Source organism: Nostocoides sp. (genome assembly GCF_037045025.1).
In the GTDB taxonomy this organism is placed as follows: Bacteria; Actinomycetota; Actinomycetes; order Actinomycetales; family Dermatophilaceae; genus Nostocoides_A.
The window spans coordinates 228,100-341,285 of the sequence record NZ_JBAOHM010000016.1 but is presented as its reverse complement, the minus strand read 5'-3'; the positions used below and the strand labels follow the sequence as shown (position 1 = coordinate 341,285).

The 113,186-nt window shown below is 69.6% G+C and carries 107 protein-coding genes, 2 tRNA genes, 3 pseudogenes and 1 riboswitch (1 of these 113 running past the window's edge); of the genes and pseudogenes, 74 read left to right on the top strand and 38 right to left on the bottom strand.

The features are described from left to right. Positions 1–76: 76 nt before the first annotated feature. Complete coding sequence (locus V9G19_RS24175) at positions 77–223, top strand: GntT/GntP/DsdX family permease (RefSeq protein WP_462288111.1); 147 nt, start codon at positions 77–79, stop codon at positions 221–223. Further along, the gene (locus V9G19_RS24170; RefSeq protein WP_462287936.1) at positions 220–693 is read left to right on the top strand and encodes a GntT/GntP/DsdX family permease; all 474 of its coding nucleotides are present in this window, start codon (positions 220–222) and stop codon (positions 691–693) included. Before V9G19_RS24175 ends, V9G19_RS24170 begins: the two co-directional genes overlap by 4 nt. Positions 694–749: 56 nt before the next feature. Here the strand turns inward: V9G19_RS24170 and V9G19_RS24165 are convergent, their stop codons facing one another. From V9G19_RS24165 to disA, 3 genes are all read right to left on the bottom strand, one after another. Beyond that, the gene (locus V9G19_RS24165; RefSeq protein WP_462287935.1) at positions 750–2,234 is read right to left on the bottom strand and encodes an LCP family protein; all 1,485 of its coding nucleotides are present in this window, start codon (positions 2,232–2,234) and stop codon (positions 750–752) included. Positions 2,235–2,372: 138 nt separating this feature from the next. Beyond that, on the bottom strand, positions 2,373–3,275 hold the full coding sequence (locus V9G19_RS24160; RefSeq protein WP_462287934.1) for an HhH-GPD family protein: 903 nt from the start codon (positions 3,273–3,275) through the stop codon (positions 2,373–2,375). Continuing rightward, the gene (gene disA / locus V9G19_RS24155; RefSeq protein WP_462287933.1) at positions 3,272–4,354 is read right to left on the bottom strand and encodes a DNA integrity scanning diadenylate cyclase DisA; all 1,083 of its coding nucleotides are present in this window, start codon (positions 4,352–4,354) and stop codon (positions 3,272–3,274) included. The genes V9G19_RS24160 and disA overlap by 4 nt, the downstream gene beginning before the upstream one ends. A 268-nt stretch (positions 4,355–4,622) precedes the next feature. Here disA and V9G19_RS24150 point away from each other — a divergent pair, with 268 nt between their 5' ends. Next, entirely contained in the window at positions 4,623–5,978 is a 1,356-nt protein-coding gene (locus tag V9G19_RS24150) for a hypothetical protein (protein ID WP_462287932.1), read from the top strand. An 84-nt stretch (positions 5,979–6,062) separates the two neighbouring features. Continuing rightward, complete coding sequence (locus V9G19_RS24145; RefSeq protein WP_462287931.1) at positions 6,063–7,673, top strand: CRTAC1 family protein; 1,611 nt, start codon at positions 6,063–6,065, stop codon at positions 7,671–7,673. A 117-nt stretch (positions 7,674–7,790) separates the two neighbouring features. On the opposite strand, the pseudogene radA reads toward V9G19_RS24145, so the two are convergent. From radA to V9G19_RS24130, 3 genes and pseudogenes are all read right to left on the bottom strand, one after another. Beyond that, a pseudogene (gene radA, locus V9G19_RS24140) lies at positions 7,791–9,140 on the bottom strand (DNA repair protein RadA); the annotation flags it as partial. A 111-nt stretch (positions 9,141–9,251) separates the two neighbouring features. Next, positions 9,252–9,968, bottom strand: a complete 717-nt coding sequence (locus V9G19_RS24135; RefSeq protein ID WP_462287930.1) for a class I SAM-dependent methyltransferase — start codon at positions 9,966–9,968, stop codon at positions 9,252–9,254. After that, the gene (locus tag V9G19_RS24130; RefSeq protein WP_462287929.1) at positions 9,965–10,786 is read right to left on the bottom strand and encodes a hypothetical protein; all 822 of its coding nucleotides are present in this window, start codon (positions 10,784–10,786) and stop codon (positions 9,965–9,967) included. Before V9G19_RS24130 ends, V9G19_RS24135 begins: the two co-directional genes overlap by 4 nt. Before the next feature lie 67 nt (positions 10,787–10,853). On the opposite strand from V9G19_RS24130, the gene V9G19_RS24125 reads away from it, so the two are divergent. Genes V9G19_RS24125 through V9G19_RS24115 form a run of 3 tightly spaced genes read left to right on the top strand, consistent with a single transcriptional unit; the run spans position 10,854 to position 13,269 of the window. After that, on the top strand, positions 10,854–11,792 hold the full coding sequence (locus tag V9G19_RS24125) for a Ppx/GppA family phosphatase (RefSeq protein ID WP_462287928.1): 939 nt from the start codon (positions 10,854–10,856) through the stop codon (positions 11,790–11,792). Positions 11,793–11,806: 14 nt separating this feature from the next. Then, entirely contained in the window at positions 11,807–12,655 is an 849-nt protein-coding gene (locus V9G19_RS24120) for a sugar phosphate isomerase/epimerase family protein (protein ID WP_462287927.1), read from the top strand. Beyond that, the gene (locus V9G19_RS24115; protein ID WP_462287926.1) at positions 12,652–13,269 is read left to right on the top strand and encodes a TetR/AcrR family transcriptional regulator; all 618 of its coding nucleotides are present in this window, start codon (positions 12,652–12,654) and stop codon (positions 13,267–13,269) included. Before V9G19_RS24120 ends, V9G19_RS24115 begins: the two co-directional genes overlap by 4 nt. On the opposite strand, the gene V9G19_RS24110 is transcribed toward V9G19_RS24115, so the two are convergent. Then, positions 13,266–14,003: an ABC transporter permease gene (locus tag V9G19_RS24110; RefSeq protein WP_462287925.1), complete on the bottom strand. Its 738-nt coding sequence runs from the start codon at positions 14,001–14,003 to the stop codon at positions 13,266–13,268. The two genes, V9G19_RS24115 and V9G19_RS24110, sit on opposite strands and share 4 nt — an antisense overlap. Next, the gene (locus V9G19_RS24105) at positions 14,000–14,722 is read right to left on the bottom strand and encodes an ABC transporter ATP-binding protein (RefSeq protein ID WP_462288110.1); all 723 of its coding nucleotides are present in this window, start codon (positions 14,720–14,722) and stop codon (positions 14,000–14,002) included. The genes V9G19_RS24110 and V9G19_RS24105 overlap by 4 nt, the downstream gene beginning before the upstream one ends. A gap of 59 nt (positions 14,723–14,781) precedes the next feature. Between V9G19_RS24105 and V9G19_RS24100 the strand changes: the two genes are divergently transcribed. From V9G19_RS24100 to V9G19_RS24090, 3 genes are read left to right on the top strand one after another with little or no spacing between them, the layout of a single operon-like run. After that, positions 14,782–15,723 (top strand): proline dehydrogenase family protein, encoded by a 942-nt coding sequence (locus tag V9G19_RS24100; RefSeq protein ID WP_462287924.1) that lies wholly within the window; start codon positions 14,782–14,784, stop codon positions 15,721–15,723. 10 nt (positions 15,724–15,733) lie between these two features. Then, on the top strand, positions 15,734–16,540 hold the full coding sequence (proC, locus tag V9G19_RS24095) for a pyrroline-5-carboxylate reductase (RefSeq protein WP_462287923.1): 807 nt from the start codon (positions 15,734–15,736) through the stop codon (positions 16,538–16,540). A 5-nt stretch (positions 16,541–16,545) separates the two neighbouring features. Continuing rightward, a complete protein-coding gene (locus V9G19_RS24090; RefSeq protein WP_462287922.1) occupies positions 16,546–17,064 on the top strand; it encodes an N-acetyltransferase family protein in 519 nt (172 codons plus the stop codon). A gap of 13 nt (positions 17,065–17,077) precedes the next feature. Here V9G19_RS24090 and V9G19_RS24085 read toward each other — a convergent pair whose 3' ends face one another. Beyond that, entirely contained in the window at positions 17,078–17,734 is a 657-nt protein-coding gene (locus V9G19_RS24085; protein WP_462287921.1) for a potassium channel family protein, read from the bottom strand. A 65-nt stretch (positions 17,735–17,799) separates the two neighbouring features. Here V9G19_RS24085 and V9G19_RS24080 point away from each other — a divergent pair, with 65 nt between their 5' ends. The 26 genes from V9G19_RS24080 to V9G19_RS23955 all read left to right on the top strand — a co-directional run bounded on the left by V9G19_RS24080 (position 17,800) and on the right by V9G19_RS23955 (position 41,368). Beyond that, positions 17,800–18,990 (top strand): acetoin utilization protein AcuC, encoded by a 1,191-nt coding sequence (locus V9G19_RS24080; RefSeq protein WP_462287920.1) that lies wholly within the window; start codon positions 17,800–17,802, stop codon positions 18,988–18,990. 809 nt (positions 18,991–19,799) lie between these two features. Then, positions 19,800–20,000 (top strand): helix-turn-helix domain-containing protein, encoded by a 201-nt coding sequence (locus tag V9G19_RS24075; protein WP_462287919.1) that lies wholly within the window; start codon positions 19,800–19,802, stop codon positions 19,998–20,000. A 165-nt stretch (positions 20,001–20,165) separates the two neighbouring features. Further along, the gene (locus V9G19_RS24070) at positions 20,166–20,264 is read left to right on the top strand and encodes a 30S ribosomal protein bS22 (RefSeq protein ID WP_003792170.1); all 99 of its coding nucleotides are present in this window, start codon (positions 20,166–20,168) and stop codon (positions 20,262–20,264) included. Positions 20,265–20,321: 57 nt separating this feature from the next. Further along, entirely contained in the window at positions 20,322–21,392 is a 1,071-nt protein-coding gene (locus V9G19_RS24065) for an NAD-dependent epimerase/dehydratase family protein (RefSeq protein ID WP_462287918.1), read from the top strand. After that, a complete protein-coding gene (locus V9G19_RS24060) occupies positions 21,392–22,618 on the top strand; it encodes a lysophospholipid acyltransferase family protein (RefSeq protein ID WP_462287917.1) in 1,227 nt (408 codons plus the stop codon). The genes V9G19_RS24065 and V9G19_RS24060 overlap by 1 nt, the downstream gene beginning before the upstream one ends. Before the next feature lie 20 nt (positions 22,619–22,638). Next, positions 22,639–22,872: a glutaredoxin family protein gene (locus V9G19_RS24055; RefSeq protein ID WP_462287916.1), complete on the top strand. Its 234-nt coding sequence runs from the start codon at positions 22,639–22,641 to the stop codon at positions 22,870–22,872. Between the two features lie 124 nt (positions 22,873–22,996). Beyond that, complete coding sequence (locus V9G19_RS24050; RefSeq protein ID WP_462287915.1) at positions 22,997–23,665, top strand: redox-sensing transcriptional repressor Rex; 669 nt, start codon at positions 22,997–22,999, stop codon at positions 23,663–23,665. Beyond that, a complete protein-coding gene (gene hemA / locus V9G19_RS24045; protein ID WP_462287914.1) occupies positions 23,662–24,987 on the top strand; it encodes a glutamyl-tRNA reductase in 1,326 nt (441 codons plus the stop codon). The genes V9G19_RS24050 and hemA overlap by 4 nt, the downstream gene beginning before the upstream one ends. Continuing rightward, on the top strand, positions 24,984–25,937 hold the full coding sequence (gene hemC / locus V9G19_RS24040) for a hydroxymethylbilane synthase (protein ID WP_462287913.1): 954 nt from the start codon (positions 24,984–24,986) through the stop codon (positions 25,935–25,937). Before hemA ends, hemC begins: the two co-directional genes overlap by 4 nt. Beyond that, positions 25,934–27,544, top strand: a complete 1,611-nt coding sequence (locus tag V9G19_RS24035; protein WP_462287912.1) for a bifunctional uroporphyrinogen-III C-methyltransferase/uroporphyrinogen-III synthase — start codon at positions 25,934–25,936, stop codon at positions 27,542–27,544. The genes hemC and V9G19_RS24035 overlap by 4 nt, the downstream gene beginning before the upstream one ends. Then, positions 27,544–28,536, top strand: a complete 993-nt coding sequence (gene hemB, locus V9G19_RS24030; RefSeq protein WP_462288109.1) for a porphobilinogen synthase — start codon at positions 27,544–27,546, stop codon at positions 28,534–28,536. Before V9G19_RS24035 ends, hemB begins: the two co-directional genes overlap by 1 nt. Before the next feature lie 57 nt (positions 28,537–28,593). After that, positions 28,594–29,100 (top strand): MarR family winged helix-turn-helix transcriptional regulator, encoded by a 507-nt coding sequence (locus V9G19_RS24025; RefSeq protein ID WP_462287911.1) that lies wholly within the window; start codon positions 28,594–28,596, stop codon positions 29,098–29,100. An 18-nt stretch (positions 29,101–29,118) separates the two neighbouring features. Next, positions 29,119–30,441, top strand: a complete 1,323-nt coding sequence (gene hemL / locus V9G19_RS24020; RefSeq protein ID WP_462287910.1) for a glutamate-1-semialdehyde 2,1-aminomutase — start codon at positions 29,119–29,121, stop codon at positions 30,439–30,441. Positions 30,442–30,506: 65 nt separating this feature from the next. Further along, entirely contained in the window at positions 30,507–31,718 is a 1,212-nt protein-coding gene (locus V9G19_RS24015; RefSeq protein ID WP_462287909.1) for an ATP-binding protein, read from the top strand. A gap of 141 nt (positions 31,719–31,859) precedes the next feature. Next, positions 31,860–32,498 carry a histidine phosphatase family protein gene (locus V9G19_RS24010; protein ID WP_462287908.1) on the top strand — a complete coding sequence of 213 codons (639 nt, stop codon included), beginning with the start codon at positions 31,860–31,862 and terminating at the stop codon, positions 32,496–32,498. After that, complete coding sequence (locus V9G19_RS24005) at positions 32,495–33,085, top strand: TlpA family protein disulfide reductase (protein ID WP_462287907.1); 591 nt, start codon at positions 32,495–32,497, stop codon at positions 33,083–33,085. The genes V9G19_RS24010 and V9G19_RS24005 overlap by 4 nt, the downstream gene beginning before the upstream one ends. Further along, on the top strand, positions 33,082–33,843 hold the full coding sequence (locus V9G19_RS24000) for a cytochrome c biogenesis CcdA family protein (protein WP_462287906.1): 762 nt from the start codon (positions 33,082–33,084) through the stop codon (positions 33,841–33,843). Before V9G19_RS24005 ends, V9G19_RS24000 begins: the two co-directional genes overlap by 4 nt. Then, positions 33,840–35,501 (top strand): cytochrome c biogenesis protein ResB, encoded by a 1,662-nt coding sequence (resB, locus tag V9G19_RS23995; protein WP_462287905.1) that lies wholly within the window; start codon positions 33,840–33,842, stop codon positions 35,499–35,501. The genes V9G19_RS24000 and resB overlap by 4 nt, the downstream gene beginning before the upstream one ends. Next, positions 35,498–36,511 carry a c-type cytochrome biogenesis protein CcsB gene (ccsB, locus tag V9G19_RS23990; RefSeq protein WP_462287904.1) on the top strand — a complete coding sequence of 338 codons (1,014 nt, stop codon included), beginning with the start codon at positions 35,498–35,500 and terminating at the stop codon, positions 36,509–36,511. Before resB ends, ccsB begins: the two co-directional genes overlap by 4 nt. Then, a complete protein-coding gene (locus V9G19_RS23985) occupies positions 36,511–36,819 on the top strand; it encodes a DUF4229 domain-containing protein (RefSeq protein ID WP_462287903.1) in 309 nt (102 codons plus the stop codon). Before ccsB ends, V9G19_RS23985 begins: the two co-directional genes overlap by 1 nt. 331 nt (positions 36,820–37,150) lie before the next feature. Beyond that, on the top strand, positions 37,151–37,678 hold the full coding sequence (locus V9G19_RS23980; protein ID WP_462287902.1) for a hypothetical protein: 528 nt from the start codon (positions 37,151–37,153) through the stop codon (positions 37,676–37,678). Between the two features lie 56 nt (positions 37,679–37,734). Beyond that, the gene (locus V9G19_RS23975; RefSeq protein WP_462287901.1) at positions 37,735–39,063 is read left to right on the top strand and encodes a hypothetical protein; all 1,329 of its coding nucleotides are present in this window, start codon (positions 37,735–37,737) and stop codon (positions 39,061–39,063) included. 54 nt (positions 39,064–39,117) lie between these two features. After that, on the top strand, positions 39,118–39,549 hold the full coding sequence (locus V9G19_RS23970; RefSeq protein WP_462287900.1) for a MarR family winged helix-turn-helix transcriptional regulator: 432 nt from the start codon (positions 39,118–39,120) through the stop codon (positions 39,547–39,549). Further along, positions 39,546–40,835 carry an MFS transporter gene (locus V9G19_RS23965; protein ID WP_462287899.1) on the top strand — a complete coding sequence of 430 codons (1,290 nt, stop codon included), beginning with the start codon at positions 39,546–39,548 and terminating at the stop codon, positions 40,833–40,835. Before V9G19_RS23970 ends, V9G19_RS23965 begins: the two co-directional genes overlap by 4 nt. 49 nt (positions 40,836–40,884) lie before the next feature. Beyond that, positions 40,885–41,112 (top strand): type II toxin-antitoxin system RelB family antitoxin, encoded by a 228-nt coding sequence (gene relB / locus V9G19_RS23960; RefSeq protein ID WP_462287898.1) that lies wholly within the window; start codon positions 40,885–40,887, stop codon positions 41,110–41,112. A 55-nt stretch (positions 41,113–41,167) separates the two neighbouring features. After that, positions 41,168–41,368, top strand: coding sequence for a type II toxin-antitoxin system RelE family toxin (locus V9G19_RS23955; RefSeq protein WP_462287897.1), 201 nt, complete (start codon positions 41,168–41,170; stop codon positions 41,366–41,368). A gap of 21 nt (positions 41,369–41,389) precedes the next feature. Here V9G19_RS23955 and serC read toward each other — a convergent pair whose 3' ends face one another. Both serC and V9G19_RS23945 read right to left on the bottom strand, forming a co-directional pair. Beyond that, positions 41,390–42,532, bottom strand: coding sequence for a phosphoserine transaminase (serC, locus tag V9G19_RS23950; protein ID WP_462287896.1), 1,143 nt, complete (start codon positions 42,530–42,532; stop codon positions 41,390–41,392). 63 nt (positions 42,533–42,595) lie between these two features. Further along, entirely contained in the window at positions 42,596–43,705 is a 1,110-nt protein-coding gene (locus V9G19_RS23945; RefSeq protein ID WP_462287895.1) for a citrate synthase 2, read from the bottom strand. A 123-nt stretch (positions 43,706–43,828) separates the two neighbouring features. On the opposite strand from V9G19_RS23945, the gene V9G19_RS23940 reads away from it, so the two are divergent. The 4 genes from V9G19_RS23940 to V9G19_RS23925 all read left to right on the top strand — a co-directional run bounded on the left by V9G19_RS23940 (position 43,829) and on the right by V9G19_RS23925 (position 47,542). Next, positions 43,829–44,515 carry a pyridoxine/pyridoxamine 5'-phosphate oxidase gene (locus V9G19_RS23940; RefSeq protein WP_462287894.1) on the top strand — a complete coding sequence of 229 codons (687 nt, stop codon included), beginning with the start codon at positions 43,829–43,831 and terminating at the stop codon, positions 44,513–44,515. Then, positions 44,512–45,759 carry an MFS transporter gene (locus V9G19_RS23935; protein WP_462287893.1) on the top strand — a complete coding sequence of 416 codons (1,248 nt, stop codon included), beginning with the start codon at positions 44,512–44,514 and terminating at the stop codon, positions 45,757–45,759. Before V9G19_RS23940 ends, V9G19_RS23935 begins: the two co-directional genes overlap by 4 nt. A gap of 13 nt (positions 45,760–45,772) precedes the next feature. Next, positions 45,773–46,477: a metal-dependent transcriptional regulator gene (locus tag V9G19_RS23930; RefSeq protein ID WP_462287892.1), complete on the top strand. Its 705-nt coding sequence runs from the start codon at positions 45,773–45,775 to the stop codon at positions 46,475–46,477. Between the two features lie 140 nt (positions 46,478–46,617). Further along, positions 46,618–46,774, top strand: a riboswitch (cyclic di-AMP (ydaO/yuaA leader). Next, the gene (locus V9G19_RS23925) at positions 46,772–47,542 is read left to right on the top strand and encodes a C40 family peptidase (RefSeq protein ID WP_462287891.1); all 771 of its coding nucleotides are present in this window, start codon (positions 46,772–46,774) and stop codon (positions 47,540–47,542) included. (Overlaps the previous riboswitch by 3 nt.) Before the next feature lie 472 nt (positions 47,543–48,014). Here V9G19_RS23925 and V9G19_RS23920 read toward each other — a convergent pair whose 3' ends face one another. Further along, positions 48,015–48,542 (bottom strand): O-acetyl-ADP-ribose deacetylase, encoded by a 528-nt coding sequence (locus tag V9G19_RS23920; protein ID WP_462288108.1) that lies wholly within the window; start codon positions 48,540–48,542, stop codon positions 48,015–48,017. Between V9G19_RS23920 and V9G19_RS23915 the strand changes: the two genes are divergently transcribed. Together V9G19_RS23915 and menB are read left to right on the top strand one after the other, a co-directional pair. Beyond that, positions 48,526–48,984 carry a PH domain-containing protein gene (locus V9G19_RS23915; RefSeq protein ID WP_462287890.1) on the top strand — a complete coding sequence of 153 codons (459 nt, stop codon included), beginning with the start codon at positions 48,526–48,528 and terminating at the stop codon, positions 48,982–48,984. The genes V9G19_RS23920 and V9G19_RS23915 overlap by 17 nt on opposite strands. 21 nt (positions 48,985–49,005) lie before the next feature. After that, on the top strand, positions 49,006–49,857 hold the full coding sequence (gene menB / locus V9G19_RS23910; RefSeq protein WP_462287889.1) for a 1,4-dihydroxy-2-naphthoyl-CoA synthase: 852 nt from the start codon (positions 49,006–49,008) through the stop codon (positions 49,855–49,857). Here menB and V9G19_RS23905 read toward each other — a convergent pair. Next, entirely contained in the window at positions 49,854–50,285 is a 432-nt protein-coding gene (locus V9G19_RS23905; protein ID WP_462287888.1) for a GNAT family N-acetyltransferase, read from the bottom strand. The two genes, menB and V9G19_RS23905, sit on opposite strands and share 4 nt — an antisense overlap. A 56-nt stretch (positions 50,286–50,341) precedes the next feature. Between V9G19_RS23905 and V9G19_RS23900 the strand changes: the two genes are divergently transcribed. Then, complete coding sequence (locus V9G19_RS23900) at positions 50,342–50,545, top strand: hypothetical protein (protein WP_462287887.1); 204 nt, start codon at positions 50,342–50,344, stop codon at positions 50,543–50,545. 17 nt (positions 50,546–50,562) lie between these two features. Here the strand turns inward: V9G19_RS23900 and V9G19_RS23895 are convergent, their stop codons facing one another. Together V9G19_RS23895 and V9G19_RS23890 are read right to left on the bottom strand one after the other, a co-directional pair. Beyond that, positions 50,563–51,846, bottom strand: a complete 1,284-nt coding sequence (locus tag V9G19_RS23895) for an MFS transporter (RefSeq protein ID WP_462287886.1) — start codon at positions 51,844–51,846, stop codon at positions 50,563–50,565. A 79-nt stretch (positions 51,847–51,925) separates the two neighbouring features. Next, a pseudogene (locus tag V9G19_RS23890) lies at positions 51,926–52,081 on the bottom strand (MFS transporter); the annotation flags it as partial. Positions 52,082–52,284: 203 nt separating this feature from the next. Here V9G19_RS23890 and V9G19_RS23885 point away from each other — a divergent pair. The 5 genes from V9G19_RS23885 (at position 52,285) to V9G19_RS23865 (ending at position 56,356) form a co-directional block, all read left to right on the top strand. Next, positions 52,285–52,929, top strand: a complete 645-nt coding sequence (locus tag V9G19_RS23885) for a TetR family transcriptional regulator (protein ID WP_462287885.1) — start codon at positions 52,285–52,287, stop codon at positions 52,927–52,929. Between the two features lie 145 nt (positions 52,930–53,074). Then, the gene (locus tag V9G19_RS23880; protein ID WP_462287884.1) at positions 53,075–53,470 is read left to right on the top strand and encodes a hypothetical protein; all 396 of its coding nucleotides are present in this window, start codon (positions 53,075–53,077) and stop codon (positions 53,468–53,470) included. Positions 53,471–53,492: 22 nt separating this feature from the next. Continuing rightward, a tRNA-Arg gene (locus V9G19_RS23875) sits at positions 53,493–53,565 on the top strand. A 51-nt stretch (positions 53,566–53,616) separates the two neighbouring features. Continuing rightward, complete coding sequence (locus tag V9G19_RS23870; protein ID WP_462287883.1) at positions 53,617–54,789, top strand: serine hydrolase domain-containing protein; 1,173 nt, start codon at positions 53,617–53,619, stop codon at positions 54,787–54,789. 34 nt (positions 54,790–54,823) lie between these two features. Continuing rightward, positions 54,824–56,356, top strand: a complete 1,533-nt coding sequence (locus V9G19_RS23865; protein WP_462287882.1) for a biotin carboxylase — start codon at positions 54,824–54,826, stop codon at positions 56,354–56,356. Positions 56,357–56,392: 36 nt separating this feature from the next. Here V9G19_RS23865 and V9G19_RS23860 read toward each other — a convergent pair whose 3' ends face one another. From V9G19_RS23860 to V9G19_RS23850, 3 genes are all read right to left on the bottom strand, one after another. Next, a complete protein-coding gene (locus V9G19_RS23860; RefSeq protein WP_462287881.1) occupies positions 56,393–56,722 on the bottom strand; it encodes a hypothetical protein in 330 nt (109 codons plus the stop codon). Between the two features lie 25 nt (positions 56,723–56,747). Next, positions 56,748–58,424 carry a sodium:solute symporter family protein gene (locus V9G19_RS23855; RefSeq protein WP_462287880.1) on the bottom strand — a complete coding sequence of 559 codons (1,677 nt, stop codon included), beginning with the start codon at positions 58,422–58,424 and terminating at the stop codon, positions 56,748–56,750. A 64-nt stretch (positions 58,425–58,488) separates the two neighbouring features. Then, the gene (locus tag V9G19_RS23850) at positions 58,489–60,396 is read right to left on the bottom strand and encodes a substrate-binding domain-containing protein (protein WP_462287879.1); all 1,908 of its coding nucleotides are present in this window, start codon (positions 60,394–60,396) and stop codon (positions 58,489–58,491) included. 267 nt (positions 60,397–60,663) lie between these two features. On the opposite strand from V9G19_RS23850, the gene V9G19_RS23845 reads away from it, so the two are divergent. The 6 genes from V9G19_RS23845 to V9G19_RS23820 all read left to right on the top strand — a co-directional run bounded on the left by V9G19_RS23845 (position 60,664) and on the right by V9G19_RS23820 (position 67,295). Then, positions 60,664–61,083, top strand: coding sequence for an alpha/beta fold hydrolase (locus V9G19_RS23845; RefSeq protein WP_462287878.1), 420 nt, complete (start codon positions 60,664–60,666; stop codon positions 61,081–61,083). A 12-nt stretch (positions 61,084–61,095) separates the two neighbouring features. Then, positions 61,096–62,028: an alpha/beta fold hydrolase gene (locus V9G19_RS23840; protein ID WP_462287877.1), complete on the top strand. Its 933-nt coding sequence runs from the start codon at positions 61,096–61,098 to the stop codon at positions 62,026–62,028. Positions 62,029–62,183: 155 nt separating this feature from the next. Beyond that, on the top strand, positions 62,184–63,353 hold the full coding sequence (locus V9G19_RS23835; RefSeq protein WP_462287876.1) for an ATP-binding protein: 1,170 nt from the start codon (positions 62,184–62,186) through the stop codon (positions 63,351–63,353). Positions 63,354–63,429: 76 nt separating this feature from the next. After that, entirely contained in the window at positions 63,430–64,311 is an 882-nt protein-coding gene (locus V9G19_RS23830; protein ID WP_462287875.1) for an FAS1-like dehydratase domain-containing protein, read from the top strand. A gap of 549 nt (positions 64,312–64,860) precedes the next feature. Beyond that, a complete protein-coding gene (locus V9G19_RS23825; RefSeq protein WP_462287874.1) occupies positions 64,861–66,900 on the top strand; it encodes a DUF222 domain-containing protein in 2,040 nt (679 codons plus the stop codon). Between the two features lie 77 nt (positions 66,901–66,977). Further along, entirely contained in the window at positions 66,978–67,295 is a 318-nt protein-coding gene (locus V9G19_RS23820; protein ID WP_462287873.1) for a hypothetical protein, read from the top strand. Between the two features lie 114 nt (positions 67,296–67,409). Here the strand turns inward: V9G19_RS23820 and V9G19_RS23815 are convergent, their stop codons facing one another. Genes V9G19_RS23815 through V9G19_RS23805 form a run of 3 tightly spaced genes read right to left on the bottom strand, consistent with a single transcriptional unit; the run spans position 67,410 to position 70,472 of the window. After that, positions 67,410–68,477, bottom strand: a complete 1,068-nt coding sequence (locus V9G19_RS23815; protein WP_462287872.1) for a 1-aminocyclopropane-1-carboxylate deaminase/D-cysteine desulfhydrase — start codon at positions 68,475–68,477, stop codon at positions 67,410–67,412. Between the two features lie 13 nt (positions 68,478–68,490). Next, the gene (locus V9G19_RS23810) at positions 68,491–69,573 is read right to left on the bottom strand and encodes a DNA polymerase domain-containing protein (protein ID WP_462287871.1); all 1,083 of its coding nucleotides are present in this window, start codon (positions 69,571–69,573) and stop codon (positions 68,491–68,493) included. Between the two features lie 2 nt (positions 69,574–69,575). Then, positions 69,576–70,472, bottom strand: coding sequence for a LysR family transcriptional regulator ArgP (locus V9G19_RS23805; protein ID WP_462287870.1), 897 nt, complete (start codon positions 70,470–70,472; stop codon positions 69,576–69,578). A gap of 71 nt (positions 70,473–70,543) precedes the next feature. Between V9G19_RS23805 and V9G19_RS23800 the strand changes: the two genes are divergently transcribed. Continuing rightward, positions 70,544–71,155 (top strand): LysE/ArgO family amino acid transporter, encoded by a 612-nt coding sequence (locus tag V9G19_RS23800; RefSeq protein ID WP_462287869.1) that lies wholly within the window; start codon positions 70,544–70,546, stop codon positions 71,153–71,155. Positions 71,156–71,311: 156 nt separating this feature from the next. On the opposite strand, the gene V9G19_RS23795 is transcribed toward V9G19_RS23800, so the two are convergent. The 4 genes from V9G19_RS23795 to V9G19_RS23780 are packed head-to-tail and all read right to left on the bottom strand — an operon-like array spanning position 71,312 to position 74,889. Next, positions 71,312–71,920: a response regulator gene (locus V9G19_RS23795; protein ID WP_462287868.1), complete on the bottom strand. Its 609-nt coding sequence runs from the start codon at positions 71,918–71,920 to the stop codon at positions 71,312–71,314. Positions 71,921–71,925: 5 nt separating this feature from the next. Beyond that, a complete protein-coding gene (locus V9G19_RS23790) occupies positions 71,926–73,092 on the bottom strand; it encodes a sensor histidine kinase (RefSeq protein WP_462287867.1) in 1,167 nt (388 codons plus the stop codon). A 25-nt stretch (positions 73,093–73,117) separates the two neighbouring features. Continuing rightward, positions 73,118–73,933, bottom strand: a complete 816-nt coding sequence (locus V9G19_RS23785) for an ABC transporter permease (RefSeq protein WP_462287866.1) — start codon at positions 73,931–73,933, stop codon at positions 73,118–73,120. Positions 73,934–73,935: 2 nt separating this feature from the next. Continuing rightward, positions 73,936–74,889 (bottom strand): ABC transporter ATP-binding protein, encoded by a 954-nt coding sequence (locus V9G19_RS23780; RefSeq protein ID WP_462287865.1) that lies wholly within the window; start codon positions 74,887–74,889, stop codon positions 73,936–73,938. 112 nt (positions 74,890–75,001) lie between these two features. Between V9G19_RS23780 and V9G19_RS23775 the strand changes: the two genes are divergently transcribed. Both V9G19_RS23775 and V9G19_RS23770 read left to right on the top strand, forming a co-directional pair. Then, positions 75,002–76,267, top strand: a complete 1,266-nt coding sequence (locus tag V9G19_RS23775; protein ID WP_462287864.1) for an MFS transporter — start codon at positions 75,002–75,004, stop codon at positions 76,265–76,267. Positions 76,268–76,315: 48 nt separating this feature from the next. Next, the gene (locus V9G19_RS23770; protein WP_462287863.1) at positions 76,316–79,969 is read left to right on the top strand and encodes a hypothetical protein; all 3,654 of its coding nucleotides are present in this window, start codon (positions 76,316–76,318) and stop codon (positions 79,967–79,969) included. A 143-nt stretch (positions 79,970–80,112) separates the two neighbouring features. On the opposite strand, the gene mscL is transcribed toward V9G19_RS23770, so the two are convergent. The 5 genes from mscL to V9G19_RS23745 all read right to left on the bottom strand — a co-directional run bounded on the left by mscL (position 80,113) and on the right by V9G19_RS23745 (position 84,599). After that, entirely contained in the window at positions 80,113–80,466 is a 354-nt protein-coding gene (mscL, locus tag V9G19_RS23765; RefSeq protein ID WP_462287862.1) for a large conductance mechanosensitive channel protein MscL, read from the bottom strand. Between the two features lie 199 nt (positions 80,467–80,665). Beyond that, positions 80,666–81,445: a hypothetical protein gene (locus V9G19_RS23760; protein ID WP_462287861.1), complete on the bottom strand. Its 780-nt coding sequence runs from the start codon at positions 81,443–81,445 to the stop codon at positions 80,666–80,668. 120 nt (positions 81,446–81,565) lie between these two features. After that, a complete protein-coding gene (locus V9G19_RS23755) occupies positions 81,566–82,405 on the bottom strand; it encodes an S-methyl-5'-thioadenosine phosphorylase (RefSeq protein WP_462287860.1) in 840 nt (279 codons plus the stop codon). A 45-nt stretch (positions 82,406–82,450) separates the two neighbouring features. Next, positions 82,451–82,870 (bottom strand): FmdB family zinc ribbon protein, encoded by a 420-nt coding sequence (locus V9G19_RS23750; protein ID WP_462287859.1) that lies wholly within the window; start codon positions 82,868–82,870, stop codon positions 82,451–82,453. 127 nt (positions 82,871–82,997) lie between these two features. Continuing rightward, positions 82,998–84,599 (bottom strand): potassium/proton antiporter, encoded by a 1,602-nt coding sequence (locus V9G19_RS23745; protein WP_462287858.1) that lies wholly within the window; start codon positions 84,597–84,599, stop codon positions 82,998–83,000. A gap of 49 nt (positions 84,600–84,648) precedes the next feature. Between V9G19_RS23745 and V9G19_RS23740 the strand changes: the two genes are divergently transcribed. Further along, positions 84,649–87,225, top strand: coding sequence for a penicillin acylase family protein (locus tag V9G19_RS23740; RefSeq protein WP_462287857.1), 2,577 nt, complete (start codon positions 84,649–84,651; stop codon positions 87,223–87,225). Here the strand turns inward: V9G19_RS23740 and V9G19_RS23735 are convergent. Beyond that, positions 87,197–87,784: a 5-formyltetrahydrofolate cyclo-ligase gene (locus V9G19_RS23735; protein WP_462287856.1), complete on the bottom strand. Its 588-nt coding sequence runs from the start codon at positions 87,782–87,784 to the stop codon at positions 87,197–87,199. The genes V9G19_RS23740 and V9G19_RS23735 overlap by 29 nt on opposite strands. A gap of 24 nt (positions 87,785–87,808) precedes the next feature. Between V9G19_RS23735 and V9G19_RS23730 the strand changes: the two genes are divergently transcribed. Genes V9G19_RS23730 through V9G19_RS23705 form a run of 6 tightly spaced genes read left to right on the top strand, consistent with a single transcriptional unit; the run spans position 87,809 to position 93,068 of the window. Beyond that, a complete protein-coding gene (locus tag V9G19_RS23730; RefSeq protein WP_462287855.1) occupies positions 87,809–89,197 on the top strand; it encodes a UTP--glucose-1-phosphate uridylyltransferase in 1,389 nt (462 codons plus the stop codon). Next, complete coding sequence (locus V9G19_RS23725) at positions 89,198–90,436, top strand: molybdopterin molybdotransferase MoeA (RefSeq protein ID WP_462287854.1); 1,239 nt, start codon at positions 89,198–89,200, stop codon at positions 90,434–90,436. Between the two features lie 25 nt (positions 90,437–90,461). Further along, positions 90,462–90,941, top strand: coding sequence for a cyclic pyranopterin monophosphate synthase MoaC (moaC, locus tag V9G19_RS23720; RefSeq protein WP_462287853.1), 480 nt, complete (start codon positions 90,462–90,464; stop codon positions 90,939–90,941). After that, positions 90,938–91,459: a MogA/MoaB family molybdenum cofactor biosynthesis protein gene (locus V9G19_RS23715; RefSeq protein ID WP_462287852.1), complete on the top strand. Its 522-nt coding sequence runs from the start codon at positions 90,938–90,940 to the stop codon at positions 91,457–91,459. Before moaC ends, V9G19_RS23715 begins: the two co-directional genes overlap by 4 nt. Next, positions 91,459–92,112 (top strand): GNAT family N-acetyltransferase, encoded by a 654-nt coding sequence (locus tag V9G19_RS23710; protein ID WP_462287851.1) that lies wholly within the window; start codon positions 91,459–91,461, stop codon positions 92,110–92,112. Before V9G19_RS23715 ends, V9G19_RS23710 begins: the two co-directional genes overlap by 1 nt. Positions 92,113–92,135: 23 nt before the next feature. Continuing rightward, the gene (locus V9G19_RS23705) at positions 92,136–93,068 is read left to right on the top strand and encodes a hypothetical protein (protein WP_462287850.1); all 933 of its coding nucleotides are present in this window, start codon (positions 92,136–92,138) and stop codon (positions 93,066–93,068) included. Here the strand turns inward: V9G19_RS23705 and V9G19_RS23700 are convergent. Next, positions 93,065–94,249, bottom strand: a complete 1,185-nt coding sequence (locus tag V9G19_RS23700) for an AI-2E family transporter (RefSeq protein WP_462287849.1) — start codon at positions 94,247–94,249, stop codon at positions 93,065–93,067. The genes V9G19_RS23705 and V9G19_RS23700 overlap by 4 nt on opposite strands. A 120-nt stretch (positions 94,250–94,369) precedes the next feature. On the opposite strand from V9G19_RS23700, the gene V9G19_RS23695 reads away from it, so the two are divergent. After that, positions 94,370–94,442, top strand: a tRNA-Ala gene (locus V9G19_RS23695). Between the two features lie 87 nt (positions 94,443–94,529). Here V9G19_RS23695 and V9G19_RS23690 read toward each other — a convergent pair. The 4 genes and pseudogenes from V9G19_RS23690 to V9G19_RS23675 all read right to left on the bottom strand — a co-directional run. Beyond that, positions 94,530–94,722, bottom strand: a pseudogene (locus V9G19_RS23690) (aldehyde dehydrogenase family protein); the annotation flags it as partial. A gap of 34 nt (positions 94,723–94,756) precedes the next feature. Next, positions 94,757–95,506 carry a peptidylprolyl isomerase gene (locus V9G19_RS23685; protein ID WP_462287848.1) on the bottom strand — a complete coding sequence of 250 codons (750 nt, stop codon included), beginning with the start codon at positions 95,504–95,506 and terminating at the stop codon, positions 94,757–94,759. A gap of 142 nt (positions 95,507–95,648) precedes the next feature. Continuing rightward, a complete protein-coding gene (locus V9G19_RS23680; RefSeq protein ID WP_462287847.1) occupies positions 95,649–99,287 on the bottom strand; it encodes a TM0106 family RecB-like putative nuclease in 3,639 nt (1,212 codons plus the stop codon). Between the two features lie 74 nt (positions 99,288–99,361). After that, positions 99,362–100,924 carry a dolichyl-phosphate-mannose--protein mannosyltransferase gene (locus V9G19_RS23675; protein WP_462287846.1) on the bottom strand — a complete coding sequence of 521 codons (1,563 nt, stop codon included), beginning with the start codon at positions 100,922–100,924 and terminating at the stop codon, positions 99,362–99,364. A 140-nt stretch (positions 100,925–101,064) separates the two neighbouring features. Between V9G19_RS23675 and V9G19_RS23670 the strand changes: the two genes are divergently transcribed. The 3 genes from V9G19_RS23670 to rsmI are packed head-to-tail and all read left to right on the top strand — an operon-like array spanning position 101,065 to position 104,085. Further along, the gene (locus tag V9G19_RS23670; protein ID WP_462287845.1) at positions 101,065–101,763 is read left to right on the top strand and encodes an ABC transporter ATP-binding protein; all 699 of its coding nucleotides are present in this window, start codon (positions 101,065–101,067) and stop codon (positions 101,761–101,763) included. Then, a complete protein-coding gene (locus V9G19_RS23665) occupies positions 101,756–103,198 on the top strand; it encodes a hypothetical protein (protein WP_462287844.1) in 1,443 nt (480 codons plus the stop codon). The genes V9G19_RS23670 and V9G19_RS23665 overlap by 8 nt, the downstream gene beginning before the upstream one ends. 47 nt (positions 103,199–103,245) lie before the next feature. Further along, the gene (rsmI, locus tag V9G19_RS23660) at positions 103,246–104,085 is read left to right on the top strand and encodes a 16S rRNA (cytidine(1402)-2'-O)-methyltransferase (RefSeq protein ID WP_462287843.1); all 840 of its coding nucleotides are present in this window, start codon (positions 103,246–103,248) and stop codon (positions 104,083–104,085) included. Between the two features lie 62 nt (positions 104,086–104,147). On the opposite strand, the gene V9G19_RS23655 is transcribed toward rsmI, so the two are convergent. Next, entirely contained in the window at positions 104,148–104,831 is a 684-nt protein-coding gene (locus V9G19_RS23655) for a methyltransferase (protein WP_462287842.1), read from the bottom strand. A gap of 10 nt (positions 104,832–104,841) precedes the next feature. Then, a complete protein-coding gene (locus V9G19_RS23650; protein ID WP_462287841.1) occupies positions 104,842–105,957 on the bottom strand; it encodes an ROK family transcriptional regulator in 1,116 nt (371 codons plus the stop codon). 224 nt (positions 105,958–106,181) lie between these two features. Between V9G19_RS23650 and V9G19_RS23645 the strand changes: the two genes are divergently transcribed. From V9G19_RS23645 to V9G19_RS23620, 6 genes are all read left to right on the top strand, one after another. Beyond that, positions 106,182–107,294 carry a LacI family DNA-binding transcriptional regulator gene (locus V9G19_RS23645; RefSeq protein ID WP_462287840.1) on the top strand — a complete coding sequence of 371 codons (1,113 nt, stop codon included), beginning with the start codon at positions 106,182–106,184 and terminating at the stop codon, positions 107,292–107,294. After that, positions 107,294–108,601 (top strand): ABC transporter substrate-binding protein, encoded by a 1,308-nt coding sequence (locus tag V9G19_RS23640; protein ID WP_462287839.1) that lies wholly within the window; start codon positions 107,294–107,296, stop codon positions 108,599–108,601. The genes V9G19_RS23645 and V9G19_RS23640 overlap by 1 nt, the downstream gene beginning before the upstream one ends. 72 nt (positions 108,602–108,673) lie before the next feature. Beyond that, entirely contained in the window at positions 108,674–109,684 is a 1,011-nt protein-coding gene (locus V9G19_RS23635) for a carbohydrate ABC transporter permease (RefSeq protein WP_462287838.1), read from the top strand. Further along, entirely contained in the window at positions 109,681–110,514 is an 834-nt protein-coding gene (locus V9G19_RS23630) for a carbohydrate ABC transporter permease (protein ID WP_462287837.1), read from the top strand. The genes V9G19_RS23635 and V9G19_RS23630 overlap by 4 nt, the downstream gene beginning before the upstream one ends. Before the next feature lie 4 nt (positions 110,515–110,518). Continuing rightward, positions 110,519–111,406, top strand: coding sequence for a helix-turn-helix domain-containing protein (locus V9G19_RS23625; protein WP_462287836.1), 888 nt, complete (start codon positions 110,519–110,521; stop codon positions 111,404–111,406). A gap of 16 nt (positions 111,407–111,422) precedes the next feature. Beyond that, positions 111,423–113,186, top strand: partial view of a glycyl radical protein gene (locus V9G19_RS23620; RefSeq protein ID WP_462287835.1) — the 5' portion only. 624 nt of this gene lie beyond the right edge of the window; only the first 1,764 of its 2,388 coding nucleotides appear in the window; its start codon is at positions 111,423–111,425; its stop codon lies off the right edge, out of view.

Genomic DNA, 113,186 nt, shown 5'->3' with positions numbered 1-113,186 from the left:
TCGCAGGCGCCGCGGCTACAGCGCCGTCCGGGCTTCGGCTCGGCCTTGATCTGCGATCACCTTGCCGGTGGTGCTCATGCTCGCCCGCGCGGTCGCCGAACTCACCCTCGATGAAGGCACCGGGGTCCGCTCGTTCCTGGAGTTCCTCGGCAACCCACCGGTCGCGTTGCTGCTCGCCGTGCTCTTGTCGATGGCGCTGCCTCGGCTATCGGCACCGGGATGAAGAAGAACCAGATCGAAAAGACCGTCGGCTCGGCCCTGCCGGGGATCGCGGGCATCCTGCTCATCGTGGCGGCCGGCGGCGGCTTCAAGCAGATGCTCGTCGATGCCGGCGTCGGCGACGTCGTCGGCGAAATGGCCGAGGGCTCCGGCATGAGCCCGCTGATCCTCGGCTGGCTCGTCGCTGTTGGTATCCGCTTGGCCACCGGGTCGGCGACGGTGGCGACGATCACCGCGGCTGGCATCGTCTCGCCGCTCGCGGCTGGCATGGACAAGCCCGGCCTCGCCCTGCTCGTGCTGGCAATCGGCGCCGGGTCGCTGTTCTTTAGCCACGTCAACGATGCCGGCTTCTGGCTGGTCAAGGAATACTTCGGCATGACAGTCGGGCAGACGATCAAGTCCTGGTCGGTCATGGAGACCGTCATCTCGGTCGTCGGCCTGATCGTCGTGTTGATCCTCAACATCTTCTTCTAGCTCAAGCAGTCACCCCTCGCCCGCGGACCCCGACGCTGCCAGAGCGACTCGGCGACTCAACAGGCGGCGGCCAGGGTGGTCAGCTCGTCGTTCGACGTCGAGGAACTCGACGAGCCGGGGCTGGTGCTGCCGGAGTCGGAAGGCGTCGATGGTGTCGAGGACGAGGTGGACACCGGCGTCGGGTTGTCGCTGATTGCGTTGGCGACGAGCGCCCGGATCTTGTCATAGTCCGGGTCGATGACGTCGATGACCTTGTTGGTCAGCGGCAGGCTGCGCAGGGTGCCGTCCTGCTGGACGCGCTCGATGAGCGGCACCCAGGCCGGCAGCTGTTGCTGGCTGATGTCGATTGCCACGTGGTCCTTCAGCACCTCGGCGAGCGCCGGATAGCGGCGCAGCATAGTGGCGGGGGAGACCTGGTCGAGCAGGGCGCCGACAACGCACCGCTGGCGCCGCATCCGGGAGAAGTCGTCGGACTCAGCGCGCGAGCGCGCATACCAGAGGGCATGGTAGCCATCGAGGTGTTGCACGCCGGGCTCGATATAGCCGGTCGTCCCGACGATCGTGCCGTCCGAGAGAGCCTTGCAACCGATGCAGACCCGCTCCTTGACGTTGATCGTCACCCCGCCCATCGCGTTGACGAGCGCCGAAAAGCCGGACAGATCGATGACGACCGTATGGTTGATCGGCAGGCCGACGACCGCGCCGACAACATCCCGCGTGGTTGTCAGCCCGGGATTCGGGTCACCGGGGAAGAGGTCGGGCCGGTCGTGGGCAAGGGTCCACACCCCGTTGATCAGGCATTGATCGCCGCAGTTGTAGCCGTCCGGGAAGACCGTGTGCAAGGGATTGGTCGCGGGGATGGGCGCGTTCTCAAGGTTGCGGGGCACGCCGATGAGCACGGTGTCTCCCGTGCGGGTGTTGATCGAGGCGACCATCATCGAGTCGGGACGCACGCCGACCCGGTCGGTGCCCGCGTCGGAGCCGACCAACAGCACATTGACGCGGCGGATGTTGACCCAGGGATCGTCCTCCCCGACCTGGGGCACCGCGCCGGTCCCGCTGCTGCCGGGGGCGTCATGGCCGAAGATCGTGGTGACGACGTCTCGTTGGAGCGCGACCGTGCGAGCCCCCCAGGCGCTGGGGGCGGCCACCGCCAGCGAGCAGATGATGGCCATCAAGGTGGTGGCCAGGCGGTCGTCTCGGCTCGCCGGTCGAGGACGCGCACTGATGGCGGTGAGCAGAATCGCGAGGATCCAGACGGCTGCACCGGCGATCACGGCGACGAGCACGATCCGGAGCGCCTGGGTCGACAGGCCGAGGGAGAGGGCGGACCCGACCAGGCCGTGCCGGTAGACGCGCATGCCCAGGTAGCCGAGCAGCCCGAGGCAGGTGGCCACCAACACGATCCCGAACGCACGCAGCCGGGTCCACAGCAAGCCGGCGCCCGGCACGATTGTGCTCAGCAGGGTCAGGCCGAGGGCCCGCCGCAGCGCACGGGACTGGTGCACTCGCACCTGTTTGCTCTGGGCGTGCCTGGCCATTGGGGGCCTGTCGTCCTTCCATTCCTGACCGGGGAATCCGGCCGGAGGACGAGCGCCTAAGCTCGGCCCCGGTCACCGAACTGACGCCCGGCGGGTCGATTCGGTTGCCCGACCGACAAATCATCCGCCGCGATCGGGTCACCGCGGCAGATCGTAGCCGTCCTCGCTGCGGATCAGGAGGCCATCCGCAACGAGAGCGCGCAAACATCTCTCCAGGCGAGCGTGGGGCGCGATCGCGCCGAGGGCGCCCGGGTCGATGCCGTCGGGGGTGTGCCGAGCACGCTCCAGGATCATCCCGCGAACCTGCCGGTCGGTCCCGGCATAGCCCTGGCCGCGGGGGGGTCGTCCCTCGTATGGCGGCCGGCCGGCGCCTACCCACGCGCACCAGTCGCTGACGGGACAGCGTCCGCAGTCCGGGGTCCGGGCCGTGCACACCAAGGCGCCCAACTCCATGGCCGCGGTGTTCCAGCGGTTGCCGTCCGCGGGGTCCGCCGGCATCCAGACGCTCGCGAGTTCCCGCTCGGCTCGGGTCGGTCCCGGGCCCGCCTGCGCCTGTCCGCCGGCAATCCGGGCCAGCACCCGCCGGACGTTGGTGTCGACGACGGGGGTGGCCACGGCATACGCGAAGGAGGCGACTGCGGCGGCCGTGTAGTCGCCCACGCCCGGGAGGGCGAGCAACAGGTCGGGCTCGCGCGGCACCTCACCGCCGTGGTCGCGGACCATGATCTGGGACGCGGCGAGGAGGTTGACCGCCCGCCGCGGATAGCCGAGACGCCCCCACGCGCGGATCACGTCGGCCGGGCTGGCGCCCGCCTGGGCGGTGGGGGTCGGCCAGCGGTCTAACCACGCCGCCCACGGGCCGACGATCCGGGCAATCGGCGTCTGCTGGGCCATGATCTCGCTGACATAGATGCCCCACGGCGTCGCGTCGGCCCGGCGCCACGGCAGGTCGCGGCCGTGTGCGGCATACCAGCCGAGCACGCGCTGCTGAACGGCTGCCCGCTGCGCGCTATCCGCGGCCTCCGGATGCGCGCCCGTCACACGTATCGCTCGAGGATGCTCGACTCGGCCAATCGGGTCAGCCCCTCGCGAATGAGGCGGGCCCGGCCCTCGCCAACGCCGTCGACCAATTGCAGTTCGTCCCCAGAAGCAGCCAGCAGCCGCTGGAGCGTGCCGAAGTGGTCCACGAGGCGTTCGAAGACCGCGCCGGGCAGTCGCGGCACCCTGCTGAGGATGCGATAGCCACGCGGGGAGATGCTCACATCGAGACCCTCCGCCGAGCCGACCAGTCCGAGCACGCGGGCGCTGGCGACCGGGTCGAGCAGTTCGGAGGCGTCCAGGCCGCTTAGTCCCGCAACGACGCGTGCCACCGCCTCCTCCCGGTCCTCGTCATCGGGGAGGTAGTCGCGGACCACCCAGTCCAGGTCGTCGGCCACCCCCGCGGTGAGTTCGTGCAGCTGAAGGGTGAGAAGCCGGCCGTCGATGCCGAGTTCCACGACGTAACCATTGACTTCGGAACTGATCCGCCGGACCATCTCCATGCGCTGCAACACGGTCGCGACATCGCGGACGCTGACCAGATCCTCGATCTCCAGTGCCGACAAGGTGCCGGTGACCTCGTCCAGCCGCGCCTTGTAGCGCTCCAAGGTCTGCAACGCCTGGTTGGCGTAGTTGAGGATTGCGCTCGAGCCCTCCAACACGTGCCGCCGTCCGGCGACATAGAGGGCGACGATGCGCATCGACTGGCTGACCGACACGACCGGCACGCCCGTCTGTTTGGCCACTCGCTCCGCGGTCCGGTGTCGGGTGCCGGACTCACTCGTCTCGATCGAGGGGTCAGGCACCAAGTGAGTAGCCGCCCGCACAATCTTGGTGATGTCGTCGTTGACGACGATCGCGCCATCCATCTTGGCCAATTCGCGCAGCCGAGTCGCCGAGAAGTCGACATCAAGCGGGAAACCTCCGGTGCACAAGGCGTCCACGCGGCGGTCGTGGCCGAGGACGATTAGGGCCCCGGTGTTGCCGCGCAGGATGCGCTCGAGCCCATCGCGCAGCTCGGTTCCCGGGGCGACAGCGGCGAGTGTCGCGCGGAATTGCTCGTCCTCGCCCGGTTGCGGCACGCTCGAAATCCTTCGGTCTTCGCCGGCGAATACGCCGGCCAGGCGGACGCCGGGTGACCAGCGCTTTTGACAGCCGCAAGTCTAACCGGGCGCCTTCTGGCCCCCGCCGAATCGAGGGATTTCAGCGGCGGTGAGCCTGCGCCTTGGTTTGACACTGCTCGGAATAGGTATTCATACTGCTTGTCGCGTTGACGGGCTCGGCCCGTGCGCGACTACCAGGCCCGCGGCACCCCCGAGCCGCGGCCGTCACGCCGGAAGGTCCCCCGCTATGTCCGGTTCGCCTATTTTTGGCGACTTCGACTCGCAACCGTCCCTCTTCGATCCCGCCGAGATCGACCCCCAATCGCTTGGGGGAATCAGCAGGCGCACCTCGCTCTCTGCCGCCGCGGCCTTCGCGGCGCCCGCGCTCGCCGGTCAGCTTCGGCCGGTCGAGATGGGCGCGACCTACACCTCCCAGGGCCGCTCGCTGAGCGACCTGACGAATATGCTTGGCGCCTACCTGATCACCTCGACCGGCAAGGGCGCCTACGGGCAGCACGACGAGATTCTGCGCGCCCTGAAGGCCATCGGCGCCACCTGGATCCGCACCCGGATCCACACCGGCAACCGCAACCAGCTGTCGTGGCTCAATCAAATCGGCTCCAGCGGAATCAAGATCAACGGCCTCATCGACATCCCTGGAGGCAAGGACAGTCCCGAGGCGTTGGTCGCCATGGTGGGCTCGTCCTTGCGCGGCAAGATGATGAGCCTGGAGGGCCCCAACGAGTGGAATCTGCAGGGCGGTTCCAACTGGGTCTCGGAGGTCGTCTCGTATCAGACCCGCTTGTGGAAAGCGGTGCAGAACAACTCCGGTACGCGCGGCCTCAAGGTCGCCGGGCCGGCGCTGGGCATGCGCAAGGGCTTCTCCGAGCTGGGCAACCGCGCCTCGATCATGGACTGGGGGAATATCCACCTCTACACCGGCGGATATGTTCCGGGTTATCGCACCGATGACACGCTCCGGCAACAGCGGATCGTGTCCGGCAGCAAGCCGATCATCGTCACCGAGACCGGCTGGCACAACGCCAAGGACTGGCACGGTCCGCACTACTACACCCCCGAAGACGTCGCCGGCCTCTACGCGCCGCGGCTGTTGCTCGAGTACTTCATCCGGAATGTGCCCAAGCTCTCGCTGTATGAACTCATCGACGAGGTCGGCGCGCGGAACTCGCGGGAGGCGCACTTCGGCCTGGTTCGGGCGAACTTCTCGCGCAAACCGGTCTTCGACGCGTTGGCCAACTTGCGCACGATCGTTAGCCGCCAATACCGCACCACCGGCCGGCCGGACCCCCTGCAGTTCAGCTTCCGTGGCGGGCCCTCGGACCTGCGCTCGGCCCTCGTTAACCGCGGAGACGGCCGCTCGCTGTTGTTCCTGTGGCGCAGCCAGTGCTCCGTTTACGAGCCCAAGTCTCGCAAGCGGCTCAACCCGGCGCCGGCGACCGCCACCATCGAGTGGGGGAGCAGCCGGCGGGTCCAGCGGTTCACGCCGTCGAGATCGGCCAATGCGCTCAGCACTGAGGTGACGTCCGTCTCTAACGTTCCCCTCGCGGCGGAGTTGCAGATCCTGGAAGTCTCGCCCCACTGACGCTTCCGGTCTCGGTCGGTCGTACGCTGGTTCATCGGGATGGGGCGCTCAACCTGTCACCGATTCCGGGAAGAGGGGAAAATCATGAAGCGTGTTCATGGCGCCGCTGCCGGCGCAGTGCTCGTCGCGTGCGTCGGCGTCAACGGGTCCGCCCAGACTGCCGTTGCCGGCGGGTCCACCCGCGAAGCCGCGGCGAGCGCCTCGGCGCCTGTGTCCTTCAGCGATGTGACCAACACCGCGGGGGTCGGGACCCGGTCGAACTTGCCCGGGGGGCTGGCCAGCGGCAGCGCCTGGCGCGACTTCGACGGCGACGGGCGACCGGACCTGTTCGTCGGCAACCACTACGACACGCCGGTGCTGTTCAAGAACGTCGGCGGCGGCAAGTTCACCAATGCCACCAGCAAGGTGATGGTCCGGCCCAACAACGTCCCCGGCAAGTATTGGGGTGACCAGCATGGTGCCGCGTGGGGCGACGTCGACGAGAACGGCAAGCCGGACCTGCTGGTCCTGGTCGGCGCCCAGGAGGGCAAGGGCGGTGCGCCCAACCAGCTCTACCTGAACATCGGGGGCAAGCTGGTCAATCACGCCAAGGACTACGGCATCGAGTACCGGGAGTCGCGCGGGCGCACGCCGCTGTGGATCGACTACAACAACGACGGTCACCTCGACATGTTCCAGGGCGCCAAGAAGCGCGATGACGGCCTCGGGCCGCCCACGATGTTCCGGGGCACCGGGACGAAGTTCACCGATGTCCGCGACCAGGTGAACTTCCGTCCCACCCAAACGGTCGGTGGCTGGGCGTCCGACATCAACCGCGACGGTCGGCTCGAACTCCTCTACCAGGGCGATCGGCTCTCGGCGCCGGCCGCGCCGTTCAAGACGCGCGTGAACATCATCGACACCCGCGGCGCCACCTTCCGCGACGCGACCCCGAGGAGCTTCCGCGGCTCGCTGTCCGATCTCGCCGTCGCTGACTACGACCGGGACTTGCGCCCAGACATCTTCTTCTGCAACTCCTGGCTGTCGGCGTCCCATCCCTATGGCCACGATCTCTACCTCAACAAGGCCGGCGGCATGGTCCGGGTCAGCGGCACGGCGCTGGCCGACATCAACAAGAACCACCGCTCGTGCCGGCCGAGCGCGATCGCCGCCGATTTCGACAACGACATGGACGTCGACATCTTCGCCGACGCCGGCCACGGCGGCGCGCTCAACCGGGGCGGCGGCGACCTGCCCAACTTCATCCTGTGGAACCGCGGCAACGGGACCTTCGAAGCCGACGGCTCGGCCGGCGGAGCCACCGGTCGACTGACCGGCTGGCCGGACTCGGCGTCGGCCGCCGACTACGACGGCGACGGCTTCATCGATATCTACCTGACCTACAGTCAGGCCCTTTCCCAGCTCTATCGGAACCGGGGCAACAGCAACAGCTGGCTGGAGATCAATTTGCGCGGCACCCGGTCCAACCGGGACGGCATCGGTGCCCAGGTCTATGTCACCGCCGGTGGCGTCACCCAGTTGCGGGAGCAGAACGGCGGCATGCACCGCTACTGGTCGCAGGACGACCAGCGGCTGCACTTCGGTCTCGGCTCCAACCGGACAGCGAGCCAGGTCACGGTCAAGTGGCCGAGCGGCAAGGTCCAAAAGCTGAGCAATGTCACCGGCAACCGGGTGATTCAGGTCACCGAGCCGTAGAACGTCCCCCCGGCAAGCCCCGCAGCCGGGGCGATTGCGGGGGTAGCCGCGCCGTCGGCGCTTTCGGCGCAGCAACCGGCTGACTCGCCGGCGCGGCCGCCGGCCCGCGCCGATCGTGGCCCGGAGTGCGCCGGCGACATCGGCGACCTCGACGACCTCCAAGGTGTCGGGCACCGGGCCGCTACCGACCGACAACGCCGGCACGACGGCCCGGGAAAAGCCCAGCCGGGCGGCTTCGGCCAGCCGGCGGGGGATCCCCGGAACGGGCCGGGCCTCGCCGGCCAGGCCAATCTCACCGATGACGACGGTCCCCGGATCGAGGGGCAGGTCGGCGATCGCGCTCGCCACCGCCACGGCAAGGGCCATGTCGGTGGCCGGCTCCCGCAGCCGGACGCCGCCGACGGTCGAGACAAAGACGTCGGCCTTGCCGGCCGAGACTGCTGCCCGCCGCTCGAGCACGGCGAGGAGCAGGGCAACCCGCGAACTGTCCAGCCCGTGGCTGGTCCGCCTCGGGGTGGGCAACGCGCTCGGCGCCACCAGCGCCTGCACTTCGGCAACCAGCGGGCGCCGCCCCTCCAGCGTGACCGTCAACGCCGTGCCGGCGACCTGCCCGCCCTGCCCCGAGCGGAAGAGCGCGCTCGGGTCGGGCAGGCCGACCAGACCGTCATCGCCCAGGTCGAAGCAGCCGACCTCATCGGTGGGACCGAACCGGTTCTTGACGGCTCGCACCAGGCGCAGCCGCGAATGCCGCTCGCCTTCGAAGGTCACGACGACGTCCACCAGGTGCTCGAGCAGCCTCGGGCCGGCGATCGATCCCTCCTTGGTGACGTGACCCACCAGGAGCATGGCGAGATCCCGAGCCTTGGCTTGCGCGATGAGCGCGGCGGCGACCTCACGCACCTGGCTGACATTGCCGGCCGCCCCCTCGACCTCGGCGCTGGCAATGGTCTGCACCGAATCGACCACGACCAGGTCCGGGCTCAGCGCCTCGATCTGCCCGAGGACCTCGGCGAGATCGGTCTCGGCGGCGAGGTAGAGCCGATCGGCCACCGCCGCGATCCGCTCGGCCCGGGAGCAGACCTGCGCCGCCGACTCCTCCCCGCTGACATACAGCACGCGCGCGCCCGACCGCGCCGCGCGCGCCGCGACATCGAGCAACAGCGTCGACTTCCCGATGCCCGGCTCGCCCGCCACGAGCACCACCGACCCGGCGACCAGCCCGCCGCCCAACACCCGGTCGAACTCGCCCACCCCGGTTGACTGGGCGCTCGCCCGGCTCGGATCGACGTCGCCGATCGGCACCGCCGGCCGGCGCACGGCTCGAGCCTGCGTGCGCGCGCCCGTCGCGCCCGCTTCGCCCATGGTGCCCCACGCCTGGCACTGGGTGCACCGGCCCACCCACTTGGCCGCGCTCCACCCGCACTCCGTGCAGCGGTATGCCGCCCGCTGGTTCCTTGCCGTCGCCATAACCGCGACCCTAGGGACGACCACCGACAGTCGTCTTCCGCTGTCCTGCAGGGGGTGCGGTATACCTCACTTGTTGCAGGACACCCCGACGCTGGCAAGCGGCAGCGAGCGTCAATACTGCCGATACCAGAGGTTTACCGCGTAGTCGACGCTCGTCCCGTGGTGCTCGGCGAGGATCAGGTCGGCGGCGTCGGGCTCGAACTCGATGCGGACCAGCGACTCGAACTCCGCGCGGTCGGCTGCCTCCCAGGCCAGGGTCAACGACCGCTGGGAGAAGCCGGCCCGGCGCCAGAACCGGGCCACTGCGATCGGGTCGTAGGTCGGGTGGAATCGCGCGAACCAGGCTCCGAACGTCGATCTGGTCGCGTCATTGTCGACAACAACCGCCAGCCCGCCTGGGCGCAGGACCCGGGCCACCTGGGTCAGCCCGGCCTCGCATCCGGGCCCGAAGAAGTACGCCCATCTGGCGTGTGCGATGTCCACGCTCGAGTCGGGGAGCGGAAGCGCCTGCGCGGGTGCCACGAGAACCGCTGCCGCCAGCCCGAGGCCGCGGGCCGCCAGCCGCTCCCGAGCCATGACCGCCAGCGGCGGATGCGGCTCCACCCCGATCACGCGGGCGCCCCGATCGGCGAAGCGCGGCAGGTGGAAGCCGGTCCCGCAGCCGATGTCGAGGACGAGGGCAGCGGCATACGGATGCAACTCGCCGATCGCCACCTCGATCTGTTGGCCGCGATCGAAGGCGAGGTTCTCCTGCTCATAAACGTGCGGATGGTCCCAGATGTTGGGGCTGGGCCGGATGCCGCCGTGCGCTGCTGCGGCCCGGCTCACCGCTTGCGGGCCGGTCGAGCGGCCGTTCGGCGCGGCGCCTTGGCGGCCAGCGTCGCGGGGTGAACCATCAGGGGCAACAGGGTGCGTGCTCCCCGCGCGCGCAACGCCTTGACGGCGAGCAGATGCGCTTCGCACCGGATCACCAACTCGGCATACGCCCCCGCGCCCATCAGCTCGGTCAGCTCGGCGTGGCAGCTGCGAAAGAGCGGCTCGCGACCGATGTGTGCCTCCGGGTTTCCCGAGCAGTACCAATCGAGATCATGACCCCCGGGCCCCCAGCCCCGCCGGTCGTACTCGGTGAGCGTGATCTCCAGATAGGACGTCTCGTCCGGGAGAGTGACCGTCCGGTAGGCACGCCGGATCGGCAACTGCCAGCACACATCGGGCTTGACGGTATGCGGCGCGAGACCGTGATGGACCGCGTGCCCGTGCAAGGCGCAGCCGCCGCCGCCCGGGAAGTCGGGCCGATTGAGGAAGATGCAGGCACCGCCGACCACCTTGGTCGTCGTCGTGCGTCCGTCCTTGCCGGTCCAGCGATGCAGCGCCGTTGACCCCGGATGCTTTTCCCACTCGGCCGGAGTCAGGTTGGCAACCGCGGCGGCCACTCGGCGCACGTCGGCCCGGTCGGTGAAGTGGGCGCCGAGCGTGCAACAACCGTCATCCGGACGGTCGGCGTAGATCCCCTGGCAGCCGGAGCCGAAGATGCACATCCACGACGACGTAAGCCAGGTCAGGTCACACCGGAAACGCTGGTTGGCGTCAGCCGGGTCATCGAACTCGACCCACACGCGGGGGATCTCCAGGGGGGTCTCGGGCACGCGCACACTGTAAGCAGACTCCACCGCCCGCGCATCGCATGCCCGAGCGTCTCCTAGGCTGTTCGGCATGCGTCTGGGCGTCATCGATATCGGATCGAACACGGTCCACCTGCTGATCATCGACGCGCACCCCGGCGCGCGGCCGCTTCCCGCCGCCTCCGACCGCATCGAACTGCGTCTCTCGGAGCACCTTCGCGACGACGGCTGTATCGATGATCCCGGGATCAAAACCCTGGTCTCGTTCACCGAGCGGGCCCGTGAACTCGCCGAGGAGCAGGGCGCCGAGGAACTCGTCGCCTTCGCCACGAGCGCGATCCGGGAGGCCGCCAACGGCCAGGAGGTCCTCGACACGGTCGGGACGGCCAGCGGAGTCCATGTCCGGGTTCTCTCGGGCAGCGACGAAGCCCGGCTGACCTTCCTCGCGGCCAGGCGGTGGTATGGCTGGTCGGCCGGCACCCTGCTGCTCGTCGACATCGGCGGCGGCTCCCTCGAGATGGCCTACGGCATGGACGAGGAGCCCGATGTCGCGATTTCGGTGCCCCTTGGCGCCGGGCGCGTCACCCGCGATCTGCTGCCCGGCGACCCGCCCAAGCCGGCGGTCGTCAAGGAGGCCCGCAAACAGATCCGCGCCCGGTTGGCCTCCGAGGTGCGCCCGCTCGTGCGGCTCGGTGCCCCCGACCGCGCAGTCGGGGCGTCCAAGACGTTTCGCTCGTTGGCCCGGCTCGGGGGCGCCGCGCCGAGCAGCGAGGGTCCCCATGTCGTCCGCGAGCTGCACCGGGACGATTTGGCCGACCTGGTCACCAAGCTGGCGAAGATGTCGGTCGGCGAACGCGCCAAGCAGCCCGGCGTCTCGGTCGCCCGGGCCCCACAGGTGCTCGGGGGCGCGCTCGTCGCCGAGGCGGCCATGGACCTGCTGCGGATCGAGACCCTGGAGATCTGCCCGTGGGCGCTGCGGGAGGGATTGATCCTGCGCCGGCTGGAGGCCCTGGCCGACGACGCGGGCTGACTATCCTGGCCGACATGGCGGGCCCGCGACGACGACGCACGCGCGCTCGCCGACCCCCGGACGCGGTCGCCATCCCGGGCGGGCGGGTCGCCCTGTCCACCGCCTCGGTCTATCCCGAGTCGACGGCCACCGCCTTCGGAATCGCCTCCCGCCTCGGCTACGACGGGATCGAGGTGATGGTCTGGACCGACCCAGTCAGCCAAGAGGCCGGGGCGTTGCGCGCGCTCGCCGACTTGCACGGTCAGCCGATCGTCTCGGTGCACGCACCGACCCTGCTGCTCACCCAGCGCATTTGGGGCCCGGACCCGTGGACCAAGGTCGACCGCTCCCTTGAACTGGCTGGCGAAGTCGGCGCGAGCACCGTTGTCGTCCATCCGCCCTTTCGGTGGCAAAAGGACTACGCCCGCGATTTCGTCGACGGGGTTCGGGAACGAGAGCGGACATCCGGCATCGCCATCGCCGTCGAGAACATGTTCCCGTGGCGGGCGCGCGGGCGCGAAGTCCTCGCCTATCTGCCGCACTGGGATCCGCTCGGGCAGGACTATGACCACGTCACGCTCGATCTGTCGCACACGGCGACGGCGGGCATTGACGGCCTGGACATGATGCGTCAGTTGGGGTCACGGTTGCGTCACCTGCACCTGGCCGACGGCTCGGGGACGGCCCGCGACGAGCACCTGGTTCCCGGGCGGGGCAGCCAGCCGTGCGGGGAGGTCCTCGAGGCGCTGTCGGTCTCCGGCTACACCGGGGATGTCGTTCTCGAGGTCGGCACCCGCCGACTCTCACCGAACGACCGCGAAATCGACTTGTCCGAAGCGCTGGCGTTCGCCCGGCTGCACTTTGCCAGCAGGCTGATCCGGTGAGCCCGCGGGGCCGTCGCCCGGCGGGCGCCGACACCCGCGCCGAGATTGTCGCGGCCGCGCGCGCGGAGTTCGCCGAGCGAGGGTATGGCGCCACGTCGTTGCGCGGGATCGCCCGCCGGGCCGGGGTCGATCCGGCGCTGATCCACCACTACTTCCAGGGCAAGCAGCAGTTGTTTGCGGAGGTGATTGCCATCCCGATCGACCCCGAGGCCATCATCACCGGCATTCTGGCAACGCCTCGCGACCGGCTCGGCATGACGATGGCCCGGGCCTTCTTCACCATTTGGGATTCCCCGGACGGCAAGGTGCGCTTCCTCGGCCTGTTCCGCTCGGCGATGACCCACGACGATGCCGCGCGGATGATCCGGGAGTTCCTCGCCGCCGAAATCTTCGGCCGGGTCGCGCGTGCCGCCGGCGGGCAGGAGCGCACCGCCCGCGAAGCCGACCTGCGCGGGGGACTCGCCGCGGCGCAGATGATTGGGATGGCGACGCTGCGTTACGTGGTCGGCTACCCGGCCATCGTGGAGGCCAGTGCCGAGGACCTGGTCGCCGAACTCGGACCCACCTTGCAGCGCTATCTGGTCGGCGACAACTTACGCGGGCCGGACGATTAGGGCGTGCGCCGGCGCAGGGTGAGTGAGCCGAGGAACAACGCGGCGAGGACCCAGGCGGCGATCACCAGCAGATCCGGGCCGGCGTCACCGAGCGGGTCGGTGAGGGTGGCGACGGCGGTCATGGCGTCCACGGCATACGACAGCGGCAGGGCATCGGAGGCGACCGACAGCACCGTCGGCAACTGCTCCCGCGGCACGATCAGCCCGCAGAGGAGGAACTGCGGCAGCACAAAGGCCGGCATGAACTGCACCGCCTGGAACTCGGTGTGGGCGAAGGCGCTCGCGAGCAGGCCCAAGGCGGTTCCCAGGACGGCGTCGAGCACCGCGATGATCAGGAGCAGCCACAGCGGGCCGGCGATGTCGAGCCCGCAGACCCAGACAGCGAAGGCGGTGGCAACGACGGCCTGCAAGATCGCCATCACGCCGAACGCGACGGCATACCCGACCATGAAGTCCGCCTTGGCCAGCGGGCTGGCAAGCAGCCGCTCCAGAGTGCCGCTCGCGCGCTCCCGCAAGGTGGCGATGCTGGTGACGACGAACATGACGACGAACGGGAAGACGCCGAGCAGCGCTGGGCCGATCCGGTCAAAGATCATCGGGGTGTCGGCGAAGGTCCAGGCGAGCAGGCCGATCAGCACGCAGGGCACGACGAGGAGCAGGGCCACGGTGCGGTGGTCAGCGCGGATCTGGCGCAGCACGCGGGCGGCCGTCACGAGCATTCGCCGCGGGTTCATGAGCGTGCCTGGGCGTCGATGAGGGCGAGGAAGGCGGCTTCGGCGTCCGCAGCTCCGGTGCGCTCCAACAACTGTGCCGGTGTCGTGTCCGCGATCAGTCGACCGTCGCGCAGCAACAGTAGCCGATCGCAGCGGGTGGCTTCGTCCATCACATGGCTAGAGACCAGCAGCGAGGTGCCGCCGGCGGCGAGCCGGTGGAAGAGGTCCCACAGGTCCCGGCGCAGGACCGGGTCGAGCCCGACCGTAGGTTCGTCGAGGACGAGCAGTTCGGGGCTGGCCACCAGGGCAGCGGCGAGGCTGACGCGGGAGCGTTGGCCGCCGGACAGCGTGGCGACCGACTGCCCGGCCTGGGGGAGGAGATCGACGGCGGCGATGGCCTTGTCGACGGCGTCGGGGCTGGCGCCGAAGACAGCCCCGAAGTAGGCGACATTCTGGCGCACGTCGAGGTCGGCATACACGCTCGGGCTCTGGGTGACATAACCGACGCGATGCCGCAGGCCGGGAGATCCGGCCGGCTCGCCGAGGACGGTCAGCTCGCCGCCCGCGACGATCTGGACACCGACAACCGCGCGCATGAACGTGGACTTGCCGCTGCCGCTCGGCCCGAGAAGGCCGACGACCTGACCCGCAGGCACGCTGACGCTCAAGTCGGGAAGGACCGCGACGTCGCCCCGAACGACTCGCAGCGATCGGGCGACGACCGCTGCACCCCTATTCATCATATGATGAAATATAACATCGCTCGCCGGCCACCGCGAGGGTGACTAGATTCTCGACCATGGTCCCGTCGCGGCGTTGGCGCACCGCCGTCCGGCGCCTCACCGCGGCCGAGCGCGTCGCCTACTACCTCGAAGCGAGCGAGAGCGGCCGCTTCCTCGTCCAGCGGTATGTTGCCGGGTCCGACGCGACCGCCGCCGTCGCCGCCGCGGCCGAGCTGCGGCTGACCAACCGGTCGGCCGCGCTGGCCTATCTCGCGCCCGCCCCGCACTCCGGTGCCGAGAGCGACGCGATCGTCGCCGCCTATGCCGATGCCCTGAGCCGGCTTCGCGAGAGCGGACTTGCCGCGCACGGCCGAGCCGAGATCACCGTGCGTCCGGCCCAGCTCGGGCTCGGCCTCGAGGCCGGGGCCACCGCAGCCGGCGAGCGACTGCGCCGACTGGTCCGCGCCGCGGCCGAAGCCGACACCACCGTCAGCCTCGACCTCGACGACCCCGCTCGCGCCGCGGCTGCGCTCGACCTGGCCGCGGCGGCCAACGCCGACCCCCATCTCGGGGTCACCGTCCGGGCGGACCTGCAGCGCACCGTCCGCGATGTCCGGCGGCTATCCCAGCCAGGAGCGCGGCTTCGGCTGCTTCGTGGCGAGCTCGCCGGTGCCGAAGGTGGCTATCGACGTGGCGGAACCGTCGACCGAGCCTATGTGCGCTGTGTCCGGGAGCTGCTGACCCGCGACTGCTACCCGATCTTTGCCACCGCAGACCTCCGGCTGATCGAGATCACCGCGGCGCTCGCCCGGCAACTTGGTCGGCCGAACGAGACCTTCGAGTTCGAGCTGCCCTACGGCGTCCGCGTCGAGGAGCAGCGCCGCATCGCCGACCGCGGCCACCAGCTGCGCGTCTGGATTCCCTGGGGGCGAGAATGGCACGACTACCTTGCCGGGCGTCTGGCCGAACGGCATACCGGCGTCTGGCAGTTGGCCCGCGCGCTGGCAAAACGAGGATGAGGAGCAGCGGATGACGGTCGCGGTGATCGGTGGCGGGGCCATGGGGGAGGCGGTGATCGCCGGACTCGTCCGCAGCGGCCGCGAGCCCGCCGACGTTATCGTCGTCGAGCAACGCCCGGAGCGGGCCGCCGAACTGGCCCAGCGATACGGCGTGGCGACCGCGTCCGAGGTGGGCGCGGTCCGGGCGGCGGAGGCCGTCCTGTTGGTCGTCAAGCCCGCCGACCTCCCCGCGCTCGCCGAGCAACTCGGTGGGCAGCTGCGCGACGGAGCCGTCGTCGTCAGCCTCGCCGCCGGCATACCGACGACAGCGATCGAGCAGCGGCTGCCCGCCGGGACCCCCGTCGTGCGGGTCATGCCCAACACCCCGGCGCTCATCGGCGAGGGCATGGCTGCGCTCAGCCGGGGTGCAGCCGTCACCGACGATCAGGTCGCCGCGGCGATGGACCTGCTCAGCGCCTGCGGCCAGGTCGTCGAGGTGCCCGAGAAGCAGCAAGACGCGGTCACCGCGCTCTCCGGGTCCGGCCCCGCCTACCTCTTCTATGTCGCGGACGCCCTGATCGAGGCCGGAGTCGTCCTCGGGCTGCCCCGCGCGACCGCCCGCCAACTCGCCGTCCAGACGCTGTATGGTGCCGCCGCCATGCTCCGCGAGACCGATGAACACCCGACGCTGCTGCGCGAACAGGTCACCTCTCCCGCAGGGACGACCGCGGCCGCCTTGCGCGTGCTCGACGCCGAGGCCGTGCGGGCGGCCTTCGTGTCCGCACTCGCCGCCGCTGCCGAACGTTCTGCCGAACTCGCCGCCGCCATGGCACGATGACCCGCATGACCGAGATCACAGTGCGGGCGCTCAGCGAGGACGAGTGGCAGCTGTTCCGGGACATCCGCCTCGCCGCGCTCACCGACTCCCCCGAGGCCTTCGTCGCGACGACGGCCCAGGAGGAGGACTACGACGAAGACTTCTGGCGGCTGCGGCTGCGCCGGGCCCGGCGACTGTATGCCGAGGCCGACCGGCAGGCCGTGGGCGTCGCCAGCCTGGGTCAACTCGCCGATGACGCCGAGACCGGGGAACTGTTCGGGCTATGGGTCGAGCCCGCGTGGCGCGGCAAATCCGTCGCCGCCACGCTAGTGCGCCGCGGAGCCGAGGAGGCCGCCGAGCAAGGCTTCGAGCGCCTGGCCTACTGGGTGAGCACCGACAACGGCCGCGCCGTCGCCTTCGCCTCCAGCTTCGGCTTCCGGCCCACCGGCAGCCGCCGCCCGATGCGCGTCCAGGGCCAAGACGGCGAGGAGGAGGAGATCGCCATGGTTCTCCCGCTCGCCGGCGACCGGGGCAGCACCTGGTGACCCGGACGCACCGTCAGGGGCGCGCGGCGAACCGCTCGATCAGGGTGGTCGGGCCGCTGACGATCAGCGTGTCGTAGGACGTTACCTTGGTGTCCTCTTGCGCATGGATGAAGTCACGGCCGGGCGACTTCACCCCGATGATCGTGACGCCATACTTGCGGCGCACATTGCTTTGCGCCAGCGTGAACCCGATCGTCTCCTGCGGAGGATTCATCTTCACGATCGCGAACCCGTCGTCGAACTCGATGTAGTCCAACAGACTGCCACCAACCAGGTGCGCCACCCGCCGACCGGTCTCCGCCTCGGGAAGGATCACGTGGTGGACGCCGATCCGCCCGAGAATCCGGGCGTGCTCCGGGGAGAGCGCCTTGGCCCACACCGACGGCACGCCGAGATCGACCAGATTGGCCGCCGTCAACACCGAGGACTCCACCGAGGAGCCAATGCTGACGATCGCCGTCGGGAACTGCTCAGCCTTGGATTCCTCCAACACCCCGGGATGGCTCGCGTCGGCCTGCAACACCTTGGTCACCCGCCCGAGGAAGGACTCCGCGATCCGCTGATCCTTCTCGATCGCGAAAACGTGATGCCCAAGCCGGTTCAACTCCACAGCAGCGGCGCCACCGAACCGGCCCAGCCCGATCACCAACACATCGTGCCGCTTGGCCACCTGACCTCCTATCCATCTGGGCGCCCCCGCGACGGAAGAACCCGATTGCCGGTAGCGTGCCAAGCATGGTCGCACAGGCGCGCTTGGTCTGGGATCCGTCCTTCACCGCATACAACTTCGGTCCCGGCCACCCGATGAACCCCATCCGCCTGGACCTGACCGCGCGACTATGCGCGGAATACGGGCTGTTCGACCACGTCGAAGCTATCAACCCCGATGTGGCAGACGACGATCTGCTCGCAACCGTGCACGATCGCGACTACATCGCCAAGGTCAAGGCCGCCTCCGACAATCCCCGAAACGCCGATGAGAGCGCCGGGCTCGGCACCGAAGACGACCCCGCATTCCACGGGATGCACGAAGCGGCGGCACGCATCGTCGCCGGCACCGTCGAGGTCTGCCGCCAAGTCCACCAAGGTGAGATCGCTCACGGCGTCAACTTCTGCGGGGGAATGCACCACTCGATGCCCGACCGCGCCTCCGGGTTCTGCATCTACAACGACATCGCCGTCGGCATCCAATGGCTGCTCGACGCCGGCGTCGAACGCGTCGCCTACATCGACCTCGACGTCCACCACGGCGACGGCGTCGAGAAGATCTTCGAAACCGAACCGCGCGTGCTCACCTGCTCCATTCACGAGAACGGCCGCGTCCTCTTCCCCGGCACCGGCTGGCCCCGCGACGTTGGCGTCGGCCCCGGCCTCGGGTCGGTCCTCAACGTCGCCATGCCCCCCGGCGCCCGCGACTCCGCCTGGCTGCGGGCCGTCCGCGCCGGAATCCTGCCGGTCGTGCGCGCCTTCCGCCCCCAAGTCCTCGTCACCCAGCACGGCTGCGACACCCACGCCCAAGACCCGCTCGCCCACATGATGCTCTCCATCGACGCCCAGCGCGACGCCATGACAATGGTCCACGAGCTTGCCCACGACATCTGCGACGGCCGCTGGGTCGCCCTCGGCGGCGGCGGCTACGAACTCGTCAACGTCGTCCCCCGCTCCTGGACCCACCTGAGCGCCATCGCCGCCCACCAGCCCATCGCGGTCACCGAGCCCCTCCCGCAATCCTGGCGCGACCACGTCGAAACCACCTTCGGTCGAGGCACCCCCGACCGGATGGGGGACCTCGACCCCGCCGAAGGCGGCATCTGGGTTCAACCCTGGGAGATGGGTTACAACCCGCACAGCGAAGTCGACCGCGCGATCATGGCCACCCGCGAAGCCGTCTTCGGCTTCTTCGGCCTCGACGTCTGGTACGACTGAATACTTTTGTTTTCGCTCCTCCTCCCGTCGTGGTGCCCGCTCCTTCGTCGCGGCCTCCACTCCGGTCATCGTCGCGAAAACGCGCTCCTTCGTCGCGGCCTCCACTCCGGTCATCGTCGCGGCTGGCACATTTGTTTTCGCTCCTCCTCTCGTCGTGGTGCCCGCTCCTTCGTCGCGGCCTCCACTCCGGTCATCGTCGCGGCTGGCACATTTGTTTTCGCTCCTCCTCCCGTCGTGGTGCCCGCTCCTTCGTCGCGGCCTCCACTCCGGTCATCGTCGCGGCTGGCACATTTGTTTTCGCTCCTCCTCCCGTCGTGGTGCCCGCTCCTTCGTCGCGGCCTCCACTCCGGTCATCGTCGCGGCTGGCACATTTGTTTTCGCTCCTCCTCCCGTCGTGGTGCCCGCTCCTTCGTCGCGGCCTCCACTCCGGTCATCGTCGCGGCTGGCACATTTGTTTTCGCTCCTCCTCCCGTCGTGGTGCCCGCTCCTTCGTCGCGGCCTCCACTCCGGTCATCGTCGCGAAAACGCGCTCCTTCGTCGCGGCCTCCACTGTGACTCTTGTTTTGGCTCCTCCTCGGCTCGTCTGGTGTGCTCCTTCGTCGCACCCCCGTCTCACCAAATCGTCGGCAAAACGTGCTCTTCGTCGCGGGCGCTCGGCGTGTCGGCTGGACAGTGAAGCCAAATTGATACTCGTTGGGTGGGCGACGGCTTCCACACGTGTCACATGTGCCTCTAAGGTTGCCCCAGGATCGTCGCGCATGCGCCCGGGAGTGGCCCGGGCCCCCGTCCGTGGAAGGAACGTGGTCTCAATGCCCCCTGAGCCGAAGCTCGCCGAGGTCAAGTTCCTCACCGTTGCCGAAGTCGCGGCCATCATGCGGGTCTCCAAAATGACCGTCTACCGCATGGTCCACAGCGGCGATCTGCCCGCGGTGCGAGTCGGACGCAGCTTTCGGGTCCCCGAGGACGCCGTGCACGCCTACCTGAGCAAGTCCTTCGTCGACACCGCCTGAGCCGCTCGCGGCACGGCGGCAGCGTCGCGGTGTCCCAGCCGCGTCAGTGACGTCGCGCTCTTGCTTTGAGCCTGCCCCCTCAGGGCGAGTAGGCTCAGCATTCGGCCTGCAGCCAGTTCCCACCGCTGCAGTGTCGGTTCCGTCTCACTTCAACCGAAGGTCACCATGGGTTCTGTTATCAAGAAGCGGCGCAAGCGGATGGCGAAGAAGAAGCACCGCAAGCTGCTGCGCAAGACGCGCCACCAGCGCCGCAACAAGAAGTAACAGCGACCCCACCCGCCCGGTTGATCCTGGGCGGAGGTGAAGGAGGGCTTGGGCCGCATGCCGAGTGTCGTCCTGATCACCGGTGTCTCCCGCCACCTCGGCGGGGTGTTCGCCCGGCTGCTCTGCGAGCAAGAGAGCATCGAGCGGATCATCGGCGTCGACGTGGTGGCCCCGCCTCACCCCGTGGGCCGAACCGAGTTCGTGCGTGCCGACATCCGCTCGCCGATGATCGGCAAAGTCATCGCCAGTGCCGCCGTCGACACCGTCGTGCACATGAGCGTCATCGCCACGCCGCTGCACGCGGGCGGGCGGGCGACCCAAAAAGAGATCAATGTCATCGGCTCGATGCAGCTCCTGGCCGCCTGCCAGAAGGCCCCGAGCGTCCAACACCTCGTCGTCAAGTCCACCGCCGGGGTTTATGGGTCCTCCAACCGCGATCCCGCGCTCTTCCAGGAGGACATGGCCGCCAAGAAGCTCCCGTCGACCGGCTTCGGCAAAGACTCCGTCGAGGTCGAAGGCTACGTCCGCGGCCTGGCCCGGCGCCGCCCCGACATCGGGATCACGATGATCCGGTTCGCCAATGTCATCGGTCCCCGGGTGCGAACGGCGATGACCGACTACTTTTCCTTGCCGGTCATCCCGATGCCGCTCGGCTTCGATGCGCGCCTGCAGTTCATCCACGAGGACGACGTGGGAGCCGCGATGGTGGCCGCCACGATGGAGGCGCCCGCCGGGATCGTCAACGTCGCCGGCGACGGAATCATCACGATGACCCAGGCCGTGGCCCTGGCCGGGCGGCCCGTGCTGGCCGTCCCCCCCGGGACACGGGGCCCGCTCAACTTCGCGCTGCGGCGCTCCGGGCTCATCGACTTCTCGCCCGACCAGCTCGACCTGTTCGTCTACGGGCGCGGGCTGGACACGCATGCCATGCGCGCGCTGTTGCGCTTCGAGCCCCAATACACCACTCGGGAGGCGTTCGAGGACTTCGTCGCCGCCGGCATCCGCCCCCTCGACCGGGCCGCCGATCTAACGTATGCCGCCGGCGCCCGGGTCGAGCAGATTCTCCAGCGCGCCGAGCGGTTGCTTCCCGGTAGCAAGGATCCCGCCTCCATCGGAAGGTCGTCGTGATGACCGCATCCACGCCGCCCAAAGGCAAGCGCACGCCCTCGGTGGCCGCCGGCGCCGCCCGCGCCGCCGGGGAGCGCGCCCGCCGCAAAGCCACGCCGCTTCTGCCCGGAACTCCCGGCGAGACCGCCGTCGGCCCCGGCGAGCCGGCCCTCGCGCCGGTCGAGGGGAAGCAGGAGACAAGCCCTGATCGGGTGGGGCGCGCCGGGCGTCGAGAATCCACGTCCCAGCCGCCGAAGCCGCGTCCCCGCCTGCACGTGGTGCCTGATCCGGACCCCGCCGAGGCGCCCCACCACGCGCACCACCCACCGCTGCCGCTGCTCAGTGACCTCGCCGACGGGGCGGCCGGCCTCGCGCGGCGGCTCAGCGAGCGGCTGGGCATCACCGACGCCGAAGCCGAAGAAAAGATCGCCGGGGGGCTGGCCTTCCTGCGACGACGACTCACCGGTGACTACACGGTCGACGAGTTCGGCTTTGACGCGGACTTCACCGAGCACGTCATCTATCCCTTGTTGCGGCCGCTCTTCGAGAAGTGGTTCCGGGTCGAGGTGCGCGGAATCGAAAACATACCCGACACCGGCGGCGCCTTGGTCGTCGGCAACCATTCCGGAACCATCGCCATCGATTCGCTGATGACCGAGCTGGCGATCTTCGAGCACCACCCGCAAGGCCGCCATCTGCGTGAACTCGGAGCCGACCTGATCTTTGCCACGCCCTTCCTTAGCGACATCGCTCGCAAGGGCGGTGCGACCTTGGCCACAACCGCCGACGCGGAGCGGTTGCTCACCGACGGACACCTGGTCGGTGTCTGGCCCGAAGGGTTCAAGGGAACCGGCAAGCCCTTCAGCGAGCGCTACAAGCTGCAGCGCTTCGGACGCGGCGGCTTCGTGGCGACGGCCTTGCGGACCGGTGTGCCGATCATTCCGTGCTCGATCGTGGGAGCCGAGGAGATCTATCCGATCCTCGCCAACGCCACGCCGCTCGCGCGACTATTGCACCTGCCCTACTTCCCGGTCACCCCGACCTTCCCGTGGCTCGGCCCGCTCGGCGCCGTGCCGCTGCCCAGCAAGTGGATTATCGAGTTCGGGCCGCCCATCGATACGACATCGATCGGCCCCGAGGCCGCCGAGGATCCGGTGCTCGTCTTCGACCTCACCGACCGAGTGCGCGAGACCATTCAACAAACGCTCTACGCCCTGCTGCTGCGGCGCGGCTCGCCCTTCTCGTGAGCCCTCCCGAGGACACCCCCGTGGTCCTGGTGACCCGCGCGGGCTGCCACCTATGCGACGTGGTGCGTCCCGTCCTGGGTCAGGTGGTCGCCGAGACCGGCTTGACCTGGTCGGAAGTGTCGCTCAATGAGCACCCCGAACTGGAATCCCGCTACGGCGAGATGGTCCCCGTGATCCTGATCGACGGCGCCGTCCACGACTACTGGAGATTGGATCCCGTGCGCCTTCGAGCCGCCCTCCGGCAGCGGACGTGAGGCTCGACACGGACGGCCCTCAGCACTTTGTGCGTTTGTTCACAAGCGCGTAGGGTGAGAGCGACCGACACGTATCCATCCACCTGCGGGTGGCACCCACCGTCCGTAAGGGGGCTTCCCCGGCATGGCAACTCCGCTGCCGCGACGCGGGATCCCAGACGCGACTGTTGCCCGGCTCCCCGGCTACCTCAGCGTGCTCGGAACGATGAGCGCACGCGGCATACTAAGCACGTCCTCGGAGGAGTTGGCCACTGCGGCAGGGGTCCGATCGGCCAAGGTGCGCAAGGACCTGTCCCATCTCGGGACCTACGGCGTCCGTGGCGTCGGCTATGACGTCGAGCACCTTGCCTTCCAGATCGCGACCGAACTCGGCCTGGCCCGGGACTGGCCGGTCGTCATCGTCGGCCTGGGCAATCTGGGCCGGGCGCTTGCGTCGCATAGCGGCTTGGCCACCCGCGGCTTCCGGGTCAGCGGGCTCTATGACCGCGATCCCGCGCTCATCGGTCACCGCATCGGTGACCTCGCGGTCGCCGGCATGGAGGCATTGGCTTCCCGGGCCGATTCCGCGGACGTCATCGGGGTGATCGCCACCCCGGCGGGCTCCGCTCAGGAGGCAGCCGACGCCCTGGTGGCGGTCGGCATCAGCTCCATCCTCAACTTCGCCGCCGCAGCGATCACGGTTCCCGACGGCGTCGACGTGCGCCAGGTCGATGTGGCAACCGAACTGCAGATCCTCGCCTTCCACAAGCAGCGGCGGGCCACAGCAACGGCCTGGGTGGGAGCCGCCCCGTGAGCCTGCTCGTCATCGGCCTGTCCCACCACCGGGCTACGATCAATCAACTGGAGGGAATGGCGCTGGACGCCGACGGCCGCGCCGCCCTAGTCGCGGCCGCGTGTCGTGGGGAAAATGTCGCCGAGGCCATCGTCGTTTCGACGTGCAACCGCACCGAGGTCTATTGCGAGGCGGTCACCTTCCACGGCGCGGTCAGCGAGATCACCGACCTCCTGCTCGCCGACACGGGCGCCGACCGCGACGACGTGCACGACCGGCTCTACCTGCACTACGAGGACCGAGCCATCGCCCATGCCTTCCGGGTGGCCAGCGGCTTGGACTCGATGGCGCTGGGGGAGAGCCAGATTCGCGCGCAGATGCGCTCCTCGCTGCGGGAGGCGCAGGGTTCGCGGCACGTCGGGCCGGCCTTGAACACCCTTTTCCAGCAGGCGCTGCGGGTCGGCAAACGCGTCCACCACGAGACCCAGCTCGGGTCGGTGAGCTATTCGCTGGTCGATGCCGGCTTGCGGCTGGGGGAGGAACACCTCGGGGATTTGGGCAGCGCGAGCGTGCTCATTGTCGGGGCCGGCGCCATGGCCGCTCTCTCGGCTACCGCGGCCGGGCGGGCCGGAGCCGGTCAGGTCGTCGTCGCCAACCGCACACTTGCCCGCGGGCAGGCCCTGGCCGAGCGTGTGGGCGGCCGAGCGGTCCGGCTGAGCGACCTCCCCGAGGCCCTGGCCGGGGCCGACCTGGTGATCTCGTGTGTCGGCTCTCCGGGGCTCGTGCTGACAGCGGCGGATGCCCACGGGGCCCAACAGGTCCGCGGCGGCGCGGCGCAGGTCTATGTCGACCTGGCGATGCCGCACGACATCGCGCACGACGTCGCCGAGCTGGCCGGGGTCTCCCGCTTCGGGCTGGATGACGTTGGTGCCCGGTTGCGCGATCGCCGGGAACTCCCGGCGGTCATCGAAGCCGAACACATCGTGACCGGCGAGGTGGCGGGCTACCTCGCCGCGCGTGCCTCCGATGTCGCGGCGCCGACGATCGCCGCCCTGCGCTCCCGCGCCAACGACGTCCTGGCCGCCGAGCTGTCCCGGATGGAGGACCGCACGCCCGACCTCACTCCCGCGCAGCGGCACGAGGTCGAGGTGGCGATGGGTCGCCTTGTCGACAAGCTGCTGCACACACCGACCGTGCGCGCCAAGGAGCTTGCCGCGCGCGGGAGCATCGCCGCGTATGCCGAGGCGCTGGATGCGCTCTTTGCCCTCGACCCGCATGCGCTGGCTGCAGTCGAATCGCCGGCCGGCTTGGTCGACGGCGACGGCCTTGGGGGTGCGCGATGACCGTGCGCCTGGGCACCCGGCGTTCCGCCCTCGCCCTGACCCAGTCCGGGCTGATCGCCGATCTGCTGCGCGAGCGTGGCCTCGACGTCGAGATCGTCCCGATCGTCACCGAGGGCGACCGCACCGCCGCTGCGTTGGACGAGATCGGCGGCAGCGGCGTCTTTGTCGGCGCCCTGCGCGAGGCGCTGCGGTGCGGCCAGGTCGATGTGGCGGTCCACTCGCTCAAGGACCTGCCGACGGCCCCCGAGCCGGGCCTGACCCTCGCTGCCGTCCCCACCCGCGCCGACTCCCGCGACGCCCTGGTCGCGCGCGACGGGTTGACGCTCGGCGAGTTGCCCCCCGGCGCTCGCGTCGGCACCGGCTCGCCGCGACGCGCGGCGCAACTGCGCGCGCTGGGGTTGGGGCTAGAGATCGTCCCGATCCGCGGCAATATCGACACCCGGTTGGGACGTGTGCGCACCGGCGACCTGGATGCTGTCGTCCTGGCCAAAGCCGGCCTCGACCGGCTCGGCCGCGCCGACCGGATCACCGAGGTCCTCGACCCGGTGCAGCTGTTGCCGGCCGCGGGCCAGGGCGCACTCGCCGTCGAGTGCCGCACCGACGATCATTCGCTCGTCGATGTTTTCGCCACCTTGGACGACCCCGACACCAGGGCCGCCGTCACTGCGGAGCGCGCCCTGCTCGCGCGCCTCGAGGCGGGATGCACGGCGCCCGTTGGCGTGCTCGCCGAGGTGGTCGAGGATGTCGATGCCGTCATCGTTTCGGTGCGGGCGTTCGTGGGCAGCAGCGACGGCAGCCGCGACCTGCGCCGCTCGCACACCGGCCCGCTCGAGCAACCCGAGCTGACCGGTGCCGAACTCGCCGACCGCTTGCTCGCCGAGCTGGCCGAGCGTGGCCGGCCCTCCGCAGACCAACCACCGGAACCCGCTGCAACGGAGGGGACGCTGTGACTCCCTGGAACCCCATATCCGGGCCCGCCTCGGTCGCTTTTGTCGGCGCCGGGCCAGGAGATCCCGGGCTGCTCACCCTGGCCGCCGTCTCGGCGCTGGCCGCGGCAGATGTCGTCGTCACCGATCAATTGATCTCCGAGCAACTCGTGCGCGCCCATGCCCGCTGCGACGTGGAGGTCGTCGATGCCTCCCACGGCGATCACGGCCAGGTGCTCACCCACGCCAGCCGCGCCAAACTCGTCGTCCAGGCCGCCACCTCCCACCCCGGTGGCCGCGTGGTGCGCCTGATGAACGGTGACCCGGCGATCTTCAACGGTCTCGCCGAGGAGGCCCAGGCGTGCCGCAAGGCCGGCATCGCGATCGACATCGTGCCCGGCGTCTCGGCGGTCAGCGCCGTCCCCGCGTATGCCGGGGTGCCGCTCACCTCACCGGCCGCGACCAGCCTTGTCGTTATCGCCGCGAGCAACCCCGACGCGGACTACGCCGCGGGAACGGACGCCAGCACCAGCGTCGTCCTGCTCGGCAACGGCCCGGACCTGCAGCGGGCGCTCACGCACATCTGCGACTCCGGCCGCGCCGGGGACACCCCGGTGGCGCTGGTGGAGCGGGGCACGACGACCGCGCAAACCACCCACGTCAGCCGCCTTGACCGCGCCGCCGACCTGGTCGCCGGGCTCGGCGTTCCGGCGCTCGTCATCGTCGGCCCGACCGTGCCCCTGCACCAGCAGCTGTCCTGGTTTGAGAGCAAGCCGCTCTTCGGGTGGCAGGTGCTCGTCCCACGCACCAAGGAGCAGTCCGGGCCGGTCGTCGAGCGCCTGGCCGGGCACGGCGCCGGCGCGGTCGTCGTCCCGACGATCAGCGTCGAGCCGCCCCGCACCCGCCACCAGATGGACAAGGCCATCACCGGGCTGGTCACCGGCCGCTACGAATGGGTCGGGTTCACGTCGGTGAACGCAGTCAAGGCGGTCCGGGAGCGGTTCGAGGAGTTCGGGCTCGATGCCCGGGCCTTCGCCGGCCTGAAGGTGGCCGCGGTCGGCGGGGTGACCGCCGAGGCATTGCGGGCGTGGGGGATCCACCCTGACCTCGTGCCGAGCGGCGAGAGCTCGGCCCGCGGGCTGCTCGCCGAGTGGCCCGAATACGACGAGCAGCTCGACCCGATCAACCGGGTCTTCCTCCCGCGCGCCGACATCGCCACCGACACGCTGGTCGCGGGGCTGCAGGATCTCGGCTGGGAGGTCGAAGACGCCACCGCCTATCGCACCGTGCGGGCCGCCCCGCCTCCCGCCGAGGTCCGCGAGGCGATCAAGAGCGGCGCCTTCGACGCGGTGCTGTTCACCTCCTCCTCGACGGTGCGCAATCTGGTCGGCATCGCCGGCAAGCCGCACGCGACGACCGTTGTCGCCTGCATCGGGCCGGCCACCGCCAAGACCGCCGAGGAACATGGGCTACGCGTCGACGTGCTCGCCCCCGAGGCGAGCGTCGACTCGCTCATCGAGGCGCTCGCCGACTTCGGCCACCGGCTGGCCCGCGAGGCGGTCGAGGCCGGGCACCCGGTGTTGCGTCCCAGCGCGCGGCGCAAGCCGGCCTCGCGCCGGCGGGCCCGGTGATGCTGCCCGTCGGCGCCTTTCCGGCGGTGCGCCCCCGGCGGCTGCGCACCACTGCCGCGGTGCGCCGGCTGGTCGCCGAGACCCGGCTGCACCCGGCCGAGTTCGTGATGCCGGCCTTCGTCCGCGAGGGACTCGAGGCCCCGGTGCCGATCGCGGCGATGCCGGGGGTGGCGCAGCATACGATCTCGACGCTGGTCGACCTGGCCCGCGAGTGCGTGGCCGCCGGAGTTGGCGGGATCATGCTCTTCGGCGTGCCCGAGACCAAGGACGGGCGGGGCAGCGGGGCCGACGATCCGCACGGCATTCTCAATCTCGCCACCCGCGCGGTCGCCGATGCCGTTGGTGGCGACCTGGTCGTCATGACCGACCTGTGCCTTGATGAATTCACCGACCACGGCCACTGCGGCGTCCTCGACGACCGCGGCCGGGTCGACAATGACGCGACGCTGGAGCGGTATGCCGCGATGGCCCTGGCCCAGGCCCGCGCCGGATCGGCCATGCTCGGGCTGTCCGGGATGATGGACGGCCAGGTCGCTCACGTCCGCGCCGCCCTGGATGGCGCCGGGTTCACCGACACCGCGATCCTCGCCTACGCCGCGAAATACACCTCCGGCCTGTACGGCCCGTTCCGGGAAGCGGTGGCGTCCTCGCTGGTCGGCGACCGCGCGGCACACCAGCAGGACCCGGCGAACGCGACCGAGGCGCTGCGTGAGCTGGCCCTCGATGTCGCCGAGGGCGCTGATGTCGTCATGGTCAAGCCGGCCGGTCCGCACCTCGACATCGTCGCCGCCGTGGCGGCGGCCAGTCCGGTGCCGGTCGCGGCATACCAGATCTCGGGGGAGTACAGCATGATCGTCGCGGCCGCCGACCGCGGATGGATCGACCGCGACCGGGTCATGCTGGAGTCGCTGATCGGCATCCGCCGGGCGGGGGCGCACGCGATCTTGACCTACTTCGCCCTGGACGCCGCCCGCGCGCTCACCTCCCGCTGACTCCCGGGGTTACCCGGCGTCAACCACGGCCGCAGAGGTGGCATGATTGAGGGCGCAATGACCCAACCCGCAGCCCCCGAATCGTGGCAGCCGCGCTGGCTGTCCGAGCCCGAGCAACGCGCCTGGCGCTCCTACCTGCGCGCCACCCGGCTGCTCGAAGTGGCCCTGGACAAGGCGCTCTCTCCGCACGGCACGCAGTTGTCCGAATACGAAGTCATCAGCATGCTCTCCGAGGCCGAGGAGGGCCGGTTGCGGATGTCGGCGCTCGCCGACCTTGTCGTCCAGTCCCGCAGCCGGATCACCCACACCGCGGCCCGGCTGGAGAAGCGCGGCTGGGTCGTGCGCGAGGCCTGCCTCGATGACCGCCGCGGCGTCGAGCTGGTGTTGACCGACGCCGGCCGGGAGGCGGTCGAGGAAATCTCCGCCCGGCACGTCGAGTCGGTCCGCGTCGCGCTGATCGACCACCTCGACCCCGAGGAGTTCCTCGCCCTCGGCCGCGCGATGCAAAAGGTCCGCGACGCCCTCGCCGAGGAGGGGCAGGCCACCGACGCCTACGGGACCTGAGCTGACAGACTCTCCCGTATGCCGCAGCCGACCTATCCTCGCGACGCTCCCGCCTCCGCCGCGCTCTTCGAGCGGGCGCGGGCGGCGATCCCCGGCGGGGTCAACTCACCGGTCCGGGCCTTCCGCAGCGTCGGCGGAACCCCGCGGTTCATGGCCAGCGCGACCGGCCCCTATCTGCGCGACGCCGACGGGCGCGAGTATGTCGACCTGATCGGCTCGTGGGGGCCGATGATCCTCGGCCACGCCCATCCCGATGTCCTCGCCGCGGTCACCGCGGCCGCCCGGCGCGGGTTCTCCTATGGCACCCCGAGCGAGAACGAGGTCGCGCTCGCCGAGGAGATCGTCGCCCGGGTTGAGCCGGTCGAGCAGGTGCGGCTGGTCTCCTCCGGGACCGAGGCGACGATGAGCGCGCTGCGGCTGGCCCGGGGGATCACCGGCCGCTCGCGGGTGGTGAAGTTCGCCGGCTGCTATCACGGGCACGTCGATGCGCTGCTGGCGTCGGCCGGCTCGGGGGTGGCGACCTTCGCCCTGCCCGACTCTGCTGGCGTTCCGGCGAGCGCGGCGGCTGAGACGATCGTGTTGCCCTACAACGACATTCCGGCCGTCGAGGCGGCGTTTCCGGCGGACGGGGAGCACATCGCCGCCGTCATCACCGAGGCCGCGCCAGGGAATATGGGAGTCGTCCCACCGGCGCCGGGGTTCACCGAGGCGCTGCGGCGGATCACCCGCGAGCACGGCGCGCTGCTGATCTCCGACGAGGTGATGACCGGCTTCCGCTGTTCGCGCGCCGGGTGGTACGGACTGGAGGGCCCGTATGCCGAGGGCGCCCCCGACCTGTTCACCTTCGGCAAGGTCATGGGCGGCGGCTTCCCGGCCGCGGCCTTCGGCGGCAGCGCCGAGCTGATGGCCGCGCTGGCCCCGGAGGGGCCGGTTTATCAGGCGGGGACCCTGTCCGGGAATCCGGTGGCGACCGCCGCCGGCCTGGCCACCCTGCGCGGCTGCACCGACGCCGTCTATGCCCACCTCGACCACGCCGCGCACACGATCGCCGACGCCGCGGCGAGCGCCCTGACCGAGGCGGGCGTGCGGCATACGATCCAATGGGCCGGCTCGATGTTCAGCATCTTCTTCTGCGACGGCCCGGTCGCGAACTACGACGACGCCAAGCGCACCGACTCCGCCGCCTACGCCGCGTTCTTCCACGCCATGCTCGAGCGGGGGGTCCACCTGCCCCCGAGCGCGTATGAGGTGTGGTTCGTCTCCGCCGCCCACGACGCCGCCGCGCTCGACCGGATCGTCAGCGCACTCCCCGCCGCCGCGCGCGCCGCCGCGCAGGCCTGAGAAAGCACCGCGCAAAAAAGGATAGTCGCTAGCCGAAAATCCGGCCAGTGACTATCCTTTTTTGCATGGAAGCGTCGATAGGCTATCTGCCGCGCCATCTCGACGCGAGCCTGCGTTCGGCGCTTGCGGCCTCGCCCATCGTCCTTCTCGACGGGGCTCGCGCCACGGGCAAGACGACGACCGCGACGCGTCTGGCCGCGTCGTCCGTCCTGCTTCCCAGGGACCTGCCGCTGCTCCAGGCAGACCCGGGCGGATACCTGAGATCGCTCCCGGCCCCGGTCCTCATCGACGAGTGGCAACTGGCGGGCACCGACCTGCTCTGGGTCCTCAAGGGCCTGGTCGACGACGACCCCTCGCCTGGGCGCTTCCTCCTGGCCGGAAGCGTCGAGCCGGGCACCTACGGGCCGACCTATCCGCTCACCGGCCGTGCGATTGCGGTGTTGATGCGACCGATGACGCGGGCGGAGTTGACCGGCAGGGGAGGTGCGGAGACCTGGCTGTCTCGTGTGCTTCGAGGGGAGGCGCTCCGCCCCGGAGCGGGCGCAGGTACGGCGTTCAATCTCGACGCGTTGGCCCAGTCCGGGTTCCCGGCCGCGCGCCTGATGCCGGACGCGCGCCTCTTCCTCGAGGCGTATGCCGCGCTGGTCGCTCAGCGCGGCGGTGAGGAGGGTCGCGACGCTAGCAGGCTGCTGCGCGCGATGCGGGTGCTCGCCACGCTCACCGGGCAGGCCAGCCCAGATCAACGCATCTGGGATGCCGCCGACATCACCAAGGTGACGTGGAAGCACTACGACGACCTGCTCACCCGGGTTCACCTCGCGGCCCCCAGCCCGGCGATGCACAGCAACCGGCTCAAGCGGCTGACGGCATACCCCAAACGTCTCCTCGCCGACACCGCGTTGGCGTTGGCCTTGGCCGAGGTCGCGCCGGCCGAGCTGCGGGCCGATCCGACGCTCGCCGGACGCTACCTGGAGTCCTTCGTCGTCCAGCAGTTGCGCCCGCAAGCCGACCTCGTGGCTGGAACACTCCGGCACGTGCGCACCAGCGCGGGAGAGCGTGAGGTCGACATCGTCATCGACCTCGGCACCTCGATCATCGGCCTGGAGGTCAAACTGGGTGCGCGCCCGTCGGCCGCGGACGCACGCCAAATCGTGTGGTTGCGCGATCAGCTGGGCGAGCGATTCCGGCACGGATTCGTGATCCACACCGGTGCGGAGACGTATCCGCTGGTCGATGGGATCTGGGCGCTGCCGCTGGCAGCGGTGATGGGCGAGTGACCGAGTCGGCGCCCACGATCGACTGCGGTGAGTAGTGATGGGTTGAGCCGCAAGCCACCGCCAGCCGGGTCCGGCGGCTCGACTCCCCGGCTGACGGGGCCGGGCTGGCCGGATTCAGGCCTGTTTGCCACAATCAGGCGCATGACCTCCGCGCGCACCATCGTTCATCTCGTGCGCCACGGCGAGGTCTACAACCCCGAGAAGATCCTCTATGGCCGCCTGCCCGGCTATCACCTCTCCGAGCGTGGGGTGGCGATGGCGCACGCGGTCGCGGACTATCTGGCCGGCAACGACGTGACGGCGATCATCACCTCCTCGCTGACCCGAGCACGCGAGACCGCGGCGCCCTTGGCCGCGAGCCATGGGGTGACCCCGCAGACCGACGACCGAGTCATCGAGGCCGACAACGACTTCGAGGGGCAGCAGCCGACGCTGCGGACCTTCCTGCGCCCGGGCAACCTGCGCCGGTTCACCGACTTCACCCGCCCCTCCTGGGGCGAGCCCTATGCCTATATCGCCAAGCGGATGCGCCCGGCCATCGAGGATGCCCGCGAGGCGGCCCACGGCCACGAGGCGGTGATCGTCAGCCACCAGCTGCCGATCTGGATCGCGCGCCTGGACGCCGAGGGCCACCGGCTGTGGCACGACCCGCGCTCGCGCCGGTGCGCGCTCGCCTCGGTCACCTCGTTCACGTATGCCGCCGACGAGCTGACCACGATCTCCTACGCCGAGCCGGCGGCGCACCTGATCTCCGACGACACCGCCAGCGTGGGCGCATGAGGCTGACCCGCCGCGCCGCGGTGGCCGCCGTGGCGCTCACCGCGCTCGCCGCGTGCAGCACCGACCCCAACTCCGTGGCCGAGCAGGCCAAGGACGGCTCGCAGAAGAACTACATCTCCGGCGACGGCAGCATCCAACAGGCGGCCCCCGACAAGCGCGGCGACCCGGTCGAACTCACCGGCACCACCTTGGACGGGACGGCCTGGTCGATCGGCACCACCCGCGGCAAGCCGCTGGTCATCAACCTGTGGGCCTCGTGGTGCCCGCCCTGCCAAAAGGAAGCGCCAGCGATCAAGGAGGTCTCCGAGAAGACGGCGTTCGCCGACACGGTCGCCTTCCTCGGCATCAACCAGCGCGAGTCCGCCGAGACCGCCGCCGCGCAGGTGCGCGCCTGGGGCCACACCTTCCCCACCCTCTCGGACGACGGCGGCACCGCGCTGCTCGCGCTGCAGGGCAAGGCCGCCGCGATGCCGTCGACGCTGGTCCTCGACCGCGACGGCCGGATCGCCGCCTGGGTCGGCGGCCCGGTCACCGCGGCCACCTTGACCGGGCTGATCGAGGACGTCCTCGCCGAGGCCCCGTCGTGATCCTGCCGGCCGGCTCACCGGCCGAAACTGTCGCCACCGGGGCACTGCCGCTGGCGCTGGCGGTCGCGGCCCTCGCCGGCCTGGTCTCGTTTGCCTCGCCGTGCGTGCTCCCCCTCGTCCCCGGCTTCTTGGGGTATGTCGCCGGGACCGCGCCGGGGGGCACCCACGCCGGCGCCGAGCCTCGCCGCAGCCGGGTCGTCCTCGGCACGCTGCTGTTCATCGCCGGCTTCGCGGTGGTCTATATCGCGAGCGCGATCTTCCTGGCAACCGTCGGGGCCGCCCTGATCGAGCACCGGATGCTGCTCATGCGGCTCGGTGGGATCATCGTCATCGTCATGGCGCTGCTCTTCCTCGGTGTCGGCGACCGGTTCAGCGCCGCCCCGCGGTATCGCCCGCGCTCCGGGCTGCTCGGGGCGCCCGCGCTCGGTGCGGTCTTCGGGCTGGGCTGGACCCCGTGCTCGGGCCCGACGCTCGGCGCCGTGCTCGCCCTGTCCAGCGCGGTCGAGCCGTCGATCGGGCGGGCCACGCTGCTCGCGAGCGCCTATTGCCTCGGGCTCGGCCTGCCCTTCCTGCTCATCGCCACGGCGCTGGACCGGGCCGGCCGGTTCAGCGGCTTCTTGCGGCGCCACCAGCGGGTGATCCACCGTCTTGGCGGGGTGCTGCTGCTGATCGTCGGCGTCCTGCTGCTCACCGGCGCCTGGGAGGACCTGAACACCTGGCTGCGCCAGCACATCGCCGCCTTCGAGGTGATCCTGTGACCGGTGATCCTGTGACCCGTGAACCGGAAACGGGTGCTCCGGGCAGCGGCGTGCCCACGAGCGGCGATCCCGTGACCCACGACCCGGCGGCGGTCACCCTCCCCAAACTCGGCCCGGTCGGCTGGGTGCGCTGGGCCTGGCGGCAGCTGACCAGCATGCGCACCGCGCTCTTCCTCCTCCTGCTGCTGGCGATCGGCGCCCTGCCCGGCTCGATCTGGCCGCAACGCTCGATCAACCCGGCCCGCACGACGGCATACCTCGAGGACCATCCCCGGCTCGGGCCGTGGCTGGACCGGCTCGGCTTCTTCGAGGTCTACGCCTCACCGTGGTTCTCGGCGATCTACCTGCTGCTCTTCGTCAGCCTGCTCGGCTGCGTGTTGCCGCGGATGCGGGTGCACTGGAAGGCCCTGCGCAACCCGCCGCCGCGGGTGCCGGCGCGCCTGGAGCGGCTGGAGCGGCATACGGCCATCGAGAGCGCGGCGAGCCCGCAGGAGGCGATCGCGGCCGCGCGGGCGGCCCTTGGGCGTCGGTATCGCGTCGCGACGCCCGACCAGACCAGCCTGTCCGCCGAGACCGGGTATGCCCGCGAGAGCGGCAACCTGCTCTTCCACCTGGCGCTGCTCGGGATCATCGTCGGGGTCGCCGTCGGGCACATTTGGGGGTGGAAGGGCGATGTCATCGTCCCGGTCGGCGGCGGCTTCGCCAATACCGCGCTGCGCTACGACACCATCCAATACGGCCCCCGCGTCGACCCGGCCGCCTTCCAGCCGTTCGCCCTGCATCTCGATTCTCTCGATGTCAGCTTCGAGGACCGGGTCGGCGGCAAGGGCCAATTCGGGCAGCCGCGGCATTTCACCGCGCACGTGACGACCACCGCGCGGCCGGGCGCGTCCCCCGAAGAGCAGGTGCTGGAAGTCAACCACCCGATCGAGATGGGCGGGGCCACGGTTTTCCTCCTCGGCAACGGCTACGCCCCGGTCATCACCGTCCGCGACGGGTCCGGCAAGGTCGTATATTCGCAGGCCACGCCCTTCCTGGCCCAGGACAACAACTACAAGAGTTCGGGAGCGGTCAAGGTGCCCGGGGCGCAGCCCAAGGAGCTGGGCTTCTTCGGCAACTTCCTGCCCACCGCGGTGATCACCGACGACGAGGGGCCGATCTCGATCTTCCCCGACGCCCGCGAGCCGGCGCTCGCCCTCGGGCTGTATGAGGGCCGGCTCACCCCGGACGGCGAAGCCAACTCGGTCTATACCCTGAATATCAAGGAGATGACCCAGGTCAAGGCCGAGAACGGCAAGGACGTGTTGCGGCTGTGGCTGGTCCCCGGCCAGACGGTCAAGCTGCCCGGCGAGCGCGGGTCGATCACCTTCGAGCGGGTCGAGCGCTGGGCGGGCCTGTCGATCCGGCACGACCCGGCCCGCTATTTCACCCTCGGCAGCGGCGTGCTCGCCCTCGGTGCGCTGATCGCGCAGCTGCTCGTCAAACGGCGGCGGGTGTTCGTCCGCGCGGTGGCTTTGCCGGCAGGCGGCAGCCGAGTGCAGGTGGCGGCAATCAGCAAGAGCGATGACGACGGGCTCGCCGATCTGGTCGAGCGGGTCGCAGCAGCGGCCGGGGGACCAGAACCGGCCCCGGCGGGCGTGAGAGGATCGAGCCGATGAACGCAACCCTGGCGCACTACGCGAACTACAGCATCTATTCGGCGATCGTCGTGCTCACGCTGTCGATGCTCGCGTATGCCGCCTATCTCGCCCGGGCCGTGCCGGCGCGAGCGGGTGACCGGGAGCGGGTGCTCGTCGGCGCCGGGGGAGTGGCGAGCCAGAGCGCGAGTCCGGTGGGCGCAGGTTCGACGAGCGCAGGTTCGAGCAGCGCCACCGACCCAGGCGATGACGAGGGGGCCAGCGCGGGCGAGCCCGCGGCATACGGGCAAAAAATGGGGCGGATCGCCGGGAACTTTGCCTGGCTGGGGACGCTGCTGCTCGGCGCCGCCGTCGTGCTGCGCGGGCTGTCGGTGCAGCGAGCGCCGTTCGGTAACCTCTTCGAGTTCGTCAGCGCCGCATCGCTGGCGGTCATGCTCGCGTTCTGCCTGTGGAGCCAGCGGCGTGACCTGCGCTGGCTCGGGGTCTTCGTCGTCACCCCGGTCCTGCTGCTGTTGCTGCTGGCCACCCAGGTGCTCTATACCCAGGCGGCTGCGCTCATGCCGGCGCTGCAGTCCTATTGGCTGACGATCCACGTCACGGTCGCGATCATCTCGGTCGGCATCTTCACGCTGGCCGGGATCGTCACCGCCTTGTATCTCGTCATGGACCACTATGAGCGCCGGGGTGCTGAGCTGCCGCGGTGGGCGCGGCTGCTGCCGCGGGCCGCCGACCTGGAGCGGACCAGCTATTCGATGCACATCGTCGCCTTCCCGCTGTGGACGTTCACGGTCATGGCCGGCGCGATCTGGGCCCGTCAGGCGTGGGCGAGCTATTGGAACTGGGACCCAAAGGAGGTGTGGTCGTTCGTCATCTGGGTGGTCTATGCCGCCTATCTGCACGCCCGCGCCACCACCGGGATCACCCGGCAGAAGGCCGCCTGGATCGCGCTCGCCGGGCTGACCTGCATCGTCGTCAACTACACCATCGTCAACGTCTATTTCGTTGGCCAGCACAGCTATTCGGGGTTGTGATGATCCGCTACACGCTGCTGCGTTTCCTCATCTTCTTTGGCTGCCTCGCCCTGTTGTGGTTGGTCGGGCTGCGCTCGCCCGAGCAGCGGCCCTGGTTGCTCGTCGGTGCCGGCGCGCTGTCGATCGCGGTGTCTTATTTTGCGCTGAAGCCCTTCCGCGAGGAGACCGTCGACAAAATCAGCCGCCGCGTCGAAGCTCGGTTGGAGGCCAAGTCCGCCCGTCCGACCGATGAGCAGATCGAGGACGCCGAGATCGCCCCTCCCGCGCGCGCGGCCGCGGACGATCGCGCCGCGGACGACTACCGGTGAGTCCCCGCTTCCGGCGGATCGCGACGATCGTCGTGCTCGTCGGCATCGTCGCCCTCGTGCTCGTCTCCGCCCTCGCCGGCGCCCGCTGAGCCAGTCGGAATCGGCTTTCCGAGGCGTCGCGAGGAATTGCGCGAATGCCACGGAGTGTTCCGGCAGGCGGCTTTCGCGCGCCCCGCGGTCACCGGAAGCATGGTGTGGGTGTGGAGCACTTCCGGCGTCCGGCTGGTTGACAAGCGCCGCTATCTCTGGGGCCGCTTTGTTCCTCGCGACAATTTGTTTGAGCGGTTGCGATGGCTCGCCCACCGAGTTGACTGCCTCGACCACGTCGGTTGTGGCGACACCTGACGGATCCTCGATCGACCAAGCGTCGTACGGCGAATTGGGTTCCTTTCAGCGGGCGGCTCTGGCGGACAACGCCATCTCCCGGGCCGAGTTGCAACAGGCATACGTTCTCTATTTCGACTGTCTCCGCTCGAGTGGCCTCAGGGGCACGATTACCGTGGACTTGGACCTGCATCCCGCGGTCGCCTACTCGCTGGGCGATCCGCGAGATACCTCGCCGGACGACCACCACGGCCCGGACGGGATCGCGGCGTGCGAGTCCCGGTTCAGCGAGCCGCTGGCCCGGATCTACGTCCAGCAACATCCTGACTCCCAGCAGGTCCTAGCGAGGAAACGGGAGATCTCGCTTGCCTGCGTCACCCGGCTGGATCCGCAGTTGGCCTCCACGCTCTCGCCGTCGATGAGCTACGCGCAAATCTCCGACGTCGTGGTGGCGAACGCCGCATCACCCGCGAGCGGGTGCCCACAGGATCTCGACGTACCGGCGAGGGATCTCGCCACGTTGACGACCCCGTGAGGAGCGTCCGCGCGGCCGCACCATGGGCGGCTCTGACGGCCCTCTTGCTCGCCCCGGTGGCGGGGGTTGTGGCCCTGGCCGAGACGGGACGGGAGGTGCCGCAACAGCTAGACCCCCGCGCGGTGGCGGTCCTCACCGAGCCGACGGTGACAACGGGCGACGACCCAGTCGATGCCGTGGCCCACGTTCAGCTGGGGACCGCACCATCTCTCGCCTCGAGGGGCGGTTCGGGGATCGTCACCGCGATCGTCGCCAAGCCCGGCGACCGGTTGCGCTCCGGGGATGCGGTGTATGCGGTGGACGGGGTCCGGAAGTACGCCATGGCGTCGGAGACACCGCCATATCGTGACCTTGTCGTCGGCAGTCAAGGCGCCGATGTCCTTGCCGCGGAACGTTTCTTGAAAGCCGCGGGGGCTTTCGACCACACTCCGGACGACAGTTTCGATCGGGCGTCGGCGGCCGCCGCCCACGCGGTCGGTGTGCGGTCCGGTGCTCGAGACCCGGGCTGGAGCTTCACCCCCGAGATGGTCGTCTGGCTGCCGGGCGAGGGCTTCCGGGTCGGCTCGGTGGAACTTGCGCTCGGCCGGTCGGAGCCGGCTGCCGGGGAGACGATAGTCACGGGCCTGGCACCAGTCACGGCCGTGCGGATCACAGATGGTCAGGGACAGGCGTTATCGGTGACGTGGCCCCGGGTCGTCTCGCTCGCTGGCAAGGACCTTGGGTCCGTGGGTGACCCCGCCGCCATCCCCGCAAAGATCGCCAGAATGCGTCTGGGCGACGCCCGGAGGCCCGTTGCCGTGACCGTGCTGAATATCTCCACCCGCGTTCGCGAGCCCGGCGCCTGGGTGCTAGAGGCCGTGCCACCAGGGGGCACGATCGCCGAATGCTGGGTCGAATTCACGCCCGGCGCCGGGCCCACCGCCGATGTCATCGCGGCCTGGCTGCGCACGAGTTCCCAGCCCATCGTCGTGACTTCGCTGCTCGAGGACGACCGGCTGCGCCAGTCACCCGGCGCGCAGTATCTCGCGCGGCCTACGCGCCTGGCCTGGCTCGCCGCAGGCGCGGTCCTTGGGCTCGGGTATGCCGTTGTTCTCTGGTTCCGTCGCGCCGAGGTTGCGCTCTATCGGACCGTCGGCATGAGTCGCCCCGCGACCGCTCTTGTCCATGCGGGGCACTACGCATTCGTCCTGGTCCTCGGCACCCTCGCCGGGAGCGGATTCGGCATCATCGCCGTGACCCGCGGCCGTACCCTCACAGCCGAGGCTGCTATGGCCGCGGCGCGACAGGCGGCCGGGGTCGGGCTCACGGGTTGGGTCATCACGCTCACCGCGGCGCTCGCCCTCAGCCTCGGACGAATCAGCGCATTCATCCGCGACCGGCTATGAGCCCGCGGCCTCCGCATACTCGTTAGCCAAGCTAATGAGCTAGACTAAGGAGTGATGGCAGACACAACTCCGGCTGAGGTCGCCGAGTTGGCGACCCAGCTGCGTCTTGCCTGTATGCGGGTCTCCCGCCGAGTCCGCTTCGAGAGCGTGGATGCGGTTGCGCCGCACCAGTTCTCCGTCCTCGTGCGCCTGGCCGAAGCGCCCCGAAACCCGCGCGAACTGGCCGACATCGAGAAGGTGTCGCCGCCGAGCATGACGCGCACGGTCAACGGGCTCGCCGAGCAGGGCCTGGTCACTCGCGCCCCCGACCCCGACGACGGCCGGTGCGTGATCGTCTCGCTGACGCCGGATGGCCGCGAGGCTCTCGACGAGACGCGGGCGGCGCGCGATGCGTGGATGACCAGCCGGGTCGCCGAGCTGACGCCCGCCGAGCAGGACCTCCTGCGCCAGGCGACCCTGCTTCTGCACCGGGTGGCCGACCGATGAGGCCCACCTTCGCCGCGCTGTCGGTGCGCAACTACCGGCTGTGGTTCGTCGGCGCGCTCGTCTCCAATATCGGCACCTGGATGGCCCGCGTGGCCCAGGACTGGCTCGTGCTGACCGAACTCACCACTCACTCGGCGAGTGCTCTCGGCACGGTCACCGGGCTCCAATTCCTGCCCTTCCTGCTGCTCGCGCCGTGGGCGGGGGCCCTCGTCGACCGCCTCCCCAAACGCGCGCTGCTGCTCGCCACCCAAAGCGCACTCGGGCTCGTCTCCCTCGTCACCGGGCTACTCGTCGTCACCGGCGCCGCCCAGCTGTGGCAGGTCTATCTCCTCGCCCTGCTCCAAGGCATTGTCACCGCGGTCGACAATCCGGCCCGGCAGGTGTTCGTCTCCGAGATGGTGCCCGCGAGCAAACTCGCCAACGCCGTGGCCCTCAACAGCGCCTCGTTCAACGCCGGCCGGCTGATCGGCCCCGGTGTCGCCGGGCTGGTCATCGCCGCCTGGGGCACCGGAATCGCCCTGCTCGTCAACGCGGCCACCTTCGCCGCCGTCCTCCTCTCGGTGGGACTGCTCGATCGCCGGACACTCACCCCGGCGCCGCGCCGAGCCGGGCGTGGCTCGATCCGCGAAGGCTTCGCCTCTGTCCGCCGTCGCCCCGACATCAAGTTGATCATGTTGCTGGTCTTCGTGTTCGGCACTTTCGGGATGAACTTCCAGATCACGATGGCGCTGATGGCCACCCAAGTCTTCGACAAAGGCCCGAGCGAGTATGGCCTGCTCGGCTCGATCATGGCGATCGGCTCGCTCTCCGCTGCGCTGCTGTCGGCCCGGCGCGCAAACCCGCGCCTGCGGCACCTGCTGATCGCGCTCGCCGCCTTCACCGCGAGCGCCACCGCCGCCGCTCTGGCTCCCTCGTATGCCGTGTTCGCCCTCGCGCTGATCCCCGTCGGCCTGGCGATGCTCACCGCGCTGACGACCGCCAACGCGATGATCCAGTTGCGCACCAGCCCGCAGATGCGCGGCCGGGTGATGGCGCTCTACATGGCGATCCTCATGGGCGGGACGCCCTTTGGTGCCCCGGTCATCGGCTGGATCGGCGACCACTTCGGCGCCCGCTGGACGATCGGCATCGGTCCACTGGCGGTCGGCGTCACGCTGGCCGTGGTGTCGGTCTATCTGTGGCGCGCCCAGGACGTCCACGTCGTCATCGACTCCCAGCACCGCCCGCACGTGCAGATCACGACCGGGCAGGTCACCACGGGGTCCCTGCCCGAGCCCGCCCGCTGACTCTGACTACACTGCAGTTGTCCAACTATCTCGTAGTCAGGAGGAGACGATGGCCACGAGCGTGCGCATCCCGGAAGAGACTCAGCGGCGGCTCGACGCCCTGGCGGAGCGGACGCACCGGTCCCGGTCGTTCTACCTGCGGGAGGCGATCGAGCGTGGTCTGCCTCAGGTTGAGTGGGAGTACGACATCGCGCAACGGGTCACCGAGGTTCGTTCCGGGGCGGTGGCGACCGAGCCCCTGGCGGAGGTGGTGGCCGAACTTGGCTTGGACGATTGAGCTACACCCCGATGCGGCGAAGCAGTTGCGCAGCTTGGCGCGCACGGATCGGCCGATGGCCAAGCGGATCACCGACTACCTGGTCGACATCGAGCGGTTGGAGGACCCTCGTGCCCGAGGGAAGGGCCTGACCGGTGCGTTGACGGGGTTGTGGCGCTACCGGATCGGCGACTGGCGGGTTGTCGTGGACAGCGACGACAACCGCATGGTCATCGTGGCCCTCGACATCGAGCACCGGTCGCGGGCCTACAGATGACCGCTACCACCGCAGCTTCGGTTAACCCAGCCGATCGAGGATGTAGTCGATGGCGCCGGTCAGGCGGGTGATGTCGTCCGGGTCGACGGCGGGGAACATCGCGATCCGCAGCTGGTTGCGGCCGAGCTTGCGATAGGGCTCGGTGTCGACGATCCCGTTGGCGCGCAACACTTTCGCGATCGCGGCGGCATCGACCCCCTCGGCGAAGTCGATCGTCCCAACCACGTGTGATCGGGCTGTCGGGTCGGCGACGAAGGGCGTGGCCACCGGGGACTTCTCGGCCCAGTCATACAGCCGGGTGGAGGAGGCGGCGGTGCGGGCGGTGGTGAACGGCATACCGCCGCCTTCGTTCATCCAGCGCAGTTGCTCGGCCAGCAATGCGAGCGTGGCGACCGCGGGCGTGTTGTAGGTCTGGTTCTTGCGGGAGTTGTCGATCGCCGTCGGCAGGCTGAAGAAGTCGGGCACCCAGCGCCCGCGAGCGGCGATCTCCTCGACCCTGGCCAGCGCGGCGGGGGAGAAGAGCGCGAGCCACAGCCCGCCGTCGGAGGCGAAACACTTCTGCGGGGCGAAGTAGTAGACATCGGCCTGGCTCACGTCGACCGGCAACCCGCCCGCCCCCGAGGTCGCGTCGATGAGGACGAGCGCATCGGCGTCGGCCCCGGCCACCCGCTGGACCGGCGCCATCACGCCGGTCGAGGTTTCGTTGTGCGGCCAGGCATAGACATCCACCCCCTCTTCGCCGTATGCCGCAGCCACCGTCCCCGGCTCGGCGCGCACGACCGTCGGCTCGCCGAGGAAGGGCGCCGCCGCGGTCACGCTCGCGAACTTGCTGGAGAACTCCCCGAAGGCCAGGTGCTGGGCCCGGTCGCGGACCAGGCCGAAGGCGGCGATATCCCAAAAGGCCGTCGAGCCGCCGTTGCCGAGGATCACCTCGTAGCCGTCGGGGAGCTCGAACAGCGCCGTCAGGCCCTCGCGGACCGCGCCCACCAGGTTTTTGACCGGCGCCTGCCGGTGCGAGGTGCCGAGCACTGACGTGCCGATCTCGGCGAGAGCGGCCAGCTGTTCGGGCCGGATCTTGGACGGGCCGCAGCCGAATCGGCCGTCGGCGGGCCGCAGGTCGTCGGGAAGGCGCAGGTCGGCGATCGAGGTGCTCACGCATCCCATACAAGCAAATGGCCGTTGTCGCCGGGCAGGCGGTCCACCTGGGCCGCCTGCCGGGCGCCGCGGTCAGTGCCCCCGGCGGGGTTTGAAGCCCTTGACCTCCGACAACGGCCGCGGCCGGGGCCCGATGTATTTCGAGGACGGACGGATCAGCCGGCCGGTCTTCTTCTGCTCCAAGATGTGCGCCGACCAACCGGCGGTGCGGGCGGAGGCAAATAGCGGGGTCATCATCTCGGCCGGGACCTCGGCGAAGTCGAGCAGCACCGCGGCCCAGTAGTCGACGTTGGTCTCCATCTTGCGCTCGGGGTGACGCTCGGCCAGGGCGGCGATCGCGGCCTTTTCCAACTCCAACGCGACCTCGTAGCGCGGGGCGCCGAGCCGCTTGCAGGTGTCGCGCATGACCGCCGCCCGGGGGTCGTAGGCGCGGTAGACGCGGTGACCGAAGCCCATCAGCCGCTCCCCGCGGTCGAGGACGTCCTTGACGTACTTCTCGGCGTTGCCGGTCTGCTCGACCCCTTCGATCATGTGCTGGGCCCGCGACGGCGCGCCGCCGTGCAACGGGCCCGACAGGGCGCCCACGGCACCGGAGAGGCAGGCGGCGACGTCGGCGCCGGTGGAGGCGATCACCCGGGCGGTGAACGTCGAGGCGTTCATACCGTGCTCGGCCGCGGTGATGAAGTAGGCGTCGATCGCCTCGACGTGCTTGGGGTCGGGCTCCTCCCGCCAGCGGATCATGAATCGCTCGACGATCGTGCGGCCCTCGTCGACCCGCGCCTGCGGGACCATCGGGCGGCCCTGGCCGTGAGCCGACTGGGCGATGAACGACATTGTCATGACCGCGGCGCGGGCGAGGTCTTCGCGCACTTCCTCGGGGCTGATGTCGAGCACCGGCTTGAATCCCCACAGCGGGGCCAGCTGGGTCAGCGCCGACTGGACGTCGACCCGGATGTTGCCGGTGTGCACCGGCAGCGGGAACGGCTCGGCGGGTGGCAACCCGGGGTCCATCTCGTTGTCGACCAGCAGACCCCAGACCTGCCCGAAGCTGACGCGCCCGACGAGGTCTTTGATGTCGACGCCCCGGTAGCGCAGGGCTCCGCCCTCTTTGTCGGGCTCGGCGATCTCGGACTCGAACGCGACGACACCCTCTAGCCCGTGCTTGACCTCGTTGTCGCTCATGCAAACCCCGTCCTTGGTGGTTGGTGCCGGTTCTCGGCGTCCCTATTCTGCACAACCCGGCGGACATCGCGGTATCGATCTCTGCCGTCGGCCCCTGTGGGTCGCACTCCGTAGGCTCGGCTCATGGTGGACAGGCAGGCAGTGCAGGCCGACGGCCCAGGGGAGGGCCTGACCGAGGCGGCGGCCCCGACCGCGCCGCTCGCGCTGCTCACGGCCTGGGTGGATGCGGCGGTCGCGCGCGGAGGGGAGCGCGGCGACGGCCCCGGGGCGGTGAGCATGGCGCTGGCCACCGTCGATGCGTCGGGCGCGCCCAATGTGCGCCCGGTGATGCTGCGCTTCCTCACCGCCGATGGCCCGGCGTTCGTCACCGATCTCGGCTCGACCAAGGCGGCGGAGTTGGCCGCCAACCCCGCGGCCGCGCTGACCTTGGCCTGGCCGGCGATGTTCCGCTCGATCCGCTTCCGAGGCCGGGTCCGCGACGTCGAGCCCGACCTGATCGCCGACTACTTCCGCAGCCGCCCGTGGCAGGCGCGGATCGCCGCGTGGGCGTCGGCCCAGTCCGAGCCGATCGCCGACCGGAGCGCTCTGGAGAGTGCGTATGCCGCCGCGGCCGCCCGCTGGCCGGACACCGGCTCACCGGGCGATGTGCCACTGCCTGCGCGCTGGGGCGGCTACCGCCTCATCCCCGACGAGGTCGAGTTCTGGGCGGGGCGCGCCAGTGGGTTGCACGACCGGATCGCCTACTCCCGGGCCGGTGCCGGAACGATGGCCGACCCAGGCGCGTGGCGGCGCCACCGGCGCCAACCGTGACCGACTCCGGCCCGACCGAGGACGCGGGCGGCGAGCCGTTCCGGCTGCGATCGGTGGCCGTCGCGGCATACGGGCCGACGATCTTGGAGGCGATCGGGTATGGCGCGGCGGTCCCCGTCGTGCCGCTGCTCGCCCGTGACCTCGGCGCCAGCGTCGGTATGGCCGCCCTGACCGCGGCGCTGCTCGGCGTCGGGCAGGTGGCGACGTCCCTACCCGCGGGAACCTTCATCGAGCGCTGCGGCGAGCGGCGGGCGATGCTCATCGCGGCGGCTGCCGGCGCAATCGCGATGGCGGCCGCGGGCAGCGCCCGGCAGCTGGTGGTGCTCGCGCTCGCGGTGACCGTGATCGGCATGACGTGGAGCGTCTTCCTGCTCGCCCGGCAGGGCTTCATGATCGACGCCGTGCCGGTCGCCATGCGGGCGCGGGCGCTGTCTACCCTCGGCGGAAGCCATCGCGTGGGCCTGTTTGCCGGTCCGCTGATCGCGGCGCCGGTGATCGCCCACTGGGGGATGCGGGCCGCCTTCGTCATCGGCGTCGCCGCGGCCGGGCTCGCCAGCGCGCTCATCATTCGCGTGCCCGATCTCGGCGGCTCGGCCCGGGCGGCGGCCCGCGAACAGCCCGCCACGATCGGGCAGGTGCTGCGCGCCCACCGGCACACCCTGGCGACGGTTGGGGCCGCCGCCACGACATTGTCGGCGCTGCGCGGCATCCGGCTGTCCGTCCTGCCGTTGTGGTGCGATCACGTCGGGCTGGAGCCGGCCCAGGTCTCGGTGCTCTTCGCGATCGCCGCGGCGGTCGAGATCGGGCTATTCTATCCCGCCGGCTGGGTCATGGATCGCTATGGCCGCGCCTTCGTTGCCGTGCCGACGGCCGTCGTCCTCGGGTCCGGGCTGGCGCTGCTTCCGTTGACCGGTGCCTTCGCCAGCGTGTTGGTCGTCGCGGTCGTCATGGCGATCGGCAACGGCTTGGGATCGGGCATCGTGATGACCCTGGGGGCCGATACCGCCCCGGTTGTGCACCGGGCCAAATACCTCGGCGGCTGGCGGCTGTGCGGCGACCTCGGCTTCAGCGGTGGGCCGCTGCTGGTGAGCGGGCTGACCGGCCTGATCTCGCTGGCTGCCACCAGCGTGACCGTCGGCGTCGCGGGCGTGCTTGCGGGCGGCTGGGTGCTGCGGGTCGTCCACCGGCTCGACCGCGCCCGGGCAAGCGGGAGTCGTGGCGGGTCCAGCGACCTGCCCGGATGAGAGGATTCGCCCTGTGAGTGATCTGATCGACACCACGGAGATGTATCTGAAGACCATCTTCGAGCTCGAGGAAGAGGGCATCCCGGCGTTGCGTGCCCGGATCGCCGAGCGTTTGGGCCACTCCGGCCCGACGGTGTCGCAGACGATCGCGCGCATGGAGCGCGACGGGCTGGTCTCCCTCTCCGGCGATCGGCAGCTCGCGTTCACCGAGCAGGGCCGGCTCACTGCGACCCGGGTGATGCGCAAACACCGGCTCGCCGAGCGGCTGCTCGTCGACGTCATCGGGTTGGAGTTGCAGTTCGTCCACGCGGAGGCGTGCCGATGGGAGCACGTGATCTCCGAGCGGGTGGAGCGCAAGATCTTCGGGCTGCTCGGCAACGATCACACCTCCCCCTATGGCAACCCGATCCCCGGGTTGGACGAGTTGGGGGACACCGACGACGTCGAGCCCTTCCGCCTCGGTCTGGTCACCCTGACCGAGGCGGTCGACGACGGCGGCCGCCAGGTGCTCGTGCGCCGCATTGGCGAGCCGGTCCAGACCGATCCGGAGTCGCTCGCCCTGCTCACCACGGCCGGTGTGGTCCCGGGCGGGCAGGTGCTCGTCCGGCGTGAGGAGGAGCGCATCGTGGCGGTGGGCGAGGGGTTGCCGCCGGCCGAGGGCGTCTCCTTGCCGGAGGACATCGCCGGGCACGTCTTCTGCGTCGTCGTGCCCCACTGACGCCCCCGCGTGAGCAGCGCCACGGTGCCCGCCGTGACCGGAATGTGACAATCTCGCCGGTGCAGGTGTAGTTTGCAAAGCGTCCTTCCCCCGAGGACCCCGCCCCGGATCGCCGAGTCCTACCATGTCCGGGCCCGGGACATTGATCACCGCTGGTAGGAGCGGGGGAACCACTTCCGGGGCCACGGCCCCTTGGGGTGAAGCTCCGCGCGGCGCCACGATGTGGCCGCGCGGGCCGGGCAACGCCACCTCGCCCGAACCCGACAGCTCACCTCGTAGGCGCTGGAGGTCGCTGTGTCTTCATATGTCGGGCGCCACCGCGCCTCCCGTTCCCCTCTCCCGTATGCCGCTGCCAGCGCCGGCGCCGTCCGCACCGGTGCCGTGCTCGCGGCGACCGGTGGCCTGGTCGTCGCGATGGCGGCCTCCCCGGCCCAGTCCGCCCCGGCCGGACGGATCGACGGTGCCGCCCCCTCGGCCGGACCGGTCGCGCTGACCGCCCCCTCTGCCGGGCCTAAGGCCACGAGCTTCGGGGTCATCGGCGTGACCGCCGTCGCCAAGCCCAAGCCGAAACCCAAGCCCAAGCCGGCTCCCGTTGTCGCCGCGCCGGCCGCCCCGGTGGCCACGGCCGCCGCCTCCCGCAGCACGACTACGCGGTCGACGACGAGCGGCACCACCTCGACAACATCGGCCCCCACCAAACCGACCAATCCGCCGCCCCAGGCGCCCCCGCCGCCCGCTGCCGGCGGCGTGCTCGCCATCGCGGCGCGCTATCTCGGCACCCCATACGTTTACGGCGGCTCCACGCCCGCCGGGTTCGACTGCTCGGGCTTTACGATGTATGTCTTCGCCCAGGTCGGCATCTCGCTGCCCCGCACGGCAGCGGGCCAGCAGGCGGCGGCCACGCCGGTGTCCAGCCCGCAGCCCGGCGACCTGGTCTTCTTCGGCTACCCCGCCTACCACGTGGGCATCTACGCCGGCAACGGCATGATGTATGACTCGCCCCGCACCGGCCTGTCGGTCAGCCTGCGCTCGATTTGGGGCGGCGCCAGCTACGGCAGACCGTGATAGCTTCCGATCCACCGAAGTGCGCCAGCTGACTCGATGAGTTAGGTGAATGGCGTGGTGGCCGGGTCGAGCGGAGCGTGTCGGTACGCCTGGTGACGATAACCGTGCCGCCCGGGTCCTCTCGATTGGCGGGGCCTGGTCAGCGACGACCCGATCAGCTACACGGTCGCAGTCGACCGGGTCTATGCCGGTCAGGTGCCGGCGACCGCCACGGTCGTGACCGCGCGTGAGGGCGGTTCCTGCGGCGCCGAGGTCACGGAGGGCGCCAGCTATGTCTTCCTCCCCAGGCTGGACGCCGGCAGTTGCCGGATCGAGCTGTGCCGCGGCGGCCGGCCGGCAAGCGACCGCGCGAAGGTCGAGGCCATCACCGGTGGCCGGCGACTTCGAGAAGACCCGCTTCGTCGTGCCCCGCTCCCAGGTGCCACCGGGCGAGTGGGATCCGGCGACCATGACCGTCACCGAGACCGACGGTTCAACGGCGCTGCCCTAGCGCCTCCTCGAACGCGCGGGTGGCCTCGGCGCCAAAGGTGACGAACCGGATCCGGTCGAGCGTGTCCCGCTCGGCGATGTGCCCCAGGGCCACGTCCATGGCGATCGCGGCGACCTCGGTCACGTCCCAGCCATACACGCCGGCACCGATCGCCGGGAAGGCGATGCTGCGCGCCCGCAGCCCGCGGGCGACGGCCAGGCTGTTGGCGAAACACCGCCGCAGCACCGCCGGATCGGTCTGTCCCGCGCGCCGGTTCGGGCCGACTGTGTGCACCACCCACTTCGCCTTGAGCTTAAACCCCGGCGTCGCCACCGCGTCACCCGGTGGCAGCCCCTCGGGCAGCGTCGAGGCGCGCAACTCCCGGCAGGCGGCGAGCAACTCCGGCCCCGCCGCACGGTGAATGGCTCCGTCGACCCCGCCGCCGCCGAGCAGCGAGGAGTTGGCCGCGTTGACGATCGCGTCCACCTTCTGCGTGGTGATGTCGCCCTCGGCGATGTCGATCCTGCCCATGCTCATGTCTTTACCGTATGCCGCGGGCGTATCGTGCGCCTGGAAAGCGGCGAGCGGGAAGGACGCGACGATGACCGAGGACGAGGTCTACTACGACAAGAAGGACCAACTGCAGATCGTCCGCAACAGCCTGCTACCCGGCGAGACGGTCTTTGCGGTCTATGACGGCAAGGACGTCGGCACCGGCTTCATCGGGCTCACGGATAAGCGGGTCATCTTGCAGGACAACAGCTTCGCTGGCGGCCGGGTGGCTGTGACGTCGATCCCCTACGACAAGATCACGGCGATCTCCTATGCCTCGAACGCCTCGGTCTTCGGGCGATTCACCGAGGAGACGACGGTGGCGATCCACACCTCGCACACGGCATACGAGATCCTGCTTCGGGGCTCGGACAAGGCCAAGCACACCCACGACGTGATCCTCCACTACATGGTGAACTGAGCGCCCCATAGGCTGGCCGGTATGCCGCCCGAAGACCTCGACCCTGTCACCTGGATGCCCGCAGCCGACTACGAGGACATCCGCTACGAGCACAGCGGCGACGGGATCGGTAAGATCACGATCAATCGGCCGCAGGTGCGCAACGCCTTTCGCCCGCAGACGCTGATGGAGATCTCCGAGGCGCTCACGCTCGCCCGCGAGGACGGCTCGATTGGCGTGATCATCCTCACCGGCGAGGGCCCGGACGCGTTCTGCTCCGGCGGCGATCAACGGGTGCGCGGCGACACCGGCTATCTGACCGAGCCCGGCAGGGCCGGCGCTGTGGGCCGCTTCCACGTCACCGATCTGCACATCCAGATGCGCCGTATGCCGAAGCCGATCATCGCCATGGTCGCCGGCTATGCGATTGGCGGCGGCCACGTGTTGCACCTGGTCTGCGACCTGACCGTCGCCGCCGACAACGCGAAGTTCGGGCAGGTCGGCCCCAAGGTGGGCTCCTTCGACGGTGGCTTTGGCGCCGGGCTGCTCGCCGAGATGGTCGGGGTCAAGAAGGCCAAGGAAATCTGGTTCCTCTGCGAGCAGTACTCCGCCGAGGAGGCCCTCGAGATGGGCATGGTCAACAAGGTGGTCCCGCTCGCCGACCTCGAGGCGCAGACCGTCGCCTGGGCCCGCCGGATGTTGACGATGTCGCCGTTCGCGTTGCGGCTGATGAAGGCCAGCTTCAATGCCGCCGAGGACGGCATCTCGGGCATCCAGCAGCTGGCCCACGACGCGAACCTGCTGTTCTATTCCACCGACGAGGCCAAGGAAGGCCGGGAGGCCTACAAGGCCAAGCGGCGCCCGGAGTTCGAGAAATTCCCCAAGCGGCCCTAATCTGGTTGGCACAGTGGCATTTTGAAGCCGGAGTGAGTCTGCTCGAAGCCTCGTTCCGCATAGAAGCGGTGGGTGTCGGTGCGGCTGGCATCCGAGGTCAGGTGGAGCATCGTCGCGCCCTCCTGGCGCGCCCGGTCGATGGCCCACGCGAATAGCTGTCTACCGACGCTCTGTCCACGCAGGCGGCCGGCGCGCGCGAGGCCGGGCTGGAAGGACAATTGGAGGGCCGCGACCACCTCCCCCCTCGTGTTCGCCGACAACGAGCAGCTCGAAGGGGTCGCGTTCGATGTGGACAAAAGCGCGTCTGCCGCATCATCCGGCTCCCGCTCTCGGCGCGCCCCGAGCGGGTCGTCCCGCAGCAGGGCGACGATGGCCGGCACGTCGCGGGCCTCGGCCCGGCGGAAAGAGATTCGCGAAGGTGTCGGCATACCGGCCATGGTGGGCCACGCATGGTGGCCGGCCGGGCGAGCGTAGCCTTAGCGGTATGGCGCGTCCCGCATCCGGAACCGTGATGGTCCTGCTCGTTGCCTTGTCCTTGGCGGCGCTTGGCACGGTGCTGGTGATTGCCATGTGGGACAACCGGCCGGTGGCCATCTCGCTGCTCGCCATCATGGCGATCGGCATCCTCGCCATGGCCAACGGCGCCCGGCAGGCTCGCAACTACGACCGCACCCATCCGCGCCGCTGAGGCCGGAAGCACAGACCTCAGCGCGAGTTCGCGAACCGCTCCTCGCCCTCGTCCTGGAGGGATTCGGGGGAGAGGGTGGCCATGGAGTCGAGGAACTCCTGCTCGGCCTCGTGCCGCGGGGTGTCATTGGTGGTGCGCAGCGGGACCGACGTGATCAACGCCGTGGCGACGAAGACGAGCGCGAGGATTGGCAGGCCGATGAGGAAGACCTCGTGCAGGCGTTCGGCCAGGCCCATCCGGACCGCCTCGGCGACCGGCGCGGGCAGCTTGGCCATGACGGTGGGATCGAGAACCGAGCCGGCGCCAATCTGCTGACCGGAAGCCTCGGCGGCCTTGGCCGCGGCCGGGGTCAGATGGCTGAGGATCGCCACGTGCAGGCCCGACGTCATGACGGTCCCAAAGATCGCGATCCCCACGGTGGACCCGACATTGCGGAAAAACTGTGTCGACGCGGTAGCGATGCCCAAATCCGCACGGGCAGAAGCGTTCTGCACGAGCAGAGTGTATTGCTGCATACACAGACCCAGGCCGACGCCGATGACGACCATGGCCACGGTGAGTTGACCGGAGGTGGCCGTGTGCGTCAGGCGCGTGAGTAGCCAGATGCCGGCGGCCATGATCGCGACACCGGCGAGCATGATGCCCTTGTAGCGCCCGGTCTTGGTGATGACCTGGCCGGCGAGGATGCCGCAGACGATCAGGCCGAGCATGAGCGGCAGCAGGATCAGGCCGGAGTTGGTGGCGTTGACGCCGATGACGCCCTGGGCATAGACGGGGATATAGATGATCGCACCGAACATCACCATGGCGATGCCGAAGGCGGCGGTATTGGACAGCGTGAAGACCTGGTTCTTGAACAGGCGCAGCGGCAGAATCGGCTCTGCGGCACGGGATTCCGCCCAGACGAAGGCGGCGAGGAAGAGCGCGCCCACGGCATACAGGCCGAGGATGACGCCCGAGGACCACGCGTAGGTCGTGCCGCCCCAGCTCGTGGCGAGCAGGATCGCGACCAAGGCCGGCGTCAAGGTGGCGATGCCGGCGACGTCGATCGCGGCGTCGCGGCGCTGGTGAGCCAGGTGCAGGAAACGGAAGACCACAGCGGTGGCGGCGATGCCGAACGGGATCGAGGCCCAAAACAGCCAGCGCCAGCCGAGGTGGTCGGTGATCCAGCCACCGGCGAGCGGGCCGGCGACCGAGGTGACGCCGAAGACGGCGCCCATGATTCCCTGATATTTGCCCCTGTGCCGCGGGGGAATGATGTCGCCGATGATGGTCTGCGCCAACGGCATCACGGTGCCCATGCCGAGGCCCTGGATGGCGCAGGCCGGCGACGAGGGACCAGAAGTTCGGGGCCAGCCCGCAGACGAGCGAGCCGAGCATGAAGACGACCAGGCCGGCGAGATAGAAGCCGCGGCGGCCATAGAGGTCGGAGAACTTGCCGACGATCGGGACGGTGATCGCGGAGACGAGCATGGCCGCGGTGGCCACCCAGGAGTAGTGCTCCATGCCACCGAGCTCGGCGACGATGCGCGGCATCGCGGGGCCGACGATGGTCTGGCTGATCGAGGCGACGAACATGCCGAGCATGAGGCCGATGAAGATGCGCTTGCCGGTCGCATCGAGGTGGAACTCGGCCAGGTCCTGGCGGTCCACGGAGGGTGCGGGATTGGTCACGCGACCAGGCTAGAGAAAAGTTTGCAGACTATGCAAGTTTGCAGATCCTGCAGTATGCTGTCCCCATGCCGCCCGCCTCGCCCATCCTGGATGTGCTCTCCGTCCAGCCCGACGCCGAAGCGAATTGCGGTCTGCGCGAACGCAAAAAGATCGAGACCCGGCGCGCGATCCACCGGGCCGCGATCGAACTCGCCCACGAGGGTGGTCTCGACGCGCTCACGGTCGACGCGATCGCCGAGCGGGCAGGCGTGTCGCCGCGGACGTTCTTCAACTATTTCCCGGTCAAGGACGACGCCCTCGTGGGCGCCGGCGCGGAAGACCTCGACCAACTCCGTGCCTACGTCGCCGCGCGCCCGGCGTCCGAGTCTCCGCGCGCCGTCGTGCGGGCCCTGGCCCTGGACCGGGTGACTGCTCTGGAGCGTGACACTCGGACCTGGGAGATGCGCCGGGAGTTGACCCAACGCGAGCCGAGCATCGGCCTGCGCTTCCTCGGGGTGTATGCCCGCGCCGACCGCGCCGTCGTCGAGGCGCTGATCGCCCGGGCCGAGAAGGCCGCTGGGGGCCGGTTGGATGCCGATGCCCAGTTGCGCGTCTCGGTCGAGGCGTATGCCGCCCTGGGCGCCTTCCGCGCCGCCTTCCGCGCGTATCTCTCCGGCGTGCACGACGCCACCTTCGCCGACCTGGTCGAGCGCGCCTTCGCTCTCCTGTAGCCCGCGCACAGCCGACTATAAAAAAGACGGCCATGACCTGGGCGATCAGGACCTTGGCAACCATGATCACCGGGAACAGCAGGGCATACCCCTGGCGATCCGCTGGTCGGGCATCCGTTCGAACGCAAACGCATACGGACCGGGATTGGAGCTGACTGCCGGTCAGCACGCCGAGGGTGCGGGCCGTGCCGAAGCGGGCGACATACCGCACGCCAAGGATGATGAGCGCGGCGTGGGTGAAAGAGGTGAGCAGCACGACGAGCGCGACTTGACGACGAACGGCTGGATCTTCTCCTGGTCTTTCCGGCAGCGGGCGGGCCGCGCCGAGCCGGAAGACGACGATGCAGGCAACGATGGTCAAGGCGACCGTGATCGGATACCCGATCGCGTAGCCGACCAACGAACCGCCGACGCGTGCGGCTGCCTGATCACCCCCGTTGGTCGCGAACTCCTCTGGATTACACAGAGGGCCGCCGTGGCGGTTCCGGTGCCGGCGAAGACCAGGCAGGGTCTAAGGAGGGCCGCCCGGACCCTAAACTAGGGGGGCTGGCACGCCAGCCCCCGCCCTCGTAGCTCAGGGGATAGAGCACCGCTCTCCTAAAGCGGGTGTCGCGCGTTCGATTCGCGCCGAGGGCACCGCGGCCGGCCCCGTCGACTTCCGGCGCTGACCGGAGTAGAAATCCCCCCATGGACTTCGGCGAGCGAGCGGCGAGCAACGCCGCAGCGCTCGTCGGACCGCGGCTGGTCACGGTCAGTCGTGGTGACGGGCCGGTCCAACCGTTGCCGACCGCCGAGGGCACTGAGCTGCCCGCGATCTCGCTGGCCTGCTCGGACGGGACGATCCGCACGCTCGCCGACGTCGTGCGGCGCACCCATACCGACGCCCTGCTCGTGGTGCGAGAGTCGGAGGTGGTGGCCCACTACGAACGCGTGCCCGCCAGCCTGCATTCGCCGCATCTGGTGATGTCGGTCAGCAAGTCGGTCGTCGGTTGTGTTGCGGCGCGGCTGCTGGACGATGGGACGCTCACCGAGAGCACGCGGGTTGTGGAGGTCGTTCCGGAGCTGGCCGGCGGGTATCGGGAGGCCACCGTCCGACACCTGCTGGATATGCGCACCGCAGTCGACTACGACGAGCACCAGGACCTCTCCGCGCGCGGCCGAGTCCTCGCTCAAGTCATGTACGAGCCGCCACAGGCATGGACCTGCACGGATTCCATCTACGACTACCTCCGGCGGCTGGGTGAAGTCGGGAAGCCAGGCGGGCCGTTTTGCTACCGATCCACCGACACGGACGCACTCGGCTGGGTCATCGAACGCGCAACCGGAAGCTCGATGATCGACCTGATCTCGCAGCTGATCATCGCCCCGCTCGGCCTGGAGCAGGACGGGGCGATGGTCGTCGACGCCTACGGGACGCCGGCGCACTCGGGCGGCCTGCTGCTCTGTGCGCGCGACCTGACCCGGTTCGCGCTCATGCTGCTCAACGCCGGGACGGCCGGGGGGCGTCAGGTCGTGCCAGTCCGCTTCCTGCGCGACGTCCGCCGTGGCGACAGCGACTCGGTCGCGGCCATGCGCCAGGCCGCGGTCAACCGCGGTCACGCCGACCTCGCTGCCGGCAGCCGGGCAATCTACCGTTCCCAGTTCTGGGTGCCCGAGCAAGGCGGCACCCGGCTGCTCTGTCTCGGTATTCACGGTCAACTCGTCGTCGTCGACTACGACGCCAGAATGGTCGCCGTCAAGCTCTCGTGGTGGCCGACGCCGCAAGACCCCGGGCTGTTCCACGACTCGGTCGCCACCGTCGACGCGCTGATCACGGCGACCCGCCACAGTCCCGGAGCGGTCCTCCCGCTTGTCCGCTAAACCCTGTCCACCTCCACCGCGCGAAAGGAACGCCATGACCGACTCAGCCGCCACGGACAACGCCGCAACCGAGTCAGCGGCGACGGAGAGCTATCGGCACTCCCTGGCCGGGCACGGGCTGCGCAATCTCTCCGAGATCCGAACCTTCTTCCGCACCAACGAAACCCCGGTCTTCTTTGTCGGTGCGACGGCCTTCAATCTGCTCGGGATCGACCGGTGGGTGCGCAACTTCTCGTTCATCGTCTTCTATGACTCCTGGGACGGCTTCCACCCGCGCGCGTTCGCGCCACCGCCGATCGAGCACGAGGAGTTCACCAGCGGTGAGGACATCAACAACTACCTGCTCACTCATCCCGCGGTGATCCGGCACATCAACGGCGCCGCCGAGGCCAGCGGGGAGCGGCCCAAGATCGCCATGGTCTTCTTCAACGAGGAGACCGAGCGGCTCTGCTGGGAGCAGGGCTGGGACCTGATCCTGCCCCCCTACGAGCTACGCAACCGGTTGGACTCCAAGCTCGAGACCACCCGCCTGGGCAACGAGGCGGGCGCGCCGTCGGTCCCCAACGTCATGGCGACCGTCGAGAGCTACGCCGACCTGCAGCGGCAGTGCGCAGCGGCGCGTCTGGGGGACGACCTGGTGATCCAAGCGGCATACGGCGACTCCGGCAAGACCACGTTCTTCATTGCCTCGGAGAGCGATTGGAACAAGTACGCGACCGAGATCGTGGGTGAGGAGGTCAAGATCATGAAGCGGATCAACAACAAGGCGGTCGCCGTCGAGGCGGTCAACACCAAGCACGGGACGATCGTCGGCCCGTTTATGACCGACCTGACCGGCTTCCCCGAGCTGACGCCCTATCGCGGCGGCTGGTGTGGCGACGACCTGAGCCCGGACTCCCTAACAACCAGTCAACGCACCCGGGCGTTGGAGCACGTGCGCCGCCTCGGCGACCGGCTGCGCCAGGAGGGCTACAAGGGCTACTTCGAGGTCGACGTCCTCGTGGACACCGACACCGACGAGGTCTACCTCGGCGAACTCAACCCGCGCTTCTCCGGCGTCACGTCGATGACCAACGTCACGGCCGGTGCGTATGCCGACGTCCCCCTCTTCCTTTTCCACCTGCTCGACCACATCGACATCGACTACGACCTCGATGTCGACGAGATCAACGCCCGCTGGCTCGAACTCGCCGCGATTGACGACTGGAGCCAGCTGATCATGAAGACCTCCGACCCGACGATCCGGTTCATCACCGATGCGCCCAGCACCGGCGTCTATGCGTTCGACCCCGATGGGGTGCTGCAATACCGCCGTCCCGGGCTGGACTGGCACAGCCTCGCCGACAGCAACGAGGCGTTTTTCCTGCGCGTCTACGGCAAGGGCGACTATCTCTTCAAAGGCGCCGATCTCGGCATCCTGGTGACCAAGAACCGGATGCAGACCGAGGACAAGACGCTCACGCCGTTAGCGCGCGAATTCATCACCGGCATCTCCGAGCGGTATGCCGCCACGCCGCTCGCCGAGACCGCTCCCCAGCCGGCGAACCTGCTCGCGTATCTGAAGTAGCCGAGATCAGTGGCCGAGATCCGTGGTCGAGATCAGTCAGTGGTGAACGCCCGAGGCCGTCCCGAACTCCTCGAGCTCCTTGCGGCGCGCCTCCATTTCCGCTTTGGTCACCGGCTCCGGCGGCTTGAGCCAGATCCAGACCAGGAAGATCACCCCGGTCGCGAGCAAGATCAGGCCCACCCACAACGAGAGGTTCATATCGGCGGCCATCGCGATCTCCTCGTCGGTGGCCGTCAATCCGGTGTAGGTGACGATCACCCCGAAGATCACAAAGAGCACGCCGATGAAGGTGCGCAGGTCAAAGAGCTTGGCCAGCCGCCAACTCTTGGCCTCGTCGGCGTCCAGCTGGTAGGTCTTGCGTGCCATATCGGTTGTGACTCCTTAGCTGCGGTCAGTTCACCATCTCGATGAAGACATAGGCCAGGCCGGCGCACACGAGCGCCCCGATCCCCATGACCACCGGGTTCGCGAGCAGACCGTGGTGGACGGCCCCCTCCCCGTCGGAGGACCCGACAACTTGCCGACCATAGACGAGGCCTTCGAGTTCTTCGTCGGACTTGGACGTGCCGAACTTCGTGGCGATCACCATCGTGAGCACACCGACGACGAAGGAGATGATCGCCGCATACTGGTTTTCCATCAGGTCGCTCTTGAACGGGATCCAGCCGGCCTTGTAGCCGATGAAGATGCCGACCGAGGTGAGCGTGCCGACGAGCATGCCCCAGAAGCCCGAGTTTGTGCTGGCCTTCTTCCAGAACATGCCCACGATGAACGCAAGGAAGATGGGGACGTTGAAGAACGAGAACAGCGTCTGGAGGTAGTTGTTGACGTTGTTGTAGCCAGCAGCCAGGAAGGCGGTCAGGATGCCGACGAAGACACCCGCGATCGTCGTGTAGCGGCCGACCTTGAGGTAGTAGGCGTCCGGCCGCCCAGGCCGGATGTAGTTCTGCCACAGGTCATAGGTGAAGACCGCGTTGAACGAGGACACGTTGGCCGCCATACCGGCCATGAAGGCGGCCAGCAACCCGGTGATCCCGACCCCGAGGACGCCCTCGGGCAGGTATTTCGCCATCAACCCGGGGATGGCGTCGTTGTAGGCCAGACCGCCGGCCTCGCCGATGCCCGGCAGCAACAGCACTGCGGCCATACCGGGAATAACGACGGCGAACGGGATGACAACCTTGGGGAAGGCGCCGATGATCGGGGTCATCCGCGCGGCGTTGTCGTCCTTGGCCGACATCGCGCGCTGAACCTCGGCGAAGTTGGTCGTCCAGTAGCCGAACGAGAGGCAGAACGCCAAGCCGAAGACGAGCCCGATCCAGTCCCCGACCGGATTGTTCCCGCCCACGGCCAACCCCTGCCACGGATGGGTGAACGTGGGGTTCGTGCTCAGCTTCTGCATCAGGCCGTGCATACCGCCGACCTCGCGCATGACCACGATGACCACCGGGATCAGCCCGGCCAGAATGACGAAGAACTGCATGACCTCGTTGTAGATCGCGCTCGTCAACCCGCCGAGCAGGATGTAGCTGAGCACGAACAGCGCCGACAGCACGATGGCCAAGGCCAGCGGAATGCCGAGCAGGACCTCCAGAACTGCGCCGAGGGCATAGAGGTTGACGCCAGCGATCAGGATCGAGGACAACACGAAGATGATCGCGTTCACCAGGTGCGCTCGACTATCGAAGCGCCGGGCGAGATACTCCGGCACGCTGCGGATCTTGGAGCCGTAGTAGAACGGCATCATCACGATCCCGAGGAAGACCATCGCCGGGATCGCGCCGATCCAGTAGTAGTGGGCGATCGAGATGCCGTACTCGGCGCCGCTGGCGGCCATACCGAGGATCTCGATCGCGCCGAGGTTGGCGCTGATGAACGCGATACCGGTCACCCACGCCGGCAACGATCGCCCGGAGAGGAAGAAGTCGGCCGAGGTCGTCACCATCCGCCGCAGGGCAAAACCGATGCCGATGACGAACGAAAAGTAGATGACCAGGAGGACAACATCGATCGGGCCCAGGTTTAGCTTCAGGGTCGAGGCACCCTCTGCCGCCGCCAGCTCTAACACGTCTCACCTTCCGGTTGTCGGGGCCAAGCACATCGTGGGAGGGCCGCGTCGGGCCGAGTGGAACTCAGTTGGGGTAGCCGCCGCGCTGGATCATCGCCTTGGCCTTGTTGCGGTAAAGCTCGAGGACCTTGTCGATGTTGTCGGCGGTCACCATGCTCGGGCCGGTATAGATCGGGGCGTAGGGGGATTGGCCATAGCGCGCCGCGAAGGTCGCCGTCTGGACGGCGAGGTAGCCCTGTAGGAAGGGCTGCTGGTCGACGACGAAGAGGGTTTGACCGCTTTGCACCGCTTGCAGGTTGGCCAAGGAGATGTCGAAGGTGCCGAGCTTGACCTTGCCGAACAGCCCGCGCGCCTGCAGCGCGCCACCGCTGGCGCTGAAGCTCTGGATGCCCGTGGCCAGGATGCCGTCGATGCCGGCGTCCTTGGCCAAGGCCGCTTCGACCGTTTCCTGGTCGGCTTGCAGGTGGGTGCCGCCGATGTTGACCGTCGTCACCTTCCCGCCGCCCGCGGTCAGTTCCTTGGTGAAGCCGTCGCACCGGTCGGTCAGCGCCTTGTTCTGGGCTTCGTGGATGACGCACAGGGCGTTCTTGACGCCTGCATCGGCCATGGCCGAGGCGGCATCCTCGCCGGCGAGGCTCTCGTCCTGCCCGACGTAGGTCGTCGCCTTCAGCTCCTCGACCTTGTCGGCGCCGACGTTGGCGATGACGACCGGCATACCAGCTGCGGTGGCGTCCCTGATGGCGGGGTCCAGGACGGCCGGGTCGGAGTCGGTGACCACCATGGCCGCCGGTTTGCCCGCCACCGCGTCGGTGATCAGCTTGGCCTGGGCCTGCGGGTCGGTGGCCGCGGGGGAGGCGTAGCTGAGCGTGGCGTGGAAGTCACTGGCCGCCTGCTCGGCGCCCTTGCGCACCAGGGCCCAGAAGGGATCGAGGTTCTGGCCATGGGTGACCATCGAGACGGCGATTTGCCCGGATGGCGCCTTGCCGAGATTCTGATACAGCCCAAGGACCTTGGCCGCGTTGTCCTTGGTGACCAGGCTCGGTCCGGTGTAGATCGGCGCCGCTGGGTGCTGGCCGAATCGGGCCTCGAAGGCCGCGACCTGGACGGCGAGGTAGCCCTGCAGGAAGGGCTGCTGGTCGATGACGAAGGCCGCCTTCCCCTGGGTGACCGCATCGAGGTTGTTGGGGTCGAGCGAGACGTCGAAGGCGCCGAGGGTGACCTTGCGGGAGGCCATCGCGTCGAGCACGGTGCTGGCGGCGGCATACCCTTGGATCCCGGTGGCCAGGACACCGTCGATCGACGGGTCATCGGTCAGTTCCTGAGTCAGGGCAGCCTCGGCGCTGGCCGTGTCGGTCGCGCTGATATGCACGATCTTGGTGCTTCCGCCACCGCCCTTGAGCGCGGAGTCGAAGCCCGCGCAGCGGTCGGTGAGCACCTGGTTGTGCTCTTCGTGGATGAGGCATACACCGCGCTTGACGCCGGCGTCGGCCATCTCCCTGCCGGCCTCCTCACCCGCCGCGCTCTCGTCTTGGCCGACGTAGGTTCGCGCGCCGCTGGCGGCCACCTCGGCGGCACCCGCATTGGCAATCACCACGGGGATGCCGGCGTCCGCCGCCTTCTTGATGGCTGGGACGAGAACCTTGGCCTCGGGGATGGTGGCGATCAGGGCCGCGGGCTTCTTGGCGACCGCTGCGGAGATCAGATCCGCCTCGGCCTGAGACACGGCGCCCGGTGTGGTCTGGTAGGCCAGATCGACGTTGAAGTCGGACGCGGCCTGCTTCGCGCCCTGTTCCACCTGCGCCCAGAACGGATCCGCGGCCTCGCCGTGGGTGATCATCGCGACGGCTACCCGGGTCGCGTTGGGATTGTTGGGTGTTGACCCCACCCGTCCCTCGGATGAGGTGCACCCCGCAAGGGCGAGGGCCACCACCGCCGCTGATCCGGTCACCCTGTGGCCGCGTGTCCAGCGCATGAACCCACCCCTGACTCGATCGGTGACTCGGAGGCGATGCTCCATCGCGTCCTCGGGGCCGGTAACGAGATGTCATGGCCCTACAACTGTTTCCTACACCCGTTCATGCCGGTTGTCGACTGCGGGGAAGCACGATATGGGATGCAGCAGAGGACGTTAGCGTTTCGTTACTCGGCACGGCTGATGACCGCGGGCACCTGTCGCGAACGGCAGGCGGGAGATCGACGCGAAATCGGCTACGACAGAATCGACGAGGAGGAGGTCGACATGGGCAAGCAACCGACCGAGTTCAGCGACCTGAGCGTGGAGGCGGGCGGCATCCGATTGAACACGCGGCGTCGAGACGGGCAGGGACCGACGTTGCTGTTGCTGCACGGTATCGGCGGCGCCCTCGAAAGGTGGGCCCCCCTGCTTGCGGCGCTGCCCGACCGGGATGTGCTGATGATCGATGCGCCCGGCGCCGGGCGCTCGCAGGTCCCGACGCGACCCATTCGGGTGCCAGTCCTAGCGGACCGCATCGTCGAAGCTGCGCACGTCCAGGGCATCGAGACCGCCGACGTCCTCGGTTTCTCCCTCGGCGGAACGACCGCCCAAGAAATCGCGCACCGGCATCCGCAGTTCGTGCGCCGCCTCGTCCTCGTCGTGACGATGAGCGGGGCCTGGTTCCGGCCACCGCGACACGGATGAGCGATCGGCCCGGTGGCAGGGGGCCGCAACGCCCGTGAGATCCTCGGCCGGATGGAGAACGTCGGACGGCCCCAGGGCTGTGGGCTGAAGGAGGATTTGGCGGTGGTGGACGAGGCGCGGACCGTCACGTTCGTCGGAGCCCAGGGCTTGGTCCTAGCCGCCGACGAGTGGGGCAGCGGCGCGGAGGGGAGCGTGCTGCTGTTGCACGGGGGCGGCCAGACCCGGCACTCGTGGAAGGCGGCGGGAGCCGCGCTTGCCGCGGAGGGCCGGCACGTCGTCGCCCTCGACTTGCGCGGGCACGGTGACTCGCAGTGGTCGCCCGACGCGGACTACGACATCACCTTCTTCCGCGACGATCTGCTCGCCGTCCTGACGCAGGTGGCCACGCCGGCGATCCTGGTCGGCGCCAGCCTGGGCGGCATCACTGCCCTCCTTGCCACGGCCGACCGCCCCGACCTGGTCGAGCGTCTGGTGCTCGTCGACATCGCGACCCGCCTGGAAGCCGACGGGGTCGAGCGGATTCACGCGTTCATGCACTCTGCGCCCAATGGCTTCGCGAGTCTGGAAGAGGCCGCGGACGCGGTCGCCGACTATTTGCCACACCGCGACCGGCCGCGGCGTCCCGAGGGGCTGCGCAAGAACCTCCGGCTGCGCGACGGCCGCTGGTATTGGCACTGGGATCCCCGGCTGTTCAGCTCCGAGCGCCGGGTTGCTCCCGAGCACGCTCAGGCCACGCTCGACGCGGCAGCGCGCGCCGTCGAGGCGCCGACGCTGCTGCTCGCCGGCGGTCAGTCTGATGTCCTGAGCGACGAGGGTGTCGAGCACCTGCGCACGGTCATTCCGCACGTCGAGGTCCGGGTGCTCGGTGAAGCCGCCCACACCGCCGCGGCCGACGACAACGACGCTTTCACTGCGGCCGTGGCGGACTTCATCCGCACCGCCTGAGCGTCAGCGCGTTCCGTGCCGCACGACGATCCGGCACCGTCCGCGCCCGCACGCGGATGTTGTCGGTGCAGCCTGGGAGACTTTCCGGACAGTCGCACACCGTTATCCAGTGTTATAGAAAAGCGAAGTATAAAGCCGTATCAGGAGTTGTTGCCGTGCCGTTGACGAGCCCGTTCACCCCAGGTGACCTACCGCGCGTCCTGATCGGCCGGGTCCGCGAGCGCAGCCGGCTGGGCGATCTGCTCGCGCGCGTGACGGCATACGGCGAGATGGCTGGCCCGCCGGTGGTGCTGCACGCGCCGCGGGGGCTCGGCAAGACCTCGCTGCTGCGCGACACCGAGGAGCGGGCGCGCGAGCTGGGCTTCGTGACCGCGTGGGTGGCGTGCGCCAAGAGCAGCCCGATGCTCACGGAGCTGGTCTCGGCGGTGCGCCGGGCGCTCGTCGAGGCCGACGTCCTGGACGACCGGGCCCGGCGCGGCATCCTGGAGAGCATCAGCGTCGAGTTCGCCCTCTTTGGGGTGAGCCTGACAACTGAGTTCGGCCGAGGAGATGCGCCCGCGGAGCCGCCGGCCGGGGCGATTTCCGGTCTCGAGCGGGTCTTGCACGAGGCCGCGAGCACCATTCGCGCCCGGGGTGGGGCGGGGCTGCTCGTGCTGATCGACGAGTTGCACGCCGGGCCGTATGCCGAGCTCGGCGTCCTGCTCAACACCGTTCAGAACCTCGCCGGTCGCCGGAGCGAGAACCCGGTCGCGGTCATGACAGCGGGATTGCCGTCGACGCCCGAGATGATCATGCGGGCGGCCACGTTCGGTGAGCGCAGCGAGTTCATCGCGCTCGACCGCTTCGACGAGAGCGATGCCAGCAAGGTGCTCGTCGAGCCGGCCGCGGCATACGAGATCGGCTGGGCGGCAGATGCGTTGGTTGAGGCCCTGGACATCGCCGACGGCAATCCCTATCTGCTGCAGCTGGTCGGCGACGCCACCTGGCGGGCGGCCTCGCCCGGGGCTGGCGGCGAGACCCTGCAGCTTGCCCATGTGCACGCCGGTGGGGAGGCGATGAGCGGGCAACTGGAGGCGATGTGTCGGGCTCGGTGGGACTCCGCTTCCGACCTGGAGCAGGCCTTCCTCGCCGCGATGGCCGACTTCGGCAAGGAGGTCGTTCCCCGCGAGCACATCGCCACCACGATGGGCCGCGACTCCCGGGCCATCAGAGTCCCGCGGGCCCGGCTGATCGACCGGGGAATCATCGAGGCGGCCGGGCGCGGCCGGTTGCGGTTCACCTTGCCCGGCATGGCCGCCTGGATCCGTGACTATCAACTCGGCTAGCGGCGGGCGTCGCTGGTCACACGCGGCGGCTGGTGGGGTGAGCGCGCGGCATACTCGCTGATATGCAGGAGCAACGATGAGCGCCACGGAGGTTATCGAGCGCACCGAGGTCATCGACGCCGCTCAGGCCGAGGCGCTGGCCGGGTTGCTCGGTGTGCAGGCGCCGACCGAGCTGTTGCCGGAGATGTGGCATTGGGTCTACCTCATGGAGCGGCGGCCACACGCCGATCTTGGGCCGGACGGGCATCCGTCGTTCGGCATACCGGCGCCTCCGGGGGAGGGCCGGCGGCGGATGTGGGCCGGTGGCCGAGTGGTTCACCGGGAGCAGCTGGCGATCGGCGAGCCGGCGACCAAGACCACCCGCATCGCGTCCTCGGTGGAGAAGGAGGCGCGCTCCGGGCCGATGACCTTGGTGACCGTGCGCAACGAGATCACCCAGGGCGGCCGGACCGTTATCGTCGACGAGCAGGACATCGTCTATCTCGTCGCGTCGGGCTCGGTGCCGCTGGAGCCCGGCACCCTGGACCTGCCGCCGGCGGCGACCGAACGCGCGCCGGTGTTGGACCTGAGGGTGGATGAGGCGCTGCTGTTCCGGTTCTCGGCGCTGACCTACAACGCTCACCGCATCCACTATGACCACACCTGGTGCCGGGTCGAGGGGTATGCCGATCTCGTCGTGCACGGTCCGCTGCAGGCGCTCATGATGGGCGAACTGATCCGGCGGCACGGGGCCGGATTGGTTGGCCGGGAGTTTGCCTATCGCCTGGTGTCGCCGATGATTGGGCCGCAGGTGTTGCGAGTCGTGCCCGCTGCGGAGGGCCTCGACCGGGGCGCCGAAGTCCTCGAGGTCGGCGGGCGCGTCACCGCCAAGGCGACGCTCTCGGCGGGGATAGTCACGGCCCCTGGCGACGCCGTGCAGGACGGCGACGCGGGCAAGCGTGGGGGTGTCCTGCAATAGGTGAGGTATGCGGCACCTTCTGCAGGACGGCCAGGCCGCTGCTGATCACCGAAGTCGCGCCAATCCAGTCGCGAACACGACTGTCACCCACCACCCCGCCCACAACCCTGACGCAAACCTGGTCTGCTGTCGCGGGGCGGGGGAGGGCTGTCGGTGCTGCTCACTACGCTTGCGGTTGTCGACGCGGTTTGAGTTCGCGCCTGTTCAGCCGGCGAGATATACGAGCGCATCCGCACGGCGGGCTGTCGGTGCTTCCCTTCGCGCTTGCGGCTGGGCTTGCGGCCGAAGGTCGTGGGGGTCGGCACGTCTGGAGCGAACTGACCGGATCTGACCAGACCGGATCTGACTTTCCGGATCTGACCTGACCGGGTCTGGATAGTCGTTGCTCGCAAGCCGTGAGCCCCGAGAGGCCGTGCGGTCGGTGGGTTTGTCCGCGTGTTCCGCGGGGACCAATGGGCCCTCCTCAGCCCCATCTGACTGTCTAAGAAATCCGATTATTTACAAGATTTGTTCTGGTGTACTCACGGGTAATCTAGTATAATTTCGAGTATGACGGCGACCCTGCCCACCACCCCCGGAACCCCCGGGGACGATGGCGGCTGGGACCACACCGTGAATGACTTCTTTGATGACTGTGACGGGCTGGCCGGTCAGCTGACTCCGGAGGAAGAGCTGGCGCTGCTGCAACGCGGGGATGAGGAGCCGATGTTCGCCGACGCGGCCGAGGAGGCCGCGTTCTTCGCCCAGATCCGCGCGGACATGGAGGACTACGAGGCCGCCCAGTTCCCCCGCCGCGGCCGCGGCGGCGGCGGCGGCGGCTACCCCGGCGGCGGCGAGGGTGGGGATGAGTGCGGGTCGCGGTTCGCGGAGCTGGTGGGGGCACCACAGCGGGCGAGCGATCAGGTGGCCTGGCTGACCGCGATCACCGACGCGTTGGCCGAGGTCGACGGCCTGGCCCAGGACGCGGGGCAGGGGGAGCGGATCGAGGTGTTGAGCGTGTGTGAACGCCTCAAAGCGGCCCTGGCGGCGGCCCAGGCGCGAGTGAGCGTCGCGTTCGCCGACACCCATACCGCCGACGCGCACGCCCGCGGGCTCTCGCCGCGGGCGGCGAGCCGGGGAATCACCCCGCAACTCGCGCTGGCCCGCGGGTGTAGCCCGTCGGCGGCGCAGACGCAGCTGTCCCAGTCGCGGGCGTTGACCAGCGTGTTACCGCACACCCTGGCCGCCCTGACCGCGGGCCTGATCTCCCCGGCGGTCGCGGGCGCGGTCTGCGCCGAAGCCGCCGGGTTGTCCGAGGACGACCAGCGCCTCCTGGACGCCGAGCTCGGGGAGCGGTTGCCGGTGTTGACCCTGGCGCAGGCGCGGGCCGCCGCCGCCCAGGTCGCCGCCCGGCTCGACCCGGACGCCGTCCTGGCCAGGCACGCCAAAGCAGTCTCCTCCCGGGGAGCGTGGACCCGGCCGGCGCCGGACGGGATGGCCTACCTGACCCTCTTGGACACGTTGCCGCGGATCGTGTCGGCGTACGCGTGTTTGCACCGGCACGCCACCGGCGTGCTCGCCGGCGCCGACCCGGACGACCCGCCGGGGGAGCGGACCTATTCGCAGGTGCTGGCCGACACCGCCATCGCGCGGCTGTCTGGGCTGGCGTCCGGGCAGTTCCCCCCGGCCGCGGTCACCCTGGTGATGACCCCGACAACCTGTACGGCAAGAACCTCAACGACCTGGGCGACCTATTCACCCCCACCGCCCCCAGTGACACCACCGACAACACCGACACCGACACCACCGGCGCTCCCGACACCACCGGCAGCGACAGCACCGCCGACAGCCGTGCCACCGAAACCACCGGCAGCGACAGCGGCGCGACCGAGACTGCCGACACCCACACTGGCGACGACGCCGGCGCCGGCGAACCCGAACCTTGGCCCGCCGAAGCCAACGAGCCCGAGTCCGAGCCTGCTGCCGGCTCGCCGGCCGAGACGGTTCCCGGCGATGCCACCGCCGACGCTGACCCCACCGACGACGGCGAGCCCGCCGACCAGCCGTCGCCTGGAGAGCCTGACACCCACGGCGAGCCGAACGATGACGGCGCCGAGCCCGCCGACACCCGCGCGGGCAGCAGGACCCAGCCGGCCGGCCCCAGCGGCCCCGCCGCGGAACCCGCCGCGCCCGCGCCATCCCCCGATCCCGGTGACGATCGCGGCGACCCGGAGAAGGCCGCCGATCCCGACGACACCGACTCCGCCGACGCACCCAGCGACAGCCACCCCGCCACCGAGTCCGACCCCATCACCGAAGCCCCGGCGGGCGACCCGCCATCCGGGAAGGACCAGCACCCACCCACTGAGCCTGCCTGGCACCGCCCCGGCGAGGGCAGCCGCTGCGCCGGCGCCGCCGACCCCGTCCGCATCCTCGGCCACGGCACCATCCCCGCCGCCCTCGCCCGCGAATGGCTCCTGTACGGCTGCGACACCCCCGACACCGACACCGACACCCCCGACAACCACTACGGTCCGCCGGGCCCCGGCGAACACCCCGCCGCGGCGTCCCTGCGGCGGGCGTTCACCAGCCCCGACCGGCGCGACCTGATCGCCCTCGAATCCGCCGCCCGCCTCTTCCCACCCCTACTGCGCTCCCTGCTCATCCTGCGCGACGACCGCTGCCGCATGCCCCACTGCGATGCCCCCATCCGCCACGCTGACCACGCCGTCCCCGCCGCGAAGGGCGGGCCCACCAGCTACCAGAACGGGCAAGGCCTGTCCGCCGGCTGCAACTACACCAAAGACCTCCCCGGGTTCACCACCCGCGTCCTAACCCGCGCCGAGATCGCCGCCTACGCCGCCGGACCCGAGACCGACCGCAACACCCACATCGCCCGCAACGCCAGGCCCCGCACCCACATCACCGCGATCACCACCCCCACCGGCCACACCTACCTCTCCATCCCACCGCCGGCCCTCGGCTGGGGCCACCGCCCCACCTAGCCCTGCCACCGGCCTGACCCCGCCCGCGCCGTCCGGCCGAACGTAGACCAGTGTCGACCCCTGGCCGATCGTGCCAACCGGCCAACCGGCAACCGGGCCGATCAGACCACCGAGTCAGCCGTCGACCTTGGGCTGGAGCCACCTCGCGTCGGACCGCCCGGCTTGCGCGGCCCAGGCGCCGTGAGCGTCCGAGAGCAGCCCGGGCATCCCGCCGGTGTGCAGGAACACCACGACGGCGCCCGGGTCGAGCCGCCCGGTCCGAGTCGCGTCGATCAGGGCCGCCATGGCCTTGCCGGTATAGACCGGGTCGAGGATTAGGCCCTCGGTGCGGGCGGCCAGGACGATCGCCTCCGCGCACGCGTCGGTGTGTGCGCCATACCCACCTCCGAGAAAGCCCTCCTCCAGCCGGCAGAGGCCAACCGGCTCGGGAAGGCCCGCCAGCCGGGCCGTGTCGAGAGCCATCCGCGTCACCTGTTCGCCGAGATCGGCGCGGGGAACGACGCGCACCCCCATGACGGCCGCATGATCACCCCAGCCCGCCACGAGCCCGGCATGCGTGCCCGCGCTCCCAGTGGCCGTCACCACGATGTCCACGCGAGGGCACTGTTCGCGAATCTCCTGCACCGCAAGGACATAGCCGAGGGAGCCGAGCGGGTTGGATGCACCCAGCGGGATGCCGTATGGCCGGTGCCCGAGATCGCGCACCCGCCGGCACTCGGCCTCGACGACGTCGTCCCCGCCGTCCAGGCCGACGTCTTCGGCCCAGACGAGCTGGGCGCCCAGGACTGCGTCGAGCACAAGGTTGCCGCTCAACGCCGTCGGCCGCTCGCCGGTGAGGACCAGGGTGACCTCGAGCGGGTGCCGACGTGCCACCGCGGCCACCATCCGGGCGGAATTGCTCTGTGGCCCACCGACGGTGACCAGCCAGTCGCACTCTTGCGCAAGCGCATCGGCGACCAGGAACTCCAGCTTGCGCAGCTTGTTGCCACCCCCGGCCAGGCCGGTGCAGTCGTCGCGCTTGACATAGAGCGTCCCGGGAGGTTTCCCTAGCGCCCGCGCGAGCCGGTCCATCGGCTCCAAGGGCGTGGGCAGGTGCGCCAACCGCAGCCGCGGCAGCGTGCCGATCGCGGGCAACTCTCCACTCGACGGCCCGCCGCTACCCATGCGCGCGTCTCGACTCATCGGTCCGTCCTCCTCACTCGGCGATGCGGTTGCCGTCGTCGTCCCAGTGGGCGGCGACCTTCTTGCTCGGCTGGACACGCGGCGGCTCGCCGGGCATCTTCGGGTAGTCCGGCGGGTAGGGCATCTCACCAAGGCCGGACTCGGCATACAGCTCAAGGAGGGGCTCGATCGAGAACTGCTCGTCGTCGATCCCCGCCCACGGATCGCCGGCGGCGACTCGCTCCGGCACCGTGAAGAGGTTGTATGCCGCGGGGTCGCGCACCTCGGCCAGCTCTGCCCAGGTCATCGGCGTCGACACCGGCGCTCCGGGGATCGGCCGGAGAGAGTAAGCCGAGGCGATCGTCCGATCTCGGCAGTTCTGGTTGAAGTCGACGAAGATGCGTTCTCCCCGTTCCTCTTTCCACCATGCGGTGGTCACGCCGTCGTCGCGTTTCTCCAGCTCGCGGCCGAAGCCGATCGCCGCGTGTCGGACGTCGACGAACTCCCAGTCGGGGCGTATGCGGACATAGATGTGGACGCCGCGGTTGCCGCTCGTCTTGGGCCAGCCGACGATCCCGAGGTCGTCGAGCAACTGCTTGGCGACTCCGGCGACGCGGACCGCGTCGGTGAAGGTCGTCCCCGGCTGTGGGTCGAGATCGATCCGCAGTTCGTCGGGTCGGTCGACATCGTGGCGGCGCACCGGCCACGGGTGGAAGGTCAGCGTGCCCATGTGGGCGCACCACACGGGCACGGCGATCTCGGTCGGGCAGACCTCGTCGGCGGTGCGCCCCGAGGGGAAGGTCACCTGGCAGGTTTGCAGATAGTCGGGCGCTCCCGTCGGAACCCGCTTCTGATAGAAGGCATCCGACTTCTCACCCGGTCGTCCCGTGCCAAGTTTGATGCCCGGCAGCACGCCCTTGGTCCAGCGCTCCAGCGCGGTCGGCCGATCGCGCAGGGCCCGCAGGAGCCCGTCGCCGACATCGGCGAAATACTGAGCCACCATGAGCTTGGTGACTTCGGGAGTCGAGTCGGTTGCCGGATAGATGACCCGCTCGGGCGAGGAGACTCGGACGGCCCGGTCCCCGGCGATCACCTCGGCGGCAGCAGGCTTGGCCATGCCTACACCGTAACCCGCAGGCGCGCGTGCGCCTCGGCGACGACGACGTCACTGAGCGCGCGCAACGGTGGCGAGTCGAGCGTCCATGCTTGCCAGTGCAGCGGAACGTCCACGGGGCGGTCGGGCGCCAGGTGGACGAGCTCTCGAGGCGCCACGTCGCAAGTCCACTGCAGCTCCGGGATCAATCCCCACCCCAGGCCGAGCTGGATGCCGCGCACGAAGTCGGCGGATGACGGGAGATAATGAGCTGGGGGAGTGAGGGATTCACCCGTGAACTCGCGGATAAACCGGTGTTGCAGCGTGTCTTTTCGGTTGAAGACCACGAGCGGCGCCGCGGCAATCGCCGCTGCGGTCAACCCGTCCGGAAAGAAGGCGTCGGCGAAATCCGGCGCGGCAGCGGCAAAATAGCGCATCGACCCCAGCGAGGTGACGCGGCAGCCGGGGACGGGTCGAGCCACCGAGGTCACTGCGGCCAGCACCGACTCGGAGGTGAACAGCTCGAAGGTCCGGTCTTGGTCGTCGACGTGGACGTCGAAGACCGCGCGGTGCCGGGCGGGCAGGCGCGCGAGTGCCGACAGGAACCAGGTGGCGAGCGAATCGGCGTTGCAGGCGATCGGGAGGGTGGCGTGCCCGGCGTGCTCGCCGACGCCGAGCTCGGCCGCGGTGTCCGCCGCGAGTTGGGTCGTCACCCGCGCCAAGCGCAGCACGATCGCCCCGGGGGTGGTCGGGTGCACCGGCTTGGACCGGGTCACCAACACTCGCCCGGTCGCCGCCTCCAGCGCCTTGATCCGTTGGCTCACCGCCGAGGACGTCACGCCGAGGACGGTGGCCGCCGACTCGAACGTCCCCTCGTCGACGACGGCGGTCAGGGTGCGCAATTGCTCGAGCGAGACATCCATGAAGGAATGCTAATGATTCTTAAGAAGTTCAAGCTTGTCTGTATGTCGCTGAGGCTCGTAACGTCGCCGCCGTGAGTACCGCTTGGACTGCCGCGGTGAGCGGCCTGGTGACCGGGGCAGCGCTGATCGTCGCGATCGGCGCGCAGAACGCGTTCGTCCTCGGCCAGGGGATCCGGCGGCGGCACATCGCCCCGATCGTCGCCGTATGCACGATTTCCGACGCCCTGCTCATCGGCGCGGGTGTCGCCGGGATGGGAGCGCTGGTCACGGCCGCCCCGACTGTGCTGGCCGCGCTGCGCTGGCTGGGTGCGGCCTTCCTGCTCACCTACGGCCTGCTCGCCGCCCGTCGCGCGCTGCGCCCGTCCGCGCTCAAGCAGGCGGAGTCTGGGCCGATGAGCGTCAAGGCGGCCGTGGTGACCGCGCTTGCCTTCACCTGGCTCAACCCGCACGTCTACCTCGACACGCTGGTCTTCCTCGGCTCGATCGGTGCTCATCACGAGGGTGAGCGAGCCTACTTCTGGGGCGGCGCGTCGACCGCCTCGCTGTTGTGGTTCAGTGGCCTCGGTTTCGGTGGCTCCCGGCTCGCCCCCTTCTTCGCCCGACCCGGCGCCTGGCGCCTGCTCGATGGCGTGATCGCGGTGCTCATGCTCACCCTCGGCGCCACCCTGGCCGTCCACGGCTGAGCCTCCCACGGCATGCGCACATCGGACGAAAGTGCGCATGCCGGACGAACATGCGCTGAGGTCTTGCTTTTTTGCTGAGGTCGGGCTCCCGGTCGTGCGACCTCAACGAAAAAGCAAAGACCTCAGCGAAGGGAGCTAGGGACCTCAGCGAGAGGCTCACAGCCAGCCGTTGTCGTTGGCGATGCGGCTGGCGTCGGCGCGGTTGCGGGCGTTGGTCTTGCCGATCGCGCTGGAGAGGTGGTTGCGGACGGTTCCCTCGCTGAGGAAGACGGCGGCGGCGATGTCGGCGACGGAGCCGCCGTCTCTAGCAGCCCGCAACACGTCCGCTTCCCGGGGGGTCAACGGCGACTCGCCGGCGATGAGTGAGTCGGTGGCGAGGGTCGGATCGACGACGCGCATCCCGGCGTGCACCCGGCGCACGGCGTCGGCGAGCAGCCGCGCGGGCGTGTCCTTGACGACGAAACCGGCCGCGCCGGCCTGCAACCCCCGGCGCAGATAGCCCGGCCGGCCAAAGGTGGTCACGATCAGCACTCGGGCGGCGCTTCCACGTTCCCGCAGCAGGCGCGCCGTCTCGATCCCGTCCATGCCGGGCATGTCGACGTCCATGAGCACGACATCCGGTCGCACCCGCAGCACCAGGTCGAGCGCCTCGTCCCCGGTTCCCGCCTCACCGACGACTCGCAGGTCGGCTTCGAGGTCGAGCAGGGCGGCCATGGCTCCGCGCACCAGCGCCTGGTCATCGACCAGCACGACGGTGATCGTCACCGGGCTCACCTGGCCTTGGCGGCGACGACGACTTCAAACCCGCGCGGCTGCAGACGCCGGGTCGTGACCATGGCGCCGGCAGCGCTCGCCCGCTCCCGCAGCCCGCGCAGGCCATGGCCCATGCCCACTGGCCGGTAGCCCTGTCCCTCGCCCGGCCCGTCGCCCGGACCGTCGTCCCGGACCCGGATTGCGGTCGGTTCCACGAGTATCTCGCAGCTGTCGGCATGCGAGTGCCGGACGACATTCGTCACGGCTTCGCGCACCGTCCACGCAAACAGCTCTTTTAGCTCCGGCCGCACCTCATCGACCGCCGTCGGGAGCCGAGCCTCGATCCCCGCCGACGTCAGCGCCCGCCGCGCCCGCGCCAACTCGCCCGCGAGCGAGATGTCCCGGACGCCGACAACGGCGCCACGCACGTCCGCAAGGGCTTCGCGGGCAAGGGATTCCAGTGACGCCAGCTCCGAGCCGGCCCGCTCCACGTCCACGTCCAGCAGGCGTCCCGCCAATTCGGCCTTGACGGTGATCACGGTGAGCGAGTGCCCGAGGATGTCGTGGATGTCGCGGGCGAGCCGGTTGCGTTCTTCTTCCACGGCCAGTCGGGCGTTCTCCTGGCGGACCTCCGAAAGATCCCGTGACCGCCGCGCCGCGAGCATCCCGCCGCCTACGGCGAACATCGACAGCGCGATCGACATCGACACCCCCGTATGCCGACTCCATCCGTCCACGACCCGGACGAGCGTCTCGTAGGCCGCGACCAGGGTGAACCCGACGACAAAGGCCCAGCGGACCGGCATCGTCCACAGCCCGGCGACCGCGAGAAAAACCCAGGTGTTCGTGCCGGTCTGGCCGACAAGCAGGGTGTCTGCCATACCGAGGGCGGCCAGCCCGGCATACCGCGGCAGTCGCCCGGTCGGGAGCCGGGGGGCCTGCGTGCTGCTGCCGAACGCGAAGACGCGCGAGCGCTGGAAGTGCCACAGATAAAGGGCGGCAAAAGCGATGGTAGCAACCAGCCCGGCGCTGCCGCGGGGGGTCCCCCGCAGCGCCCAGGCGGCACCGATCGGCTCGGCGAGGAAGACGAGCCAGACCCCGGCGAAGGTGAGCCCGACGAGCGAGGACACCGTCCGCTCCCGGCGCTCCCTGTCGCGCACGACGATCGGCAGCACCCGGCTCATGAGCCCCAGTCTCGCAGGCCGCGCGTCACACCCGAGCGGTGTCCTTGCGGAAGCGCCACGCAGCGCCGGCGACGAAGACCACTCCCCAGAGCACGAGGTTGACGACCCAGGAGAAGTGGAAGCTGTCGTAGCTTCCGTCGTGGCTGAGAGTCAACGGCCAATGCGCGATCTCGGAGTATCCGTAGACCGGGGTCAACGCCGCGATGTGCCCGTAGGTCGAGTGCGGGTCGATGGGCGGCGAGAAGATCCCGCCGAGGATGGACAGCACCGCCAGGATCGGCCCGAGGAACTGCATCGCGTTCTCGCTCGGCAGCAGGTAGCCCATGAAGAGCCCGAGCGCGGCGAAGACGAGCGATCCGGCGATGATGATCGTGCCCGCTTCCAGCCAGGTCCGCCCGAGCATGTGCGCTTTGCCGGACAGCTCGCCGACAACGAACGTCATCAGGGTCGCGACGATGCCGATGACCAGCGCCAGGACCACCTTCATCAGCACGTATGCCGTGGGCCGCAACGGGGTCAGCCGCAGTTGCCGGCTCCAGCCGCTCGCGCGTTCGATGGAGACCGATGCCCCCGCCGCTGTGGTGGCCATGATCGCTCCGTAGAGCGCCATGCTGACCATGATGTAGGCGCCGACATTGGCGTAGGCCGTTCCCATCTGGTCGTCCTGGCCGGTCACCTGGGAGGCGATAAACAGGAACATTACGACGGGGAAGACCAGCGTGAAGATCAGCGTGCGCTTGTTGCGCAGGATGCGCCGCAGCTCGATCCGCAGGATCGTCAGGGTGATGCCGCCGCTGCGGGGCGCCGGGTGCGTGCTCAGGTCGATGGTGGCAGTGGACATGGTCAGCTCTCCTCGGTGGGCTCGTCGGCGGTGAGCGCGACGAAGGCGTCTTCGAGCCCGCGGGCGGTGATCTCGAGATCGCGCGCGGGCGTGGTGGTCAACAGGTGGCGCGCGACGGCGTCGGAGTCGCTCGTATGGACAGTGACCGTGTCACCGATGATGTCCACACTCTCGACGGCGGGCAGCGCGGCCAGGTCGCCCGCGCTCGCCCCCGGCCAGGTGGCCCGGACCGAGCGGCCGGCGCCGAGGGCCTTGATCTCGGCAGAGGTCCCGTCCGCGACGACCTGGCCCCTCCGCACCAGGACGACCCGATCGGCATACAGGTCGGCCTCCTCCAAGTAGTGCGTGGCGAACAGGACGGTGCGGCCACGTTGGGCGTCGGCGTGGATGTTCTCCCAGAACGCGCGCCGGGTGCTCACGTCCATGCCCGTGGTCGGCTCGTCGAGGATGATCAGCTCGGGGTCGGACACGAGCGCCATCCCGAAGCGGACTCGCTGCTGCTCGCCGCCGCTGCACTTGCCGATCTGGCGAGCGGCGATCGCCTCGAGACCGGCGGTGCGGAGCACATCCTCGACGCGAAGGGAGTGGGGGAAGAGCGAGGCCGTGTAGGCGATGGTCTCCGCGACGGTCAGGTCCTTCAGCAGCCCGCCGGTTTGCATAACGGCCGAGACCAGGCCGCGCCGGATGGCCTCGTGCGGCTCCAGCCCGAAAACCCGCGCCGACCCGCCCGTCGGCTCGGCTAGCCCGAGGATGAGATCGATGGTGGTGGTCTTGCCGGCGCCATTCGGGCCGAGGAAGGCAACGACTTCGCCCTGGCGGATGCTCAGGTCGATGCCGCGCACGGCGTGCACCGGGCCGAAGGACTTGGTCAGGCCGGCCAAGGCGATGGCCTCGGGTGGCGTGCGGGTGGGCGCCGGAGCGGGCGGCGAGAGGAGGTCGCTGGTGGTGAGTGCCATGCCTCAACGCTCGCCCAGCGACTGGGCCGAGTCCCGGGAGCGCTGTCACGTCCCACCCATGAGGTTTGTCATGGGTCAGGAGCGGGCGGGAAGTGCACCTAAGGTGAGGCGCGTGGTGGAGGTGATGGACCGGGCGCAGGCGCAGCGGCATACGGTCTCGACGCTGATGACCACTCAGGTCCTCGGCGGGATCGGGTTGTCGGCGGGGGCGACTGTCGGGTCGTTGCTCGCCGAGAAGATCAGCGGCCGCACCGATCTCGCGGGGCTCGGCGGGACCTTCCAGACCCTCGGGGCGGCGCTATTGGCGTTGCCGCTCGCCGCGATCGCTCACCGCGCCGGGCGCCGCCCCTCGCTGACCATCGCGTATGCCGCTGCCGTCGCCGGCGCCCTGCTCGTCGTGGCCGCCTCGGCCGCCTCGTCGTTCGCGCTCTTTCTCCTCGGCAGCGTCCTGCTCGGCTCGGCGACCGCCGCCAACAGCGCCGCTCGGTATGCCGCGGCCGACCTCGCGCTGCCGGAGCACCGCGGGCGCGACCTCTCGCTCGTGGTCTGGGTGACGACCGCCGGCTCGGTGCTTGGCCCCAACCTCGTCGGACCGGCCGAGCCGATCGCCCGGACGCTCGGCCTCGACGTGCTGGTCGGACCCTTTGTCATCAGCACCGTGGTGCTGCTCGTCGCCGCGTCCTTGATGTGGGTGCGGCTGCGGCCGGACCCGCTGCTGCTCTCGCGGACCCTGTCGGGCGAGCCGCCGGCGCTGGCCAAGGGCTCGCTGTCTCGCGGATTGGCGGCGATCTGCGCCCATCCGCTCGCGCTGGCCGGCGTGACGACGATGGCGTTGGGGCACGTCGTGATGGTGAGCATCATGGTGATGACCCCGCTGCACATGGTGCACGGGCATGCCTCGCTGAGTGTGGTCGGCTTCGTCATCAGCGGCCACATCGTGGGGATGTTCGCGTTCGCGCCGGTCATGGGTATCGCGGTTGACCGGTTTGGTGCCCGAGCGGTCGCGTTGGTCGGCGGGCTGATCCTCCTGCTCTCGACGCTCCGGGCCGGCGTCGCCGAAGCGGGATTCTCGATGGGCCTGGCGATCGCTCTCTTCCTCCTCGGGCTGGGCTGGTCGGCGACCTTTGTCAGCGGATCCACGATGCTCGTCGGCGCGGTCTCGGTGCGGGAGCGAGCGGGGGCGCAGGGCGTCGGTGACCTCGTCATGGGGCTGAGCGCTGCCGGCGGCGGCGCCGCGGCGGGCGTCGTCGTGCAACATTTCGGCTACGGCTGGCTCGCGCACGGCGCGCTGCTGGGTGCGGTCGCCGTCCTCGGCGTGAGTGTGCTGGCCGCCGGCCACCGGCAGGCAAATCACGCCCGGGGGCGGCGTCGTTCGTAGGCCGACCAGTGCGGCCCCGGCCGGTGGGCGTCGTCTAGCCTGTGGGCCGTGACTTCCAGCCCCCCGAACACCGCGCCCGGCCCCGTCGCGGGCCCGGCTGTGGTGATCGAGCGGTGGCGGGCGGAGGTCGCGGCCGACGGCGCCCCCGACACCCTGCTGTGGCGGGCCGCCGCGGCGGCGATCGACCTCACCCACGCTCATCCCGCCGGCATCGCCAAACTCCTCAGCGGCCGAAGCACCCGCCTGACCGAACTCTTCCGCGAGCCGACCTCGCGGACGCGCGCCCTGCACAGCGCCCGCGCGGTGCGCCGCAAGGAACTGGAACTCGACCGAGAGCACGGGCTGCCCGGGTGCTACCTGCTGGCGGGGACGGCGACGTGGGCCGTGGCCGACACGGCCGACGACGCCAAACCCGCGGCCCCGGTCTTCCTGCGGCGCTGCCGGGTCCGGCCGCTCGACGCAAGCGGAGCGGACTACGCCGTCGACGCAGTCGGCGAGATGAGCTTCAACCCGGTACTGCGCGAGCGGCTCTCGGCCGATTTCGGGATCCAGCTGGACGCGGCGGAGCTGACTCGGATCTCCCGGCTCGGCAACGGCTTCGACCCGACCGGAGCATTTGCGGCGCTCACCGACGCCACCCGTTCGGTCCCCGGGTGGGCGTTGCAGCGCACCTTGCGGGTCACCACTGTCCATCTGGCCCGCGCCGCTGCGGTCGCCGATTTCGAACGGTCCGCGCCGCGGCTGGGGGCGCACCCGGTCCTCGGCCGCTTGCTGGTCGCTGCCGCGACCGAGGGCGGCGCTGCTCGCGACACCGGCCCCGAGTCGCTGGCCCTGCCCGCCAATCCGGACGAGCCCTTCGTCCTGGACGCCGACCCGCCGCAGGTGGCCGTGCTGGAGCAGGTTCGCGACGGTGTGAGCCTGGTGATCGACGCCGGCCCCGGCACCGGGAAGTCGCAAACGATCGTCAATCTGGCCGCCGACCTGGCCCGGGTTGGCGCCCGGACCCTGGTCGCCGTGCCCTCACGCCCGGGCCGGGCTAGCATCGCCGGCCGGCTCGACCATCTCGGCCTGGCCCACCTGCTGCACGAGCCGCGCCTCGACCAGTCCCCGTGGCTGTCGGTGCGGACCGCATCGCCCCCGCATGTGGCCACGCCCTCCGGCGAGGACGATCCCTGGCCGACCTGGTCGGCTGCCCGGGAGACGCTGCATTCCCACGTCGTGCGAATGCACGGGCGACGGCGGCCCTGGGGCGTCAGTTTGGACGAGATCCAGTCCCGGCTGGTCGAACTGACGCGCGCCAAGCACCCGCCGCGGTCCAAGGTTCGCATCGGCGGCTCGGCGCTGGCCGCCCTCGATGCGGACGCGCGCGAGCATTGGCGGGGTGAGTTGACGCGGGTCGCCGAGCAGTCGGCCTGGAGCTTCGGCGTCGACGACGATCCGTGGTGGGGTGCCGACATCGATGACGCCTCGGCCCAGGACGACGCGCGTGCGGCTCTCGATGCGCTCTCACCCAGCGCGTTCGCGAGCCTGGATGCGACCTTCGATGAGGTCTTCGCCGGCGTTGCGGTGCCGGCATTGCCGACGCTCGGCCACTACCGCGATTTCGTCGCCGAGATGGCCGGCATCGGTGAGGTGCTCGCCGTCTTCCGGCTCGGGATCTTCGATGCCCCGCTTGATCAGCTGATTGCCACGGGCGCGGGCACGCGCGAGCGGTGGCGGGTGCATCGTGCCCTGAGGGGGTTGTTGCGTCCGGGAGCGAGCCCCGAGCAGGGCCAGGCGCTGCTCGATCGGGCCCGGGCCCTGCGCCCGCTTTGGCTGCGCGTGCGCGCCTCCGATGTGCTCCCGGCCCACATCACCGGCCTCGACCGTGCCCAGGATGCGTATGCCGCGCTCGCCGCGCCCCTAGGAGTCCTCCAGGCCCGACTGGCCCGACCCGCCGACGCGCCGGCTCTGCTCGACCTGCCGCTCGCCCAGCTGCCGTCGCTGATCAGCCGCCTCGATGCGACCCGGGCCCGCCTGGATGTGCTGCCGCGCACGCGCCCCACCATCCTCGCCGCGCGGGAGGCGGGCCTGGGCGACCTCGTCGACGATCTCGCCCAGCGCGCCGTGCCTGCCGACCAGGTTGGCGCCGAAGTCGATCTGGTGTGGTGGTCCTCGGTGCTACAAGCCGTCACGGCGGCCGACCCCGGCTATGCGACGGCCCGCGGGGACGCGTTGCGTGCCGCCGCCGGCTCCTTCCGGGCGGCCGACGCAGCGCTTCAGCGGCAGATCGTCGCGGATTTGGCGAGCGCTGCGACGCCGACCGGTCCACCCATCGTGCTGACGTCGCCGCGTGCGGCGGCCATGCTCCTTGACGAGGACGCCGCCTTCGATGTCGTCGTCATTGACGAAGCGCATGCGCTCACTCCCGCCATCGTTGCCGCCGTCCTGGCCCGCGCGCCCCAAGCGGTGATCGTCGGCGACTCGCGGATGCCGCGGCCGCGTGGCTTCACCGCCTGCGCCGGCGCTCGGCTTGTGGAGGAGGGCGAGCCGGAGTCGCTGTTGGATCTCGCTGCCCGGGTGCTGCCGGTCCATTGCCTGCCCTGGCACTACACCAGCCGCGATCAGCGGCTCGTTGCCGCTATCGAGGGCTCGTATGCCGGATTGCTCGTGACGACTCCCGCGCCGCGCAGCGTCCGGGCGCTCACCTGCGAGCGAGTGATCGCCGCAGCCCCCCGCGAGGAGGTGGCTGACCCGGCGGGCGAGGCGGTGGCTGATCCAGCAGCCGAGGCGGTGGCTGATCCAGCTGCCGAGGCATCTCCACGCCGTCGCGCGCTCGCCGAGGCGGCTGCCGAGCGGGCCGTGGAGTGGACTCGGGAAGGACCGGACGAGTCGCTTGCGGTCATTGCGTCCTCAGCGCGCTTGGCGCGACTTGTCGCCGGAGCGCTGCGCGCCGGCACCGGCCAGGTAGTGCCACTCGCTGCCGTTGCCGATGACGGACCGGAGCCGCTCGCGGTGCTCGACCCCGAGGGCTGCGCCGCAGAAGTCCGGGACGCCGTCATCGTGGTTCTCGACGCCGACGCGAGTGATGTCGAGCCGCGCCTGCTCACCGCGGTGGTCAGCCGGGCCCGCTCGCGAATGCTCGTCTTGCATTCGTTTCCACCTGGCGAGTCGACGGGGAGCCCGCTGCTGGATGCCCTGCTCGCCGCCGGCGCGGGCGCCGAGGTGGCCGGTGGAGCGCCCGGGTCGGTGCTGGTCGACGATTTTGCTCGACGGCTGCGGGCGCGGGGGCTGATCGTGGTCACCTCCTATGGGGCTCAGCCCGCGATCGGCGCCGACGGGCCGGCGCTGGACGGGTCGGTCGACTTGGCCGTGCGTGACCCGTTCGCCAAGTCGGGACCGATGGTTGCCGTCGAACTCGACGGCCTGCGGTATGCCCGCGCCGGCGGCATCCGGATGCGCGAACGGCTGCGACTCGCCCAACTGCACCGGCTCGGATGGCGGGTGATCCATGTCGCCAGCGTGGACCTCTTCCGTGACCCGGCCCGCGAGGTCGCCCGCATCGCCGGGGCGATCGAAGGCCTGCGCGCCGACCGGCCGCAACCCGCGGCCCGACCGGAGCAGACCCGCGACGACACGGCCGCCGGGTGGGGCGAGACCCCCGACGAGAGGTCCCACGACCGCTGGCTGCGCGACAACCGCCCGCCGCACTGGCACGACTGACGCGGCCGGGTTGTCCTGCAGGGAGTGCGGTATAGCTCACCTCTTGCAGGTCACCCCGCTGGCCGAGTCAACCTGCCTCAAGACAGCGCGACGGCGGGTGGAGGAGGTCTCCACCCGCCGTCGCGGTGTTTCGTGATCCGGGGTCAGCGGCGGCGCAGCTCGTCGCGGATCTCGGTGAGCAGCACGGTGTTGGCGTCAGGGGCCTCGTCCTCGGCCGGGGCGAAGCGGGCCTTGGCCGCCTCATAGGGCTTGACCAGGAAGAAGTAGACGACGAACGCCATGATCAAGAAGGCGACCAGGGCGGTCAGGAAGGCGCCGACATGCACCCCGCGAGGCGTGTAGCCGGAGAAGTCGGGCTTGCCGCCGACCTTGCCGAGCAGGTCCATAACGATCGTGGTGAAGGCGGTGACAACCGTCGCGAACGCCGCGCCCATGATGAAGGCGACGGCAAGCTCGACGAGATTGCCGCGCATGATGAACTCTTTGAAACCCTTCATGGGTGTTCCGGGATCCTTTTGTTGGAGGAAGTGGTGGGCGCGAGGCCAACCTCCGTGGGGGCCCCGCCGCTGTCTAAGCGGGAAGACTTTAGCTGATTCTGACCCGGAATTCATCTCGACGCGCGGTGGCCGCCCGGGACACGCGGTCCGCGGGCCAGTCTCCGGGCAGGCCGCGGTTCCGGCCGGGCACGGGCAGTAGTCACGGGGCAGAGCTGGTGTCCTTGGGTGCTGGGCGCACAGCGAACCAGAATCCGGCGACCGCGGTATCTCCCTCCTTGGTCGCGTCGGCGACCCGGGCGGCATCCCCAGCGGCGACCGCGAGGAAGACGCGGGATCCGCCCGTGGCGACCGGGCCCGGCCCGGCGTCCTCCGACCCGCCCGAGGGCGGTGCCCGGAAGGCGATGACGTCGATGACTCGCGCCGCCCGCGCCACTGGCGACTTGCGTCCGCTCGCGTAGACGTCGACGACGTCGCCCGCCCGCAACCGGGCCGCCATCGAGTCATCGATCGAAGGCACCGAGATCCCGACGGCGTCGACGGGCACGGCACTGGCGCCGCGCAGCCCGCCGATCCGGACTACCGCCAAGGCCCCGGCGACCCCCGCCGGACCCACGGCGCTCGGATCGCCTCCTTGCCCAGTGCCGGCGTCCGCCGCGTCACCGGACTGGTCGTCCTCCCCAGAGCCTGCGCTGCCGAGCCACCCCTGACCCGAGCCGGAATCCGTCGGCTTCGGATCGCCGGCCAGCGCCCCGAGGGGGCCGGGCCGCACGAGCAGGAGCACGACGGCGAGTGCGACGAGCAGGCTCGCGAGCAGTCGACGAACCAGGGTCCGGCGCCACGCGGCCTGGCGACTCGACCCGGCCAGCGCGGCGAACGGCCCGCTCGGCCCGGCGGCCCCGGATCGCGTTGCCCCAGAACGGGTTAGTCCGGTCCGGGCCGTCCCGGGCCCGTCCCGCTTGGTGCGCAGATTGATGACCACTGTGATCCCCCTTGTCGTGATTCCCCACGTGGTGATTTGCTGGCTCGTGATTCCCCGGGTCGGGCGCCGTGAGGACCGCAATCCCCGTCGCGCCCGGCCGCCCCCATCGGTTTGGCCCCGTCAGGGCAGGCTGAACGGCAAGGTCAGGCCGTCGAGGGCGCGCCGGCACGGGCAGGTCGCACTCTCGTCGGGCTCGGTGGGCGGCAACGCCGCGACGACCTCGCGCAGCGTGTCCTTCAGGTGCGCGATATTGGCGGCAAAGACCTCGAACACCGCCTCGTGGCTGACCGCCTCGGCCCCGTCGATGCCGGCGTCGTGGTCGGTCACCAAGGCAATCGTCGTGAAGCACATGGCCAGCTCGCGGGCGATGCCGGCCTCGGGCATCGTCGTCATCCCCACGAGCGACCACCCGGCGCTCTGGTGCCAGCGGGACTCGGCCTTGGTCGAGAAGCGCGGCCCATTGATGACGACCAGTGTCCCCCCGTCCACGGCCCCGCGCCCGGCGGCGACGGTGAGCACGGCGGCCCGCCCGCTGGGGCAGAACGGATCGGCGAAACCAACGTGCACCACGTCCCCCGGATCGCCATAGACCGTATGCTCACGGCCCCAGGTGCGGTCGACGATCTGGTCGGGGACGACCACCGTGCCCGGTGTCACCTCCGGTCGCAGCGACCCCACAGCACACGGCGCCAGCACCTGGCGGACGCCGACCGCGCGCAGTGCCCACAGATTGGCGCGGTAGTTGACCCGGTGTGGCGGGAACCGGTGGCCCTTGCCGTGCCGGGGCACAAAGGCCACTCGTCGCCCCGCGACCTCCCCGATCGCCAGCGGTGCGCTCGGCTCGCCGAAGGGCGTGCTGACCGGGTGCGCGCTCGCGCCTTCAAGGAAGGAATAGAAGCCCGACCCGCCGATCACGCCGATCTCGGCCAGCCGGCTCCCGTGGTCGTCAGCGCTGGTCATGCACCTGACTGTATGCCGTGGGACCCGACCGTGCCGAGCCGGTGATCAGCCGCCTGTGGATGACGCCGAAACCTTGGCTCCAGACCCTGTGGACGACGACCCGGACGCGGAACCACTCTCACCCGAGCCGCCACTACCCGAGCCGCCACTACCCGAGCCGCTGGAACCGGAATCGCCTGATCCCGAACCTGACCTGCCCGCTGATCCACCGGACGCATTCGATTCGCCGCTGGCGCCCGAGCCCGACTTGGCCGGCACCGAGGAGCTGGCGGACTTCCCAGATCCCCCGGCCCGGGAATCGGTGCGATAGAAGCCGCTGCCCTTAAAGACGACACCGACGGCGCTGAACTGCTTGCGCAGCCGCCCCTCACATTCGGGGCAGACGGTCAGCGAGTCGTCGCTGAATGACTGGACGACGTCGAAGGCGTGCCCGCAGTCGGCGCACGCATAGGCATAAGTCGGCACGGGTGCCCTTTCGTCGCTGGCATCCCCGGGCTCACCGCAACGTGCGACACACGGGGGATCGGCTGCCCATGATAAGGCCGCCTTCGCCGGGCCGTATTCCCAGCCTGGTCCAGGCGGCTATACCCGATCACGCGTCGGCGTCGGTCGGCGGGGCGCCGACACTGCCGAAGCCGGGCCGGCCCGGCTGCTTGGGAACGCGCACCGGACGGGCCGTCCACCCGGCGAGGCGGCCCTGCTGGCTGATCCGGCGGATCAGCTTCTCGGCCTGCTCCCGCGCCGCGTCGGTGGTGACGACGAGCAGTTGGTCCCCACGCCGGATCGTCGTGCGGGAGCCCGGCACCAGCCCGTGACCGTCCCGCACGATGAGCGTCACGTTCGCGTCCTCGGGCAGGCGCAGCTCAAAGATCGCCACCCCGTGCAGGCGCGAGCGCTTCCCGACGTCGATCTGCAGCAGCTGTGCCTTGAGTTCCTCGACCGGCGTGGACTCCACCGACAGCTCCCGTGACCGGTGCTCTTCGACGACGCCGAGCCAGCGAGCGACATACGGCAGCGTTGGTGCTTGCACGAGCGTGAAGATGATGACGAGAACGAAGACGAGGTCGAAAATCCAGTCGACATTGGGGGCTCGCATCGTCACCGGCACGGTCGCGAGCACGACCGGCACCGCGCCACGCAGGCCTGCCCACGACAGGAACGCTTGCTCGCGAAGCGGCATACCAAACCACGACACCGACGCGAGAACTGACACGGGTCGAGCGAGCAGCAGCAGCACGAGCCCGATGACGATCGCGGGGACCACCTGGTTGCCGAGGTCCTCGGCCTCGGCGAGCAGCCCGAGCAGGACGAACAGCCCGATCTGCGCTAACCAACCCGCGCCGGTCGCGAAGCCGTGAACAGCCTGCCTATGGGGCAGCTTCCGGTTGCCGAGCACGAGCGCGCTCAGATAGGTCGCGATGAAGCCGGAGGCGTGGACCGAGGCGGCCGCGGCATACGCGAGGACGGTCACCGCGAGGATCCCGATCGAGAACAGACCGGAGGACGCCGAGGCCGTATGCCGCATCACCGAGCTGCCCACCCAGCCCACCGACAACCCGATCACCGCGCCGACCGTCAGCTCCAGCAACGCCAGGCCGCCAACGGCCAGGGGGGAGTGGCCGTGGCCGGGGTTGGCGGCCTGCGCCGACAAGGAGGTGACGAGGATGACGACCGGGGCGTCGTTGAAGCCCGATTCGGCTTCCAACATGCCGGTCAGGCGTCGCGGCAGCGGCACATTGCGCAGCACCGAGAAGACCGCAGCGGCATCGGTGGAGGACAAGATCGCCCCGACGAGCAACGAGGTCTGCCAGTCCAGCGCCAGCAACAGATGACACGCGACGGCCACCACCCCGATCGAGGCGACGACGCCCACGGTCGACAGCAGCACCGCCGGGCGGATCGAGCCGCGGATGCTCGACCAGCGGGTGGTCAGCCCACCGTCGGCCAGGATGACGATGAGCGCGCAATACCCGAGGACCTGGGTCAGCTCGGCCGAATGCACCTCCACGGGAATCGTGCTCTCGCCCAGGAATAGTCCCACGCCGAGATAGATGAGCAGCGACGGCAACCCGGTGCGGTTGGACAACCGGATCGCGATGACGCAGACGATCAGGATCAAGGAACCGAGCAGCAGTGCGGGCGTCAGCGCAGCCAGGTTGAAGCCCTCCGCACTGCCCTGCGCCGCGGCCGTCACCGGTGCCAGCCTCCTTCGAATCCGCCATGCGATGACCTAGTCTCGCAGGGTGTCTCGCCTGGGGTTGGCTCGCCGCCTGCTGCTTGTGCTCGTGGTCGTCGTCCTCGTCTTTGCGCTGGCCGCGGGGATCTATGGCACCAACTTCGTGCGCAAGTCGTTCCCGCAGGTCGACGGCACGCTCGCCGTTGCCGGGTTGAGCGCGCCGGTCACGGTCTCACGCGATGACCGCGGCATACCGACGATCGTCGCCGACACGCCGATGGATCTCTTCCGCGCCCAGGGCTATGTCCACGCCCAGGACCGGTTCTTCGAGATGGACCTGCGACGGCACGTCACCGCCGGCCGGCTGGCCGAACTCGTCGGCGAGGACGGGCTGGAGAGCGACAAGGTGATCCGGACGATGGGCTGGCGACGCGTGGCCGAGCAGGAGCTTGGTCAACTCAGCTCCGCCACAAGGCAATACCTCCAGGCCTACGCCGACGGGGTCAACGCCTACCTGGAGGGCAAGGCCGAAGACGAGGTCGCCGTGGAGTACGCGATCCTCGGTCAGCGCCTTCCCGACTACCGGATCGAGAAGTGGACGCCGGTCGACAGCCTCGCGTGGATCAAGGCGATGGCGTGGGATTTGCGCTCGGACTACACCGACGAGCTGCGGCGCGCGCGCATCTTCGGGCGGGTGTCGGCCGATCAGATCCGTGACCTCTACCCACCCTTCCCAGCCGAGCAGAACCCGCCCATCCTCGCGCCCGGCCAGTGGCCCGCGACCGCGGGCAGGACCACCCCCACCGGCAACAGCCGCCGAGCCACGCCCTCGGGGGCCCCGCCGCGCATCGACCGCGCGTATGCCGCGACCATCCGTGCGCTCGATGCGATCCCGGATCTGATCGGTGCCGGCGAGAACGTCGGATCGAACTCCTGGGTCGTGTCCGGTGCACGAAGCAGCACGGGAAAGCCGTTGTTGGCCAACGACACACACCTCGGTGTCGCCATCCCTGGGGTGTGGTATCAAGCGACCCTGCGCTGCCGCCAGGTTGATGCGGACTGCCCCTTCGACGTCAGTGGATTCAGCTTCTCTGGCGTGCCCGGCATCGTCATCGGCCACAACGACACGATCGCCTGGTCGTACACCAACCTCGCCCCCGACGTCACCGACTTCTATCTCGAGCAGGTCGACGGAGTCAGCTATCTGCGCGACGGCGAGCAGGAGCCGCTGACGATCCGCACCGAGACCCTGAACGTCGCTGGCGGCGACCCGGTCTCGCTGACCGTCCGAGAGACCGTCCACGGGCCGATCCTGTCCGATGTCATCGAGTCGCTAGCCAGTGCCGGCGACAACGCACCGGTCGACGGGCGGGCGGACCAGGCCGCATACGCCGTCTCGCTGGCGTGGACCGCGCTGCGGCCGGGGAAGACGATGGACGCGCTCTTCGCCATCGACCAGGCGCGCAGCTTCGAAGACTTCCGCGAAGCGGCCCGCGACTTCGCCGTGCCCTCCCAGAACCTGTTGTATGCCGACACCGCCGGTCACATCGGCTACCAGGCTCCCGGAATGATCCCCATCCGTGAACTCTCTGCGGACGGTGCGCAGACCGGGCTGCTGCCGGCCAAGGGGTGGGAGTCGGAGTGGGACTGGAAGGAGTTCGTCCCGTTCGAGCAGCTGCCGTGGGTGCTCGATCCCCCCTCGGGGTATCTCGTCGCGGCCAACCAGGCGGTGACGACGAGCGACACGCCATTCTTGACCTCCGAGTGGGACCCCGGCTTCCGCGCCAAACGGATCGGCGACCTGATCACGGCGACGCCGAAACTGACCGTGGCGGACATGGCCCGGATCCAGGGCGATACCCGCAACGAGTTCGCGCCCCAGCTGGTGAAGGCGCTGCTCGCGATCAAGGTCAACGACGCCTTCGTCGCCGAGGCCCAGGACCTGCTGCGCGACTGGGACTTCACCAACCCGATCGGGGCCAATCGCGAGAGTGCGGCCGCCGCCTACTACAACGCCGTCTGGTCCAGCATCGTCACCCTGACGTTCAACGACGAACTGCCGCCCGATGTCGCGGCGTCCGGCGGGTCGACGTCGATGCAGTCGGTCGCGGTGCTGCTGGGCAAGCCCAAGAGCCTGTGGTGGGACGATCGCAAGACCGCCGGCGTGGTCGAGACGCGGGATGAGATCCTGCGCCAAGCCCTGGTGACCGCCCGCGACGACTTGACCCGCAAGCTCGGCAAGAACCCGCAGAAGTGGGATTGGGGTCAACTGCACGAGGTCACCCTGCGGCACAAGGTCCTCGGCGGGGAGGGCGTTCCCGGTTTCGTCCGCTGGCTGGTCAACGCCGGTCCGTATGCCGTTCCCGGCGGCTCTGGGATCGTCAACGCCTTCGGGTGGGATGCCAGCGCCGGCTACGCCTCGAACTGGGCTCCGGCGATGCGGATGATCGTCGACCTCGCCGACTTCGACGATTCCGCGTGGAGCGGTCAGACCGGGCAGAGCGGCCACCCCCGGCACGCCCACTACCGCGACCAGATCGAGGACTGGCGGGCGGCGCGGACCCGGCCCTGGCCGTTCAGCGCGGCGGCGGTCGAGGAGGCCGGCACCGATGTGCTCACGCTGACGCCGGGGACGTCCTCCTAAGCGGGGGTGTGCCCCGCAGCCAGGTCAGGCCGTCCGCGGTGACCACGGCATCGACCGGCGCGTCCCACGAGTCGCTCGGCAGGCAGGCGTCGAGCAGCTCTCCCGGGTGGAGCACGGTGACAATCGGGGCCTCGGGGTGGGCCCGCGGCAGCGTGCGGTCATAGCAGCCGCCGGCCTGGCCGAGCCGGGTGCCGGCCTGGTCGACGCTGAGCCCGGGGATGAGGAGCACCGGGCAGGTCGCAACCGCGTCCAGGCCGAGCGGGGTGCGCTCGGGATCGGCGAGGTCGGCCCAGTCGAGGTCATAGCTCGGCAAGGTGATCGGCACCAGCACGCGGGCGCCGCGGGCGGCGAGCGCGCGGCATACCGGCTCGATGTCGGGTTCGATGGGGAGGGGCTCGTATGCCGTGACATCGTCCCCGGGGCCGATCGCGAGGGCGTCGAACAGCGCGGCGAGGTGGGTCGCGATCGCCTCGCCGTCGGCGTGCAGGTCGCGCGTCGCCGCGATCGCCCGGCGCGCGGCCCGGCGCCGAGCGCGTGCCTGCTGCTTGGCCGTTGCCATAACCGGTCATCGTAGGGTGGTCGTATGAGTTCTGAAGGGCTGGCCGCCGCCCGGGCCGCGATGACCGAGCGCGGCGTCGACGCAAGCGCGATCAAGGTGTTCGAGCGGTTCCACCGGATGCTCGAGGAGGGCGCCCAGGGGCTGATGCCCGAGGACACGATCGATCCGCTGACCGCGGTCACTCGGCTGGAGCAGCTCGGCTCGAGCGAGGAGGAGCGGGCCGCGGCGCTCGCCCAGGTCGCGGTCGTCAAGCTCAACGGCGGCCTGGGGACAAGCATGGGCCTGTCCGGCCCGAAGTCGGTGCTCAAGGTGCGCGGCGAGCTGACCTTCCTCGACATCGTCGTCCGGCAGGTGCTGGCTCTGCGGGCCCGGTATGGCGTGCAGCTGCCGCTGCTGCTGATGAACTCCTTCCGCACGCGCGAGGAGTCGCTCGCCGTGTTGCGGGCCTATCCGGAGCTGCCGGTCGAGGGGCTGCCGCTCGACTTCGTGCAGAACGCCGAGCCCAAGCTCACCGCGGACAGCCTTGCGCCGGTGTCCTGGCCGGCCGACCCGTCGTTGGAGTGGTGCCCGCCCGGCCACGGCGACGTCTATGTCGCCCTGCAGGGCACTGGTGTTTTGGATGCGCTGCGGGAGAAGGGAATCCTCTACATCTTCCTCGCCAATGTCGACAATCTCGGGGCGACGTGCGACCCCGATATCGCCGCCTGGATGATCGACGGCAACGTCCCGTATGCCGCGGAGCTGTGCGAGCGGACCGCCAACGACCGTAAGGGCGGCCACCTGGCCGTGCGTAAGTCCGACGGCCAACTCGTGCTGCGCGAGAGCGCGATGGTGGCGCCCGGGGAGGACGATTTCTTCCAGGACAATGTGCGCCATCCGCTCTTCCACGCCAACAACCTCTGGGTCGACATCGAGGTGTTGTCCCGGCTGCTTGCCGAGCGCGACGGCGTGCTCGGGCTGCCGATCATCGTCAACCGCAAGACCGTCGACCCGACCGACAAGAGCTCAACCCAGGTCATCCAGATCGAGTCCGCGATGGGGACCGCGATCGAGGTCTTCCCGGGATCGCAGGCAATCGCGGTGCCCCGCAACCGCTTCCGGCCGGTGAAGTCGACCAACGAACTGCTCCTCGTGCAGTCCGACGTCTTCGAGCTCGACGAGGACAGCAAGATCGTCTCGACGATCACCCACCCGGACCCGTCGATCCGGCTCTCGCCGGCCTATGCGATGGTCGACGATTTTGCGGCGCGTTTCCCCGACGGGCCGCCGTCGCTGCGCGAGTGCACCTCGCTGGAGGTGAGCGCCGATGCGACCTTTGGCGCCGGGGTGCGGTGTGTCGGTGATGTGGTGGTCGACCAGGACGGGCCGATCGCCCCGGGGACGGTGCTGGGCGATGTCTCGGCTGGTGCGTGAATGCGTTCGGTAGCAGAGCACCGCGACGCGATCTTGGCCGCGCTCGGCCCGCTGCCGACGATCACGTTGCCGCTGGACGCCTGCCTGGGGTTGGTCACCGTCGCCGATGTCGTTGCCGCGGTGGACCTTCCGGGTTTTGATAACTCCGCGATGGATGGTTATGCCGTTCGGTCGGCCGATGTCAGCGGGGCGAGCGAAGCCGATCCGGTCGTGCTGGACGTCGTCGGCGAGGTGGCCGCGGGGGGCGACGCCGCGGCATACGAGGTCGTGGCGGGGCAGGCGGTCCGCATCATGACCGGGGCGATGCTCCCGGCTGGAGCGGACGCCGTGGTCATGGTCGAGCGGACCGACGGGGGCTTGGAGCGGGTGGCGATCAGCGAGGCGGTGCCCGCGGGTCGTTCGGTCCGGCCGCGGGGTGAGGACGTGCGCGCCGGGAGCGTGGTCATCCCGGCGGGCACGCTGGTCAACCCGCGGGTCATCGCGCTGGCCGCCTCGACGGGACACGGCAGCCTGGAGGTGCTTCCCCGGCCACGGGTTGCCGTCTTGTCCACGGGCGACGAGTTGGTCGCACCCGGACAACCCTTGCGCCCCGGACAAATTCACGAATCCAATGCGCCGATGCTCGCCGCCTGCCTCACCGAACTCGGGGCCGAGGTCGCCGAGTGCGGCAGCGTGAGCGACGAGCCCGGCGAGTTGATCGGGACGCTTGACGAACTGGTCGCGCGCTGCGATGCGATCGTCACGACCGGCGGCGTGAGCATGGGCGCCTACGACGTGGTCAAGGAGGCGCTGCACGACCGAGGCGTCGAGTTCGTCCAGGTGGCCATGCAGCCGGGCAAGCCGCAGGGATTTGGACGCTATGGTTCCCGGGCGGTTCCGGTTTTTGCGTTGCCGGGCAACCCGGTCTCGGCGTTCGTGTCCTTCGAGATGTTCGTCGCGCCGGCGCTGGATGTGATGATGGGCCGCACCCACGAGCGCCGCGTCGTGCGTGGCGTCATGGGCCACGAGCTGTCCTCCCCGGCGGGACGCACTCAGATCGCCCGGGCCGTGACGACCCGTGACCAGGACGGCTACCTCGTCGATCCCGTTGTCGGGCAAGGATCGCACTTCGTCCACGATCTGGTGCGGGCGAACTCGCTCGTCATCGTCCCGGCACAGACCACGACGCTCGCCGCGGGTGACGAGGTCGAGGTCTGGCTGCTCGACAGCGGAGGCGGGCCGGCGCGAGGTGCCCGGTGAGCCTGGGGACCACAAGGAGAACGGCGTGAACGACGTGCCGGGGCTGACGCACGTCCGAGCGGACGGGTCGGCGCACATGGTCGACGTCTCGGCCAAGGCGGTCACGGCGCGCTCTGCCTCGGCCTCGGGACGGGTGTTGCTGGCGCCCGGGGCCGTGGCCGCGCTGCGGGCCGGCACGCTCGCCAAAGGTGACGCGCTCGCCGTGGCGCGGGTCGCCGGGATCGCCGCGGTCAAGCGCACGCCCGAGCTGATCCCACTCGCCCACCCGATCGCCGTCCACGGCGTCGAGGTCGACCTCGACATCGTCGCGGACGGGGTGGCGATCACCGCCACCGTCCGGACCGCCGATCGCACGGGCATCGAGATGGAGGCGCTTACCGCGGTCGCCGTCACCGCGCTTACCGTCATCGATATGACCAAGGCGGTCGATCGGCACGGGCGGATCACCGACATCCGGGTCACCGCGAAGTCCGGGGGCCGGTCTGGGGATTGGAGCGACTCGTGAGCGACGAGGGCAGTAGCGGCAGTGGCCCGGCCCGGCCGCTGGCGGGCATCCGGGCCCAGGTGATCACCTGCTCGACCCGTGCCGCCGCCGGCGTCTATCCCGATCGTGGTGGCGCGCTCATCGCCGAACGGCTAGGTGAGTGGGGAGCGAGTGTCGCTGCACCGCACGTCGTCCCGGACGGGCCGGCGGTGGGTGCGGCGCTGCGGGAGGCGGTGGCAGCGGCATACGAGCTGATCGTGACAACCGGTGGGACCGGCTGCACACCGACCGACACGACGCCGGAGGAAACCCGGCGTGTGCTCGACCGGGAGATACCGGGCATCGCCGAGGCGATCCGCGCGGCCGGGCTCGCAGCGGGGGTGCCGACAGCGATGCTGTCCAGGAGCCTGGCCGGGCTGGCCGGCGCCGCCGTCGTCGTCAACCTCCCCGGATCCACCGGAGGGGTGCGCGACGCGCTCGCCGTCCTCGAACCTGTTTTGCCGCACTTGCTCAGCCAAGTCCACGGCGGCGACCACTAATGGCGCCGCGGCTGTGGCCGGTGGAGTTGTCCGCGACGCTCCCCGACGGCGGCCTGCTGGTGCTGCGTGCGATGACGCGGCGCGACAAGAGCGACTTCTTCGGCCTGCGGGCGCGCAACAAAGGGTGGCTGAGCCCCTGGGAGCCGACCAATCCCGACGGCATCCCCAACACACTCACCTATGGCCAGTTGCTGCGCACACAGCGCGAATCCGCCCGGGACGGAAGGGCTTTTGCCTTCGCCGTGGCTGTGGACGGCGAATTCGCGGGGCAGCTGACGATCTCCAACGTCGAGCGGGGCGCCTTCCGGTCGTGCACCGCTGGCTATTGGGTGGGCCTGGAGTTCGCTGGGCGCAACCTCATGCCGACGGCGCTGGCGCTGGCCGGCGACTATATGTTCGGCGTCGGGCGGTTGCACCGGCTCGAGGTCAACATCCGCCCCGAGAACCTCGCATCCCTCGCTGTCGCAACGAAACTCGGGTTGCGAGACGAAGGGTTGCGGCGGCGCTACCTGCACATCGACGGCGCCTGGCGCGACCACCGCAGTTTCGCTATCACCAAGGACGAACTCGGCGAAGACGGTCTGCAGGGGCGATTGCGCCGAAATCTTGCGGAGCGGGTGCGACACACCGAGGCAACTACCGAGTTCAGCTGACTGCGCTGAATACGGTTGTGCCCGTGCAGCCGAGCAGCCTGATCTTCTTAATCGTCATCGCGATCTGGGCTGCCTATCTCGTCCAGCATTGGTTGCGCCGCCGCGAGCATCTGAGCACCGCCCGCACCATGGACCGCTTCTCCCAATCGATGCGCATCCTCGACCGCACCAAGGCCGGCCGGGCCAGCGCACCGGGGCCGGTGTCCACCACCGGGTCGATCCCGCTGCACCGCCGCTCGGCCCGGGTCTCGGTTGCCGAGGTGGCCGGCGGCGCGACGATGGCCGTCGAGGTCCCCGACCGGGCTCCTGCGGCGGCCGCGCCGGTGCGAGGGGGCAGCGGACGTGCCCGGACCGTCGTGGGTGGTGTCTTTGTCGCAGCGGTCGCGTTGACCCTCGCCGGGGCTGTCCTTGCTGCCGTCGGAGCGGTCGGCTGGGGGGTGCCCGGAGTGGCTGTGGTCATCGGCCTCGCGAGCTTCGCGGTGCTGAGCCGGATCGCATCGCGGTCGGTTGCCTCCTCTGGAACCGCCGCATCGTCTGCGGGGGCCGCTCCCGTCTCGCGACCGGCCCAGCGTCCGCCCTCCTCTGCCTCAGTCCGCCGCCAGGGCGCAGCGCCACGGGGTCGCAGCGCGCCACCGGCTGCCGCATCGGCGACGAGGGCGCCTGCTGCATCGGGCCCAGCGCCCGCGCTCGTCGGGGCCACGGCCGCCGTAGCCTCATCGCGAAGCCGCGCCGAGGTCTATGACGTCGCCGCGCTGGACGCCGCACCTGTCCGGGCGGAGCCAGCGGTGGCCGCCGAGCAGGTTCCCGGTGCCTGGTCGCCGGTCCCGGTGCCGCCGCCGACCTACACGCTCAAGGCCAAGGCCGTCTATCCCACCCCGCTGGAAGACGCGGACGATGACGATGTCGCCAGCCCGTATGCCGCCGCCCCGACGCGTGGGCGGCACGCCACCGGCTAACTGCTCGCGGTGACGCCACCAGCACCGGGGCCGATTTCCTCGGCTGCCCGGCCGCGCGCGACGTCCCGCTCGACCTGCTGCTGTTCACCGGCGGTGAGAACTTCGTCGACGTCGTCCGGAGGTGCCTCGTCGTCGGCGAGCAGGTGATTGCCGACGGCGTTGAGCACGGCCGCGACCGGCACGGCGATGAGGGCGCCGACGATGCCCCACAGGATGACGCCGGCGGCGATCGCGAGGATGACGGCAAGCGGATGCACCCGCACGGCACGCCCGAGCAGGAACGGCTGCAGCACGTGCGACTCGATCTGCTGCACCCCGATGACCACACCGAGCATGATCAGCGCGGTGATCGGCCCCTTGGCGACCAGCGCGAGCAGCACCGCCACGATCCCGCTGAGCAACGCACCGACGACCGGGATGAACGCGCCGAAGAACACCAGCAGTGCGATCCCGCTGGCAAACGGCACGCCGAGGATGGCCGCGCCGACCCCGATCCCGGTCGCGTCGGCAGCGGCGACCAGGATCGTCGCCCGGCAGAAGGCCTGCAGCTGTCCCCAGGCGATCGCGCCGCTCGAGGTGACCTTGGCGCGGGCGGACTGGGGGAAGAGCCGCACGAGCCACGCCCAAATCGCGGCACCGTCGAAGAGGAAGAAGAACAGCGCAAACATCGCGATGAAGAAGCCGGCAACGACGTGCGTTGCCGTCAGCCCGGCCTTGGTGGCGGTCTCCCCGAGGTTGCCGCTGGATACGGCGTCGCGGGCCTTTTGGAAATACTCGGTGAACTGCGAGTCGGTGATGTGGAAGGTGTCGCGGATCCAGTCGCGGATCTGGTCGATGCCCTCCCCCACCTGGTCGGTGATGTCGCTGAACTGCGAGGAGAACTGCGAGCCGACAAAGGTCATCAGGCCGGCGATCACCGCGAGCGTCCCCAACACGGTGATCGCCGCGGCCAAGGCGCGCGGGAGTTTGCCTGCGAGCCGGCGGCATACGGGCTCCAGCAGCGCGCACAGCAAAGTGGCGACGATGATCGGCACGACGATCTCCGACATGAAGCCGATCGCCCGGGCCGCCAGGTAGAGCGCCGCGCCGATCAGCAACAGGCGCCAGGCCCATTCGCTGGCGTCCCGGACCCCCTTGGGGACCGCCGCGGAGACGCGGCTCGGGGAGGGTTGGCTGGTCACATCGCTCCTTCACATTGCTGACGGCGACCTCCGAGCGCCGTCTTGGGTCATGGGCGAGCGTATGCCGTCCGGCCGGTTTCCCGCCCCCGCGCGTGCGGTGTTATGGTTTTGAAGCACTTTGGGGCTGTGGCGCAGTTGGTAGCGCGTCTCGTTCGCAATGAGAAGGCCAGGGGTTCGAATCCCCTCAGCTCCACCCCTGTCGATGATTGCCCTGCCCGGTTCGCCTCGTCCCCTTGATCCAGCAGGTCAACGAGGACCGCACCCCGGTCGAGATCACGTCGCGCATGGCGTTCTCTCCCCGGAACACTGTCGGCTGGATGTCGTAGCCGCCGGCCAGGTCGCCCTCCAACTCGGTGGGCTCGCCGCCGATGAGGACCTGCGCCCCCTCCTGCGTGCCGATGTCGATATAGGACAGGATCTTTTCGAACTGGTCGCTGCTCGCCTGCGCCCATCATCGTGTCGGTGTCCAGCGGCTTGCACGTGCGGGCGCAACCGGAGCGGGGACCCTCAAACGCCGCCGGTGCGCTTGGCCCGCTCGATGAGCACGCGCGTGGCCGGCATACCGTCCTCGGGGGCGCCCTCGTCGGCCGGGTCGACACCGGCGGCGGCGATCCGGTCCAGGACGGCCATGCCCGCCTCGGTGACCTCGCCGAAGACGGTGTAGTCCGGTCGCAGCCGGGAGTCGGCGTAGACGAGGAAGAACTGGCTGCCGTTGGTGTCGGGGCCGGCGTTGGCCATCGCGAGCAGGCCGCGCCGGTAGTTCTTGCGGCTGCCGTCGGGGAAGCCCGGCCAGTTCTCCAGTGCCTTGGCCGTGGTGAGCTCATCCTTGAACCAGTAGCCGGGGTCGCCCCAGCCGGTGCCGAGCGGGTCGCCGCACTGGAGAACCGACAGCGCGTAGGGCGGGGTGTGGTAAGCGGTCAGGCGGTGACAGATCGTGTTGTCGAAATACTTCTGGCGGGTCAGGAACAGGAAGCTCTGCACGGTGCAGGGGGCGCCGGCCTTGTCCAGGACGAGCGGGATGTCGCCCTGGTTGGTCTGCAGGACGACGGCGGCGTTGCCGTGGGTGGGCGCCTTCTTGGGGTCCGGGGGAAGCCCGACCCAGGTCGAGTAGGTCTGGTCCTCCAGGGGGGTGAACGCGCACGCGCCCGTGGTCGGCCCGGTGTTGTGGCCCGCGGGCTTGGCTTGCGCGGCGGGCGGTAGGAAGGCAGTGGAGGCCGCCACGGTGGCAGCGAGCAGGATGGCGCGGATGGATGGCACGGGGAATCCTCCTTCGGCTGGGGACCGGTCGATCCCACCTGGGCACCCTAGGGCGGTTCGGCGAGGTTCGCCTGTCGAGCGGTGCGGGTCGTGACGGCCATGGGCGCGCCGGCCAGCCCCTCGAGGCGGGAGCGGGGCGGCGTTAAAACAGGGTCGGCTGCTCCATCCGTGAGCCGCGGCTCGCCGGTGGGGTGGTCCGGGCAGGCTCGGTCAGCTGAAGGAAGGCGCCCAGCAGGCTCAGCTCCCGCGGCGTCGCCGGGGAGAAGTCGGCCAATTGCGGGGAGCACACGATGGTCGCGGCCCACTTGCCGCGCGAGAGCGCGACGTTGAGACGGTTGCGGTCGAGCAGGAAGCCGACGCCGCGGGCCACGTCGGCACGAGCCGATGCGGCCATCGAGACGAAGACGACGGCGCCTTCTTGGCCCTGGAATTTGTCCACGGTCCCGACGGGGACCTGTCCGAGGCCCCGGTCCTGGAGGACTTCCCGCAGCCGGTGGACCTGGGCGTTATAGGGGGTGACCACGAGGACGTCGGTCTGCTCGAGGGGGCGGGGCTCGCCCGCGGCAGGGTCGTGCCAGGTCCGCCCGAGCAGGGCGGCGATCTCGTCGGCGATCGCCTCGGCTTCCTCGGGGGAGGAGGTGGTGTTGTCGCGGTGGGTGACGGGGAGCACGTGCAATCCCGGCTCGACGCCGTCGAGGGCGCGCCGGGCCTCGGCGGAGGAGCGGGCCGTGAGGGATCCGGCATACGAGAGTTGAGAGATCGCCTCGGCGAGGCGGGGATGCAGCCGATGGGTCGTCGCGAGGAAGTAGCCGCGCTCGGGGGGCAGCGTCGGCTGGTCCTCGATGAGCCAGCCGAGGGCGGAGGTGTGGATCGGCTCGGGGTGGGTCCCTTGGCTGACTTCCGGGAGCTGTTGGGGATCGCCGAGGAGCAGCAATCGGCGGGCGGCGACCGAGGCGGCGAGGGTGTTGGCGAGCGAGAACTGACCGGCTTCGTCGACGACGAGCAGGTCGAGCTGGCCGCGGGCGACCCGGCCCGGATGGACGAAGTCATAGACCGTGCCGCCCAAGAGATAGCCGGTGGCGGCGTGGTCGCTGGCAAAGAGCGCCAACTGGCGCTCGGGCAGGTCGGTCCACATCGGCTGCTCGCGGTGCTGGGACTGCTTGCCGACCAAACTGGGGTCCAGGCCGGCCCGGACGACGGCGTCGAGCACATTCTCGACCGCAGCGTGGGACTGGGCGACGACGCCGACCCGCCAGCCGTGCCGGGCGACCAGCTCGGCGATGACGTGGGCGGCCACATGGGTCTTTCCCGTGCCCGGCGGACCCTGGACGGCGAGATAGGAATCGCCTAAATCGAGGACCGCGTCCCGCACGGCGGTGACGTATTGCTCCGGGCTGCCGTCCAGGCGCGGCAGTGCGTCGCGAGAACGCAGACGGGGAGGGACGCGTCGCAGCAGGTCGATCCCCGCTCCCGCGGGAAGTTGTGGCCAGGTGCCGGCAACAGCGGCACCGATCTCGGTCAACGCCGTGTCGATCTGGATCGTGCCCGGACCCGGTGCCGGCGTGAAGGCGATCGGCGTGGCGTCAAAACTGGTCAGTCGTTGCGGCAGGGACTCCTCGGCGGTCAGGCGAACTCGGTCGCCGGGCTCGTCGGTGACGCTGGTGATCGTCACCGTGGTGGCGGCGACCCGAACCGCGGGTGAGGTGGGCTCCATCTCGATCGGGGCGGGAGCGTCATAGACGACCTGCAGGCGATCGCCCGCCTTGAGCGGCCGGCTGCCCTGCCCCAGCGTGCCCACCACGTCGAGCAGGCGACGCTGAGAGCGCTGCCGACCCTCCTTGAACCACTCGCGGGTGACCTGCACCGACTCCAGGTGGACGACATCGCTGTGGTCGGCCCACTCGTCCACGGGCGTGCGCAGCCGGTCGAAGTGGCGCCACCAATATGGTTTGGCTTCGCGGCGGTTGTATTGCATGGCCGCCGCTACCAGCGCCACCGCCTGCTCGTCGGCGGTGCGGTGTAGCGGCGGGATGTCGGCGACGAGCGCACGCAGCCGGTCTTGCAGGTCCTCGGCCAGCGCCCACGGGCTCGTCTTTGCCGGTGACTGGCTCTCGGTCCCCGAGGGCACGAGCGTGGATCCCGCGCGGCCCAGATCCACGCCGGTCACCACGCCGGTCACCGGGGCGCCGCTAGTGGCGGCATCGCCCGCGACTGCACCGGCGCCGCCGGGGGTTTCGCCGGCCACCTGGGTCAGCAGCCAATCGCGCAACCGCAGGGTGGACAGGCAGTCGTACTCGTTGTATGAGCGGATGGACTCCAACAGCCGGGCGGCCTCGTCCTGACGGCCCTCGATCTGGGCCTGGGTGAACTCGTGATAGACGACGATCGACTCTCCGGCCGTCGCCACCCCGCCGCGCAGGTCATCGCCCATATAGAGCGGCTCGAGCTTCTTGATCGAGTAGGAGTCCTGGGAGACGCGCACGCTGGCCCGGACCACGGCATACAGGTCCACGAGAACGCCGGCCCGGAGAAGATCGTCGATCGCCGCCTCGCAGACGCCGTATCGCGCCGCGAGCGAAAGCAGCCGCGAGCGCTCGTAGTCGGCGTAGTGATAGATGTGCATGCCGAGATGGAGCTGGCGGCGTCGCTCGACATAGTCGACGAAGTCGATCAAGGCCTGCTTCTCGCCGGCGCGGTCATGCGCCCAAAAGGCGCGATATCGCGCCGGGACACCCGCGCACGGGGTCTCCAGGACGCCGAAGAGATATTCGAGGCCGCGGCGGGGGGAACCGGGCTCGCTCCACAGCGGGTCGCCTTCGAAGTCGAAGAACAGGTCGCCCGCGTCAGGCGGTGGGAGCGCAAGAATAGCGGTGGGGTGGAAGACCTCGGCGCTGACCCGGCCGTGGTCGCGTTGGTCGCGTTGCAGCCGCGCCTGGGAGCGCAGCTTGTCCAGCTGTGCCGCGGGCAGGTCGGCGACCGGCTCGACGCGGTCGGCGAGCCCGTCGAGGGTGGTGACGCCGGCGGCCCGCAACCGTTTGCGCTGAGTCGTATAGACGCCGGCCACGAGGGCGACATCCCTGGTCGCCGCCAGTTGCTCGGCGCAGGCGGGGCAGCGCCCGCAGGCGTGCACTCGCGGGTCACCCCATTGCGCGGGGTCGCCCTCGTCCTGGTGGGCGTCGAGCAGATCGAGCAGGCGCCGCAACCGGCTGCGCACGACCGGGGTGATCTCGTCGAGCGGGAACTCTTGGCGGTCGCCGTCGCCGAGCACGAGGGCCGCCGTGGTCGCGCTCGGGACGCCGAGGTCGACCAGCAGATCGGCGTATGCCGCCAGCTGCAGCAGCGCCGCCACCGTCGCCTCGCGGGCGAGCTTGGTGTCCCAGACCTGCCAACGGCCGTGGTCGTCGCGGACCACGAAGTCGGCGAAACCGAGGAAGCGCTCACCGGCGAAACACCCCTGATAAACGACCTGGCTGTCCGGGTCTCGCAGGGCCGCGGCGGTGGCGGCGGCAGCCGCGGCATAGGCCTCGGTCGTATGCCGCGGTCGCGAGATGGTGACGATGCGGCCGCGATGCTCGCGATGCAAGGCCCGGAGCACCGCCTGCTCGTGGGCCAGGCCGAGCGCTGCGAGCCGGGCGCGCATCGGGTCGGCCGGTGGCCGCTGTCCGGGCGCACGACCGAGGACTGCGTCGAACTCCCGCAGCAGCGCCCACTCGCACTCGGCCGCCGCGCGCAGGTCCGCCGGGCTGGCGGTGGCGCGTGCGGCGCCGGGAAGCAGGAACATGATTCGACCCTACGAGACGCCACCGACAACGACCGTGACCGCCGCGCGCAGGGGCGACTATCGGTTGTCTGGCGCTAAATCCAGCTCGGGAACCACATCCGGGCCCGCCACATGTCATAGGGGATGACCTGGGCGGTATAGATCGGCCAATAGAAGGCAAACAGGGCCAGGGTCAGCAGGCAGTAGCCGCCGACGACTGCGAGCCCGACGCGGCGTCGTCGAGGGCTGTCGGTGGCCTTGCCCAGAATGAGCGCCAGGACATAGACCGCGGAGAGGACGACCCATGGCTGGAAGGCGATGGCATAGAACTGGAAGATCGTGCGGTGCTGCAGGTCGAACCACGGCAGCCAGCCGCAGGCGAACCCGCACAGGATCGCGCCGGCCCGCCAGTCCCGGCGCACCACCCAGTAAAACGCCAAGAAGAGGATGCCCGCGGTCGCGAGCCACCACACCGAGATCGTGCCCACCGACGAGATCGCCTTGGAGCATTCGGCGACCGTGCACCCGTCCTGGCCCTTCTTCGGCCCCTCATAGAAGAAGCTCGTCGGGCGGGCCTGCACCATCCAGGCCCAGGGATTGGACATGTAGTCGTGCGGGGAGGTCAGCCCCTGGTGGAAGGTGTAGGCCTCGCTGTGATAGCTCCACAGCGAACGCAGCGGCCCGGGGATCCAGTTGTGGCTGCTCGGATGGGAGTCGGCCCAGTGCCGCTTGTAGCCGTGCTCGCTGAGGAACCAGCCGGTCCACGACGCCAGATAGGTGGCCAGCGCGGTGCCGACCATGACCAGCGCGGCGATCGGTGCCTGGATGAGGAAGGTCGAGGCAACCCACCGCCGCACACCGGCCGCCCGATAGGCACCCATGTCCCAGAGAACGGTCATCAACCCGAAACCGATCAGGAAGAACGCCCCCGACCATTTCGTGCCTGCCGCCAGGCCGAGGCACACCCCGGCCACCCAGCGCCACGGGCGGAAGCCGAGCACCGGCCCCCACGTCGCATAGGTGTGCACCGAGATACGGCCTGCGTGCTCGGCCAGCCGGGCTCGCATCTGGTCCCGGTCGATCAGCAGGGCCCCGAAGGCGCTCAGGACGAAGAACATCAGGATCAGGTCGAGCAGGCCGGTGCGCGACTGCACGAAGTGGTGCCCCTCGAAGGCCGTCAAGAAGGCGGCGATCGTCCCGAGCAGGCTGGAGCGGAACAGGCGGCGGGCAATTCGGCCGACCATGGGGATGGACAGCGTGCCGAGGACGCACACGGAAAAGCGCCAGCCCCAGCTCGAGGTCCCCCCAAAGATCCACTCCCCGAAGGCGATCACCCATTTGCCAACGGGTGGGTGGACGACCATGTCGCCGTTGTCGGTGATGAAGACGTCGAGGTTGCCGTGGGTGAACAGCGGATCGACGACCTTGCCCTCACCCTTCCATCGCATCTCGACGCCGTATTCCAGCATCGAGACGCCCTGTTTGACGTAATACGTCTCGTCGAACACAAGCTGGTGGGGCCGATCGAGTCGCCAAAAGCGGATCAGCCCGCCCAGGACGGCGAAGAGCAGTGGCCCAACCCAGCCGGCGAGCGTGTCACTCGGCCGGAACCCGAGCATCCGGGCGCGAAGCTGATCGGTCCGGGTCACGCGCGCCATCGTATGTGGCCGACCTGGCCGGCTCGATCACCGCCTCGTCGAGTTCTCGGACCGCAACCGACTGTGGTCGTGGAGGCAGCGTCGAGGGTTTAGACCGACGTCGCTTCCGCTGACCCGCGGCCGAATCTACGATCACAGGCATGCCTGCGACCCGACCGACACCGACTGCCCGCGGCCCGGTGGTGAGCGCCGAGGCCGTCACCAAGGTGATCGGCGAGGTCACGTTGCTGCCGCCGACGAGCCTGCGGGCCGAGTCGGGTCAGGTGCTTGTGGTTCAGGGTCGCAACGGGATCGGAAAGACGACCCTGCTGCGAATCCTCGCGGGGGTCTTGGAGCCCACGTCCGGGTCGGCGCTGATTGACGGTCAAGCCGCCGACGAGCGCGATCGGCGCCAGCGGGGCCGGGTGGCGGCGCTGATCGGTGCGCCGGCGGCATACCGGGATTTGACGCTCGCGGATCATCTGACGCTCGTCGATGCGACCTGGGGCCGGGAGGCGGCCAGCTGTGAGGAGCGGGTCGACGCGGCGCTCGCGCAGGTCGGGATCGGGGAGCTGGGTGGACGGTTTCCGCACGAGCTGTCCTCGGGGCAGACCCAGCTGTTCCGCTTGGCATTGGCGCTCTTTAGGCCGAGCGATCTGCTGATCCTCGATGAGCCCGAGCAGCGTCTCGACACCGACAAACGCGAGTTGATTGAGCGACTGCTCGCGGCGCGCCGTGACGACGGCACGACACTTGTCGTCGCCTGCCACGACCCGGATCTCACCGCGGCGATTGCCGATCAGGTGCTCGATCTGGGGTGGGAGCCGGCCGCGGAGTCCTCGCGGGGTCCGGATGAGTGAGCGACCCGTCGCCGGCGCGGGTGCCCATGCCTTCGGTGATGAGCTCGGGGGTGAGATGGGTTCGGACTCCGAGCGGCTCGATGACGCGCTCTATGTCGTGCACGGCTCCCGTGGCTCGGGCGGCCTGGGCCGACTGTTGTATGCCGTCTATCTCGTCGCGATCTTTGCCGGGATCTATGGCTTTACGCTCTGGCGCGGCGTGCTCGTCTCCAGCGATCCGGAGTTCATCGACACCATGGTGCGCTCCGGCTGGGGCCTCGGAGCGATCGCGGTCGTGGTCGCCGGGCTGGTCGGTTTGGCGTGGCGCCTGGGGAGCGTGCGCGGACCCGTGGTGCCGCCGCTGCCGTTCATCGACCAGGTCGTCGCCGGCCCGCTCGACCGGGCGATCGTGCTGCGGGAACGGCTGGCCCTGACGTTGCTTGGTGGGGGCAGTATCGGGCTGCTGTTGGGCGCGATCTTCGCCGGCGGAGTCGTCGGCTCGGGTGTCGGCGGGGTTGGCACGGTCGCCGCCGGGGCGGCGGCCGGGCTGGCAACCGGCCTGGCGAGCGCGCTGGCGTGGTTCGCGGGGCAGGCCGGGACCCGCCCGAGGGCGCTGGTCGACGTGCGCCACGGGCTGGCCACCGGGTTGCGTGGACTGCGCCTGGAGGAGCTGCGCCGGCACGCCATCCGCAGCACTCATGCCGGTGGCGCGGTGCTCGCCGGGGACTTGCGGGCGGTGCGGCTCGATGTCGCGGCGCCGGTCACGCGGGCGCGCGGGCGACGGCTGCGCGCGGCCGGGCGTTACCCCACGATCATGCGCCGCGACCTGCTCGGCCTGCGCCGCACGCCGTTCCAGGTCGTCACCGGGGCCTGCCTGACCATCGGCGGATCGGCGCTCGCCGCGGTCTCGCTCACGCAGGCCGGGGCGCCGGTCATCGTGGCTGGTCTTGCCGCCGTCGCGCTGTACTTCGGCTTCGGCGCACTTGCCGAAGGAGTCCGGCTGGTCGCCGACAACGCCGGGACGACGCCGCTGATCGGCCTCGGCTTCCGGGCCGAAGCAGCGGCGCACCTCGTCGTGCCCGTGACTGCTTTCCTCGCCCTGGCCACGCCGATCACGGCCTTGCTCGGGAGTCGGCTCGGTGGTCAGCCGTGGGTCGTCGCGGGCGCCGTCGTCGTCCTCGCCGGTTTACTCTGCGCTGCGACCCTCCTGGCTGCCTTCCGTGGGGCGCCGCCCGAGGCCTCCTTCGTACCCGAGTTCGGGCCGATCGCGATGACCTATTGGTATGCCCGTCCGCTCACCCTCGCGGCGGTGAGCGGCGGGCTGCTGATCAACCGCGTGGCACACGCCGGCCCCAACGTCGGTGCCGTGCTGGTCGGCGGGGCGGGCTCGGCGCTCGTGCTCATTGGCGTCGGCTTCTATCTGGCGCGCAAGCTGGAGCTTGGTCACCGCATCTGAGTGGGCCGTCGCCGCTCAGCCGCGCAGATGTCCGGCAGGATGCGGCCATGACACTCGTGCTGGCCGCCACGCCGATCGGCGACGCGAGGGACGCGTCGGCGCGGCTGATCGACGCGTTGGCGACGGCCGATGTGGTCGCCGCCGAGGACACCCGCCGTACCCGCCGGCTGTGCGCGGCGCTCAAGGTGACCCCCCGGCGACTGGTCAGCTACCACGAGCACAACGAGGCCGCCGTGACGGCCGACGTGGTCTCTCGCCTCGCCTCGGGCCAGCGCGTGTTGCTGGTCACCGACGCCGGTATGCCGTCGGTCTCCGATCCGGGCTATCGACTCGTCACCGCCGCCGTTGCCGCCGGTCACCCGGTGACCTGTCTGCCGGGCCCGAGTGCGGTCCTGGTCGCGCTCGCGCTGTCGGGATTGCCCATCGACCGGTTCGCCTTCGACGGTTTCCCGCCTCGCAAGGCGGGGGAGCGCGCCCGGTGGCTGGCCGCGCTAGCCGGGGAGCGCCGCACGATGGTCTTCTTCGAGGCGCCCCACCGCCTGGCCGCCACCCTCGAAGCGATGGCCGCGACCTTCGGACCCGACCGTCCCGCTGCCGTATGCCGCGAGCTGACCAAGACCTACGAGGAAGTCCGCCGTGGCCGGCTGGACGAGTTGGCTGAGTGGGCGGCCGAGGGTGTCCTGGGCGAGATCACACTTGTCGTCGCCGGGGCTCCGCCCGCCTCGGCGACGGACCTCCCGGACGCCGTGGAGCGGGTGCGCGCGCTCGTGGCGAGCGGCATACGACTCAAGGACGCCTGTGCCCAGGTGGCCGGCGAGAGCGGCCTGCCCAAGAAGGCCCTGTATGACGCCGCCGTCGCCCCCGCGCTCAGCGACCGAATGCGCTGAGGTCTGTACTTTTTGCCGAGGTCTGCTTCGCGGTAATACGACCTCGGCGAAAAGCGCAGACCTCAGCGAACTTGGTAGATCGCGTAGTCGAAGGAGCGGCCGTCCCGGCTGATCGGGATTAACCGCTCCTCGACCGTCCACCCGTTGCGGCCTGCGGAAAGGCGCGTGAGCCGCTCCAGCAGCGCCGGCTCGGGCTGCGCCGCCCAGATCGACAGGACTCCGCCGGAGGTGAGCAGCGAGATTGCCTGCGCCAGTGCGGAATCGGCATACAGCGAGCCGTTCTCCTGGTGCACGAGGAAGGATGGGCCGTTGTCGACGTCGAGGAGGATCGCGTCGAACGACTCCGCGGCCGCGAGGGAGTGCGCGATGTCCTGCTCGCGCAGTTCCACCCGCGGGGAGGCGGCGAGCGCACCAAGTTGCGGGGTCAATCCCGCGCGGGCCCAGGCGATCAGCGGCCCCTCGAGCTCGGCGATCACGACCTGCTCGACCCGCGCGTCCTCGAGCAAGGCAGCCGCCGTGTAGCCCAGACCGAGGCCACCGACGAGCACTCGTGCCGGATTGTGGGCGCCGGCGAGAGCCGATTCGGCGAGCGCGACTTCGGACGAGACGTCGACGCTGTCCATGGCGAAGACCCCGGCGATGATCAACTCGTGCACCACGTGACCCGACCGGCGCCGCTCGCGGAGCGCGAGATCCCCACGGGGAGTTGTCGCCCGCGCCAACGTCACCCACGTCTCCTCGCTCATCGCGGGGGACTCACGCCACCGCTCGATGGAGCGCCGCGCGGACCGCGTCGGCCGCTGCGATCCGTGCACCCGCCAGCGCAGCCCCGTCGCTGTGCTCCGCCGCGGAGACCGGAACGGCATACGGAACCATCTGCTCGGTCGCCGCGGCGAGCCGAGGGATCAGCCCGGGGGCCCCGGCCCACGGGCCCCCGACGACGATCCGGTCGGGGGAGAGCATGCACGCGGAGGACCCCAAACTGCCCGCGAGCGCCGTCACCAGCGCCTCGGTGCGCGGATCTCCGGCAGCGAAGGCGGCACGGACGGCGTCCGCGTCGATGACGGTGCTGCTCCCAACGGTGAATTCAAGTTCGCGGAAGCAGTGGAGCAATGACATGCCGCGACCACCCGGACCGCGCGTTAGGGTGTAGGCGATTTCTCCGGCCAGGCCTTGCCCGCCGACGACGACCCGTCCCTCGTCGACGATCGCCGAGCCGAGGCCGGAGCCGAGATAGAGATAGAGGAAGGAGTTGAGCCGCTCGCCGGCGCCGTCAGTCAGCTCGGCCAGGGCGGCCCAGTTGACGTCGTTCCCGATAAGGGCGTCACCTCCTACGCTGCGCCGCAGATCGGCCGGCGCGGTCAGGAAGGGCGAACTCTCCATGGCGAGCGTGCGCCCCTCGCGATCGACCGGGTCGGCGACCGAGACCACACGAGCGACTACCGGTCCGGGTGCTGCGGCCTCGCATTCGGCCAGGAGGGAGCGCAAAATCGCGGAGAGCTGTCGGGGTGTGGCCGTCAGACCGATGGGTCGTGTGGCTCGGGTGCGCACCTCACCACGGACGTCGACGACCTCGGCCACTACCTCGAGTGGCCCGGCATAGACCGCAAGGCCCACCCCGATGTCGTCGCTCAACCGATAACGTCGGCTCGCCCGGCCACGGCCGCCGGTAGTGATGCCGGCCTCGTCGATCAGTCCTCTCTCGGTGAGGCGGCGAATGCTCTCGGACACAGTTGGTTTGGAGATCCCCACGAGGCTGGCGATCTCAGGTCGGGTCAAGCTGGCCGACGTGATGAGCGCGTCCGTGACGCGCCGGTCGGTGGTCCGGCGAACCAGGTCCACGGATGGCGGTGCGGGGCGATTCGCAGTCACGGCAAGCCCTCCGATGACGATTTTGTTAAGAACCCTTGCAAACTAGCAGAAGCCGTGGCAAGATCAGCCCTTAGTTAAGAACCTTTCCCAAATTGAGCGAAGGAGCTCGGCATGATGCTGGCGCCCCGGCCCCACGGTGGCCGTTGTGTGCCTGCCATGCGCCTGCGCTGCGATCATCAGGTGCTGGATCGATCCAGCACGCGTGCGGGTTGCACATGCTCCACGTGACGATCAATGACGTCGCGGCGGCCGCCGGCGTCTCCCGGTCGACCGTCTCGCTCGTGCTCAACAAGAGGGGCCGGGTGAGTGACCACACGCGGCGACGCGTGCGCGCCGCGATGGTCGACTTGGACTATGTCTACGACCGCCGCGCCGCTAACCTCCGGCACCAGGCCGCGCACACAATCGGTATGGTGGCCACCGATATTCGCAACTCCTACTTCGCCGAGTTCTCAATGGCGGTCGAGACCGTGCTCGACGAGCATGGCCTCACGCTCTTCCAGGGATACTCCCGCGACGACGTGACGCGCCAGCAAACGCTGTTGCAGCAGATGCTCGAGCATCGCGTGGCCGGCCTGCTCATTCTGCCCGCCGCCGGGACGACCGATGACGATTTGGAGGCGGTCCGCGGCAGCGTGCAGGTCCCGCACGTCCTCATCAGCCGCTCGGTGGCAGGACACGCCTGCGACAGTGTGACGATCGACAACCGGCGGGCGGGCGCGATGGCGACGCACCATCTTCTCGATCACGGGTGCTCGACGATCGCCTTCCTCGGTGGGGTGCGTGGCTCGAGCTCCCGGGAGGATCGGGAGAGAGGATACCGAGAGGCTTTGCGCGCCAATAAGATCCAGGTGCGCAAGGAGCTGATCATTCCCGCTGCCAACACCAGCGACGGTGGCCGCGACGCCACCGCCACACTGCTAGAACGCATCTCGACCTCCGATTGCGACCAGGTCGACGGGATCGTCTGCTATTCCGACTTCCTCGCGCGCGGCGTCATGAGTGCCCTCGCCGAGGCGGGACTGCGCGTTGGACGCGACATCCGGCTGATCAGCCACGACGACTCGAGCGACGCGCTGACCGTGTACCCGCAGCTGAGCAGTGTCTCCACGCACGCGAGTGAGACGGGCCGGGCAGCCGCCACGCTGTTGGTGCAGCGCGTTGCCGAGCCCGCCCGCCCGATTCAGCGCATTGAACTCGCCCCCGTTCTCGTCGTGCGGGCCTCGTCGGCCCCCGACACCCACAAGACCCGGATGCCTCCGCATCCACTGGTAGATCGGTCTACCACCGGCGACTCCGCCGAGTCATACAGGGAAACGAAGGAAGGACAACCCTGATGAAGCACCGCAACACGCTCACGGCCGTTGCCGCCGTGACGGTGGCCTCTCTCGCCCTCGCGGGCTGTGGCGGAGGCAGCGACAACCCGTCGTCCAGCACCGGCGGCTCGTCTGGTGGTGGCGCTGCCGCCACGAAAGACCTGGAGATCTTCTCCTGGTGGACCTCCGGCTCCGAGGACGCTGCGCTGAAGTCGCTGATCTCGGCATACAGCAAGAAGTATCCCGACGTAAAGGTCACCAATGGCGCCGTTGCCGGCGGTGGCGGCGGCAACGCCCAGCAGATCCTGCAGACGCGCATTCAGGGTGGCAACCCGCCGGACACATTCCAGACTCACCCCAACGAGTCGCTCAAGGTCTACCTCGACGCCGACGCGCTGGAGGACATCACCTCGGTCTACGACGCGACGGGGCTGAAGGACAAGATGCCGGCCGACATGCTCAAGGCTCACGAGAACAACGGCGACGGCAAGTACTACGGCCTGAGCGTTGGCGCCCACCGCGGCAACGTGCTCTGGTATTCCAAGCCGATGCTGGAAAAGGCCCAGGTCACCGAGCCCGCCGACGGTTACACCCCGGAGACCTTCCTCGCCGACCTGCAGAAGGTCAAGGATTCCGGCGGCGTTCCCCTGTGCCTCGGTGCCAAGGACACCTTCGCCGTCGCCCAGCTGTTCGAGAACACCCTGCTCGGCACGGTCGGCAAGGACAAGTGGAACCAGCTGACCACCGGCGGGCTGCAGTGGAGCGACCCGGACGTCGCCAAGGCGGCCGACACGTTCACCAAGATCATGGCGTTCGCCGACCCCGACGCCTCCGCCATGACCTGGGACCAGGCGATCAAGAAGCTCGGCGAGGGCCAGTGCGCCTTCAACAGCATGGGTGACTGGGCCTACGGCGAGCTCGTCAAGGCCGGCAAGGCCGAGGGCACCGATTTCGGGTATGCCGCACACCCCGGCACCGACGGCACCTTCGTTCTCGTCGTGGACACCTTCGCGGTCGCCAAGGGCGCCAAGAACCTGGAGAACGCCAAGAACTGGATGGCTGTGCTCGCCGACCCGGCCGCGCAGCTGGAGTTCAACAAGCTCAAGGGCAGCACGCCGATCCGCAACGACGTCGATGTCTCCTCGCTGCCGAAGTACCAGCAGACTGCCGCTGAGTCCTACCGGTCGGACGGCCTCGTCTGGTCGATCGCGCACGGCCAGGCCACGCCGCCGGCCTTCCAGCAGGGCTTCTTCGACGCCGTGACCCAGTTCGTGTCCAACAAGGACACGGCTGCGTTCAGCCAGGCTCTCGTCTCGGCTGCCGGCTGATCTCAATCCCGTATGGTGCCCCTCGCCACCCGGCGAGGGGCACCATGAGGGCCGTCCAACAAGGAGGACCGCGTGAGTTCGCCCGCCGCCCAGGCGAAAACTACTCCCAAGCCCGAGGGCCGGCTGCGTAGCTGGACGCGCAAGCACGGCTTCCAGGTCAGTGTGCTGGTGCCCGTCCTGTCCCTCGGCTTCATCTTCGTCTATGGGTTCATCGCCTACAGCGGCCGGGTTTCGATCTCGCGCTGGCAAGGCATCCTGCCCAACCTCAAGGTTGCCGACCCGTGGTATTCGGTGTACGACAAGCTGATTCACACCGCACGGTTCCAGGCCGACCTGCGCAACATCTTCATCTTCACGGCATTGCTGCTGCTCTTTGCGATCCTGCTCGGCCTGGCGTTGGCGTTGCTCATCCACAACGCGCTGGTCGCCAGCGGCTTCTTCCGGACGGTCTTCCTGCTGCCGTATGCGTTGTCGTTCATCGTCACCGGGGTGGTGTGGCGTTGGATCTTCACGCCTTCGACCGGGGCCAACGCGATCCTTAAACACGTCGGGATCGATCCCGGACCGAAGTGGATCACCGACCCCACGGTCGCCGGAGACGTCAGCGCGGCGCTGGAAAAGGTCATCCCCGGAGCCGACTTCATCCAGATCAAGATGGGCATTCCGCTCGCGATCATCCCCGTCGTCATCGCGGCGAGCTGGCAGCTCGGCGGCTTCGCCATGGCCAACTTCCTCGCCGCCTTGGGCACGATCCCGCCGGAACTGCACGAGGCCGCCAGCCTCGACGGTGCCTCGACGATGCAGTACTACCGCAAGGTCGTGTTGCCGCTGTTGCGTCCGGCCGTCATGGTTGTCGTCGTCCTCCTCGGGCACATCGCGTTGAAGAGCTTCGACCTTGTCTATGCGATGGTCGGCCAGGGGCCTGGGTTCGCCACCGATGTCCCCGGCTTGTTCGTGTTCGACACGATGTTCCGCGCGGGCAAGTACAACACCGGTGCCGCGGCATCGATCGTCATGTTCGTCCTCGTGGCGATCGTCGTGCTGCCCTACCTCCACCGCAACTTCGTCAAGGAGGAGAAGTGAACGTATCGCGCCGCTGGTACAAGGGTAGCGGTCTGGTTCAAACGATCGTCCTGGCGCTCCTCGCGGTTGTCTTCCTCATCCCGATCTACATCATGGTCTCGGCGGCGCTGAAGCCGAGCAGCCAGGCGGATGCGGCATACATGTGGCAGCTGCCGAAGAAGCTCGACTTCACCGGGCCCAAAGAGGCATGGAAGGCGGTCGGGCCGAACTTCGTCAACTCCTTGAAGCTGACCATCCCGGCGACGCTGATCTCCTCATTCATCGGCGCCATGGCCGGATATTGCTTCTCCAAGTTGCGTTTCCGGGGTGACACGTGGGTGTTTGCGGCCCTCATGCTCGGCATGTTCATCCCGTATCAGGTCATTCTCGTTCCGCTCGTGCGCTTCCTGCAGTGGACGCACCTGTTCGGCAGCGTGACCGGCCTGACCGTCGTGCACTGCATCTACGGGTTCCCGATCGTCACGCTGATCTTCCGCAACTACTTCGCGGGAATCCCCGACGAGATCCGTGAGGCCGGGCAGGTCGACGGCGCCAGCGAGATGGCGATGTTCTTCCGGCTCTTTGTCCCGCTGTCACTGCCGGGCTTTGTCGTCGCCTGGATCTTCCAGTTCACCAACATCTGGAACGACTTCCTCTTCGGGATCACCGTCGTGCCCAATCCGGCGGCCCAACCGGTGACGGTGGCGTTGAACAACCTCTCCGGGAACTTCTCGGTGTCGTGGAATGCGGTCATGTCCGGTGCGGTCATCGCCGCGCTGCCGACGATCCTGCTGTATCTCGTCCTCGGCCGGTTCTTCGTCAAGGGCCTGGTCGCTGGCTCGGTCAAGTGACCTTGTGACCGCGTCGCCGGCGCAGTCGGTCTCCGAGTTCCTCGGGGCACTCGACTTCGCCGGCGCACGGCTCGAGTTCTGCGAACGCTTCGACGAGCGCTCCGAGGTCTGGAATCTCACCAAGCACCGTCACCCGTTCTTCGAGCTGATCTACTTCGTCGAGGGCCGCGCCAATATCTCCGCCGGCCCCGACGCGCTCGGCATCGGCGACTTCGACGTCGTCGTCTATCCCCCCGGCTTGGCCCACCTGGAGAACCTCGAGATCGACCGCCGCCAGGACATCATCTGTTTGTGGGTCGATGCGGGCCCGGCTCCGGTGTTCGAGCACCCGATCGCGATCGCCGACCGGCACGGCTCGCTGCGGCACGTCTTCGAGCTGCTGTACGCCGAATACGCCGCCGACCGGCCCCGACGCCGGCCCGTCATCGACCACTGCCTGCGGCTGATTCTCCTGCTGCTGCAACAAGGTTGCGAGCAGCCCGCCGCCGATACCGATCCGGCATTCGAGCGCACCCTGGCCTACGTCCACGAGTACTACGCCGAGGCTTTCACCGTCGAGGAGCTGGCGGCCGAGCACGCGGTCAGCACCTCCTACCTCTACCGCTGTTATCGCAAGCGGCTCGGTATGGCGCCGATGCACTACCGCAATCAGGTCCGGATCGAGAAAGCGAAGTTGATGCTCCTCGACCCAACCCTGCCGATCGATACCGTCGCCGGGCGCGTCGGGTTCACCGACGCCAAGTATTTCGCCCGGGTCTTCAAACAGCTCGCCGGCGCCGCGCCGAGCGCCTACCGCCGCGATCGTCTCGCCTCGATCGAGGCTGCCACTCCCGTCCACCTTTCTGGCACTCCCGTCGGTGGTGCCACGATCCCCGCGGGCCTACCGTCATAGCTAGGAGGCCACACCCATGACCACGACCACACCCCAGCCCAGCCGTGCCATGCCGTCTGAACTTGGCGGCCCGAGCCCGAGAATCGCGCGGCTGCGCGACCGGATGCTCGCCGAGCCGCGCTATCTCTCGGTCGAGCAGGCACTGCTGATCACCGACGTCTATCGAGCGAACGAGGGCGCATCGGTGCCACGCAAGCGCGTCGAGTCGCTGGCCGCCGCCATGCGGCAGATCTCAATCCACATCGATCCGGAAGAGCTGATCGTCGGCAACCGCACGGCGGGCGTGCGTGCGGGCGTCGTCTTCCCCGAGGCGGGAATCTCGTGGATTGACAAGGAGATCGAGTCGCTGCCGACCCGGGCGCAGGACCGTTTCGAGGTCCGCGCCGACGACATCCGCGCCTTCCGCGCCGAGGTGCTGCCCTACTGGACCGGCCGCAGCCTCGAGGACACCCTGCGCGCCGAGCAAGCTCCGCTATTGGACGCCATCGCCCGCGTGGTCAAGATCAACCAGAAGGACCATGCTCAGGGTCACATTTGCCCCGACGTCGCGACCTGGATCGCCATCGGCCCGGCCGGCCTGGCCGCCCGGGCGCGCGAGCAACTCGCCACCGCGAGTGAGGAGACCCGCGAGTTCTACGAGTGCGTCGTCCTCGTCCTGGAGGCATCCCAGGACTACATCGGCCGGTATGCCGCGCTCGCCCGCGACCTGGCCACCACCACGCCCGAGCACCGCGAGAGCCTCGAAGCCGTTGCGGCCGTATGCGAGCAGCTGCGCGACGGCGGCGCCCGCACCTTCCACGAGGCGGTCCAGGCGCTGTGGTTCCTCTTCGCGCTGCTGCACCTGGAGTCCAACGCCTCCAGCTTCTCCCCGGGCCGTGCCGACCAATACCTCTATCCCTACTTCACCGCCGACGTCGAGGCCGGCCGGCTCGACGAGGCCGGGGCGCTCGAACTGATCGAGGCGATGTGGTTGAAGTTCAACCAGATCGTCTATCTCCGCAACGCCCACAGCGCCGCCTTCTTCGCCGGCTTCCCGATCGGCTTCAATGTCGCCATCGGCGGCCGCGACGGCGCCGGTCACGATCAGGCCAACACCCTGTCCTATCTCTTCCTCAAGGCGCAGGACCATATCTGCCTGCCGCAGCCCAACCTCTCGGCCCGGCTGCACGAGAACAGCCCCGAGGACTTCCTCCTCGAATGCACCCGGGTCATCGGCCTCGGCAGCGGTATGCCGCAGGTCTTCAACGACGAGAGCATCATCCCCGCCCTCGAGGCGCAAGGGATTTCGGCACAAGACGCGACCGACTACGCGATCGTCGGTTGCGTCGAGCTGACCACTCCGGGCAACAACCTCGGCTGGTCCGATGCGGCGATGTTCAACTTGCCGAAGTGCCTCGAGCTGGCGATGAACGACGGCCGCGACCTGATCACCGGCGCCCAGCTCGGGCCGCATACCGGTCATTTGGTCGACCTCGCGTCGTATGCCGATCTCGAGGCTGCCTTCCGCGCCCAGATCGATTTCTTCTTCGACAAGATGCTGCAGGCGTGCGAGGCGGTCGAGGAGATGCACCAGCGGCTGTTGCCGACCGCGCTGCTGTCCGCCGTCATCGACGACTGCATCGCGCGCGGCGAGGACGTCACCCGCGGCGGCGCACGCTACAACCTGTCCGGCATACAGATCATCCAGGTCGCCAATGTCGCCGATTCCCTTGCGGCGCTGAAGAAACTCGTCTACGAGGACGGGCTCGTCACGCGCGAGCGGGTCCAGGCAGCGCTGGAG

Coding starts and splice junctions, on each gene's coding strand:
- V9G19_RS23965 (WP_462287899.1), top strand. CDS start 39,546: ATGAGGCCCACCTTCGCCGCGCTGTCGGTGCGCAACTACCGGCTGTGG.
- V9G19_RS23850 (WP_462287879.1), bottom strand. CDS start 60,396: ATGCGCTGGACACGCGGCCACAGGGTGACCGGATCAGCGGCGGTGGTG.
- V9G19_RS23655 (WP_462287842.1), bottom strand. CDS start 104,831: ATGAGCGAGGAGACGTGGGTGACGTTGGCGCGGGCGACAACTCCCCGT.
- V9G19_RS24150 (WP_462287932.1), top strand. CDS start 4,623: ATGTCCGGTTCGCCTATTTTTGGCGACTTCGACTCGCAACCGTCCCTC.
- V9G19_RS24105 (WP_462288110.1), bottom strand. CDS start 14,722: ATGAATAGGGGTGCAGCGGTCGTCGCCCGATCGCTGCGAGTCGTTCGG.
- hemB (WP_462288109.1), top strand. CDS start 27,544: ATGCTGCCCGTCGGCGCCTTTCCGGCGGTGCGCCCCCGGCGGCTGCGC.
- V9G19_RS23860 (WP_462287881.1), bottom strand. CDS start 56,722: ATGGCACGCAAGACCTACCAGCTGGACGCCGACGAGGCCAAGAGTTGG.
- V9G19_RS23810 (WP_462287871.1), bottom strand. CDS start 69,573: ATGGCCAAGCCTGCTGCCGCCGAGGTGATCGCCGGGGACCGGGCCGTC.
- V9G19_RS23900 (WP_462287887.1), top strand. CDS start 50,342: ATGGCGCGTCCCGCATCCGGAACCGTGATGGTCCTGCTCGTTGCCTTG.
- V9G19_RS23825 (WP_462287874.1), top strand. CDS start 64,861: ATGACGGCGACCCTGCCCACCACCCCCGGAACCCCCGGGGACGATGGC.
- V9G19_RS24110 (WP_462287925.1), bottom strand. CDS start 14,003: ATGAACCCGCGGCGAATGCTCGTGACGGCCGCCCGCGTGCTGCGCCAG.
- V9G19_RS23985 (WP_462287903.1), top strand. CDS start 36,511: ATGATCCGCTACACGCTGCTGCGTTTCCTCATCTTCTTTGGCTGCCTC.
- V9G19_RS24065 (WP_462287918.1), top strand. CDS start 20,322: ATGCCGAGTGTCGTCCTGATCACCGGTGTCTCCCGCCACCTCGGCGGG.
- V9G19_RS23755 (WP_462287860.1), bottom strand. CDS start 82,405: ATGACCAGCGCTGACGACCACGGGAGCCGGCTGGCCGAGATCGGCGTG.
- V9G19_RS23870 (WP_462287883.1), top strand. CDS start 53,617: ATGGACTTCGGCGAGCGAGCGGCGAGCAACGCCGCAGCGCTCGTCGGA.
- V9G19_RS23915 (WP_462287890.1), top strand. CDS start 48,526: ATGTCGATCCTGCCCATGCTCATGTCTTTACCGTATGCCGCGGGCGTA.
- menB (WP_462287889.1), top strand. CDS start 49,006: ATGCCGCCCGAAGACCTCGACCCTGTCACCTGGATGCCCGCAGCCGAC.
- V9G19_RS23735 (WP_462287856.1), bottom strand. CDS start 87,784: ATGGCAACGGCCAAGCAGCAGGCACGCGCTCGGCGCCGGGCCGCGCGC.
- V9G19_RS24100 (WP_462287924.1), top strand. CDS start 14,782: ATGGTCCCGTCGCGGCGTTGGCGCACCGCCGTCCGGCGCCTCACCGCG.
- V9G19_RS23845 (WP_462287878.1), top strand. CDS start 60,664: ATGGGCAAGCAACCGACCGAGTTCAGCGACCTGAGCGTGGAGGCGGGC.
- V9G19_RS23830 (WP_462287875.1), top strand. CDS start 63,430: ATGAGCGCCACGGAGGTTATCGAGCGCACCGAGGTCATCGACGCCGCT.
- V9G19_RS23885 (WP_462287885.1), top strand. CDS start 52,285: ATGCCGCCCGCCTCGCCCATCCTGGATGTGCTCTCCGTCCAGCCCGAC.
- hemL (WP_462287910.1), top strand. CDS start 29,119: ATGCCGCAGCCGACCTATCCTCGCGACGCTCCCGCCTCCGCCGCGCTC.
- V9G19_RS23710 (WP_462287851.1), top strand. CDS start 91,459: ATGGCGCCGCGGCTGTGGCCGGTGGAGTTGTCCGCGACGCTCCCCGAC.
- proC (WP_462287923.1), top strand. CDS start 15,734: ATGACGGTCGCGGTGATCGGTGGCGGGGCCATGGGGGAGGCGGTGATC.
- V9G19_RS23730 (WP_462287855.1), top strand. CDS start 87,809: ATGAGTTCTGAAGGGCTGGCCGCCGCCCGGGCCGCGATGACCGAGCGC.
- V9G19_RS24170 (WP_462287936.1), top strand. CDS start 220: ATGAAGAAGAACCAGATCGAAAAGACCGTCGGCTCGGCCCTGCCGGGG.
- V9G19_RS23780 (WP_462287865.1), bottom strand. CDS start 74,889: ATGGCACTCACCACCAGCGACCTCCTCTCGCCGCCCGCTCCGGCGCCC.
- V9G19_RS23665 (WP_462287844.1), top strand. CDS start 101,756: ATGAGTGAGCGACCCGTCGCCGGCGCGGGTGCCCATGCCTTCGGTGAT.
- V9G19_RS23675 (WP_462287846.1), bottom strand. CDS start 100,924: ATGGCGCGCGTGACCCGGACCGATCAGCTTCGCGCCCGGATGCTCGGG.
- V9G19_RS24060 (WP_462287917.1), top strand. CDS start 21,392: ATGACCGCATCCACGCCGCCCAAAGGCAAGCGCACGCCCTCGGTGGCC.
- V9G19_RS23815 (WP_462287872.1), bottom strand. CDS start 68,477: ATGAGTCGAGACGCGCGCATGGGTAGCGGCGGGCCGTCGAGTGGAGAG.
- mscL (WP_462287862.1), bottom strand. CDS start 80,466: ATGAAGGGTTTCAAAGAGTTCATCATGCGCGGCAATCTCGTCGAGCTT.
- V9G19_RS23895 (WP_462287886.1), bottom strand. CDS start 51,846: ATGGGCACCGTGATGCCGTTGGCGCAGACCATCATCGGCGACATCATT.
- V9G19_RS23940 (WP_462287894.1), top strand. CDS start 43,829: ATGGTGGACAGGCAGGCAGTGCAGGCCGACGGCCCAGGGGAGGGCCTG.
- V9G19_RS23955 (WP_462287897.1), top strand. CDS start 41,168: ATGGCCAAGCGGATCACCGACTACCTGGTCGACATCGAGCGGTTGGAG.
- V9G19_RS24125 (WP_462287928.1), top strand. CDS start 10,854: ATGCGTCTGGGCGTCATCGATATCGGATCGAACACGGTCCACCTGCTG.
- V9G19_RS23725 (WP_462287854.1), top strand. CDS start 89,198: ATGCGTTCGGTAGCAGAGCACCGCGACGCGATCTTGGCCGCGCTCGGC.
- V9G19_RS23805 (WP_462287870.1), bottom strand. CDS start 70,472: ATGGATGTCTCGCTCGAGCAATTGCGCACCCTGACCGCCGTCGTCGAC.
- V9G19_RS23970 (WP_462287900.1), top strand. CDS start 39,118: ATGGCAGACACAACTCCGGCTGAGGTCGCCGAGTTGGCGACCCAGCTG.
- V9G19_RS23785 (WP_462287866.1), bottom strand. CDS start 73,933: ATGTCCACTGCCACCATCGACCTGAGCACGCACCCGGCGCCCCGCAGC.
- V9G19_RS23680 (WP_462287847.1), bottom strand. CDS start 99,287: ATGTTCCTGCTTCCCGGCGCCGCACGCGCCACCGCCAGCCCGGCGGAC.
- V9G19_RS24080 (WP_462287920.1), top strand. CDS start 17,800: ATGGTCGCACAGGCGCGCTTGGTCTGGGATCCGTCCTTCACCGCATAC.
- V9G19_RS23945 (WP_462287895.1), bottom strand. CDS start 43,705: ATGAGCGACAACGAGGTCAAGCACGGGCTAGAGGGTGTCGTCGCGTTC.
- V9G19_RS24010 (WP_462287908.1), top strand. CDS start 31,860: ATGACCTCCGCGCGCACCATCGTTCATCTCGTGCGCCACGGCGAGGTC.
- V9G19_RS23905 (WP_462287888.1), bottom strand. CDS start 50,285: ATGCCGACACCTTCGCGAATCTCTTTCCGCCGGGCCGAGGCCCGCGAC.
- ccsB (WP_462287904.1), top strand. CDS start 35,498: ATGAACGCAACCCTGGCGCACTACGCGAACTACAGCATCTATTCGGCG.
- serC (WP_462287896.1), bottom strand. CDS start 42,532: ATGGGATGCGTGAGCACCTCGATCGCCGACCTGCGCCTTCCCGACGAC.
- V9G19_RS24090 (WP_462287922.1), top strand. CDS start 16,546: ATGACCGAGATCACAGTGCGGGCGCTCAGCGAGGACGAGTGGCAGCTG.
- V9G19_RS24165 (WP_462287935.1), bottom strand. CDS start 2,234: ATGGCCAGGCACGCCCAGAGCAAACAGGTGCGAGTGCACCAGTCCCGT.
- V9G19_RS24025 (WP_462287911.1), top strand. CDS start 28,594: ATGACCCAACCCGCAGCCCCCGAATCGTGGCAGCCGCGCTGGCTGTCC.
- V9G19_RS23920 (WP_462288108.1), bottom strand. CDS start 48,542: ATGGGCAGGATCGACATCGCCGAGGGCGACATCACCACGCAGAAGGTG.
- V9G19_RS24145 (WP_462287931.1), top strand. CDS start 6,063: ATGAAGCGTGTTCATGGCGCCGCTGCCGGCGCAGTGCTCGTCGCGTGC.
- V9G19_RS24005 (WP_462287907.1), top strand. CDS start 32,495: ATGAGGCTGACCCGCCGCGCCGCGGTGGCCGCCGTGGCGCTCACCGCG.
- V9G19_RS23865 (WP_462287882.1), top strand. CDS start 54,824: ATGACCGACTCAGCCGCCACGGACAACGCCGCAACCGAGTCAGCGGCG.
- V9G19_RS24050 (WP_462287915.1), top strand. CDS start 22,997: ATGGCAACTCCGCTGCCGCGACGCGGGATCCCAGACGCGACTGTTGCC.
- relB (WP_462287898.1), top strand. CDS start 40,885: ATGGCCACGAGCGTGCGCATCCCGGAAGAGACTCAGCGGCGGCTCGAC.
- V9G19_RS24070 (WP_003792170.1), top strand. CDS start 20,166: ATGGGTTCTGTTATCAAGAAGCGGCGCAAGCGGATGGCGAAGAAGAAG.
- V9G19_RS24075 (WP_462287919.1), top strand. CDS start 19,800: ATGCCCCCTGAGCCGAAGCTCGCCGAGGTCAAGTTCCTCACCGTTGCC.
- V9G19_RS23790 (WP_462287867.1), bottom strand. CDS start 73,092: ATGAGCCGGGTGCTGCCGATCGTCGTGCGCGACAGGGAGCGCCGGGAG.
- V9G19_RS23670 (WP_462287845.1), top strand. CDS start 101,065: ATGCCTGCGACCCGACCGACACCGACTGCCCGCGGCCCGGTGGTGAGC.
- V9G19_RS24120 (WP_462287927.1), top strand. CDS start 11,807: ATGGCGGGCCCGCGACGACGACGCACGCGCGCTCGCCGACCCCCGGAC.
- rsmI (WP_462287843.1), top strand. CDS start 103,246: ATGACACTCGTGCTGGCCGCCACGCCGATCGGCGACGCGAGGGACGCG.
- hemC (WP_462287913.1), top strand. CDS start 24,984: ATGACCGTGCGCCTGGGCACCCGGCGTTCCGCCCTCGCCCTGACCCAG.
- V9G19_RS24175 (WP_462288111.1), top strand. CDS start 77: ATGCTCGCCCGCGCGGTCGCCGAACTCACCCTCGATGAAGGCACCGGG.
- V9G19_RS23820 (WP_462287873.1), top strand. CDS start 66,978: ATGCCCCACTGCGATGCCCCCATCCGCCACGCTGACCACGCCGTCCCC.
- V9G19_RS24015 (WP_462287909.1), top strand. CDS start 30,507: ATGGAAGCGTCGATAGGCTATCTGCCGCGCCATCTCGACGCGAGCCTG.
- V9G19_RS23640 (WP_462287839.1), top strand. CDS start 107,294: ATGAAGCACCGCAACACGCTCACGGCCGTTGCCGCCGTGACGGTGGCC.